Genomic DNA, 114,520 nt, shown 5'->3' with positions numbered 1-114,520 from the left:
TCGCGCGGACCTCCTCGCCCTCGACCAGCGGGACCACCACGGCGTCTTCCTTGGTGGCCATCGAGCTCAGCGCGACGCCCGGCTCCATCACCGTGCCGGGGTCGACCACGACCGGTCCGAAGACCCGCGAGGCAGCCTCCAGAGCGGGCCGAACCGCGGCGGTCAGGTCGAGCTCGCCGAGCGGACTCTCCTTGAGCGCGTCCGCGAGGTCCTGGCCGACCACCACGACGACCTCACCGTTCGCCGCGCCGCTGAACCGGGCGGTCACCGCCTGGCCGTCGATGACGGTGTCGGCGGACGCGGCCACCGGCGCGGCGGCGGTGAGAGCGCGGCTGGTGGGCAGGACGGCAAGAGCGGCTTCCGCGGCGCTCCGGGCGAGCGCCAGCTGGGGTGCGGTGATCGTGGGCGCGGTCATTAGCGGCCTGACTCCTTGGGAGACTCCTTGGGCGACGGCACCACGAGACAGGCAAGCCGGGCGCCCTGATTACCGGGAACTGCGTGAGCGAAGACGGTCTCGTTGACGGTCACCTCGAGCGGGCGGCTGGTCGCGTGCGTCAGCGGCACGACGTCACCGGGTCGCAGATCCACGATGTCATCGGTACGCATCCGAATGGGCTGGAATCGGACCGCGACGTCGATCGGAGCCGAGAAAAGGCCGGCGGTCAGGTTGCGCAGCGCCAGGTCCTTGCTGGCCCGCTCCTTGTCACTGAGCACGACCGTCTCGGTGCGCGACAGCACCGGCAGGATCATGTTGAACGGCATGCAGAGACTGGCGAGGCACTCCTCGGCGCCGATCTTCAGATCGAACGTGGCGACGACGCAGGCGTCGCCGGGGGCGTGCGCACGCAGGAACTGGGCGTTGTACTCGATCTCTTTGAGCTTCGGCTGCATGGCGACCAGGGTCTCGAAGCCGTACCGCAGCTCGCCCAGCATCCGCTCCAGCAGGCCACGCAGCAGCGGCATCTCGACCTCGGTGAGCGGCCGCTCCGGCTGCGGGCCCCCGGGACCGCCGAGCATGTGGTCGATGGCGGTCATCGCGGCGGAGGAGGACAGCTCCATCAACGCCGTACCGTCGAGCGGATCGAGGGTCACCACCGCGATCACTGTGGGGTTGTTCAGGGAGGCGACGTACTCGTCGTAGTTGAGCTGCTCGATGGCGGCGAGCGTGACGCTGCTGACCACGCGCAGGCGGGTGGTCAGCAGGGTGCCGCAGCTGCGCGCGTACGTCTCGAACGCGGTCTGCAGCGTGCGCACGTGGTCCCGGGAGAGCTTGACCGGCCGGCGGAAGTCGTACGCCGTCGGCCCTCCGCTCTGCCCGCGACGCGACATCTTGCCCGGGGATCGTGTTGCGGAGGTCACGTCGTCCCCATCGGCTCATTTCCGGAACCGCTGAGCGCGAGGGCCGTATTTATCCGCAGATCGGCAAATGGGCGGGATCACCGAAGTGATCCCGCCCGTCCGGTTACGCCGGCTCAGCGACTTACTGGGTCACGAACTGGGTGTAGTAGATGCCCATGACCATTTCTTTCTTCTCTTCGGTGTACGCCTTCACGATCTTCGCCAGCAGCTCGCTCTTGATCTCCTCGCGGCCCTTCTCGGTGCTCAGCTCGGCGACCGTCTTGCCGGTGTAGGCGTCGATCGTCAGCTCGATGGCCTCGCTCGTGTCGACTTCCTCGGTGCCGGCCTCCGCCGTCTGCTGCAGAGCAAACTTGATCTTGAGGTAGTGACTGTCGGCCAGGTTGATCGTCAGTGCGTCGTCGATCCCGGTGACCGCGCCCTTCTCGGGCGTCTTGGCCGCCTCCGCCTTGTCACCCTTCAGCATGAAGTACGCTCCGCCGCCACCGCCCAGCAGCACGACCACGGCGATCACGATGATCATGAGCATCTTCTTGGACTTCTTCGGCGCCTCGGCAGCGCCGTCCTTCGTCTCGTCAGCCATCGGTGATCCCCCCGTCAGTCGTGCGTGGTCGTGTTGGAAGCAGGCGTGCCGGTCGAACCAGTCGTGCCCGTCGTGCCCGTCGTGCCGGTGGAGCTGTCAGCCTGCTCGACTGCCTTGGCGATCGCCGCGGCCTGGGCCGTGGTCTGACCGGAGTGCAGCTTCGCGTCCGAGCCGGACGCGGCCGGCAGGAGCGCTGCCTGGTCGGCCGGGAGGGTGGTGAGGACGACGACGTCCACCCGGCGGTTCATGGTGATCGAGCGCGGGTCGCTCGGGTCGATGAGCGGCTTGGTGTCGGAGAAACCGACGGCGCTCATCCGGTTCTTGGCGATGCCGTGGCCGGCGAAATAGCGGACCGTGGTCGAGGCGCGAGCCGCGGAGAGCTCCCAGCCGCTCGGGTAGAACGTGGTGACCGCCTTGAGCTGGTTGGTGTTGCCGTCGACCTCGAGGTTGTTGGGCAGCTTCGCCAGCGTCGGAGCCAGCGCGTTCAGGATCTTCTTGCCACCGGCCTGCAGGTCGGCCCGGTTACCGGCGAAGACCACCTCGTTGGTGACGATGGTGACCACCAGGCCGCGCCGGTCGATGGTGAACTTGACCGCGTTGAGCAGGCCCTGCTTGGCAAGCGCGTCGGACAGCTTGTTCTCGACCTTCTTCAGGTTCTCGGACTCCTTGGCCGCCGCCTCAGCGTTCTGCGACTGCTTGAGCCGGTCCTCGGCCTGCACGGCCGCCTTGACCGCCGCCTTCTCCTTCTCAGTCATATTCGAGGTGCCGGTCTTGCCGTCCCCCGGGTTGGCACCCGGGTCGATCTGCACGATCTCGGCGCTCTGGCCGGCGCCGTCAAGCGTCGACTGGGAGCCGGAGAACGCGGCGCTCTGCGCCCCGAAGCCCTGCGACAGACCGGACGCCAGCTGAGCGAACTTCTTCATGTTGACGTCGGACATGGAGTACAGCACTACGAACAGAACAAACAGCAGGGTGAGCATGTCGGCGTACGAAACAAGCCAGCGCTCGTGGTTGACGTGCTCCTCGTGTTCCTCGTGGGCCTTCTTGCGCTTGCCGCCGCCTGAGCTCATCGGTTATGCCGCCTTCTTGGTGTTCGCGGCCGCCTCGGCCTTCTTGGCCTCGTCCGGCGGGAGCAGGGAGCGGAGCTTCTGGGCAACGAGGCGCGGGTTCGAGCCGGCCTGGATCGCGAGTACACCGTCGACGACCAGTTCCATCTCCTCCGCCTCGACCGCGCTGAGGCGGTTCAGCCGAGCGGCGACCGGCAGCCAGATGACGTTGGCGCTCAGCACACCCCAGAGGGTCGCGACGAACGCGGCGGAGATCGAGTGACCGAGCGTCTCCGGCTTGTTCAGGTTCTCGAGCACGTGCACGAGGCCCATGACCGTGCCGATGATGCCGATCGTGGGGGCGTAACCGCCCATGTTCTCGAAGAGCTTGGCGCTGGCCTTGTCGGCCTTCTTCTTGGCGGCGATCTCGGCGTGCAGGATGTCGTGCAGTTCCTCCGGGTCGGTGCCGTCGATCGCCAGCTGCAGACCGCGCTTGAGGAACGGGTGCTCGACCGTCTTGACCGCGTCCTCGAGGGCCAGCAGGCCTTCGCGGCGGGCCCGCTCGGCCAGCTTCACGATGTTGTCGACCAGCTGCGTCGGCGGCGTGACCTTGGCCAGGAACGCCTTCTGCAAGGTCTTGCCGGCGCCGGTCGCGTCCTTCAGAACACCGCCGGCCATACCGGCCATGAACGCTCCGCCGAACACCAGCAGCATCGACGGGATCAGGATGATCGAGGAGGGCGAACCGCCTTCGAGGATCTGAACCGTGAAGACGATGATCAGTGCAACAACTACACCGACGATGGTTGAGATGTCCATCAGTGTTCCTTCCGGTGCAGCGGGAGCACCTTGGCGTCGTGGTCTTCGTCGTCCGTGGACGGCATGGCAACTGGCGCGGGCTCTGACTCAAGGCGGCTCGCCTGGGCGATCAGGGAGGCGCGGTAGTGACGGACCGAGTCGATGAACTCGGGCACGGACTCGGCAACGATGTACTTGGTGCCGTCGACCAGCGTTACGACCGTGTCGGGCGTGCACTCCACACGCTCGATCAGGTCCGGATTCAGGGCGAACACGGCACCGTTTAGGCGAGTTACGAGGATCACTTGCATCCGTCCTTGGGTGGTGGTGTGGTCCTGGCTGGTGGGCCGTCCGTGGCCCGCTTTCACATGTCACTTCGGCGACTTGACGGTTGCCGATGAGAACCAACCGGTCGCATATCGGGTGCAGCCGTTCGGCTGAAGACGAACGGCCGGGACGGACACTCGTGGTGTCCGTCCCGGCCGTCAGCCGTATCGCTCGCTCGTGGTACTAGCGCTTCATGCTGACGAGTTCCTGCAGGAGCTCGTCGGAGGTGGTGATGACGCGGGAGTTCGCCTGGAAACCGCGCTGGGCGATGACCAGGTTGGTGAACTCCTGGGCGAGGTCGACGTTCGACATCTCCAGTGCACCGCTGATGACTTGGCCCATGCCGGCGCTGGCCGGCACGCCCACTTGCGCGTACCCGGAGTTGACCGTCTCCCGGTACCCCGAGTTTCCGGTCTTCTCGAGCCCGTTGGTGTTCTTGAAGGTCGCCATCGCGATCTGCCCCAGGACCTGCTTGAGGCCGTTGCTGTAGACCCCGATGATCTGGCCGGTGTCGGAGACGGTGTACGACAGTGACGTCAGCGCACCGGCCACCTGACCGTCCGCCTCGAAGACGCGGGCGTCGGACTGACCGGAGAAGTTGGTGATGTCCGAGACGTCGACGGTGTACGCGTCACCGTTGGGGTTGGTGATGGTGAAGCTGGGGCTGTCCGGTTTACCGGGCGTGGTGGTGCCGAACGGGATCGGGGTCGTGGTGGCGCCGGTGACCGCGCTGTTGGTCGCGGTGTCCCAGGGGTAGATCGCGCTGTAGGTCCCGTCCGCCGCCTGCTGGAAGTTGACGACCTGGGTGCTCGGTGTGCCGAGTTTGTCGAAACACTTCACCGGGATCGCGTAGTTCTTCGGGTAGGCCGTCGGGTTGGCGGTGTCCACATCGCTTGTCAGGTTGCCCTTCAGCGTGATGTTCGTGGTCGCCTTCGGCGAGATCGTGCTGCCCAGCGGCATGGTGATGTCACCCGGCTTGGCGGCCGAGTTGACCACCCCGTCCTGCGCGGTCCAGCCCTGCACCGCCTCCCCGCTCGCGGTGGTCAGCAGACCGTTGCCGTCGAAGGAGAACGAGCCGGCCCGGGTGTAGATGTTCTCGTTGCCGTTGCGCGTGATGAAGAAGCCGTCGCCTTGGATCATCATGTCGCCGGACCGGCCGGTGGTCTCCTGCGAGCCCTGGGACCAGTTGGAGAGGATGCCGGCGTTGCTCACACCCAGGCCGACCTGGGCCGGGTTGGTGCCGCCCTGGTTGTTCTGGGGCGCACCGGCGGCGCCGAGCATCTGGCTGAGCGTGTCCTGGAACTGCACGCTGCTCGCCTTGAAGCCGACGGTGTTGACGTTGGCGATGTTGTTACCGGTGACGTCCATCATCTGCTGGTGGGCGTGCAGGCCACTGATGCCGGAGTAGAGAGAGCGCAGCATTTACCGATGTCCTTTGCGGTTGCGGGAACGCGGGATCAGGCGGTCGCGGGACCGGTCTTCTCGTCGGCCGGTTTGCCGGGCGCCGGCTCGGCCGGCTTGACCGCCGGTGGAGCGGCCGCGGCACCGGCGGCGATTCCGGTCGGGCCGGCCGCGGCCGCGAGCGCCGCGCTACCGGCCGACTGGGCCAGTGTTTGGACTTCCATGACCTTGGACAGCAGCACGTCCGTGTTCCCGATCCGAAGCATCGGTTCGCTGTCCCCGTTGAGCTTCGCGGCCGAGACGACGCCGCTCTGGTGGTCGCCGTTCCCGTCCATGAAGGTGACCTCGTGCCCGACCAGACTGCTCGCGCCGATCATGCGCTGTGACTTGAGCAGGTCGGCGATGTCGCCGAGCTTCTCGACCTGGGTGAACTGGGCGGTCTGCGCCAGGAACTGGGTCGAGTCGGCCGGATTGCTCGGGTCCTGATACTTCAGCTGGGCCACGAGCAGTTTGAGAAAGGTGTCCTTGTCCCCGAGGTCCTTGGCCTTGTCCGCGATGCTTTTGGAACCGGACGCGGCGGCCGCGGCCGCGGCGGCCGCGGCCGCGGCGGCCGGAGTGCCGGAAATTCCCGAGGTCGGCGAGGTCATGATTTCTCCTGTCCGTTTGCGTCGCTCAACCTGAGCTTCGACCGGACCCGGAAATTGCTTAGCACCAAAAAAATCGCGGGCCCGCAACCAGCGGGCCCGCGATGCATTCTGTAGCGCCGGTCACGGCGCCAGGGACAGGCTGAACTTTCCCTTGCCGTACCGGTTGACCTCGATCGTCAGGTCGACCCGGCGGCCGAGGGCCATCAGGTGTGCCCGAGCGTCGGCCGGCAGCGGATCGCCGGGGTAGATCACCTGATACATCTTGATGTGCGGGCCACCCTCTCGGTTGAGCAGGCTGGTCAGCACGTTGCAGAGTTCGAAGACGTTCTCAGCGAGGTTCGGGAACAGCTTCTTCTCGTCGATGCTGTCCTCGGCCGCGCCGGCCGGGAGCAGGCCGAGGGCCGCTCCCGCGTTGGCCGACAGGGAAAGATCCATTCCCATGACGGCATAGATTTGCTGTGCGGTGTCGGTGAAAATCGCGACCGTTGCCGTCGGGATCTCGTCAGCGGAGATCGGATCGCCGGGAGCGACGGTCACCTCTCGGCCGAGCAGGTCCTCGAAGAGGTTGCGTACGGCGGGTGTGCCAGGAAGAACCGAGACGTCGGACATGTCGTAATCATCCCAGAATAGGAGCGAATACCTCATCGAATCGCTCAGCTGAGAACGGCTTCACGATGAAAAAGAGTGCACCGGCCGCATCGGCCTGGTCCTTCATCTCGGGAGTGCTCTCCGAGGTGACGAAACCGAACTTCACGGCGTTGCCGGCCGCCCGGAGCTGCCGTAGCACCTCGATACCGGTCATTTCCGGCATATTCCAGTCAGAAAGCACCAGATCCGGGTTCTCCGACGTGGTCATGTCGAACGCCTCCCGCCCGTTGCTGGCCTCGATCAGATCGTGGTCACCAAAGCCGGCCTGGCGCAGCGTACGAACGACGATCTGCCGCATGACCCGGCTGTCGTCAGCGATGAGAATCTTCATGCGCCTTCTCCTCCTTCTTTTCCGCGCGGCTCTGCCACATGGAGATGGACACGGGTTCGCCTTCCCAGATGCCGTACACCCCGCCGATCCGCTCGGTGTTCGGGAACCGGGCCGACGACTCGGGGGCGAGCACCACCTGGGGCAGGGAGAGAAAGGCGCCGGGCGGCAGCATCGCCTTGACGTTGCCGCCGACGATGTTCGCGAGTTCACCGAGCACGTCGGACATGTCCTCCTCGCTGACCTCGCCCGGCTCCATGGCCAGGAAGGCGGCGGCGGCCCGCTTGGCCGCGTCGATCGAAGAGGAATAAACCAGGTGCCCGGTCCAGGAACCGGTGATGGAGACCGAGGAATGCACCTCGGAGGGCTGGTTCTCGTCGTACGTCGGGATCAGGGGGTTGATGCCCTCCGGATCCAGGTACGACTCCCAGACCTGTCCTACCATCTCAGCGAGGTCATTCTCGTTGACCTCGACTTCGACGCTCATGAGTTCGCTCCGGTCGGGACGAGGCCCAGCAGGGCCAGCTTTTCGATCATGGCGCCCTCGGTGAAGGGCTTGATCACGTACTCGTGCGCGCCGGCGGCGAGCGCTCGTACGATCTGGCTCTGTTCGCTCTCGGTAGTGACCATGACCAGCGTCATCTCGCGCAGTCGCGGGTCGGCGCGGACGTGGGTGACGAACTCGAGCCCGTTCATGTTCGGCATGTTCCAGTCGATGAGGGCCAGTTCCGGCACCTCGGGCATATCGGTGAGCAGGTCGAGAGCTTCCTTGCCGTCGCCTGCTTCCACCGCGTCGAAGTTCAGCTTGGTGACAATGCGCTTGAGGATCATGCGCATCGCGCGGGAATCGTCGATCACCATGGCGCGCATCGCGGCGTCACCCCCTTCTGACGGCGCCCGCGGGCGCTCCGGTACGAACTCGGTAGGCAGAGGTGCGGCCGGCGGCCACCCGCTCGTAGTTGTCGTCGATCCCGATGGTCGTCTCGGCCGCACCGAGGAACAGCCAGCCGTCGGGGCGGAGCAGCTTGGCCGCGTTCTGCAACACGGTCCGCTTGGTCGCGACGTCGAAATAGATCAGGACGTTGCGGAGGAAGACGATGTCGAAGGGCTGCATGGCCGGCAGCGGCGTGGTGAGGTTCATGAGGCGGAACGAGACGTTCTTGCGCAACTGCTGGGTGATCCGCCAGTGCGCCCCGGCCCGTTCGAAATACTGGACCAGCTGCTGGGCGGGCAGGCCCCGGTTGACCTCGACCTGGCTGTACTCGGCCTTCTCCGCCCGCTCGATCATCACGGTGGAGATGTCGGTGCCCATGATCTCGTACGACCAACCGGCGGGCAGGTTTTCCTGCAGCGTGATGGCCAGGCTGTAGGCCTCCTGGCCGCTCGAGCTGGCGGCCGACCAGACCCGGATCTTGCGGGTCGAGGCGCGGGCCTTGATCAGTTCGGGCAGCACCACGTCGGTGAGTGCCAGGAACGGCTCGCGGTCACGGAACCAGGACGTCTCGTTGGTGGTGAGCGCGTCGATGATCCGCCGCTGGTTGGCCGGATTGGGCCGGCGTTGCAGCTCGGCCAGGAACTCGTTGACGTTGGCCGCGCCGACCGCCCGCGCCACCGGGATGAGCCGGGCCTCGACGAGGTATTCCTTGCCGGGGGCCAGCACGATGGAGGCTTCCTTGCGGACCAACTGCGAGACGTAGTTGAACTCGGCCGGGGAGAGGCTCATCGCGCCACCGCCGCGGATCGGCCGGCCTTGACCCGGTTGACCAGGTGCGCGGCGATCCGGTCCAGCGGCAGCACCTCGTCCGCCAGGCCGGCGCCGACCACGGCCCCCGGCATGCCCCAAACCACCGAGCTGGCCTCGTCCTGGGCCAGGATCTCGGCGCCCGCGTCTCTCAGCACTTTCGCACCACCTCGTCCGTCATGTCCCATTCCGGTAAGCACGGTGGCATAGGCAGATGCCCCGTAGAGGGCCGCGACCGACCGGAACATCACGTCCACGGCCGGGCGGCAGGAGTTCTCCGGCGGTGCGCTGCTGAGTTGCGTCAGCGTCGACGTTCCCCGGCGGTGCAGCACCAGATGTGAGTCCCCCGGGGCGATGTAGGCACAGCCGGCCTGAAGTTCCATTCCGTCGCCGGCCTCGACCACGCGCAGGGGGGTGCTGCGGTCGAGCCGCTCGGCGAACATCTTGGTGAAGACCGGGGGCATGTGCTGTGTGATCACGATCGGCACCGCCAGGTCGGACGGCAGACTGGTGAGCACCTTGGTGAGCGCGTCGGGGCCGCCGGTGGAAGAGCCGATGGCCAGGATGTCGACCTTGCCGCCGGGGGTGCCGCGCTTGGCCGGGCGAGCCGGCGCACCGGGCGGACCGGCCGGTACCGCACCGGGTCGGCCGGGTCGGCCGGCGGGCGGAAGACCCGCTCGCGGCGGCGCGGTTCCGGGACCCGGCCGGGTCGGCATGGCGGGGGCCGGACGGCCGGGGGGGCCGGCCGGCGCACCGGACATCCGTCGTTTGCCGCCCAGTGCGTGGATCTTCGGGACCAGTTCGCTGCGGACCGCCGCGATGGACTCGTTCACCGAACCCACGTTGCTGGGCTTGGTGACGTAGTCGGTCGCACCGGCCGAGAGCGCCTCGAGCGTGGCCGACGCACCCGCCGCGGACAGCGTGCTGAACATGATCACCGGGATGTGTTTGTGTCGCTTGCGCAACTCCCGGACCGCCTCGATGCCGTTCATCTGGGGCATCTCGATGTCCATCGTGATCACGTCGGGCTTCAGCTGATCGATCTTCGCCTGGGCCAGCAGACCGTTGGAGGCCGTACCGACGACCTCGATGTTCTCCGCGCCGCCGAGGGCATCGACGATGAGCCGACGGACCACGACGGAGTCGTCGACGACAAGCACCGTAATCATCCGACCACCTCCTTCACCCGAGCCACGCCGGGCCCAATGCCGCGACCACCGGTGCGAGCAACCGATGCGCCGTGGCAGTGTCCAGAAGGTCACGTACCACCAGCGCCTGCACGGCACCGCTGAGCATGTTCCAAACCCCGCCGGCCCGGTCGGCAAGCGGAATGTCGGCCGTGTCGACGGCCTGTACCAACAGCATCTGCGCCGCGGCGGCGGTGCGGACCCGATCCGAGAGATACGCGGCCCAGGACGCCGAATGCACGGCTGGGGACCAGCCACCGGCGTTACGGCGCGCGTCCTCCGCCGAGGACGAGAGCCGGTTCATGTCCTTGGACCGCAGCGAGCGCAGGCGGTCCAGCAGGGCCGACACCGTGTAGTGGTGGGGGCCCAGGTCGATCGGGGCGCCGGTCGGCAGCTTGCGCATGGCCGACACCCATCCCGCGCCGAGCATCCGGCGCGTCTGGTCGTCCAGCACCTCGCGCAGATAGCTGGCGACCGCGGCGTCGCAGAGCAGCCCCGTGGCGGCCGCGGCCGTCTCGGTCTGCTGCGCGTCTTTGCCGGTCCCGGTCCAGGTCCAGGACATGACGTCGTAGCGCAGGCAGGTGAGCAGCGCGTCGACCGAACCGATCGGCGCCCGCTCGACAAGCGCGAGGCTGCCGGCCGGGTCTTCCTTCGACATCCCCTTGAGCGACGGCATCCGGCGAGCCGCGCTCTCCACCTCGACCCAGAGCGGCCCCCGGACCCCTTCGTCCGGCAGCCGCTCGGCGAGGATGCTCAGATCGTCCTGCTTCAACCGCAGGCCACGCAGCACCACTTCGGCCGTCGCCGACCCGCCGGCCAGGCGGGTCAGGTCGAAGCCGAGCACCGGGGCGCTGACCAGGCTGTACATCAGGTTGTTGCGCGGTACGTATCGACCGCCTGGTTGACGTCGAGCGCCAGCATCAACCGTCCGTCCAACTTGAACGTGCCCACCACGAGCTCCCGGGTCGGACCGCTGAGCGTGTCCGGTGGTGGCTCGAACGCCTCGTCGTCCAGATCGACCACTTCGCCGATCTTGTCGACCAGCAGGCTGACCGGCTCGCCGTCGCCCCGCAGGATCACGTTCATCACCGGGCCTTGGAGCGCCTTGCGCGCCATGCCCAGCTGCACCCGCAGGTCGACCGCGGCGATCACCTGGCCGCGCAGGTTGAACAGGCCGCCCACGGCCGGCGGGGCGAGCGGCACCGGGGTGTACTCGTTGTAGGAGAGCACCTCCTGCACCGTGTGCACCTCGACCCCGAAAAGCTGCTCAGCCACCTCGAACGTGGCGAACTGTCGGCTCGCCATCTCAGGCCTCCACCAGCATCTCGTCGCTCTCCAGGTCGGTGTAGAAGTTCGGGTCGGCGGCCAGGATGGCGCGGCGGACGTCGAGCAGCTCGGTCACCCGCTGCTGGATCACCGCGGTGCCGACCAGGCCGTCCTCCTCGGCGTCCCGGCGGGCCGTGGTCGAGTTCTCGGCGATGTCGACGATGCGGTCCACCACCAGCGCCACGCTCCGCTCGCCCTCGCTGTAGACCACCACCGACACGGTGTCGCCTTCGGGCTCTTCGCCGTAGGCGCCGAGCAGATGCGACAGCCGCACCAGCGGCAGGATCTGGCCGCGGTACTGCACGACCTCGCGGGAGCCGGCGTGCTCGATGCGTGCCCGCGGGAACTCCTCGAGCCGGGTGACGGTGTCCAGCGGGATCGCGACCCGCCGCTCGCCGACCGCGGTGACCAGCAGCCGTTCGCCGCTGCCCGCACCGGCGTTGGCCCGGGACGAGCCCTCCAGGTTCTTGCGATCGGAGTCGGCGGCCAGGTGGCTGCGCCGGGCCAGCGACGACACGTCCAGGATCAGCCCGACCTTGCCGTCGCCGAGGATGGTGGCGCCGGCGTAGAGGCCGATGTCCTTGAAGCGGCTGTTCAGGGCTTTGACCACGACTTCTTCGGTGTTCAGCACCCGGTCGACGACCAGGCCGAACCGGCGCCCGTCGGCCTGCAGCACCATGATGTAGACGCCCTGGTCGCCGCTGGGCTCGAGGCCGAGCGACTTGTCCAACCGGACCAGGGGGAGCAACTTGCCGCGCAGGCGGTAGACGGGCGCGCCGGAGGCGTACTCGATCTTGGTGGAAGTTCCGTCGATGAACACCAGTTCCAGAACTGCGACCTGGGGTACGACGTAGCGCTGCTCGCCGCAATCGACGGTGAGCGCCTGGATGATGGCCAGGGTCAGCGGGATCGTGAGCCGCCAGACCGTGCCCTGACCGGGCGTCGAGTCGACGCTGACGGCGCCGCCGATGTTCTCGATGTTGGTCTTCACGACGTCCATGCCGACCCCGCGGCCGGACACGTTGGTGACCTTCGCGGCGGTGGAGAAGCCGGGCTGGAAGACCATTGCCATGATTTCGCGCTTGTCCATGTTGGGGACCTGCTCCGGGCGGAGCAGACCCTTCTCCACGGCCTTCTGCGCGATCCGGTCCACGTCCAGGCCGGCGCCGTCGTCGGCGACCTCGACCGCGACGTGACCGCCTTCGTGGTAGGCCCGCAGGGTCAGAATGCCCTCCGGGTCCTTGCCGGCCGCGACGCGCTTGTCGGGATCCTCGATGCCGTGGTCGACCGCGTTACGCACCAGGTGGGTGAGCGGGTCCTTGACCGCCTCCAGCAGGCTTCGGTCGAGCTCGGTCTCCTTGCCCTGCATGACCAGCTCGACCTTCTTGCCGAGCGAGTTGCTCAGGTCCCGGATGACTCGGGGCAGCTTCGACCAGATGTGCTCGATGGGCTGCATCCGAGTCTTCATGATGCCCTCTTGCAGCTCACTGGTGATCATGCCGAGCCGCTGCGCGCTGCGCACCAGGGTGGCGTCACCGGTCTCCATCACGCCGCGGACCAGTTGGTTGCGAGCGAGGACGAGCTCACCGACCATGTTCAGCAGGGTGTCGAGCAGATCGACGTCGACCCGGATCGCGCTGTCGGCGATGCTCCGCTTGGGGGCCTGCTGCGACAACGCCTCGTTGACCGCGGCCGGTTTGGCCTTGCCCTCCTCAAGCAGGATCGTGCCGAGCTTGCGCTCGTCACCATCGAGCTGCTGGGCGAGCGCCGAGCCGACGTCCTGCGGTTGCGCCCCGCCGGACTCGACGAGAAGCTCGCCGATCGGCTTGCGCTGCTCCTCGACCGGCTCGGGGGCCGGCCGCACGGCGGCGGGCGTCTCGTCGAGCGGTTCCGGCGTCTCGGCCGCCGGGGCCGGCGCGGCGGGGGCAGCCGGAGCAGCCGCTTCCGCGGCCGCCTCGCCGACGTTCATCTGGGCGTGGACCTGCGCGAGAATGCTGTCGATGTCGACGTCGTTCTCGCTGCCGTTCTCCTCGATCGAGGAGAGGATCGACCGCACGCCGTCGATCATCGCGAGCAGCACGGTGATCGTCGCCGGGGTGACCGGCTGCACGCCGTCACGCAGCTTGGAGAGCAGGGACTCACCACCGTGGGCGAGCTTCTCCAGCCGACTGAAGGCAAGGAAGCCGCTCGTACCCTTGATCGTGTGAATCGCCCGGAAGATCCGCGAGATCAGGTCGCGCGAGTCCGGCTCCTGCTCGAGGGATACCAGATCACGGTCGATCTGGTCCAGGTTCTCGTGGCTCTCCAAAAGGAATTCGCCAACGATCTCACCTAGGTCTTCCACGCTGTACCTCCTGCTCGGCTTCCACAGCTCTCATCGTCGGAGACTGCCGTCACCTGAGAACTCAGGCTTCCCCGCCCGGCCGTCGGTAGCGATATCCGAATCCTCGGACAGATTCGATGGGCGATTCGTCGGGATCGGACCACCCGAGCTTGCGACGCAGGCGCAGGACGGCGAACTTCACCCGCTCCTGACCGATGCCCGTGGGGTCGTCCCACGCCTGGGTCAGCAGTTGATTGGGGCTCAGCACCGCGCCGGCGTGCCGGACAAGGGCATTGAGCAGGCGGAACTCGGTGGGCGTCAGGCGTTTCTCATCGCCCTTGACGTACACCCGCCGCTTGGTCGGGTCGAGATGCACGAGGCCGTCGTCGTAGACCTGACTGGCCCAGCTGTTCTGGCCGCTCGAGGAGCGCCGCAGCAGCGCCTCGACCCGGGCGAGCAGCTCGTTGTTGGCGAACGGCTTGGTCAGGTAGTCGTCGGCCCCGCCGCGCAGGCCGCGCACCTTCTCCGCTTCCTGGCCGTGTGCGGTGAGCACCAGCACCGGTACGTCGGAGACGTCGCGCAGCCGCTCGAGCACCTGCCAGCCGTCCATCTCGGGCAGACCGACGTCGAGCACCACCAGATCGGGGTGTTCGGCGTAGGCCTCCTTGAGACCGGTACGCCCGTCTCCGGCGTGCGCCACCTCGTAGCCCGCACGGCTGAAAAGCAGCCGGAGGGCGAGTGCGATATCCGGGTCGTCCTCGACGACGAGAAGGCGACTCATCGTGTCCTCACCCTGGCCCCCACCCCTCGCTCACGCCGCGTCCGCACACGGCTGACCGCCGGGCCAGCCGGTGACGGCCCGTCGAAAAAGTCAGCGTCTTGCTCGGCATTGCCCGCGACCGCGAGCAGTGGATTTAACCGTGCAAAACCACGATAGCGTGATGTCACGGCCTATTTACGGACAGTGACAGTTTAGCGAGCTATCCGGCCAGCGGGGGCGGTCCGCACGTTTCCGGAATGACACGGCCGAAGAGGGTGCGTCGGGCGCACTCGGCCATCCGATCAGCGTGACACTTTTGCTGCCGCCAATACCGTTTTCGCCCGAAAAAGAGACATACGCCCAAGAAAAGGGTGCGATATGCCGATGTGGGCGACTCGGCCCACCCCTGATCCGGGAGGCACCCGTGCTCGTCCAGGTGGCCAGTCGTCTCGCCCTGCTCGTCGCCGCGCCCGCCGCGCTGCTGGCATTCGGCACGCCGGCCGAGGCCCGGGTGCCGGCACCGCCACTGCCGCCGGACGCACCGGCCAGCGCGCTCGCCCCCGCTCAGCTGATGTCCGAGGTCGTGACGAGGACCAACCAGCAACGGCGAGCCAACGGCTGCGCCACCCTCGCGGTCGACCGGGAGCTGACCATCGCCTCCATCCGGCAGAGCCTCTACATGGCTCGGACCGGGCGGTTCACCCACATCTGGACGGACGGCACCACGTTCGTCGCGCGCTCGCACGCGGCCGGTTACGAGCAGCCCTCGGGCGAGAACATCGCCTGGGGCTACCGAACCGCGGACGAGGTGATCGACGCGTGGATGGCCAGCCCGGACCACCGGGAGAACATCCTCAACTGCGGCGCGCACTCGATCGGCACCGGCGTCGCCTACGGCGACAACGGTCTGCCCTATTACACCCAGGTCTTCGGGTACGAGTGAGGCGAACTCCGCTATTGACAGACTTCTCTTCCCTCTTCTATTAGTTAGGTTAACTAATCTATTCCCGGAAGAGGTCATCCCCATGCGCCGATCCCGTACCGCCCTGTTGGCGGCGGCCGTCACGGTCGCCGCCGGTGTGGCGGGGTTCGTCACCGCCACCTCACCGATGGCCCAGGCCGCCACCACGTCACGCATCCCCGCCCACGTCTTCGCGCCGTACTTCGAGGCCTACAACGGCGACAGCCTGGCCGGGCTGTCCAGCCAGTCCGGCAACAAGTTCCTCACCCTGGCGTTCGTCCAGACGCCCAGCCCCGGCTCGTGCACCGTCTACTTCAACGGCGACACCTCGATGCCGATCTCGTCCGGCACCTTCGGCAGCGACATCACGGCGATCCGGGCGGCCGGCGGTGACGTCATCCCCTCCTTCGGCGGTTACGCGGCCGACAACGGCGGGACCGAGATCGCCGACAGCTGCACCAGCGTCGACTCGATCGCCGCTCAGTTCGAGAAGGTGATCACGACCTACGACGTGACCCGGATCGACCTCGACATCGAGGACAACTCGCTCACCAACACGGCCGGCATCGACCGCCGCAACAAGGCGATCAAGAAGGTCGAGGACTGGGCGGCCGCGAACGGGCGGCCCGTCCAGTTCACCTACACCCTGCCGACGACCACCGCGGGCCTGGCCGAATCGGGTCTGGCCGTGCTCCGCAACGCGGTCAGCAACGGCGCGCGGATCGACATCGTCAACATGATGACGTTCGACTACTACGACGGCGCCACGCACAACATGGCGACCGACACCCAGACCTCGGCCAACGGCCTGGTCAACCAGCTGAAGGCGCTGTACCCGAGCAAAACCACGGCCCAGCTCTGGGCGATGGTCGGGATCATCGAGATGATCGGCGTGGACGACTTCGGCCCGGCCGAGACGTTCACCATCGCCAACGCGCAGACCGTCACCAACTGGGCCAAGACGCAGGGCATCGCGGCTCTGTCGTTCTGGGCGTTGCAGCGCGACAACGGCGGCTGCCCGGGCGGCGCGGCCGCCGACAACTGCTCCGGCGTCGCGCAGAGCACCTGGCAGTTCAGCAAGATCATGCAGTCGTTCACCTCGGGCTCGACGAGCACCACGCCGCCGACCACGACACCCACCACGGCCCCCACCACCAAGCCGACCACGACACCCACCACCAAGCCGCCGACGACTCCGCCCACGACGGCGCCGGGCACGACGACCTGGGCCCCGTACACCGCGTACAGCGCCGGGCAGGTCGTCACCTACGGCGGCAAGCGCTACCAGTGCCGGCAGTCGCACACCTCGCTGCCGGGCTGGGAACCGCCGACCACGCCGGCGCTCTGGCTGCCGCTATAGCGCGCAGTTGATCAGGACCGGTTCGGGATGCAACTCGATCCCGAACCGGTCGCGCACCCCGTCGCGGATCGTCCGGGCCAGGTCGAGCAGCGCCGACGTGGTGCCGCTGCCGCGATTGGTGAGCGCCAGCGTGTGCTTGGTCGAGATCGAGACGCCGGCACCCGCGTACCCCTTGGGGAAGCCCGCGTTCTCGATGAGCCAGGCCGCCGGGATCTTGACCGTGCCGCCCTCGCCCGGCCAGTACGGTGCGTGGTCGAGGCCGAGCGACTCCCGGACCGCGGCCGGCACCACCGGGTTGGTGAAGAAGGAACCCACCGACCAGGTGTCCGGGTCCTCGGCGTCGAGCACCATGCCCTTGCCCGCCCGGAGCTTGCCGACGGTGTCGCGGGCCAGGCTCAACGGGACCCGGTCGCCGGCTTCCGTGCCCAGACTGCGGGCCAGCTCGGCGTAGCGGATCGGGGCCGACTCGGCCGACACCGTGAGCTGGAAGTCGACGTGCAACACCAGATAGCGGTCGCTGTGCTTGAAGACGCTCGAGCGGTAGGCGAACGCGCACTCGGCCGGGGACATCGCGCGGACGGTGTCGCTTTGCCGGTCGTACGCGTGCACCGCCACGATCGTGTGCGCGACCTCCGACCCGTACGCGCCCACGTTCTGGATCGGGGTGGCGCCCGCCGAACCCGGGATGCCGGACAGGAACTCGATTCCCGACCAGCCGTTCGCCACGGCGTACGCCACGAAGTCGTCCCAGACCTCGCCCGCGGCGACCCGCACGACCACGCTCTCGCCGTGCGCCCGCACCACCTCGATGCCGCGCGTGCGCAGCAGGAGCACCTCGCCGGGGAACCCGGCGTCGCCGATCACGACGTTGCTGCCACCGGCAAGAATGAGGACCGGTCGTCCCTCAGCCGCGGCATTACGCACGGTAGCGACCGCTTCGTCGGTTTCGGCGGTTACTGTCAACCTGCCGGGCCGACCACCGAGGCGTAGCGTCGTGTACGCCGCGAGGGAGTTCACGGGTTCGTCGGTTTGGCGTTGGCTACTAACGTCAGGCACGACGTTCACCCTAGGCTCAAGACGCCGGGGCACTCATCGGCGGTCCGATGAAGCGGAGAGATGCGCGATGAACAGGCTGCACGCGACCAAGGAGTTCTGGATCGCCGCCCTCCGGGCCGACAGCCCGGCACTGCGGGATGCGGTGGCCGAGGCCGGCCCGACCGCGGAGGTGCCCTCGTGTCCGGGCTGGACCTGCGCCGATCTGGTCGAACACATCACCACCCTGACGCACTGGGTGCGCGAGACCGTGCCGCGAGGCGTCACCGCCCGCCCCACCACCGCACCGGTGCGCGAGGGTGAGCGGCCCGAGTGGGAGGCCGCCCTCGACGAGCTGCGCCGGGAGCTGACCGGCACGATCGAGACGCTCGAGGCGGTCGAGGCCGACTCCCCGGCGTGGAACTGGGCGCCGCAGGCCAAGCAGGCCGGCTTCTGGCACCGGCGGATGGCGCACGAGATCTCCGTGCACCGGTGGGACGCCGAGTCCATGGCCGGTCGGGCCACGCCGATCGAGACCAAGCTGGCCGCCGACGGGGTGAGCGAGGTGCTCGACACCTGGTTGCCCGCCGGACGCCGGAACGGCCCCACCGACCTGCACGGCGTGGTGCACTTGGTGGCGGGTGACGCCGGTTACGAGTGGTTCGTTCGGCTGCGTGGCGCCGGGGTGGCACTGCTCGACACGAGCACGATTCTCGACTCCGACGACCATCACGCACGGGCCCAGGTGACCGGTCCGGCAAGCGACCTGCTGCTCGCTCTGATGGGCCGGATGCGGATGGATCGCCTGGTGGTTACCGGTGATCCGCGCCTGGTCTCGGCCCTGCGCACAGGCTGACCCGGTTACATTCGCCTTACCACCGGTACGTCGTTACGGTGGCGGCCCCTATGATTAACCGGTTAAGCGAGAGCCGAAACAAATTTCGGAAACACCAGGAAGCGGGGAACGCATGACGGCAACCGTCACGTCCACGTCGGCCCAGCCGGCCCTCGCCGGGATCACCTTCCCCGACGGCTTCATCTGGGGCGCGGCCACCGCGTCGTACCAGATCGAGGGCGCGGCGCGGGAAGACGGTCGCGGCCCGTCCATCTGGGACACCTTCTGCCGTACGCCGGGGAAGGTCTACCTCGGGCACACCGGCGACGTGGCCGACGACCACTACCACCGCTACGTCGAGGACGTGGCGCTGATGGCGGACCTCGGCCTCGCGTCCTACCGGTTCTCCGTCGCCTGGCCGCGGATCCAGCCCGACGGCTCCGGGCCGGTCAACGTCAAAGGCCTGGACTTCTACGACCGGCTCACCGACGAACTGCTCGGCAAGGGCATCGACCCGGTGGTCACGCTCTATCACTGGGACCTGCCGCAGACCCTGGAAGACCTCGGCGGCTGGGCCAACCGGCACACCGCGGAGGCCTTCGCGGAGTACGCCCAGATCGTCCACTCCCGGCTCGGTGACCGCGTCGCCACCTGGACCACGCTGAACGAACCGTGGTGCTCGGCCTACCTGGGTTACGCCAGCGGCCGGCACGCGCCCGGCAAGCAGGACCCGGCCGCCACCTTCGCGGCCGTGCACCACCTGCTGCTCGGCCACGGTCTCGCGGCCCGGGAACTGCGCGCGGCCGGCGCCCGCAGCATCAGCATCACGCTCAACCCGTCGGTGGCCTTCCCGGTCGACCCGACAAGCGCGGCCGACCTCGAGGCTGTGCGGATCATCGACGGCCTGTCCAACCGGATCTTCTTCGACCCGCTGCTCAAGGGCGAATACCCGGCCGACATGCTCACCCACATGGCCCGCTTCACCGACCTGTCCTACATCCAGGACGGCGACCTGAAGACGATGAGCGAGCCGATCGACGTGCTGGGGATCAACTTCTACCAGCCGGCGTACGTGTCGGCCAAGCCCGGCTCGCCCGGTGCCCCCGACCAGCCGGGCAGCGAGGGCATCGCGTTCCGCGACCCGGACGGCCCGGTGACCGACATGAACTGGCTGATCGAGCCGTCCGGCCTGACTCACCTGCTCAAACGGGTCCACGACGACTACCCGGGCACCGCGCTCATGATCACCGAGAACGGCGCCGCATATCCCGAGGGACCGGACGCCGACGGCGAAGTGCGCGACACCCGACGCATCGAATATCTCGACGGTCACCTGCGAGCCTGCCATGATGCCTTGGCGGCCGGCGTGGATCTGCGCGGTTACTTCGTCTGGTCGCTCATGGACAACTTCGAGTGGGCCGAGGGATACGCGAAGCGCTTCGGGATCGTGCACGTCGATTACGCCACGCAGGAGCGGCGGCTCAAGGACAGCGCGAAGTGGTACCGGGAGGTGATCCGCCGCAACGGCATCGCCGAGCCCGCCGAGAGCTAGGGGTGCGCAGTTGGTGATACGGGAGCGACCGACCCTGGAAGCCGTGGCGCGCCGCGCCGGAGTGTCCAGGGCGACCGTCTCCCGCGTCGTCAACGGTTCGACGTCGGTGGCCGCCTCCATCCGCGAGGCGGTCAACCGGGCCGTCGAGGAACTGGGCTATGTGCCCAACCAGGCCGCCCGCAGCCTGGTCACCCAGCGCACCGAGTCGATCGCGTTGATCCTGCCGGAGACAGCCAACCGGGTCTTCTCCGATGACCTCTTCTTCCCGGCGATCATCCGCGGCGTCGGCGGCGAGCTCGAGGCCGCCGACAAACAGCTGGTGCTGATGATGGCGGGCTCGGCCAAGAGCCACGACCGCGTCGAGCGGTACGCGGTGGCCGGGCACGTGGACGGCGTGATGTTCGCGTCCATGCACGGCGCCGACCCACTGCCCGGCACCCTGGTCCGCCTCGGCATCCCGGTCGTCTGCTCCGGCCGCCCGATCGGTGCGGCGGCCGTGCCCTACGTGGACGTCGACCACTTCGGCGGCGTCTGCGGCGCGGTCCGCCACCTGGTCACGGCCGGTCGGCGCCGGATCGCCACCATCGCCGGCCCGCAGGACATGGTGGCCGGCATCGACCGGCTCGCCGGTTATCGCGCCACCCTCGAGGAGGCCGGTCTCGCCCAGCACGTGCGGATCGGCGACTTCACCCGCGAGTCCGGCATGGTCGCGATGCGCAAACTACTCGACGACGACCCGGCCCTGGACGCGGTCTTCGTCGCCTCGGACATGATGGCGCACGGCGCGCTGACCGCACTGAAGGACGCCGGCCGCCGGGTGCCCGGCGACGTCGCGGTGATCGGCTTCGACGACTTCGAGATCAGCCGCTACAGCGAGCCGCCGCTGACCACCGTGCGCCAGCCGATCGTGGAGATGGGGCGCACGATGGCCCGCCAGCTGCTCGGCCTGATCAACGACGAGCCGCACCAGCCCGACGCCGTGGTGCTGCCGACCGAGCTGGTGATCCGCGAGACGGCGTGAGCCGGCTCAGCGGGATCCGCTCTCGAGCGCCACCTCGACGGTGTTTATCGGGTGACCCAGCACCGAGCGGGAGAGCAGCGTCGCACCGGCCACCGCGGCCGGCATGAGCAGCACGGCGCCGAGCGGGATCAGGAAGCAGCAGAAGACCGCGACGCCGAAGCCGAGCGCGAGCGGCCGGGCACCCCGCAGCGCCGCCCGCCGGTCGCCGATCCGCTTGCCTCGCCGCTGGAACGGCACGCCGGTCAGCTCGACCGCCAACAGCCAGCCGCCGACCAGCGCCCCGAGCACCGGGATGACGGTCTGCCCGATGATCGGCACGAAACCGAGAGCGAACAGCGGCACGCCGAACAGGATGGACAGCCCGATGAGCCGGACCGAGTCGACCAGGCTGCGGCGCAGCGACTCCCAGAAGCTGACCTCGACCGCGTCCCGCACACCGCCGAAGCGGTCCTCGACCAGCTCCGAGATGCGTTCGTAGAACGGGTCGCCGATCAGCAGCGTCACGGCGGTGAAGGTGAGGATGCCGAGCAGGCCGGCCACTCCGAGCAGACCGAACCCGGCCACCACCCGCACCACGTCACGCCCGCCGGCCGACCAGTCGTCGGCGAACCAGGTGACACCCCGCGACAGCTGCGGGAGGAAGTCGAGCAGCAGGAACAGGGCGACCGCGTAGAGGACGCCGGAGATCACGGCGGGCAGCAACCCGAGTCCGAGCAGCTTGGGGCTGCGCAGGACCAGGCCGAGGCCCCGGACGAGCAGGGTGGCACCCTGCAGGAATTGCCGAGCTGCACTCACGATCCGGCAGCCTATTAGGTCACGGCTCGGGGAAGTACCACGGCTCGTCGCTGGGCCAGTCCGAGGGGTCCGCCGGATCGGTCGGGAACTCCAGGATCTCGGTGGGAGTCGGCACCGGCGGCTGGTCGAGCGTCGGCAACCCGGCCGTCGGCCGCACGGTGATCGGCGGCATCGTGGTGGCGGTGGGGGCGGCCGCGGGCGCCTTGGCCGGCGGAAGCACGACGGCCGACCGGACCGGTGGAGGCAAGGCCCTTCGCGTGGTGATGGCCGGCCGGGGCTTGGCCCGTTCGGGAGCGGCCCCGACGGCACCGTTGCCGGTCGCCGGGCCGAGGCCGCCGATGGCGGGCACACCGAACGCCGCCGGGCCGGTGGGCGGGGAGGCGAGGGTCCAGCCGGTCGCGACAGCAATCGGCAGTCCGAAAGCTACGAGTCCGAAAAAGATAGATTTGGGGGATACCTGCACGCCGGGACAACCGGATCAGCGGCCGAAAAGGTTACGGCTGTCCGTCAGTCGTTGAGGAACGACGAGATGCGCTCACGAAGCTCGGCCCGGTTGGTCCAGAGCACCGCGGGCCGGTCGTAGACGTGTAGCTCGGCACCCGGCAGCAGCCCGGCCAGACGTTCGGCCCAGGCCGCCGGGTGCACCTCGTCGCCCAGACAGCCGAGCACCAGCGCCCGGCCCCGGAAGGCGGCCAGCGCCGCCTCGTCGGGCACCGCGGGCTCGTGCCACAGCGTGGTCAGCTCGGCCCCGAGACCGTCCTTCTGCAGCTGCTCGACCCGCTGCCGCAGATAGCTCCAACCGGTCGGGGTGTTGCGCACCGGAGCCGGCAACTCGGACTCGACGGCGGCGGCGATCGACGCGGCCTCACCCGATTCGACCGCGGCCAGCAGGCGTTCCACCCGGGCCTCGGCGGCGGCCGGGCGGGTGCCGTCGAGCGGCGCCGGGAGATAGCAGACCACCCGCTCGAAGCGGTCGGGTGACGCACTGAGCAGCCGGGCCAGCGCGCCCGCCCCCATGCTCACGCCGAGCGCCCGGGTGGCCCCGGCCAGATCGGCCACCGCCCGCAGGTCGCCGGCCAGATCACCGAAGCTCCACGGACCGACCGGCGCGTCGGAGCGACCGTGGCCACGGAAGTGGAAGAACACCCGGCGCCCGGTCACCGCGCTGCCCAGCGGACGGGTGCCGGCGATGTCCCCGCCGAGGCCGTGCGCGAAGACCGTGACCGGCTCGCCCACCCCGGTGACGAGCTGTTCGAGGCGTACGCCGGACGGGGTGGAGACGAGCTCGGTGGGCGGACCCGGCAGAGTCGGACGCCCGGTCCGTGGACCGGTGCGGTCGGCTCGTTGCAACCTAGGTCCGCCGTCGGGCGGGGGCGGACCGAACCGCCTCACCAGAAGCCTTTGCCGTCCGACAGGTCCTTGAGGCCGGGCCGGACGTCGAGAAGATAGACCAGCGCGGCTCCGATGCCGATCAGGCTGAAGATGCCGATCGATCCGCTGACCAGCAGGGTCAGCACGATGCAGACGGAGAGAATCGCCGCCCAGGCGCCCTTGGGGAGCGTGCCGATGGCCTGGAAACCGTCGCCTCGCTGGGTCAGGCAGTGGATGAGAGCGACCGCCTGGATGGCCAACGAGAAGATCAAGATGACGATGTTGATATACGCGTAGACGTAACCGTAGAAGATCGGCGCGGAGTAGGCCATGAGGGAAAGTCTATGACGCGGGCCCCGGCAACCACCGAGGCCCGCTGATCACGATTACTGGTCGGCCGGGTTGACGACCGGCTTGGTGGCGCGCTTGCGGGGCTTCGGGGTGGGCGTGGCCGCCTCGATCACCTTGGGCTCCTCGGTGGTCTCGATGTCGGCGTTGACCACGTCGGCGGCCTCGACGATGCCGCTGCCGACCACTCGCTCGCCGCGGGCGACAAGCTGGGTGTACGCCGTGACCGCGCGCTCCTGGGCGAGCTGGGCGAACGAGGTCGCCACGCTGGCGGCGTTGCCCCGAAGGGCGTCGAAGTCGGTGGTGTTGGCCTTCTCGCGCAGCTGGGCGGCCTTGACGCCGGCCTGCTCGTTGTAGGTGCGCAGCGAGGCGGCGGCGCGCTCGCTCAGCTCGGTCACCACGGCGGGCAGCTTGCGCAGCTGCTGGTAGGCCAGGTCACCGGCGCCGGCGGCGGCGTAGAGCGGGGCGGGCAGCTTAGTGTTGGTCTGGTCGGTCATCTCGGCTCTCCTCGGCGATTTCGTCGGTCTCGGGCGCATGCCGGGCATTCTCGTTGCGAAAGGTCTCGTAGATCTGCGACAGCGACTGCTTCTGGGCGATCGTGAGGTCCGGATCCACCGCGATCGCGGCCAGCACCCCCGGCTGGCCCTCGCCGTCCAGCAGGCCGGCCCGCAAATACATCGCGGGCGTCGACACCCGCAGCGCACTGGCGATCTGCTGCAACACTTCGGCGCTCGGCTTGCGCAGGCCACGCTCGATCTGGCTGAGGTAGGGATTGCTCACGCCCGCCTTGTCGGCGAGCTGGCGCAGCGAGATCTTCGCGGTCTGTCGCAGGTCACGGATGAAACTTCCGATGTCCTGAGGCAGATCCTTGGGGGTGGCCATGCTCCGAACGTAGCCCGGAGTGCTAGCTGTTGCAAGCAGAATGCTTGCAACAGCTAGCGTGAAACGAGTCACCCGACCGCGCGGATCTCTCCCACCGGCTCGCCGCCACCCAGCACCAGCTGCTCCATCGCCGGCACCGCGACGCCCAGGCCACGCAGCTCGGCGAGGAGCACCGGCATCCGCGCCCGCTGACCGCCGTCGTCCACCTTTATCGCCACCGCGCCGACCCCCGGCACGCCGACCGCCACGACACCCTCGGCCCCGCCCTTGGCAAGCAGGCCCGGCACCGCCTCCATCAGCACCGAGTCGTCCACCCCGGTGCCCGCCACCAGCACCGGGTGGGCGCGCATCGCGTTCGCCACCCGGCGCTCGAAGGTGTCCGGCGCGGCTTCGACGAGACGCTGGAACGCGCGGGCGAGACCGGTCAGGGACAGCGCGAGGCAGGGCGCGCCGCAGCCGTCCACGCCGACCGCGGCGATCGGCTCGCCGGCCAGCTCGGCCACCGCCTCGGCCAGGGTCTTCTGCAGCGGGTGCGCCGGATCGAGGTACGAGTCGGTCGGCCAGCCGTTGGCCACGCAGGTCGCCAACATCCCGGCGTGCTTGCCGGAGCAGTTCATCAGGATCCGCTCGGGGCCGCCCTGCCGGCGCAGCCAGTCGTCGCGCGCCGACTCGGCCATCGGCAGCGCGGCCGGGCAACGCAGTGCGGCCGGTTCCAGCCCGGCCGCCTCGAGGATCTCCCGGACCCGCCGGATGTGGAGCGGCTCGCCGAAATGGCTCGCGCTGATCATGGCGAGGTCGGACTCGTCCCGCGGCACCAGCCCGGCGCGAAGCATGCCGACCGTCTGCAGCGGCTTGAGCGCCGACCGCGGAAAGATCGGCCGCACCACCTCACCCCGACCGCGTCCGCCGCCGTCGGCCGGCCAGGGGGCGGCGGTCAACACGGCGACCGAACCGTGGTGCACGCTCTCGACGAAGCCCGAGCGGACCACCTCGGCGATGATCATCGGGTCGGCACGCCGAGCAGCGCGCGCGCTTCCCGGGTGGTCAGCGGCGAGCGCTGGGCCAGCTCGGCGAACCCGGCCGCCCGCGCCACCAGCTGCATGTTCGAGTCGACCGACTGGCCCTTCGCATAGGTGACGGTGTCTTCCATCCCGACCCGCAGGTGCCCACCCGCCGACAGCGAGGCCAGCATCACCGGGATGGTGGAGCGCCCGATGCCGGTCGCGGAAAATGTCGTGCCGGCCGGCAGGTCGCGGATCGCCTGCTCGCACGCCACCAGCGCGGCCGTCGTGCCCGGCATCCCGCCCGGCACGCCCATCACCAGGTCGACGTGCACGTGGCCGCCGGCCGGCAGTCCGTGCTTGCCGAGCAGCCGCTGCAGGGTGGCGAGCTGGCCCAGGTCGAAGATCTCGTATTCCGGCACGATGCCCCGCTCCTGCATGCGGGTGTGCAGCTCGACGATGAACTCCCAGCGGTTCATGAACACGCCGTCACCGAAGTTGACCGTGCCCATCGTGCAGGAGGCCATCTCGGGGCCGGCGTCGAGCACGGCCAGCCGGTCGGACTCGGGGTCGGTCACGGCCCCGCCCGAGGAGAGCTGCACGATCAGGTCGGTCGACTCGCGCAGGCCGGCCACGGTGTCCCGCAGGCGGCCCGGGTCGAGGGTGGGCCGGGCGTCGGCGTCCCGGATGTGGACGTGGATGATCGAGGCGCCGAGCGCCTCGCACTCCTTGGCGGTCAGCACCAGCTCGTCCAGGGTCACTGGCAAGGCTGGTACGTCGGTCTTGCTGTTCTCCGCACCGGTCGGAGCAACGGTGATCACGGTCCCGGTCATGCTTTGCATAGTGCCACCCGGGTCAGGCCGGATCGATCGCCGCCACCGATTCCCCGACGTTCAGTGCGGCGTCGTCGGCCACGTTGCGCTTCAGCACGGCCAGCGCGATCTGGCCCAGCTCGTGATGGCGCACCGCGGTGCCGATGAACCCGACCTCGCGGCCGGCCAGGGTCACCGGGGTGCCCTGGGCCGGCGGGTGGTCGGAGGCGATGCCGTCGAAGTGCAGCAGCACCAGCCGGCGCGGCGGCCGGCCCAGGTGGTGCACCCGCGCGACCGTCTCCTGCCCGCGGTAGCAACCCTTGTCGAGGTGCACGGCCGGGGCGACGAACTCGGCCTCGGCCGGGATCGTGCGGTGGTCGGTCTCCCAGCCGAGCCGGGGCATGTGGTGCTCGACCCGGATCGCCTCGTAGGCCCAGAGCCCGGCCAGCGGCACGCCGAGCTTCTCGATCACGGCGGTGCGGGCGGCGCGGGGCACGAGCAGGTCGACGCCCAGCGGCACCCGGCGGGCGAGACCGCCCTCGAACTCGCGGACCGCGTAGAGACTGGTGGCGTGGGCCGGGATCTCGCCGGCCGCGAACTTCGCCCCCGGCACGGCCGCCACCCGGGGTGCCGCGAGTTCCGGGAACAGGTCGGCGGCACCCGGCCCGACAAGCGACAGCACCGCCATCTCGGCGGTCGCGTCGCGTGGCTCGACCCGGGTGAAGAACCGCATCATCTCCAGGTATTTCAGCAACCCGGCACCCGCCCCCGGCTCGGTGTCGAGCCAGGCGGTGGTGCCGTCCTCGGTGACGTAGGCGTGCTGCTCGACGTGCCCGTGCGGCGACAGGACGAGCAGTTCCGAACCCGTCATGGCGGACAGGTCGCTCAGGTGCTGGGTGGTCAAGGTGTGCAGCCAGCTCGCCCGTTCATCGCCCGGGACGGCGATCACGTCCCGGTTGGAACGGTCGACCAGACCCACCGCGGTGGCCAGGGTGCGCTGCTCCCGCACGGGATCGCCGTAATGCGCGGCCACCCCCGCGTCAGCGGACGACGGATCGAGGTCCTCGACCATCACGACGGTCATCTAAAGCTCCTTGCACTGCCCGCAGACGCCGAAGAGCGAGACGTGGCCGACGTCGACCCGGAAGCCCCGCTCCGCCAGCAGCCGGTCGGTCACCGGTTGCATCACTGTCGGGTCTACCTCATCGATCGACCCACATCCACGGCAGACGAGGTGAACGTGCTGATCCTCACCCGCCGCGTGGTAGGTCGGCGAACCGTGCGACAGGTGGGTGTGGTTGACGAGCCCGAGTTCCTCGAGAAGCTCGAGCGTGCGGTAGACGGTGGTGATGTTGACTCCGGCGACCCGCTCCCGGACCGCGGTGTGCACCTGCTCGGGGGTGGCATGGCCGAGGTCGTGCACCGCCTCCAGGATGAGCTGGCGCTGCGGGGTCAGGCGCAGGCCGCGTTCCCGGAGCATTTCAGCTAGCGATGTGGCGGACACGTTACGAGCATAGTTCGATCCGCCGTTACGCTCCGCCCGTGACCGACCGTGTTCTGGTCTCGCCGGCCGAGCTCTTCGGCGACGGCGTGTTCGAGACTGTCCATCTGCGTCCCGACGGCCCTTGGCTGCTTGATCAGCATCTGGCCCGGCTCGCCCGGTCGGCCGGGCGACTTGATCTCGCGCTGGCGCCGGACGAGGTGCGGGCCCGGGTGGCGGCGTTACCGCCGGTGACCGCGGCGAGCGCGTTGCGGATCATCCAGACCCGGGAGTCACTGCACGTGACGGTCTCGCCCATCCCGGCCTCGGTCCTGGCCGAGCGCCGCGACGGCATCCGAGTGCTCAGCGCACCGGTCGCCGACCCACCACCCTGGTCGACGGCGGCGGCGAAAACCCTGTCCTACGGACCCAACTTCGCGGCCAAGCGGTGGGCTCAGGCGCAGGGCGGCGACGACCTCCTGTGGGTCTCACCTGCCGGGTACGCGCTGGAAGGGCCCACGGCCTCGGTCGTCTGGCTGGCCGGGGACGAGCTGCACTCCGTACCGGAATCGGCCGGCGTCCTGGCCGGAACCACCGCCGCCGAGCTGTTGTCCCGCGCGGCCGCCGTCGACCTGCGCGGCTCCTACCGGATGAGCACCCTCTCCGAGCTGGCCCGGGCGGACGCGATCTGGTTCGCCTCCGCCCTGCGTGGCCTCGCCGAAGTGACCTCGCTCGACGGGGTCGCCCGAGCTCGCTCGCCCTGGACCCCCCGCCTGCTGGCGCTGCTCGGCTACTAGCTGGCGCTGCTCGGCTACTAGTCAGCCGCCGATCCGCAGCAGCCGGGCCGACATGTGCGGACGCAGCCCGCTGTCGGCGATGGCCACCTCGTGCGCATAGAGCAGCGCGCCCTCGACGATGCCGAACAGCCGGTGCGCGCCGGTCAGCTTGCGGCCCGACGGCGTGTACGCGATGGCATCGGCCGCCATCTCGAGGCGCGTCGTGCCGATCGCCTTGCCGAGGTACAGCTCCGCCGTGCCTTCCGGGGTGATGATCGTGGCTTCCATCTCGTCGGTCGCCCGGCCCTGATCGAGAACGGGCCGCCAGAAACCGGACTCCAGGGACCACTCGCCGATCGGCTTCGAGTCGTCGTCGAGCAGCCAGGACCGCGACTCGAACCGCAGGAACGGCCGGCCGTCGTGGCTGATCCGGACCTCCTGGGCGAAATTGTAGTCGTCGTCGGCCGGGAAGCCGCCCTGCCCGCGCCCGCGCCACAGCCCCACGAACGGCAGCAGACCCAGCAGCGCCGGGTGCAGATCGGCACCCTTGCGCAGGTCGTGCGTGTCCTCGTAGGGGTAGGGCTCCACCGGTGGCGCGTTGAGCCACGGCGGGGGCCCGAGTGGGTTGTCGTCGCTCACTGGTTCACCAACGTCCTCTCGAAACTCGAACGGCCAGATAGCCGATGCCGCCCGCCAGCGCACCCAAACCGGCGACCAGCAGACTCACGAACCCGATCTCGGTAACCATGACCGGCCCATCCTATGCTGGCGTCCATGGCACGTTTGCTGGTCGTCAAGGCAACCGCCGGCGCCGATGCTCCGGAGCGCTGTTCGCAGGCGTTCACGGTGGCGTCGACGGCCGTCGCGTCCGGCGTGGACGTCTCGTTCTGGCTGACCGGTGAGTCCACCTGGTTCGCCCTGCCGGGCCGGGCCGCCGAGTTCGAGTTGCCGCACGCCGCTCCCCTGCCCGACCTGCTCGACCTGCTGCTGTCGTCGGGCCGCGTGACGGCCTGCACCCAGTGCGCGGCGCGGCGCGAGATCACCCCCGACGCGGTGCTCCCGGGCATCCGCATCGCGGGGGCCGCCGTCTTCGTCGAGGAAGTGACCGCGCCGGAGGCGCAGGCCCTGGTCTACTGACTGACCGTGACCCGCACCCGCTTACCGTCCGGCACCACGACCACCGAGTCGTCGCCGGTCCGGTAGGCCCAGACGCTCGCGTCGCCGCGGATCACCGCCGCGCCCGCGCTCACTTTCCGCAAGCGTTCCTGCAGGTCGGTGGGCTCGTCGAGGGCAACCGTCCAACTGGTCGCTCCGGGCACCGCGGTGGTCGCCGGCACCGACGTCGCCTCGCCGCTGAGCGCGGCCAGCACCGCCCCGAACACCGCCGGCGGCGCTCCCGCGCTGGGGTCGGCCTCCCCCGGGATGTCGTCGCTGTCCGGCCGGCATCCGCTGGTGAGCCGCAACGTCAGCACCTTGGCGGTGGCGTCGACCCGCCCGTCGATCCCGATGAAGTTGCCGGCGTCGGCGTGGAAGGTGAGCCGGGTCCCGCCCTTGGTGGAGATCGAATAAGCCTGGTAGCGCTTCGGCAGCCCGGCCGCGATCTGGTCGAGCGCGGCCTTGGCGCCACCGTCGGCCACATAGATCGTGAGGTCGCGGGCCGCTTCGGTGCCGCTGCGCACGGGCGTGATGCGGCAGTCACCGATGAGCTCGAGCTCGCCGAGAACGAGGGCCCGCCCGTCGCCGTCGGCCGCGGTGAAGAGCGTCCCGGCCGCCTGTTGGAGTTCCGGCACGGCGTGGGCGATGTCGCGCTGCTCCGGCACGGTGGCCGGCTCTCGCTCGACCGACCAGATGGAAAGCCCGACAAGCACGACAATCCACGCGATCACCGCGCCGATGAGCAACCGCCGCCGCTTCCCCTGCCGCAGCAACCCGCCAACCTCCGGACCCGTCACGGCAGCCATGGTGACATGACCGGCCTCGCGGGCTTCAAGGCGATCGGCGACTCACCGGCCGGACCGGCGGGTCCGGGCGGTGAGTCAGGAGAAGAACGGGCGGACCACGAAGTAGCAGAGCGCCGCGATGCCGCCCGCACCCGGGAAGGTCAGGATCCACGCGCCGACGATGTTGCCGGCCACGCCCCAGCGGACGGCGGACAGCTTCTTGGTGGCGCCGACGCCCATGATGGCCGACGTGATCGTGTGGGTGGTGCTGATCGGGGCGCCCAGGCCGATGCCGAACGTGAAGAGCAGGCTGCTCGCCACCGTCTCGGCGGCGAAACCCTCGGGCGGGCCGAGGTCGATGATCTTGCGGCCCAGGGTCCGGATGATGCGCCAGCCACCCGCGTACGTGCCGAGCGCCAGCACCGTCGCCGACGTCCAGTACGCCCACTGCGGGATGTGCGACGTGGAGTCCTGGTAGCCGCCCACGTAGAGGGCCAGCACGATCACGCCGATGGTCTTCGCGGCGTCCTGCAGGCCGTGGCCGATCGACATCAGCGCCGCCGAGACGGTCTGGGCCCAGCGGAAGCCACGGTTCAGCTTGGCCGGGCGACCACGCCGGAAGATCCACATCAGGGCGACCATCACGATGAAGCCGAGGACGAAGCCGGCCACCGGGGACAGCACCATCGGCAGCAGGACCTTCTTGACGATGCCGGCCCAGTGCACCGTCTCACCGGCGACCAGGGCCGCGCCGACCAGGCCGCCGATCAGGGCGTGCGAGGAGGACGAGGGCAGGCCGAAGTACCACGTGATCAGGTTCCAGGCGATGGCGCCCAGCACCCCGGCCAGCACCAGGGCCAGGCCACCGACCACCTGGGGCACGTCGATCAGGCCACTGCCGACGGTCTTCGCGACCTTCTCGCCGAAGTGGGCGCCGATGAAGTTGCCGATGGCGGCCATCAGCAGCGCGATCCGAGGGGTCAGCGCCCGGGTGCTGACACTGGTGGCGATGGCGTTCGCCGCGTCGTGGAAGCCGTTGGTGTAGTCGAACACCATCGCCGCCAGGATCACCGCGAGGACGGCGACGAGTTCGGCAGACAAGGCCTAGGACTCCTTGACCGCGATGGTCTCGACCGTGTTCGCCACGTGCTCGAAGGCGTCGCAGGCGGCCTCCAGCTCGTCGGCGACCTCCTTCATCTTCAGCACGGTGAGGGCGTCGTACTCGCCGGAGAACAGCCGGACCAGCAGCATGCGGTAGGAACGGTCGCCGTCGTTCTCGAGGCGGTTGATCTCGATCCAGTACTCCTCGAGACCCTTCATGGAGCGCAACCGCGGCATCGCCTCAGCGGTGATCTTCGCCTGCTGGTCGAGCACGTTGACGAGCTCGTGCATCTCCCGGGGCAGCGACGGGAGCTCGGTCAGCCCGTACAGGTAGAGAAGGTTTCCGACGGCTTCGAGGTGATCCATCACGTCATCGAGCCCGGAGCCGAGGTTGTAGATGTCGGCCCGGTCGAACGGTGTGATGAACGTCGAGTTGATCTTCTTGTAGAGATCGTGGGTGATCTGGTCGCTGTCGTGTTCCACATCGGTCAGCCGCTCGCTCACCGACATCACGTCGACGCCCGGCAGCGCCAGCTCGTTGAGCAGCTCGGTGCCTTTGACGAGGTTGTGGGCGGCGGACGTGAACAGCTCGTAGAAGGCCCCCTCGACGGGGCGGAAGGAGAACTTCACGACGCGGACCTCGATCGACGGAGGTGGGATGGATCTCCGGGAATGCTAGCGGTCGCCCACGGTTCACCTTTCGTTCGCCCGGTGGGCGGGGCAGTGATGCCCCCGGCGGCGCTGTTCTACACCGATTCGCGGGGACGATCCGGATGCGGCCGGGGCAGGTCTCGGCGGACCGCGACGCCCGGCATCGGGGTGCGTGGCGCCCAGCTGCTGACCGGGTGCCGGCGCAGGTGCCGAGCCAGTCCGCGCTTGTCGAAGTCGGCGATCACGTCCACCCCGGCCGCGCCCAGCTCGGTCCAGAGCGCCCGGCGGGCCGCGCGCGAGGCGGTCGGCAGGCCGGAGATGCGCACGGTACGGCCGTCCTCGTGGGCCGCGCGAACCATCGCGTGCAGCAGGTGACGTTCCTCGGCGGAGATCGGCTCGCGGCCGTCCCAGCCGAACCGGCGGTTCCACGGCTCGCTGATCATCGGGACGAGCCGGGGCGGGGCCGACCGGGAGCCGATGTCGTCGAACGTGCCGTCGGCGAAGGCGTACCGCTCGTCCTGCCCGGCCAGCAGCTGCCGGACGTCGACGATGCCGGCGACCGAGACGGTGACGGCACCCGGCACGAGGGTTTCGCCGGCGCAGTGGCTGAGCAGGGCGGCATGGTCACGCAACTGCTGGTCGAGCATGCGGTACGCCCGGAGCAGCGTCTCCGCCTCGCGGTTTTCCCCGACGAACTCCACGACCAGCCGGAACGGCGTCACCTGGTTGTGAGCGAGACGCCCACCCCGGCTCCGGGCGCGGGCCAGGAGCGGGGTCAGGACCAGCCGGCGCAGCGTACGGCCGGGTTGCGGCCCGCCCGGTCCGAGGAACAACTCGCCGTGCGGGCCGGGAGTGACCGGCACGGTCAGCCCGCCGAGGCCGCTCCGCAGCACCTCGGGCAGCGGGTCGGCGTGCCGGGGCAGGGCGAGCGCATGCCCGGCGGCCAGGTACGGACCGGGCCGGCGCGACCGCACGGCCCCGATCGACACGGCACCGGCGCCCGCGGCCAGCCCGGCCAGGCCGCAGGCGATAGTCGCACCGTTGCTCACGAGCACACCATCCGATTGCAACATCCGATTCGTACGATATGGGCGATTACTACTGTGTCACATCCGGTACCGGCAGCACGGCTTTGTCACGCAGAATTTCAGCCATGCCGTCGACCACCGAGTTCGAGGCCGAGCGGCCGCACCTGCTCGCCCTCGCCTATCGCATGCTGGGCAGCCGGGCCGAAGCCGAGGACGCGGTGCAGGAGGCGTGGCTGCGCTTCGATCGGGCCCGGACCGGCGGCAAGATCCACGACCTGCGCGGCTGGCTGACGACGGTGACCGGGCGCATCTGTCTCGACGTGCTGAAATCGGCGCGGGTCAGCCGGGAGGCCTACCCCGGTCAGTGGCTCCCGGCGTACACCGTTGATCCTGATCCCGGACCGGCCGCCCACGCCGAGATGAGCGACCAGGTCGGGCTGGCCCTGCTGATCGTCCTCGAGCGACTGAGCCCCGAACAGCGGGTCGCCCTGGTCCTGCACGACGCCTTCGGCCTGCCGTTCGAAGACGTCGCGACCGTGCTCGGCACCACCGAGAGCGCCGCCCGCCAGCACGCCTCCCGCGGCCGGCGCGCGATCAACGAGGGCACGGTGCGGCACTCGGCCGGGCCGGCCGAACAGCGCGAGGTGCTCAACGCGTTCCTGGCCGCGGCGAGCAGCGGTGATCTGCAAGCGCTCGCGGCCGTGCTCGCGCCCGACGTGGTCGCGATCGGCGACGGCGGCGGTCTCGTCCCCGGCGTCGGCACCCGCCCGGTCGTCGGCGCGGACCGGGTGGCCCGCTTCTACCTCGGCATCCTCGGCAACCGGCTCAGCGCGGTCACGGTCGAGCCGGTGGTGGTCAACGGCGCGGCGGGGGTGCTGGTGCGCGGCACCTTCGCCGACGGGCGCCCGCTGCTGTCGGTGCTCGCCGTGACGGTCGACGAGGGCCGGATCACCGGGCTGTTCAACCAGCTCAACCCGGGCAAATTGTCACTGGGCGACCTGGGCTAGATATTTCTGGTACTCCGTGGCGAACGGCTCGCTGCCGTCGCCCAGCGCGCCCAGCAGCCGGGCCGCGGCCGCCTGCGCCTCGAGCACCAGATCGTCCGGGTAACCGAACCGGACCCGGTGCTCCTCGAACTCGTCCTCGTCGCGCAACTCCACCACGCCGGTCTCCCGCCGGCGCACCACATCAAGGTCAAGATCAATGATGTGTACGGTGTCACCCTCCCACCGGGCCGGCGTGGTGATGTCGCAGTAGGCCTCGCTGGTCCGCGGCGGCGGGTTGAACATCCCGGTCCACCAGGCGTGATGCGGGATCAGCAGGACGAACGGGATCTGCTCGACCGACGGGCGGCCGTGGTAGACCGACTTCGTGCCGTGCGTCACCCCGACCCAGACGCCGAGGTCGTCGGAGCCGAAGCGGCGGGCCGGATAGTCCCGGTGGGCCGCGCCGTCGTACTTCGTGTAGACGACCCGGACCATGTCGTGCGGCATGACTCGAACCCTAACGGTGGTCGGAATCTGTCGGTGGTGGCGGGTACCGTCTTCGCGTGCCCGCAGCTACCCGCAAGAAGGCGACCGCCGACCAACTCCTCGCCGCCGCCGTCGGCGCGGTCCCCGGCGGCGGCGAACGCCCCGGTCAGCAGGCCATGGTCGCCGCCATCGACCGGGCCATCCGGGACCGCGAGCACCTGCTCGTGCAGGCCGGCACCGGCACCGGAAAAAGTCTTGCCTACCTGACCCCGTCCCTGCTCGTCGACGGCCCGGTGGTCGTCTCCACGGCCACGCTGGCGTTGCAGAACCAACTCGTCGAGCACGACCTGCCCCGACTCGCCGAGGCGGTCGAGCCGGTCCTCGGCCGCCGCCCCACGTTCGCCGTCCTCAAGGGCCGCCACCACTACCTGTGCCTGGCCAAGATGGAGCACGCCGACGAGGAACAGCCGACCGACACGCTGTTCGACGACGCGCCGCGGGCCACCCAGTGGCTCGGCGAGGCGGGCAAGCTCGGCAAGCAGATCCAGCGCCTGCACGCCTGGTCGGAGAAGACCACCACGGGCGACCGCGACGAGCTCGACCCCGGCGTCGACGAGACCGCCTGGCGCCAGGTGTCCATGCCGGCCCGTGACTGCGTGGGCGCGCAGAAATGCCCGTACGGTGCCGAGTGCTTCGCCGAGGCGTCCCGCGCCCGCGCCCGCGAGGCCGACATCGTCGTCACCAACCACAGCCTGCTGGCCGTCGACATGCTCGCCGACCGGCACATCGTCCCGCCGCACAAACTGCTCGTCATCGACGAGGCCCACGAGCTGGCCGACCGCGTCTCCTCCGCCGCCCAGGCCGAGTTGACCCCGGAGGCGATCGAGCGCTCGTCCCGCCGCGCCAAGCCGTTCATCCCCCCGGCCACCGCCGAGCAACTGGCCGAGGCCGCCGACGCCCTCACCGTCGGCCTCGCCGACCACCCCGCGGGCCGGCTCACCAGCGGCCTGCCCGACCTGCTGCGCCAGGCGGTCACCCTGCTGGAGGCGGGCACCCGGGCCGGCCTGACCGCCATTGGCGACATCAAGGGCGACGACCCCGACCCGGTCCGCAAACAGCAGGCCAAAACCGCCCTCAGCGACCTGTCCGACACCGCCCAGCGCCTCCTGGAGGAGTCCGACTTCGACGTGGCCTGGGTCGAGAAGTCCGACCTCGGCAACGGCCGCCGAGCCCTGGTGGTCGCCCCGCTGTCGGTGGCCGGCACCCTGGCCCAGGGCCTCTACGCGGACCGTACGGTCGTGGCCACCTCGGCCACCCTCACCCTCGGCGGCCGCTTCGACACCGTGGCCCGCTCACTCGGCCTGCCCGCCGCCGCCCCGGCCGTGCCGTCCGCCCGCTCCGCCGTGGCCGAGACCGCCGCCCCCGGCTCACTGACCGCCGACGCCCCACCCACCGCCGGCGACGGCTGGACGTCACTCGACGTCGGCTCCCCCTTCGACTACCCCAAACAGGGCATCCTCTACGTGGCCGCGCACCTGCCCCGCCCGATGGCGTCCGGGCTGCCCGACGCGGCCGGCGAGGAACTGCTCAAACTGGTCGAGGCGATCGGTGGTCGTACCCTCGGCTTGTTCTCCTCCCGCAAAGCCGCCACCCAGGCCGCCGAGCTGCTGCGCGCCCGCACCGACCTGCCGATCCTCCTGCAGGGTGAAGAGGCCCTGCCGTTGCTGGTCCGCAAATTCCGCGAAGTCAAAGAGAGCTGCCTGTTCGGCGTCATGTCCCTGTGGCAGGGCGTCGACGTGCCCGGCGAGGCCTGCCAGCTGGTAGTGATCGACCGCCTCCCCTTCCCCCGCCCCGACGAGCCCCTCGCCGCCGCCCGCTCCGCCGCCGTCGACGCCGCCGGCGGCTCCGGCTTCGCCTCCGTGAGCGTCCCCATCGCCGCCATCCGACTGGCCCAGGGCGTCGGCCGGCTGATCCGCTCCAAAGGCGACAAGGGCGTGGTCGCCGTCCTCGACTCCCGCCTCGAGACCGCCCGCGGTTACGGCGCTTTCCTGCGCAAGTCACTGCCCCCGTTCTGGTACACCACCAAACCGGAGGTGGCGCTGGGCGCCCTGCAACGCCTGGGCAAGAGCTGATGCTCCGGATCGCCTGCGTCTTGCTGGTCGCCCGGTCCGGCGCCCTGCTGCTGCAACTACGCGACGACCAAGCGCCCTACTACCCCAACGTCTGGGGCCTGCCCGGCGGCGCCATCGAGCCCGGCGAAACCCCCCTCGAAGCCGCCGAACGCGAACTGTGGGAGGAGACGTCCCTGCGCCCCGCCACCCCACTGCGCCCCTTCACCACCCAGAAACTCGCCCCCCAGCACCGCCTCAAGCACTACTTCTACGGCCCCACCACCGCCACCCAGTCCGACGTGGTCCTCGGCGAAGGCGCCGCCATGCTCTTCATCCCCGCCGCCTCGGCCCTCGCCCGCCCGTTCACCCCCGGCAGCGCCGAGGTGATCAGCACTTTCCTGAGCTCACCCGAATACGCCGAGCTCACCGCCCCACCCACCACCACGTAGCGGGACCACACCCCGATATCGCTTAGCGGGAGCCTCACCGCGACCCGGCCGGCGCGAGCCCCATCGGCATGCGCGTGGGGGGCCGCCCGACCACGCCGGCCCACCCCCACCGTGTCCGGCCCGAGACGCCCACTGCGAGACGACCAAACCGGGCCATCCTTCGCAAGATGACCACACCGGCGAACCGGCAGCGAGACGGAAAGCCCACCGCCGAGCCCAGCCCCATCGTGAGGCGGAAAGCCCACCGCCGAGCCTCAACCCCAACGCGAGGCGGCGATGCGGGACGCCCACCGCAGGGGAAGTCCCCGACCCGCCGCGAGACGACCGGCCCGAGCCCGAGCCCGAGCCCGAGGAAATATGCCGGCCACTCGGAGCATCGAGTACCAGGCGGGGTCGCCGACCCCAAGGGCGCGCCGTGAGGTTGCCGACGTCAAGGGCGCGCCGTGAGGCGGCCGGCCCCGAGCGCGCCGTGAGGCGGCCGGCTGGAGTGCGACGGCCGGTGGCAATGGCGGTGCGGTGGTGGCACGGGGCATCACCCGGCGACTTGCGGGCGAGCGGGCCTGGTCAAGGAAGAGCTGGTCGCCGACATGACCTGGTCATGCGGGCTGAGGGCTCGACAACACCTCGACGACTGCCGCAGAACGGACGTAAGGCGGTTGGCGGCTGCTCGACAAGCCCAAGGCCAACCCAACTTCAGTGAAAGAGGGGTCTCGCCTGGGAGGCCCCATCCTCAGTGAAAAAGGGTCGCTGCGGAGCAGGAGCCGGAGCCGGAGCGGGGCTAGGTTCGGGTGACGCCGGGGGGCCAGATCACGACGGTGGGGATCGACTTCTCGCGGGCGTAGTCGACCACGTCGCCGGTGCCGCCGAAGGAGCGGGCGGGGCGACCGTCCCAGACGGCTATCAGGCGGTCGGCGCGGTCGATCATCAGGCGGCTGGCGTCCATGTAGGCGGTGGGGGTCGACCGGGGGTGCGGGCAGCGGAGAACGGCGGTCGCCCGATTCAGCAGGTCGTCGAGGCCGGCTCGGGCTTGCGGCGGCAGTCCGGCACGGTAGTCGTCGGCGGGGATGACGGCTTCCAGGGTGCCGCCGGCGGCCAGGACGGCGCGGGCGAAGATCTGGTCCGCGCCGTCGGCCAGGCAGGAGACGCCGACCAGCTGGTGGTGGTCGGCGGTCAGGCGGCGGAGTTCGTGTCCGATCTCGGCCGCGACGTAGGCCTCCACGTCGGACGGCAGGCCGCGATGTCCGCTTACCGCGACTCGGGTGAACGATCGTCGGCGTTCGCTCACCCGAGGTCCGCTGACGCGACTCGGGTGGATCGCCGGCGCTCGCTCACCGGTCAACGATAAGTCACCGGACTTTTCCGATGGACCACCAGACGGTGGTGTCCGGCGGGAGGGTGGCTACGCCGTTCTCGACTGTGATCGGGGCGCTGGCCAGCAGCACCTGGCCGGGCGCTTCGACGCGGACCGGGGCGGCGCTCATGTTCACCGTGCAGCGGAACGCGTCGCCACGGTCGAAGGTGAGCCGGCCGGCGGGCTCATCCTGCCAGGTCAGCGTGTCGGCGGCGGCGAAGAGCTTGCGGCGCAGGGTCAAGGCGTCGCGGTACATGGTCAGGGTGGAGCCGGCCACGCCGTCCTGGGCGGCCACGCTCAGCTCGGCCCACGACGGGGGCTGGGGCAGCCAGCTGGGGCCGCCCTCGGGGCCGAAGCCGTACGGGGCGGTTGTGCCGGACCACGGGATCGGCACCCGGCAACCGTCGCGGTAGCCGTCCTGGCCGGTGGCCCGGTGGAAGGCCGGGTCCTGGCGTACCTCCGGCGGCAGGTCGACGACCTCGGGCAGGCCGAGCTCCTCGCCCTGATAGAGGTAGGCGGAGCCGGGCAGGGCCAGGAGCAGCAGCGAGGCGGCGCGGGCACGGCGCAGGCCGGCCTCCTGGTCGACCTCGACGGGCTTCTTGCCGGCCACCTCGCCGTCGTGCTGCCGCATCAGCCGGTTGGTGTGGCGCACCACGTCGTGGTTGGACAGGGTCCAGGTGGTGGGGGCGCCGACGGCGGCCATGGCGGCCAGCGAGTCGTCGATCATGGAGCGTTGGGCGGCGGCGTCCCAGGCGGTGCCGAGGTAGCTGAAGTTGAACGCCTGGTGCAGTTCGTCGGGCCGGACGTAGTTCGCCACGCGGTCCAGGGTGGGGGCCCACGCCTCGGCCACCGCGATGCGGTCGCCGGGGTATTCGTCGAGGATCGTCCGCCAGCTGCGGTAGATGTCGTGCACGCCGTCGCGGTCGAAGCAGGGGCTTTCGCCGACGTCGAGCAGGTGCCAGGTCGCCTCGTGCCCGATGTCCGGCAGCCCGGCCGCCTTGACCAGGCCGTGCGCGACGTCGATGCGGAATCCGTCGACGCCGAGGTCGAGCCAGAAGCGCAGGATCGTCCGGAATTCGTCGGCGACGGCGGGGTGGTCCCAGTTGAAGTCCGGCTGTTCCGGGGCGAACAGGTGCAGGTACCACTGGCCGTCGTCGACCCGGGTCCAGGCCGGCCCGCCGAAGATCGAGGGCCAGTCGTTGGGCGGCTGGTCGCCTCGTCCGTCGCGGAAGTGGTAGCGCGCGCGCAGCGGCGATCCGGGCCCTTCGGCCAGCGCCTGCTGGAACCAGACGTGCTGGTCGGACGAGTGGTTGGGAACCAGGTCGACGATCACCCGCAGACCCAGCTCGTGCGCGTCGGTCACCAGCCCGCGAGCGTCGTCGAGGGTGCCGAACATCGGGTCGACGGTGCGGTAGTCGGCGACGTCGTAGCCGGCGTCGGCCTGGGGCGAGAGGTAGAAGGGGGAGAGCCAGACCGCGTCGACTCCGAGGTCGCGCAGATAGGGCAGGCGGCTCCGGATGCCCGGCAGGTCGCCGATGCCGTCGCCGTCGAGGTCGGCGAAGCTGCGGGGATAGATCTGGTAGATGACAGCATCTCGCCACCAAGGGGTCATGACGCGACACGCTAGCACGTTACTAACACGTGTTACATCAGCGGTTTGGTAACCGAGTCACGCACGATGAGAGTGGTGCCGAGGAGCTGATGCGGGTGCTGGTCCTCGCCCCGCACGGCCGAGATGAGGAACGACGCCGCGCTTCGGCCCTTGGTGACGATCGGCTGCCGCACGGTGGTCAGCCTCGGCCGGAACCACGCCGACTCGGCCAGATCGTCAAAACCGGTCACCGACACGTCCTCCGGCACGCGCAGGCCCAGCTCCTGCAGGGCGTCGACGGCACCGTAGGCGAGCACGTCGGAGAGCGCCATGATCGCGGTCGGCCGGGCCGGGCGGGATATCAGCTCCTGGGTGGCGCGATAACCGTCGACCCGGGTCACCGGCACCTCGGCGAGCGCCACGTCGGCCATGGTCAGGCCGGCGGCTTCGAGCGCGTCGGCGATGCCGTGCATCCGGCGGCCCAACGGGCCGCGATAACCCCGGGTGGCGACATCCGGTCCGGGTGCGATGGAGAGTACGGCGATCCGCCGGTGCCCCAGTTCGAGCAGGTAGCGGGTCACCTCGTGGGCGCCGCCACGATCGTCGACCTCGACACTCGGCGCGTTCTCGTAGTGATCGGAGTCGGCCAGCACGAACGGAACGTCCCGGCGCACCAGCTCGGCCACCTCGGCACCCTCGGTCTCCAGCCCACAGACGATGAAACCGTCGACCGCGGCGTACGGAATGGCCTTGAGCACCGAGTCCTGCAGCGGCGGGGTCAGCAGGAGGGTGTAGCCCTCCTGGTCGCAGATCTGCCCGACGCCCATCAGGAACCTGGCGTAGTACGGGTTCTCCAGGATCTGGGCGAGCCGCTGCGGCAGGAGCACCCCGATCGAGTTGGTAGTGCCGGCCTGGAGCATGCGGGCCAGCGTGTTGGGCGTATAACCGAGATCGGCGGCCACCGCGAGAATCCGTTCGCGGGTGGCCGCCGAGATGCGTTGCGGGTTGTTGAACGCGAACGAGACGGCGGACCGGGAGACCCCCGCGGCCGCGGCCACATCGCTCGAAGTCGGCTTGCCGCCGACCTTCCTCGACGGCATCCACCCACTTTAGTCAGTAGACGACGCCGATCTCCGCCCGGATCGTGTCGAGCAGGGCCATGATCTCGAGCGTCATGGTGTGCGGAACGACGGGACTTTCCAGCTCACCGGCCAGAATGCAGCGCTGCACCTCGGCCGCCTCGAACTGGTAGCCGTTTCCCTCGAACGGGACCTCGAAGGTCTCCGGGTCCCGTCCCGGGCGGTTCAGCACGAACGACTTCGGCATGAAGAAGCCGGGCGGGAGGTCGATCCGGCCGTCGGTGCCGGTGATCGCCGCGGCGTTCCTGCTCTCCCCGTTGATGCTGCAGGTCAGAGCCGCGACCGCGCCGGGCTGCCAGCCGAGCAGGATGCCGGTGTTCTCGTCGACGCCCTCCGGGGTCAGATGCGCCCACGCCTGCGCCGAGGTGGGCGGTCCCATGATCAGATGGGCCAGGTTGATCGGGTAGACGCCCAGGTCGAGCAACGCACCGCCACCCAGGGCCGGGTTGCGCAGCCGGTGTTCGGGGGCGAACGGACCCTGCAGCCCGAAGTCGGCGTGGATGGCGCTGACCCAGCCGATCGCCCCCTCCTCGACCAGCTCGGCGATCTTGCGGATGGCCGGGTTGAACCGCATCCACATGGCTTCCATCAGGAACACGTTGTGGGCGTTGGCGGCCTGCACCAGCTCGGCGGCGGAGATCATGTCGAGGGTGATCGGCTTCTCGACGAGGACCCCCTTGCCGTTCTCCATGCACAGGAGGGCGGCCGCGTGGTGCTGGGCGTGCGGGGTGGCGATGTAGACGACATCGACCTCCGGGTCGGCGGCCAGCTCGGCGTACGAGCCGTGGGCGCGGGCGAAGCCGTACTCCTCGGCGAACGCGGCCGCGGTCTCGGCCGACCGCGAGCCGACGGCGGCGAGTTCGGCCCCCTCCACCAGCGGCAGGTCCTTGGCGAACTGGGCGGCGATGCCGCCGAGGCCGATGATGCCCCAGCGGACTCTCTGAGCGGTCATGATCGCTACGCTACCGTCCGCCGTTCGGGTCCGGCCGGGTCTTCCCGGCTGGGTGCGGGGCGTCGGATGGGGCAGGATCGACTCGTGACCGATGCGAAGCCAGGCGCGACGACGTTCCCGATCCCGGCGGCGATGATCCGGCGAGCGCTCGAGTTCAACGGCGAACCGGCCACCCCGCGCCTCGCGGCCACCGTCGTTCTGCTGCGCCCGGTGGGCGACGATTTCGAGCTGTACGTGCTGAAGCGCGCCAGAACCATGGTCTTCGGCGGGCTCTACGCGTTTCCCGGTGGCGGCGTGGATCCGACGGACCGGCCGGAGACGATTCGCGGGGACTGGGCCGAGCGGCTCGGGGTGCCCGGCGAGCAGGCCCGGGCGATCGTCGGTGCCGCCGCCCGCGAGTTGTTCGAGGAGGCCGGCGTCCTGCTGGCGGGCCCGGTCACCGAGCCCGACCGGACGGTGACCGACGTCAGCGCCGGCGACTGGGAGGCCGACCGGGTCGCCATCGCCGGCCGGGCGCTGACCCTGACCGAGGTGCTGGACCGGCGGGGCCTGCGGCTGCGCGACGACCTGCTGTTCCCGTGGGGGCGGTGGATCACCCCGGAGTTCGAGCCCAAGCGGTTCGACACCTGGTTCTTCGTCGCTCTCCTGCCGGAAGGTCAGACGGCGCGCGACGTGTCCGGGGAGAGTGAGGCCGCCGCGTGGGTCCTCCCGAAGGCAGCCGAGGAGCTTCCGATGCTCCCGCCGACTCGCTCCACAGTCGACTCGTTCAGCCCGTACCGGAAGATCGCGGAAATCATCGCGGCCGCGAGTCGCCGTGATGCCGCGACCCCCGTGGTGCCGCGTGTCGTCGTACGTGAAGACGGAAGCGCCCTGCTGCACGTGTCGTGAGCAGGGCGCCGCGTGCTGGTTCCGGTCAGCCGAAGCGGCCGGTGATGTAGTCCTCGGTCTTCTTCTGGGTGGGGTTGCTGAAGATCTTCTGGGTGTCGTCGTACTCGATCAGGCGGCCCGGGTCGCCCGTCTTGTCGATCGAGAAGAAGCCGGTCTTGTCGCTGACCCGCGCGGCCTGCTGCATGTTGTGCGTGACGATGATGATCGTGAAGCGGTCCTTCAGCTTGAACATCAGGTCCTCGATCGCCAGCGTCGAGATCGGGTCGAGCGCCGAGCAGGGCTCGTCCATGAGCACGACCTGCGGCTCGACCGCGATCGTGCGGGCGATGCAGAGCCGCTGCTGCTGACCGCCGGAGAGGCCGGCGCCGGGCCGGTTGAGCCGGTCCTTGACCTCGTTCCAGAGGTTCGCCGACTTGAGCGACTGCTCGGCCGCGTCGTCCAGCAGCGACTTCTTCTTGACGCCGTTCAGCTTGAGGCCGGCCACGACGTTCTCATAGATCGACATCGTCGGGAACGGGTTGGGCCGCTGGAACACCATGCCGATCAGCCGGCGGACCGCGGTGACGTCGACGTCCGCGTCGTAGATGTTCTGCTCGTCGATCGTCAGCCGGCCCTCGATGCGGGCGTTCGGCAGCACCTCGTGCATCCGGTTGATCGACCGGAGGAAGGTGGACTTGCCGCAGCCGGACGGGCCGATCAGGGCGGTGATCGTCTTCGGCTCGACGGTCATCGAGATGCTGTCGATCGCCTTGAACGAGCCGTAGTAGGAGGAGACGTTGCTCGCCTCGATGCGCTTGGCCATGGGGATTACCTCTTAACGGGTCAAACTATTGCGACGGGCGAGCAACTTGGCGGCGATGGTCAGCACGAGCACGATCGCGACCAGGGTCAGTGCGGCCGTCCAGGCCCGCGCCGGGGCGTACTTCGAAGCGTCGCCGGCCTGCTGATAGACGAAGAGCGCCAGCGAGGACTGGTTGCCGGCGAACGGGTCGAAGTTGATCGCGGCCGCTCCGCCCGCGACCAGCAGGACCGGAGCCGTCTCGCCGGCCGCGCGGGCGATGGCGAGCATGACGCCGGTGACGATGCCGGGCAGGGCGGTCGGCAGCACGATCTTGACGATCGTCTTCCACTGCGGAACGCCGAGGGCGTAGGCGCCCTCCCGCAGCGGGCCGGGCACCAGGCGCAGCATCTCCTCGGTGGACCGCACGATCGTCGGCAGCATCAGCACCGACAGCGCCAGCGAGGCGGCGAAGCCGGAGAAACGCGGCTGCCCGTTGTTGAACCACGGGCTCACGATCAACACCCAGAACGACAGGACGAACAGGCCGGCCACGATGGACGGGATACCGGTCATCACGTCCACGAAGAACCGGACGGTGTTGGCGAACTTGCCCTTGCCGTACTCCACCAGGTAGATCGCGCCGAGCACGCCGAGCGGAACCGCGATCAGCGAGGCGATGCCGACCTGCTCGAGGGTGCCGATGATGGCGTGGTAGGCGCCACCACCGGCGTCGCGGGCGCCGATGTTGTTCATCGAGGTGCCGAAGAAGTTGCCGTCGAGGCGGTCGACACCCTTGGAGACCAGGGTCCACACCACGCTCGCGAGCGGCAGGATCGCCAGCAGACAGGCCGAATAGATGGCCGCGCGCCACATCTTGTCGCGGGCGGCGCGCCGGCCCTCGACCCGCGAGGCCACGATGTTGAGGCCCACCAGGTAGAGCACCGCCCCCAGCACGACGACCAGGACCCAGTTGCCGATGCCGGTGGTCAGCACCACGACGGCGGAGACGATGAACGCCACCACCGCGGTCGCGAGGTTGGCGACGAGCGGCAGCGTACGGGTGCGGATGTTGTCCGGACGCATGACGACGTCGGACTGCTCACTCTCGAGAACGCTCATGCGGCACTGTCCCGGAACTCGCGGCGGCGGTAGATGATCGCCCGGGCGGCCATGTTGACCACGAGCGTGATCGCGAACAGCACCAGGCCGGAGGCGATCAGCGCGCCGCGGCCGGTGTCGTTGGCCTCGGCGAACGTGGTGGCGATGTTCGCGGCGATCGAGTTGCCGCCGACCTGGATCAGGTTGAACGAGATGTTGTAGACCAGGCCGAGGGTCAGCGCCAGGGCGATGGTCTCGCCGAGCGCGCGACCGAGGCCGAGCATCACCGCGGCGATCACGCCCGGCTTGCCGTACGGGAGGACGGCGGTGCGCACCATCTCCCACTTGGTGGCGCCCAGGGCGAGGGCGGCCTCCTCGTTCATGCCGGGGGTCTGCTGGAAGACCTCGCGGGACAGCGACGTGACGATCGGCAGCACCATGATCGCCAGCACCAGCCCACCGAGCATGATCGACTGTCCGAACGGGCCCTCACCGCCGAAGATCGGGATCCAGCCGAAGTAGTGGTTGAGCCACACCGAGAAGTCGGCGACCGGGGCCTGGAAGACGTCGCGTCCCCAGAGGCCGAAGACCACACTGGGCACGGCCGCGAGCAGGTCCATCACGAACCCGAGCGGGGTGGCCAGCCGCTTCGGGGCGTAGTGCGAGAGGAACAGCGCGATGCCGAGCGAGATCGGCACCGCGACGATCAGCGCGATCACCGAGCTCAGCACCGTGCCGAAGGCCAGCGCGGCGATGCCGAACCGGGGCTCCGTCTCGTTCGGGAACCATTCCTTGAAGCTCAGGAAGTTGACCTTGTCGGCGCTGATGGCCGGCACGGCCTTCGAGATCAGGAAGGCCGCGATGGCCACGATGATGACGAGCACCATCGCGCCGGACGCGACGGAGAGGCCGCGGAACCCGCTCTCCATGGAGAAGCGGCTCTTCTTGGGCAGGGCGCCCCCGCCGCCGAATGGAGGTTCTTCGTAGCTACTCGGCGAAACACCGATGCCGACGGGGCTGGCGTGACGTCCTGTCACGCCCGCTCCGCCGGCGTTGGCGTCCGTCGAGCGGGAGGGGTTGTCACCCATTCACTCGCTCGCTGTCGTCTCGGAGGGATGTAGCGAAACCAGGTCAGCTGATCGCGGCGACCGTGGTCTCGACCTTGCTGCGAACGCTCTCCGGCAGCGGCGCGTAGCCCAGGTCCTTGAGGGCGTCCTGGCCGGCGGTGCTCGAGGTGTACTTCAGGAAGGCCTGGATGTCCTTGGCCTTCGCGCTGCCCTTGCTGCAGGCGATCTCGTAGGTCACGAGAACGATCGGGTACGCACCGGCCTCGGTGGTCCCGTAGTCGATGCTCAGGGCCAGGTCGCTGCCCTTGCCGGAAACCTTGGCGCCGGCGATGGTCTTGCCCGCGCTCTCGCCGGTCAGCTCGGTGAACTCGCCCGCACCGTTCTTGATCTTGGCCTTGGTCAGGTCGCTGTTCTCGGCGAAGGAGAGCTCGACGTAGGCGATCGTGCCGGCGGTGCTCTTGACCTTGGCGGCCACGCCGTCCGAACCGGTGGCGGCGACGCCACCCGGGGCCTTCCACGCCTTGGCGTTGCTGTAGGTCCAGTCGGCCTCGGCGGACTTGCTCAGGTACTTGGTGAAGTTGTCGGTGGTGCCCGACTCACCCGAGCGGTGCACGGCCTGGATGGCGACACTCGGGAGCTTCGCGCCGGAGTTCAGCGCGGCGATCGCCGGGTCGTCCCACTTGCTGATCTTGCCAGCGAAGATCTTGGCCAGCGTCGAGGCGTCCAGGTTGAGGTCCTTGACCCCGTCGACGTTGTAGACGACAGCGATCGGGCCGATCACCATCGGCAGGTCGACCGCCTCGCCACCGGCGCACTTCGCGTCGGCCTTGGCCTTCTCCTCGGGCTTGAGCGCCGAGTCCGAACCGGCGAAGTCGGCGGTGCCGGCGACGAACGCCTCGATGCCCGCGCCGGAACCGGTGCCCTGGTAGTTGATCTGCGCGCCCGAGCACTTGCCCTGGTACGCCTTGATCCACTCGTCCATGGCGTTCTTCTGAGCCGTCGAGCCCTGAGCCGTCAGACTGCCGGTGCCACAGTCGGTGGCCGACCCGGCGGAGTTGCTGCTGCCGCTCGGCTCGGTCGTGTTGTCCGACCCGCAAGCAGCGAGCGCGAGCATCGCGGTCAACGCAATGCCGGCCATGTATCCGGACCGCTGGAGCTTCACAATTTTCCCTTCGGAGGTGAGGTGCAGGTGCCGAACCCGTCGGCACACCCCGAAGTTAGGAGTGGCAGGTAGCCGGTTACCCGGCCACAAATGAACGCACGGTGAACACGTCCGTGCCTCTAGTTTGCTTTCTACTGAGCCCGAGTTGTCCGTTCCGTGAACCGCGGGACAGGAGTCCGAAAAATCCTACATATCCGGGCGATGGTTATCGGTTCGAGATATGGTAGTTGCCTTCTCGTTACCAGGACGGATCCTCTTTTGGGAATTCGCTGCCAGTTGCAGCCATTGACACCGGGATTCCAGCCGGCCTCTCACGGCCCAGCACCACGGTGATCAGCGTCGATGCGAGCCGGCGGCGCGGAGCAATCGGGCCGCCAATGCGGGATGCGGGTTGCTCGTGACACTCGAGGATCGAGCGCCGGCTTGCTCGATCGGCCGCGCGTCGCCGAGATCCTGAGCTCGGCCAGAAAGGGCTCGGCCAGAAAGGGCTCGGCCAGAAAGGGCCGGCCAGAAAGGGCCGGCCAGAAAGGGCCGGCCAGAAAGGGCCGGCCGGAAGGGGCCGCTGGAGCGGGTCCGCCGAAAAGGGCGGTCAGGAGCGCTGGTAGTTCACGTCGGTTTTGTAGACGGTGAAACCGAGCTTCTTATACAGGGCGACCGCGGCCTCGTTCGACTCGTCGACGTAGAGGAGGGCTGCGGCCAAGCCCGCGTCGGCCAGGTGGCGCAGGCCGGCGATGCTCAACGCGGCGCCCAGGCCTTTTCGGTGGCCGCCGGGGTCGACGCCCAGCACATAGATCTCGCCCAGGGCCGGGTCGTCGCCGGCGGGTGGGTGGACCTTCGTCCAGTGGAAGCCGACAAGGGTGTCCTCGATGTCGACGGCGAGCAGGAAGCCGGCCGGGTCGAACCAGGGTTCGGCTTCTCGCAGGCGCAGGTCGTCGAGGGTCCAGCGGCCCTGCTCGGGGTGGTGGGCGAAGGCTCGCGCGTTGACCGCCAGCCAGGCTTGTTCGTCGTGCCCGACGGTGAAGGGGCGGATGGTCACGCCTTCCGGCATCACCGACTCGGCGGTGAAGTCGGTCAGCGAGCGGCGCATCTGCCAGAGGACACGGGCCCGGGTGAAGCCGGCGGTCTCAGCGAAGGCCCGGGCGTTGTCACCGTGGGCCCAGAAAGACAACGGGCCGCCGCCGACCAGCGAACTCGCGGCGGCCAGCAAGGAGGTGCCGTGGCCCTGGCGCCGGAAGGACGGGGCGACAACCAACTCGCCGGAACCGGACTCGGCATCCGCCTCGGCGGAACCGGGAGCGGAAGCGGAACCGGGAGCGGAAGCGGAACCGGGAGCGGAAGCGGAACCGGGAGCGGAAGCCGCGGCGAGGGCGGGAGCGTCCACGAAGGCGTAACCGGCCAGCGCGGAACCGGAGTAGGACAGGAGATGCCGGCCGCCGCCGTTGCGGACGCGCAGGACCACGTCCTCGGAGAGCGGGTAGACCCCGTCGGCCTGGGAGGCGGAGGTGGCCAACGCGAGAACGTCAGCCACCTCGGCATCACTCAACCGGTCAACGGACCGGACTGTCGTCATGAAATCAGACCGGCAGCGAGACCGGCTCGTTGTCGGGCAGTTGGCGACCGGTGGGCGGCGTGACGAACTTGTAGCCGACCTGGCGCACGGTGCCGATCATCGACTCGTACTCGGAGCCGAGTTTGGCGCGCAGGCGACGCACGTGGACGTCGACCGTGCGGGTGCCACCGAAGTAGTCGTAGCCCCAGACCTCGCGCAGCAGCTGGTCGCGGGTGAACACCCGGCCGGGGTGCTGCGCCAGGAACTTGAGCAGCTCGAACTCCTTGTAGGTGAGGTCGAGCGGGCGGCCCTTGAGCTTGGCCGCGTAGGTGTCCGGGTCGATGTTGAGCTCGCCGGCCCGGATCGAGCCACCGGCACCGGCGGTGGCGTTGTTGAGCCGGCCGACGCCCAGGCGCAGCCGGGCCTCGACCTCGGCGGGGCCGGCGCTGGCCAGGATGACGTCGTCGACACCCCAGTCGGCGTTCAGCGCGATGAGGCCGGCCTCGGTGACCACCGCGACGAGCGGGACGCCGATGCCGGTCGCGTGCAGCATGCGGCACGTGGCGCGGGCTTCGGAGAGCTCGGAACGGGCGTCCACCAGGACCGCGTCAGGGCTGGGCCCCGACACCAGGGTGCGGACATCACGGGGGGCGGTGCGTACGGAGTGGGGAAGCAGATCCAGCGCGGGCAGTACGGAAGATGGTTCGCCAGCACGTGCCGACACCAACAGAAGGATTTCCACACTCACCTCCGTCCTTGCGGCACAGCGGCCGCTAGGGTGACCCGGTTTGCGGCGTTATGAAGGCCGCTCCCGGAGGACTGTTTCCCCGGCGTCACCGACGGGTGGGCTGGCGTTACCTTAGCCGATGCATCGCCTTGAACACCCCGGTCGTGTGGGCAAGTGATGTAGTAAACGCTCGTAAGGTGACCGAACGGCCCAGTCGTAACCAGCCTTTTACCCGATCGGCGAAAGGTGCTGTTAACAAGCGCGCCCGACCACGACCCGGGCGAGTCTGGCACCATCGCATGCGTGTTCCCCTCCATGCCGCAGGAAGACAAAGACCCTTGGGACGAAGACGCCTCGCGCGAGATCCCGCGCGGTGGTGCCGGCCGTGGGTTCCTCGGCGCGGTCGTCCCCGAGTCCTCGAAGACGAAGTCCGAGCTGCAGGAGGATGACGACGAGGAGTTCGAGGAGGTCGAGGTCGTCCCGGTCCGGCGGCAGTTGGCGCTGGCCATCGCCGGTTTCGCCGCGCTGCTCGGGCTCGGCCTCGCGCTGGGGGCACAGACGTCCGCACCGGACTACCGGTGGCCGTACGCGGTGGTGCTCTTCGGGGTCCAGTCGCTCTATCTGCTCGCCTGGATCATGGCGTTGCACCCGCCGGCCCCCGGGCCGACCGCCGCGGTCTGTGCGGTGGTCGCGGTGGCTGCCGACTATTTCGCGGTGACGAGTACGCCCGCGGCACTGTTCCCGCTGCTGCTCGTCGCGCTCGCCGGTTTCGTGGCGGCGGTGGCGAGTCAGCTGTTCCGGGCCGATTACCGCAAGCGCGCCACGGACTCCTGGCGTAACACCCTGTTGATCGTGCTCGGCGTGGTGGCGTACGCGATCCCGGTGATCCTCACCCGGCAGCCGGTCGGCACCCAGGCGATAGTGGTCTGCGCCGCCGGCGCGGGGGTGGCGCTGCTGGTCGCCCGCGCGACCGACGCCGTGTTCCCGAAGCCGCGGATCGCGCCGCAGGTGCCGCGGGGCGCGACCGGCGTGGTGCTGGGCGCCATGCTCGGCACGCTGGCGTCGGCGGCGCTGGGCAGCGTGCTGGTGCTGCCGTTCACGCCGGCCAAGGGCGCGGTGATCGGCCTGATCGCGGCGGTGATCGCCAGCCTGGTCGACCTGGCGGTGAACTTCGGCGACGCGGGCCGTGAGCTGGCCGGCGACGCGCCCACCTTCTGGGTGGCCCGGCACATGCAGGGTCCGCTGGGCGCGTTCGCCCTGATCGCCCCGGCCGCCTACGCGCTGACCCATTGGTACCTGACCTAGGCCCGGTTTCAGGCAGGGTTGGATCCGGGCATGTACGGTCCACCACAGTCGATGGTCAGGAGGCCCGGTGGGCGAGGTTTACAGCGATGGTGCGCGACCCCGGCGGCGTTGGGGACGGCGTCTGCTGATCACGTTCATCGTGCTGGTGTTGCTCCTGCTGGGCCTCGCGGTGGCGGCCGACCGGGTGGGCAAGTCCTACGCCGAGCGGATGATCAGCGACAAGGTGGCCGAGCAGGTCGCCAACCAGAAGGCGACCAGCGAGAAGCCGGCCGTCACGGTGGAGGGCTTCCCGTTCCTCACCCAGGTGGCCCGCGGCCGCTACGACGAGATCAAGATCGGGCTCGCGAACTTCTCCGGCCCGGCCGGCAACAACCGGACGGTCAAGATGAAGCTTCTTGACGTACGCGCGAAGGACGTCACCGCGCCGCTCGACACGATCCGCTCCGGCAACGGCAACATCGTGGCCGGCACCGTGACCGGCGTCGGGTTCATCGACTACCCCCAGCTGATCGAGCTGATCGGGCAGCCGGGCGTGAAGCTGGCGGCCAAGGACGGCAAGTTGACGGGGGCCGCGCCGGTGCAGGTGCTCGGCCAGACCGTCAACGTGACCGGCACCGCGGCGCTCACCGTGAAGAGCGGGAACGTGGTTCAGGTGCGTTTCAGCAATGTGTCGGCCGAGGGTCTGCCGGACAACCCGATCGTCAAAGGACTGATCAACTCGTACGTCAACAAGTTGGCCTTTGATCTTCGGGTCCCCGCGCTGCCGCTCAAGTTGACTGTTCAGAACGTGGATGCGCAGCCTGACGGCCTGAAGGTCACGGCCGGAGCGTCCGATGTCGCCCTCAACTCGAGCGGTCTGTGACCCCGGCCTCGTTCCCGGATGGTGGTCGAGTCTGTTCCGGGGTCTGGAACCGCTGGTAGGGTCGTTTTTCATGAGCCCCTTGCTCACGAAAAGGCGCGCGATCGACCTGTGTCGCGTGGCCGCGTGCCTGTGTCGCCCTGTCATCTGACGGGGCCACCAGTGTTGAGCAACTTCTAGCTCTCAATGATCGGCAGTGGCGCCGTCGCACGCTGTGCAGCTCCAAATCGTGAGATCCCACCAAGTACCGATGGGTCCCGCGCGGGGTGCGACCAAATCCCTGTGCGCTGACTCTCCCCCAATCTCTCACCTTCACAGGGAGTAAAAGATGAGTCGCGACACCGCACTCGTCTCGGCCGACTGGGCCGAGAAGAACCTCGACACCCCCGGTGTCGTCTTCGTCGAGGTCGACGAGGACACCTCGGCCTACGACGGCGGCCACATCCCGGGCGCCATCAAGATCGACTGGAAGCAGGACCTGCAGGACCCGGTCCGGCGGGACTTCGTCAACCAGGAGCAGTTCTCCGCTCTCCTGAGCGAGCGGGGCATCAGCAACGACGACACGGTCGTGCTCTACGGCGGCAACAACAACTGGTTCGCCGCGTACGCGTTCTGGTACTTCAAGCTGTACGGCCACGGTGACGTGAAGCTGCTCGACGGTGGCCGCAAGAAGTGGGAGCTCGACGCGCGCACCTACACCAAGGACGTGCCGAGCCGGGCCAAGACCAACTACCAGGCCGCCGCGCCCGACCTGACGATCCGCGCGTTCCGCGACGAGGTCGTGCAGGCCATCGGCGTGCAGAACCTGGTCGACGTGCGCAGCCCCGACGAGTTCGCGGGTCGCCTGCTCGCCCCGGCGCACCTGCCGCAGGAGCAGTCGCAGCGGGCCGGTCACATTCCTACGGCGATCAGCGTGCCGTGGAGCAAGGCCGCCAACGAGGACGGCACCTTCAAGTCCGACGACGAACTCGCCAAGATCTACGGTGACGCCGGGCTCGACGGCAGCAAGGACACCATCGCGTACTGCCGGATCGGCGAGCGCTCCTCGCACACGTGGTTCGTGCTCAAGGAGCTCCTCGGCCAGCAGAACGTCAAGAACTACGACGGCTCCTGGACCGAGTACGGCTCGCTCATCGGCGTGCCGATCGCCCTCGGCGACGAGCCCGGAAAGGCGTGATCATGACGTCTCCGTCAAATGTCGCGGCCGGTTGCGCCGCCCCTGACCAGTCGGCGCCCCTCCCCGCGAGCGTCGACCTGGAGAAGGAAACCGTCATCACCGGCATCGTGAGCAATGCCGACGGCGACGCCGTCGGCGGTGCCTACGTTCGCCTGCTCGACGGCACCGGCGAGTTCACCGCCGAGGTCGTCACCTCGCCCGAGGGCGTGTTCCGCTTCTTCGCCGCGCCGGGTTCGTGGACCCTGCGGGCGCTGAGCCGGGCCGGCAACGGTGAGGTCATCGTCGACGCCACGCGCGGCGTCAACGAGGTCGCGATCGGCGTGACCGCGACCTAGCCCACGCTCTGTTCGTGGTTCAGGAGGGGGCGGGACCCGATCGGGTCCCGCCCCCGACCACTACCGCGCTGGCCGGGACCTCGGGCCGGGTGCGGGCCAGCCGCCGGACGCCGGTGTTGAGCACCGCGATCAGCGGCACCGCGACCAGGGCGCCGATGATGCCGGCCAGGGTCGCCCCGCAGGCGATTCCGATGATCACGACGAGCGGGTGGATGGCCACCGCCCGGCCCATGATCAGCGGCTGGAGGACGTGGCCCTCGACCTGCTGCACCAGGATCACCGCGCCGAGCACGACAAGGGCGATCACCCAGCCCTGATCGACCAGCGCCACCAGCACCGCCACCGTGCCCGACACGCCCGCACCCACGATCGGGATGAACGCGCCCAGGAACACCAGCGCGGCCAGCGGGAACGGGAACGGGATGTGCAGCACCACGAGCGCGATGCCGACGCCGAGCGCGTCGATGAACGCGACGAGCACGGTCGCCCGGACGTACGCGCTGAGCGTCGCCCAAGACGCGTCCCCGGCGTCGGCCAGCGACCAGCGGGCGTTCACCGGGAACAACCGGACGATGAACCGCCAGATCTTGCGACCGTCGCGCAGGAAGAAGAACGTCGAGAACAGCACCAGCAGCATGCCGGTGACCACCTCGAACAGGGTCGCGGCGGTGGCGATGCCGGTCGACGTCAGCTGCGAGGTGTGCGAGTTGACCCACGCCTGGCCCTGCTCGATGGCCCGGTTGACCTGATCGTCGGAGAGGTGCAGCGGGCCGTTGCGCGCCCAGTCCTGGATCTGCCGCACCCCGTCGCTGGCCTTCTCGGTCAACTCGTCGGCGCCGTCCACGAACTGGGTGATCACCAGGGTCAGCGTGCCGGCGACCGCCGCGATGCCGCAGATCAACACCATGAACGTGGCAAGCGACCGCGGCACCTTCAGCTTGAGCAGCCAACTCACGGCGGGCGCCAGGATGGCCGACAGCAGCAACGCGATCGCCAGCGGGACGACCACGATGCTGACGATCGCCACGAAGTGCAGCAGCGCCCAGCCGATCACGCCGACCACGATCAAGCGCCAGCTCCAGGCGGCCGCGATCCGCAGCGAGTGCGGCACCTCGGCGTCGTCCCGGCTGCTGATCGAGCCGTGCACCAGCTCCGGCTCGCGCGCGGGCGGCACAAAATCGTCGTCGATGCTCGGACTTCCGGCCGGCACCTCGTCCGCCCGGGTCTCCCGCACCGACTCCCGACCGGAGTTGTAAGCCTTGCGCAGATTTTCCCGGACACGCTGCAAGCGGTTCAACCGCCAACCCCCTCATCACGGCACGCGGTAACCACCGTAGTAGCCCGGCGCCGCACAGTTACCTCCGGCACCATCCGTCGGACCGGCGCGCGAGGGGCCGCCACACCCGGCGTACCGTCTGGATCGTGAGTACGGAGCCCGTTACCGAGACCGGATTGCCGATCCGGATGCTGCATGACCGAGTCCTCGTCCGTCAGGACGGCGGCGAAGGCGAGCGGCGGTCTTCCGCCGGCATCCTCATCCCGGCGACCGCATCGGTCGGCCGGCGGCTGTCCTGGGCCACCACCGTGGGCATCGGCCCCAACGTGCGCTCCATCGTGCTCGGCGACCGGGTGCTCTTCGACCCCGACGACCGCTCCGAGGTGGAGTTGCACGGCCGCGAATACGTCCTGCTGCGCGAACGCGACGTGCACGCGGTCGCGGCCGACCGGGTCCAGCCGGACGGCACCGGCCTCTACCTCTGACCGGCTATTCGCCGGGTGCCTTCGGTTGCGGTGGCTGCCACCCGGGCTCCGGCTGCTGAGGTACGGGCGGAGCTCCCTCGCCTTGCCCAGCCCCCGGCGGCCCGTAACCGGACTCGGCCGGCAGCCCCGCTGAGGGCAGGCTGTAGTCCGGCCCCGCTGCGGGCAGGCCGTAGTCCGGCGCCGCCGCGGAAGGCTGGCCGGGATAGGCCGGCGGTGCCGAGTAAGGCTGCTGGTCATAGCCCCCGGGGTAGCCCGGAGCGGAAGGCTGGCCGTAGCCACCGGGGTAGCCCGGCGCAGGAGGCTGGCCGTAGCTGCCGGGATAAGCCGGGGCGGAAGGCCGGCCGTAGCCACCGGGGTAAGCCGGAGGTGCCGAGTGGGGCTGCTGGCCGTAGCTGCCGGGGTAGGCCGGTGCGGGGTAAGCCGACGCGGAAGGCTGGCCGTAGCCGGCCGGGTAGGCCGGGGGCGCCGAGTAGGGCTGCTGGCCGTAGAGCTGCTGGCCGTAGGGCTGCTGGCCGTAGAGCTGCTGGCCGTAGAGCTGCTGGCCGTAGGGGGCGGGGCCGGCGGCGTAGGGGCTGTAGGCCGGGGTCAGGCGGATGGGGACGGGCACGACCGGGCTCTCCGGGGGCGCGACCGTTCGGGTGGCGCCGTCAGGGAACATGAGTTGGTAGTTGGCGCCGTCCCAGAACGCCTGCGGTGAGTTCGGGTCTCGCCCGTTGAACGCCTGGCGGTGCGTGAGGATCTCGGTGAGCAGCCGGTTTTCCTCGGTGGCGTCGGTGTGCTGGGCGATCGCGGTGGTGTGCAGGCCACGCTGCATGCCGTCGCGGAGCAGGGCCAGCTGGGTCGCGGCGAACTGGAAGTCGCGCATCGCCTTGGCGCCGGTGGCGCCGGACACCCGGCGCGCCCACTGACGGGCGGAGTGCCGGCGACCGAGGCTGCCCAGGGCGGCCACCTCGGGCGGGGAGAACCAGCCGGCTCGCACATAGAGCGGGAGCACCCGTTCGGTCAGCCGGCCCTCCCAGGCGCGCAGGGCGATCGCGAAACCGACCACGGCGAAGAAGAACGGCACCATGAAGCCGAGGTAGCCGTACAGCATGATCAGGGGTTGGGAGAGGCTCACCGAAAGCGTGGGCAGCAGGTTGAACGTGCCGTGCAGGATCATCGCCAGCAGCAGGCCGGCGATGGGGGCGAGCCACCGCACGCGACGGTCGCCGGAGCGGGCCGCGACACCCAGGCCGATGCCGGTCATCGAGGTGAACAGCGGGTGGGCGAAGCCGGTGAACAGGATGCGCACGATGAAGATCAGGAAGACGTTCTGCAGGCCGGTCGCCGGGCCGTATTCCTGAGCGCCCGCCGCGTAGCCGTGGCCGCCCAGGTAGAGAACGTTTTCCACCATGGCGAAGCCGAGCGCGGACAGCCCGCAGTAGACGATGCCGTCGGTGATGCCGGACCACTCGCTGCGCCGGCGCCAGCTCAGCAGGATCGGGCCGGCTGCCTTCATCGACTCCTCGATGAACGGCGCGACAAGCACGGCCACCAGGGCGTCGGGCAGACCCCAGCGCTCGAAGAGGTTGGCGGTGAGCGTGTTGACCGCCAGGGCCACGCCGGTGGCGACGGCGGCGCCCCAGCCGAAGCAGAACGCGAGGTAGCGGATCGGCTCGGGCTCGTAGCGGTCGAGCCAGAGGAAGCTCGCCACCAGCAGCGGAACCGGCAGGAACGCGGCGACGAGGCCGACGACGAGGCCGGTGACGCCGATGTTGACGCCGAGGTAGAGGAGCATGCCGACGGCGGCGAGACCGAGAACGCTGATCACGATGGCGATCGGCAGCCAGCGCCGCCAGCCGGTGCGCGGCGCGATCTCGAGCTTGGGGGCGCCGGCCACCGCCTCGGAAACCTGAAGTTCGCCGGGCAGCGGCGAAGGCGCCGGATCCAGGCCGGGCTCCGGATGCACGGGGCGGGTCACCGCTTCGGTCGAGGGCACGGCGTCAGTCGGGGGCGGCTGGTGAGCCACGGCGGAGGGGTCGGGCGGCCCGCCCGGCGAAACGTCGGCCATGCCAGCCAGCGTAGTCACCCTCCCTGACAACTTCGGCCCCGCCGCGGCCTCGCGTCCGGACGGGGGCGGTCAGGCGTGGCCGGGAGCGGGCGGGCGGCGGCCGGAGCGGCGGTTCGTCCGGGGGCGGTTGTGCCAGCCGGCCGCCCGCCGGACCAGGCGTGGCGCCTCGGCGACATCGACCCCGGCCGCCCGCAGCAGGTCGGTCGCGGCGCTGCGGACCTGGGCCACGACCACGCCGCCGGAGAAGCCGACCCCGTCGTCGTACGCCTTGGCCGCCTCGGTGACGGCCCGCAACGCCCGCTCCCGGGCGGCGAGCGGCTCGGTGCCCTTGGCCCACTCGTCGCGGAGCAGGTCGACCGCGTCGCCGAGCAGCCCGACCGCGGCGGACAGCACCTCGGGCAGCTTCTCCTCGTCGCCGAGGGCGGTGCCGACCCGACGGATCAGCACCCGGGAGTTCCGCAACGCGTAGGTGACCTCCTTGGCCCCGTCGACGTACTGGGCGAGGGCACCGCGGGTGCGCCACCGGGCCGGGGCGAACGCGACGTTCTCCTCGGCCGCGCTGACCGCGGCGGAGAAGGCGGCGAACGACGTCTCGGCCGCCCGCAACCGGGCCAGTGCCCCCTCCGCTCCCGCGGCGTCGCGCCTCGCCATGGCCGCGCCGACCTCGCGCAGGCCGTCGGCGAGCGCCCGCAGGGCCGGGTCGGCGGCCCGTTTCACGACGCTGAGCGGGTTGAGCGGCAGGAGCAGGGTCATCACGACAAGTCCCACGCCGCCACCGACGAGCGCGTCGAAGAACCGGGTCCAGGGCAGACCGGTGCTGCTGGTCAGGGTGGCGACCAGCACCGCCGACGAGGCCGACTGCACGATGAGTGGGCTGCCGCCCCCGACCGCGGTCGCGATCAGCACCGCCAGCAGCACGATCAGGCCGATCTGCCACGGGCCGCTGCCGATCAGCAGGATGAGCGCGTCGCCGATGCCGATGCCGATCGCGACGCCGAGCACCAGCTCGACGGTGCGCCGGGCGCGCTGCCCCACCGACGAGGCCAGGGTGATCACCGCGGCGATCGGGGCGAAGAACGGCGTCGGGCGGCCGATCACGTCGTGGGCGAGGTACCAGGCGATCCCGGCGGCGACGCCGGCCTGGACGGCGAGCATCAGGCCGCCGCGCACCCGGTGCAACCCGGCACTCAGGCCGGTGCGCAGGCGCGCTGGTGGGGACGTCACGGTTACCGACCCTACTTACCATGGCTTGGTGACATCACTTGTGGATCAGTTCCGCGACGCGGCCCGGGCGGCCGGCGCGACCGCCGCCGACGCCGACCTCGACGCGGCCGGGCACTACCTGCTCTCCCGCTGGTCGGAGCCGCAGCGGCACTATCACACGGGGGCCCACCTGACGGCCGTGCTCGAGGTGATCGACAAGCACGCCGGGCTCGCGCCGCATCCGGAGCGGGTGCGGCTGGCCGCCTGGATGCACGACGCGGTCTACGACCCGCGGGCGCTCGGCGACGCCAACGAGCGGGACAGCGCCGAGTTCGCGGGCGGGCTGCTGGCCACGCTGGGCGTGCCGGACGAGGTGGCGAGCGAGGTGGCCCGGCTGGTCGGGCTGACGGCGGGGCACGCCACCGGCGAGGACGACCCGGACGGCGAACTGCTCTGCGACGCCGATCTGGCCATCCTGGCGAGCGACGACGAGGGGTACGCGGCCTACACCGCGGCCATTCGACAGGAGTACGCCCACGTGCCGGACGACGCGTTCAAGGACGGCCGGGCCCAGGTGCTCAAGGCGTTGCTGGAGCTGCCGACGATCTACCGCCTGGAGCCGCTGCGGGCGGCCTGGGAGTCGACGGCCCGGGCCAACCTGGAGCGCGAGCTCAAGGCCGGTCCGCAGCCCGGCTGAGGACGATGCCGGGGCGGTCGAGTCGCCGGTGCTTCGGCCGGCGCAGGCCCGAGGCCCGCAGGCGGGCGGCCAGGTCCCGCGAGCGCACCAGGGTCGCGCCGAGCCACAGCGCGCTGCGGAACCGGTGCTCCGGGATGTCGTAGTGGTCGCGGTCGAAGGCGCGCCGGGGCGCGCCGAGCATCTCGGCGAAGACGTGCAGTTCGGCGTACGACAGATCGCTCACCAGGTGCGACCAGAGCCTTCCGCGGGCCGGCCAGAGCGGCTCGTCGACGAGTATCAAATGTCGACTTCCAGCAGGTCGATCCCGCGGTCGGCGGCGAACCCGCGCACGTCGGGCACGCCGATGCGGGCCGCGTCGGCGGTCAGGTCGTCGGGCATGGTCTGCGACTGCCGCTCGGCCGCGACCCGGGCCAGGTAGTGCTCGACCTCCCGCTCGCGCACCACCTTGTCCCAGTTGAGCACCTCACCCATGATCCGGGCGGCGTGCTCGGCGGTCTCGCTGCCCCGGTGCGCGGTCTCGAACGAGATCCGGGTGCGCCGGGTCAGCACGTCGTCGAGGTGCAGCGCGCCCTCGGCGAGAGTCGCGTAGGCCACCTCGGCGGCCAGGTATTCCGGCGCGCCGGCGAGCGGGGTGGCCAGGGTGGGGTCGGCCGCCATCATCGCCAGCAGGTGCACGGTCAAGGTCCCGTACCGCTCAAGCAGGTGCTCGACCACCCCCGCGGTGACGCCGTGCCGCCGGGCCGTGTCATGTCGATCGCGCCAGGCGGCGGCATAGCCGTCGGCGCCGAGAAGCGGCAGCTGCTCGGTGCGCGACGGGCGCGGGGCACCACCCAGCCGGCGCACCGCCCGATCGATGACGTCCGCGGCCATCACCCGGTAGGTCGTGTATTTACCGCCCGCCACCAGCATCAGCCCGAGCATCGGCTCGAAGACCGCGTGCTCGCGGGACAGTTTGGAGGTCGAGTCGGCCTCGCCGGAGAGCAGCGGCCGCAGACCGGCGTAGACGCCCTCGATGTCGTCGGTGGTCAGCGGCCGGTCGAGCACCGAGTTGACCTGGTCGAGGAGGTATCGGATGTCGCGCGCGGAGGCGGCCGGGTGGGAGCGGTCGAGCTTCCAGTCGGTGTCGGTGGTGCCGATGATCCAGTGGCCGCCCCACGGGATGACGAAGAGCACCGAGGTCGGGGTGCGCAGGATCAGGCCGGCGTCACCGGTGATCGCCGAGCGCGGCACCACCAGGTGGACCCCCTTGGAGGCCCGGACCCGCAGGCCGGGGCGGACGCCGACGTCGCTGAGCATCTGCGACATGTCGTCACTCCACACGCCGGTGGCGGCCACCACCGTGCGGGCGCGCACCTCGAACTCGGGGGCGTCGGGCGACTCCAGGTCGCGGACCCGCACGCCGACCACCTGGCGCGCCTCGCGCACGAAGCCGACCACCCGGGCGCTGGTCACCACGGCCGCGCCCAGGCTCGCGGCGGTGCGCGCGAGGTTGACCACCAGGCGGGCGTCGTCGACCTGGCCGTCGTAGTAGCGGATCGCGCCGGTGATCGACTCGGCGCGCAGGCTCGGGAACAGGTGCCGGGCGCCGTCGCGGGTCAGGTGGCGGTGCAGCGGCATGCCCCGGCCGGTGCCGAAGAGGCCGGCGAACACGTCGTAGGCCGCCACCCCCAGGCCGTAGTAGCCCCGGTGCCAGACCCGGGCGAGCGGGCCGGCGGCCGGCAGCGGCACCAGGATCGGGACCGGCCGCACCAGGTGCGGGGCCAGCCGGGTGGAGAGCAGCCCACGCTCGGTGAGCGCCTCGTGCACCAGGTGCAGCTCGAGCTGTTCGAGGTAACGCAGGCCGCCGTGGATCAGCTTGCTGGACCGGCTGGACGTGCCGGCGGCCAGGTCACGCGCCTCGACCAGGGCCACCTTGAGTCCACGGGAGGCGGCGTCGAGGGCGGCACCGGCGCCGGTGGCACCGCCACCGACGACCAGCACGTCGAACTGCTCGTCGCGCAGGCGCCGGAGGTCGGCGACCCGGCGGATGGGAGAGAGTCGGCCGGCCGTGTAGCGGGAGACGGAGGGATCGCGCACCTGTCCCACGTTAGCGCTCGGGGGTGTCCCCCCGGCGGAGGAAATATCCACCCGGGGTTCACCTGGAGGCGGTCCGCTAGGTTCGGCGGTTGTGGACCGCGAATTCTGGATCTCCGAGCTGACCGACGACGACCTGCCCGCCGTGATCGCTCTGTGCCGGGACGCGCTGGATCTCCCCGAGGACGCGGCCGAGGCCGCCGAGATCGTCCGGCGGCTGCGGCAGACCGACAGGCGGACGGGTTTTCTGGCGGTCGCCCCCGGCGATCGGGTGATCGGGGTCGTGCTCGGCTCGATCTCCCACCGGGACTCCTCGATCGGCCACGTCGACCTGATCGCGGTCGACCCGGGCGAGCGTCGCCGCGGGGTCGGCCGGGCGCTGCTGGGCCGGGTCGAGGGCGCGCTGGCCGGGCTCGGCGCGGACGATGTGGTGCTGGCCGGCAACGCGCCCTGCTACGCCTGGCCGGGCATCGACGTGCGGTACACCCCGGCGGTCTGCGCGGCGATGGCGCTCGGCTTCGCCCAGGACCAGCCGGCCTGGAACATGACGGCCTCGTTGCTCGATCTCGCGCCGACCGCGGCGGAGGAGGAACGGCTGGCCGGCGAGGGCGTCACGATCCGCCGGGCGCTTCCTGCCGATTCCGCCGGTCTGGCCGAGTTCGCGCTGGCCAACTGGGGTTCGGGCTGGGCCGGCGAGATCGTCGACTCGATCGGGCGGCCGGGGGCCGGCTGCCACCTCGCGGTGGAGTCGGACGGCACCCTGCTGGGCTTCGCGGCGTACGGCTCGTCGCGCCCGAGCTGGTTCGGCCCGATGGGCACCACGGCGGCCGCCCGGGGCCGGGGCATCGGCTCGATCCTGCTCCGCCGCTGCCTGGCCGATCAGCGCGACAGCGGCCTCGAGTCGGCTCAGATCGGCTGGGTGGGACCCGTCCCGTTCTACTCGACCGCAGTGGGCGCCCGAGTCGAACGGGTGTTCTTCCTTTATCGCAAACAACTCTAATTCGCCCCAATTAACCCGCTTCGCTCCCTAGCCTCAGCGTGTGGGGGGCTTGGGGATTCGTCAGGCGGTCGCGGCACTGATCGCGATCGGGGCACTGCTGCTGGCCGCGACGGCGCTCGCCATCCACCCCGCCGAGGCGGCCATCACCACCCCGTTCACCACCCGCTTCGACGTCAACACCAACGGGTCGATCCTGCTGCGCGGCAACACGGTGCTGACCTGCCCGAGCACACCGGCCTGCACGGCCGCCCGGAACGGCTCGGGCACGGGCGCGGCGCTGAACAACAACAACTACACGATGATCTACACCGACGCGGACGGCGATCCGATCGGTACGTTCAACGACAGCAACGCCATGATCACCATGCCGCCGGGCAGCACCGTACTGTTCGCCGGCCTCTACTGGGGTGCCAACTCCATCCTGGCGAACCGCAACCAGGTGCGCTTGCGCACTCCGGCCGGCTCGACCTGGAACGCGGTGACCGCGTCCAGCCTCTACGCCAACTCGACCTTCTACCAGGGCTTCGCCGACGTCACCGCGCTGGTCGCCGGGGCCGGCAACGGGGTCTACGGGGTCGCGAACATCCAGGCCTCGCTGGGCGGCGGCCAGTACGCGGGGTGGTCGCTGGCCATCGCCTATCGGAACCCCGCCGAGGACATGCGCAGCCTGCGGATCTTCGACGGCTTCGGGACCATCCAGAGCGGCACCATGGACATCCCGATCACCGGCTTCGAGACGCCGCACTCCGGCACCGTGCACGCCAAGATCGGCGCCGTCGCGTACGAGGGTGACCTGGGCAACGTCGGGGACAGCCTGCAGGTCGACGGCCGGGCCCTGACCGACGCGGCCAACCCGGCCGACAACTTCTTCAACAGCACGGTCAGCGAGTCGGGCGCACCGGTCAGCGGCCGGGATCCGGGCTACCAGAACACCCTCGGGTTCGACGTCGACCAGGTCGACGCGACCGGCATGTTCACCAACGGCCAGCTGGCCACCAAGCTGACGCTGACCACCAGCGGCGACACCTACTACCCCGGCGTGATCACGTTCAGCATCGACCTCTACGCCCCGAAGATCACCACGACCGTGACCGGGACCGACGTGGACGGCGGCGACCTGCTGCCGGGCGACACCATCGAATACCGGATAGACGTACGCAACGAGGGCAGTGACACCGCCGACGACGTGCTCCTGACCGATGCCGTGCCGCCGTACACGACGTACGTCCCGGGGTCGCTCTTCCCGAGCGCGACCGGCTGGCTCACCGGTGGCACAGTCAACTGGAAGCTGGGCAGCATCCCTTACTCCGGGACGACCTATGTCACCTTCCGGGTGACCGTGGACGTCGGCACCCCGCCCGGTTATGCCATCACCAACCTGGTGAACGTCAGTTACTCCGGGCGCACCACGAGCGTCTCCGTGGCCGGGCTGGCCGGCTCGGTCGCCACCCCGGTGCTCCAGCCGCACGTCGACCGGGCCGCCGCCCTGACCGTGACACCGGCGTTCCTGCAGCGCGCCGCCCTCCCGGACAACGTCACCTACACCGCCACCGTCACCAACGTCGGCGGCGATCTCGAACCGGCCGCCCGGGCGGTGCTGACCCTGCCCGCCGGCGTCACCCCGGACACCCTGCCGGCCGGCTGCGGCGCCACCCTCCCGGTGGTGACCTGCGCCCTCGGCCCGCTGGTGGCGGGCAGCTCGGCGAGCGTGGCGATCCCGGCAGTGGTCGACGGCACGGCCGCCGACCATCCGGTCGCCGCACTGCGCGCGGACGGCGGCGGCGCGGACGGCGCCGCCGGCAACGACACCGACACCGCCGCGCTCGCGGTCAACGCGCCGCCGGTGGCGGTCGCCGACAGCGCCACCACGACCCACAACGCCCCGGTCAGCGTGCCGGTGCTGACCAACGACTCGGACCCGGACGACGCGCCGGCGACGCTCACCGTCTCGATCGTCAGCGGGCCGGCCCAGGGCGCGGCCGTGGTCGCCGCGGACGGATCGGTCACCTACACGCCGGTGCCGGGTTGGGCCGGCGCCGACCACTTCGACTATCAGGTGACCGACTCGCACGGCGGCACGGCCACCGCCACCGTCACGGTGACCACCGCGAACGTCGCGCCGACCGCTAACGACGACATGATCAACACGCCGACGAACACGTCTGTCGACCTGGATGTGCTGGTCAACGACGCGGACCTGAACGGCGACACACTCACCGTGACGGCGGTCGCCGCGCCGCCGCCGGCCGAGGGAGTGGTCACCTTCACCGGCACGCGGGTCACCTTCACCCCGACCGCGTCGTTCGCCGGCACGTCGCGGTTCGGCTACACGATCAGTGACGGCCACGGCGGCACCGCGAGCGCCGCCATCAGCGTGGACGTGGCCAACGCCGACCCCACCGCCGCCGACGACGTGCTCGCCGTGCCGGCCGCCGCCGCCGGGGTGCAGCTGCTCGTGCTCGCCAACGACACCGATCCGAACGGCGACTCGCTGGCCGTCACCGGGGCCGGCCCGCAGAGCGGCGTCACCGTCGCGGCGGACGGCCTGAGCGTGCTCTACACCGCCCCGGCCGGCTTCGCGGGCGTGGTGAGCTTCCCGTACTCGATCGACGACGGCCACGGCGGGATCGACACCGCGAACGTCACGCTCACCGTGGCCAACGCCCGGCCGACCGCCAAGGACTTCTCGGTGAACCCGGAATGCGGCGAGACGGTCACGATGGACGCGGTCCTGTTCTCGACCGACCCCAACTCGGACACGCTGCGGGTCTCCGGCACCACCGATCCGACGCACGGCACGGTCTCGCTCGACCCGTACGGAAAGCTCACCTATGTCCCTGACCTCGGGTTTTCCGGACCGGACAGCTTCACCTACACCATCGACGACGGCCACGGCGGCACCGACACCGGGCACGTCTCGATCCTCGTGAAGAACGGCGTGGCCGTGGCCCGGCCCGACGTGGTCACCGCGGTGCTGGGGCGGCCGCTGGCGATCCCGGTGCTGGCCAACGACGATCCCGACCCGAACGGCGACCCGCTCACCGTCACCGCGACGCCGGCCCAGCCGGTCGGGGCCGACCGGCGGATCACCTACACCCCGGCCGGTCTCGGCACCGACACCTTCGATTACGAGCTCGACGACGGGCGGGGCGGCACCAGCCGGACCACCGTCACGATCACCACCGTGAACACGGCGCCGACCGCCCGGGCCGACGCGGTCACCACCGACACCGACACCGCCGTCACCGTCGCGGTGCTGGCCAACGACGACGACCCGAACGGTCAGGCGATCACGCTGGCCGTGGTCGGCGCCGGTGCGCACGGCGCGGTCACCGACAACCACGACGGCACGGTGACCTACAGCCCGGCCACCGGCTTCTACGGCACCGACTCGTTCCTCTACTCGATCCGGGACCCGGCCGGGCTCACCGCCTCGGCAATCGTCACGGTCACGGTGCGCAACGCCGCCCCGGTCGCGGTCGACGACACCTTCCGGGTACGCGCGGACGTGCCCACCCGGCTCGACCTGCTCGCCAACGACCGCGACCCGAACATCGGCCAGCATCTGAGCGTGGCGTCGGTCGGCCCGGTCGCCAAGGGCACCGTCGGGCTGGCCGCCGACGGCACGGTCACCTACCGGGCGGCGGCCGGCAGCATCGGGCCGGACGGCTTCACCTACGTGCTCACCGACGACCTGGGCCGCACCGACACCGCCGACGTACGGCTCACCATCGACGGCCGACCAACCGCCGTGGACGACACGGCCGCCACCGCCGGGGCCACCCCGGTCGACGTCCCGGTCCTCGCCAACGACACCGACCCGGAGGCCCAGGCCCTGACCGTCGTCTCGGCCGCCACCCCGGGCAGCGGCCGCACCCGGGTCAACCCGGACGGCACCGTGCGCTACACGCCGGCCACCGGCTTCTCCGGCGTCGACACCTTCGGTTACACCGTCCGTGACCCGATCGGGAACACCGACTCGGCCCAGGTCCGGGTGCAGGTCGCGAACGCGGCGCCGATCGCCCGGCCGGACGTGGCCGCCGGACTCGCCGATCGGCCGCTCTACATCGACGTACTGGCCAACGACGACGATCCGAATCCGGGTCAGACCCTACTCATCGACGCCGTGGCGGGCTCGGCCAACGGCACCACCGGGGTGGTCTCGGGGCGGGTCCGCTTTCTGCCCGCGCGCGGGTGGAGTGGCCAGGACACCTTCGCCTACCGGATCAGCGACGGCCACGGTGGCACCGCCGGCTCGACCGTCACGGTCACGATCAGCAACGGCACGCCGGTCGCGCTCGCCGATCAAGGGACCACGCCGTACCGCAAGCCGATCACCCTCCGCGTGCTCGCCAACGACCTCGACCCGGGCGGCGACCTGGCGGTCCAGGCGGTGACCCAGCCCGCTCAGGGCACGGCCACGTTCACCGCGGACAGCGTCACCTACGACCCGCCGGAGGGCTTCGGCGGGCCCGTCACCTTCGGCTACAGCGCCACCGACGGAGCCGGACACAACACCTCCGCCCCGATCACCGTGACGGTCGGGGCGCCACCGACGGTGCCGGACCGGTCGGCGACCGCCGAGCCGGGTGGTTCGGTCGCGGTGCCGCTGCCGCACGAGGACAAGGGCGGCCGAACCGTCACCGTCACCTCGGTCGGCAAGCCGGCGCACGGTACGGCGGTGCTCAACGCCGACGGCACCGTCACCTACACCCCGGATCCGGGCTTCAACGGCGTCGACACCTTCACGTACGAGGTCGTCGACGCGGACGGCAACATCGCCACCGCCTCGGTCATCGTGACCGTGACCGCCCCCGCCGCCACCAACAGGCCCCCGATCGCGATCGCCGATCGCGTCACCATGGCGGCCGATGACACGGTGGTGGTGCGCCCGACGCTCAACGACAGCGACCCGGACCGCGACCGGATCACCATCGTCAAGCTCGGCACCCCGGCCCACGGCTCGGTGCTCGCCGGCGCCGGCGACACGGTCAGCTACCGGCCGGCGGCCGATTTCGAGAGCGGCACCGACACCTTCGACTACACCATCGCCGACGGACGGGGTGGTCTCGCCACCGCGACCGTGACCGTCCAGGTGAAGCCGCTGACGTCGCTGCCGGTGACCGGCGGCGACGTTCTCGTGCTGGCCCGGGCGGGCCTGGTGGCGATCGCGGTCGGCGCCGTCATCTACTGGATGGCCCTGCCCGCCAAGCCCACAAAACCTGATCAGCCCCGCAAACTCTGACTTTTACCCTTACCCGGCGGGACTTGCGCTGCACCCGTCCTGCTCTTGATCGTCCCTAACTTGAGACTCGGCCCTTTTCCCGATCTCCAGCCGAGGACGACAATGCCTGCTGCCGTTTTGCGCCTCCAGCCTCGCCGCGCCGTGGTGCTGATCGTCGTGCTCGCCGTCGCGATGACCGCCACCACGGTGCTCCTGGCCCGCCGGGCCGAGGCGGCGATCACCGACCCGTTCACCAGCCGCTTCCAGGCCAACACGAACGGTGCGATCATCCTGCGCGGCAACGCCAACCTGGCCTGCTCGACCAGCGACGCGGGCTGCACCACCGCGCTGAACGGCACGGCGACCGGCGACGCGTTGGACAACAACGCGTACGTCATGCAGAACATCGACACCGACAGCGACCCGACGACGTTCAACGCGAGCTCGTCGACCGTCTCGCTGCCCACCGGCAGCACGGTGCTGTTCGCCGGTCTCTACTGGAGCGCCGACCCGACCAAGGGCACCAGCGGCGCCGCGGCACCGACCGCAGCCAACCGGGACAAGGTCCTGTTCCGCACCCCGGCCGGGCCGGCCACCTGGAACAACGTCACCGCCGACAAGGTGTTCACGAACACCGGGATCCAGGCCTACCAGGGCTTCAAGGACGTCACGCCGCTCGTCTCGGGTGCCGGCAGCGGCGTCTACACAGTGGCGAACATCCAGGCGGGCACCGGCAAGGACCGTTACGCCGGGTGGTCGCTCGTGATCGCCTACAAGAACTCCGCACTGCCGATGCACAGCCTGCGCGTCTACGACGGGTTCGGCGTGGTCAAGGACGGCGACACCAAGGTGGACATCGCGGTCTCCGGCTTCCAGACCCCGCACACCGGCACCGTGAACGCGGCCGTCGGCACCGTGGTCTACGAGGGCGACCGCGGCAAGACCGGCGACTCCCTGCAGATCGGCACCGCCTCCAAGCCGCTCGCGTCGATGAGCGACGCCAAGAACCCCGCCGACAACTTCTTCAACAGCACCAACAGCGAGGACGGTACGTCCGTCGCCGGTCGCGCCCCGAACAACGACAACCTGATGGGCGTCGACCTCGACCGGTTCGACGCGTCGGGCAAGCTCGGCAACGACGAGACCACCGCGACCCTGCGCCTGACCACCGGCGGCGAGACGTTCTACCCCGGCGTCGTCACGTTCACCACCGACCTGTACGCCCCGAACGTGATCGTCACCCCGGCCGGCGTCGACCTCAACGGCGGCGACCTGCTGCCCGGCGACACCGTCGAGTACCGCGTCGACGTGCGTAACGACGGCACCGACACCGCGAACAGCGTCACGCTGAGCGACGTCGTGCCGGCCGGCACCTCGTACATCGGTGGCTCGCTGACCGTGGCCGGCACCTCCGTCACCGACGCGGCCGACGCCGACGCCGGCAAGATCACCGGTGGCACCACCAGCTTCGCCGTCGGCAACCTGGCCCCGGGCGCCACCAAGCGGGTCACCTTCCGGGTGCGTGTCGACATCGCCGACGCCCCCGGCACCACGATCGTCAACACCGCGAACGCCGACTACACGGCGGCCTTCACCAACGGGGCCGGCACCAGCAGCGGCACCTCCTCGATGACCGTGCAGCAGCCGAAGACCAACCTGGCGGCCACCCTGACCGTCGCGCCCGCCGTCGTGCAGCGCGCCGCCTCGCCGAACACCGTCACCTACACCGCCACCGTCAAGAACAGCGGCACCGACCTCGAACCCGCCCCCAAGATGGTGCTCACCCTGCCCGCCGGCGTCACCCCGGGCACCCTGCCGACCGGTTGCTCCGCCGCTGGTCAGGTCGTCACCTGCACCCGCCCGGCGCTGGCCGCGAACACCAGCGACAGCCTGCCGATCCCGGCCGTCGCGACCGGCTCCGCCGTCGCCCACCCGGTTGCCTCCCTGCAGGTGAGCGGCACCGGTCTGGACCCGGACTCGTCCGACAACACGGCCACCGCGACCCTGGCGGTCAACTCGGCGCCGGTCGCGGTCGACGACACCGCCCCGACCACCGACAACGCCACCCCGGTCGGCATCGACGTGAAGTCCAACGACCACGACGACGATGACGCGACCAGCGACCTCGTCGTGCAGATCGACACGGCGCCGGCGCACGGCCGGGTCGTCGTCAACACCGACGGCACCATCACCTACACGCCCCGGTCCAGCTGGGCCGGCCCCGAGACCTTCACCTACCGGCTGCTCGACGGCCGCGGCGGCAGCTCCGTCGCGACCGTCTCGGTGACCACCCGCAACGCGCCCCCGGTCGCCGTCACCGACAACTACAGCGCCAAGACCGGTGGCCCGGCGCTCACGTTCTCGCCGAAGGACAACGACACCGACCTCAACGGTCAGACCCTGAGCATCGCCTCGGTCGACCAGCCCGCCACCGGCGAGGGCACCGTCACGATCAGCGGTGACCAGGTCACCTACCTCCCGGACGCCACCTTCCAGGGCACGACGTCCTTCCACTACGTGGTCAGCGACGGCAACGGCGGCACCGACACCGGGACCATCAACATCACGCTGGCCGGCTCCGCGCCGGTGGCCGTGACCGACACCGCCACCGTCGCCTACGGCGGCAACGTGACGATCGACGCGCTCGCCAACGACGCCGACAACAACGGCGACCCGCTGACCATCACCTCGGTCGACCAGCCCGCCCACGGCAGCACGTCGGTGGTGAGCGGCGAGATCGTCTACCAGGCGCCGACCGGGTTCTCCGGCCCCGACACCTTCACCTACCACATCTCCGACAACCACGGGAACACCGCGACCGGCACGGTGACCGTGACCGTCGGCAACGGCCGGCCGACCGCCGGCCCGGTGACCGCGACGACCGGCACGAACACCGCCAAGACGATCGACGTGCTGGCCGCGGCGAGCGACCCGAACGCGGGCGACCACCTGACCGTCACCGGGATCACCACGCCGGCCCACGGCACGGTGGAGCGCAACGCCGACGGGACGCTCACCTACACGCCGACCACCGGTTACTCCGGCGCGGACACCTTCACCTACACCGTCAGTGACGGACACCCCGGTGGCAGCGCCTCCAACACGGTCAGCGTCACCGTGAACAACGCCCCGCCGGTGGCCGTCGCCGACGCCGTCACCGTGCCGGCCGACCAGCCCTCCACCGTGTCCGTGCTGGCCAACGACACCGACCCGAACACCGCCGACCACCTCACCGCCACCATCGACCAGCCGCCGCTGCACGGCACCGCCCAGGTCAACGCGAACGGCACCGTGACCTACACGCCGAGCTCCGGCTTCGTCGGCACCGACACGTTCCACTACCTGGTCGGGGACGGCAACGGCGGCTCGGACGGCGCCTCGGTCACACTCAGCGTGGTCAACTCCGCCCCGAGCGCCCGGCCGGACTCGGACGCCACCGACACCAACACCGCGGTGACCCTGGCGGTGCTCGCCAACGACACCGACCCGAACAACGACGCGCTGACCGTCACCGCCGTCACCGCGCCGGGCCACGGCCAGGCCGCCATCAACGCCGACGGCACCGTCACCTACACCCCGAGCAACGGCTTCTGCGGCACCGACACCTTCACCTACACCGTCTCCGACCCGTCCGGCACGGCCTCCACCGCCGTCGTCACGATCACCGTGCGCAACGCCGCGCCGATCGCCGTGGACGACGACGTCGTGGTGCGGCCGGGTGTCCTGACCACCCTCGACGTGCTGGGCAACGACACCGACCCGAACACCGGGCAGGGCCGCAGCGTCGCCTCGGTGGTCGCCGCCTCGCGAGGCACGGTCACGCTCAACGCCGACGGCACCGTCACCTACCGGACGTCCGCGACCAGTGGCACCGACACCTTCGACTACGTGCTCACCGACGACCTGGGCCTGACCGACACGGCCACGGTCACCATCACCATCGACGCCGCGCCGATCGCCGTCGACGACGTGGCCCCGGCCGCGTACGGCACCGCCGGCACCATCTCGGTGCTGGCCAACGACACCGACCCCGAGTCGGAGGCGCTGACCCTGGTGTCGGCGACAGCGGCCGCCCACGGCACGGCGGTGATCGTCGGCAACCAGATCCGCTACACCCCGGCGGCCGGCTTCTTCGGCACCGACACGTTCGGCTACACGATCAAGGACACGGTCGGGAACACCGCGACCGCCACCGTCACGGTGCAGGTCTCGCCGGGCGCGAGCGACGTCACGGCCGCCGTCCTCACCGGCCACTCGGTCGACGTCACAGCGGTGACCGACAGCCGGCTCACGGTCAGTCACGTGGACACGCCGGCGCACGGCACGGCCACGGTGGTGAACGGGAAGATCCGCTACACCCCGGCGGCCGGCTTCACGGGCACCGACACCTTCAGCTACACGGTGTCGGACGGCAACGGTCACACCGCCACGGCCACTGTGACGATCACCGTCTCGGACAGCGCCCCGGTGGCGGTCACGGACAAGGCGGCCACCGCGTACGGGAAGCCGGTGACCGTCCGGGTGCTCGGCAACGACCTCGACCCCAACGGCGGGCTCGCGGTCACCTCGACGACCACGCCCGCCCACGGCACCGTCACGTTCACCGGCGACAAGGTCGTCTACACGCCGGCGGCCGGCTTCTCCGGCTCCGACACCTTCGACTACACCGCCAAGGACGGCGACGGCCACGCGGTCACGGCCACCGTCACGATCACCGTCGGAGCCCCGCCGGTAGTGCCGGACAAGACCGCGACCGCCAAGCCGGGCACGGCGGTGCGGATCGCGCTGCCGACCACGGATCAGAACGGCACCCCGGTGACGATCAAGTCGGTGGGCAAGGCCAAGCACGGCGCGGTGAAACTGAACGCCGACGGCACGGTCACCTACACCCCGGCGAAAGGCTTCGCGGGCGTCGACACGTTCACCTACCAGGCGGTCGACGCGGACGGCAACCTCGCGACGGCGTCGGTCAAGGTCACGGTGACCGGTGCCAACAAGGCGCCGACGGCCAAGAACGACAAGGCCACGGTGGCGGCCGGCAGCGCGGTCGTGCTCAAGCCGCAGACGAACGACTCGGACCCGAACAGTGACAAGCTCACGGTCACCAAGATCGGCAAGCCCAAGCACGGTACGGCGGTGTTGAACGCCAACGGCACGGTCACCTACGCACCGGTGGACGGCTTCGCCGGCCAGGACTCGTTCAGCTACACGGTCAGCGACGGCCACGGCGGCACCGCCACGGCCACCGTCACCATCACCGTGGCGGCCGCGGTCACCGCCGGCGGTTCGGGCGGCAACCTCGCCCGGACCGGCGACAACCTGGTGCCGGTCGCGGTCACCGGCGCGCTGGTGGTGCTGCTCGGCGGGGCGATGGTCTGGTTCGGCGGCGGGCCCGGCCGACCGAGCCTGGCCCTGACCGGCCGGCCGCTCCTGACCCTGGCCGGCCGTGGGCCGGGTCGGCACCGGCCCGGCCGGCACCGAGGCTGAGAAAAGCAGTAAGGGCGGGTCGCCGAGGCGACCCGCCCTTACTGCTCGTTACGACTGGACTCAGAAGTCCATGTCACCGCCGCCCGGGGCGCCGGCCGGAGCCGGGTTCTTCTCGGGCTTGTCGGCCACGACGGCCTCGGTGGTGAGGAACAGCGCGGCGATCGACGCGGCGTTCTGCAGCGCCGAGCGGGTGACCTTGGCCGGGTCGATGATGCCCGCGGCCAGCAGGTCGACGTACTCGCCGGTCGCGGCGTTGAGGCCGTGACCCGCTTCGAGGTTGCGCACCTTCTCCACCACGACGCCGCCCTCGAGGCCGGCGTTCACGGCGATCTGACGCAGCGGGGCGTCGAGCGCGAGCTTCACGATCTGCGCGCCGGTCGCCTCGTCGCCGACCAGGTCGAGCTTCTCGAACGCGGTCTTGCCGGCCTGCACGAGCGCGACGCCACCACCGGGGACGATGCCCTCCTCGACGGCCGCCTTCGCGTTGCGAACGGCGTCCTCGATGCGGTGCTTGCGCTCCTTGAGCTCGACCTCGGTGGCCGCGCCGACCTTGATGACCGCAACGCCGCCGGCCAGCTTGGCCAGGCGCTCCTGCAGCTTCTCACGGTCGTAGTCGGAGTCCGACTTCTCGATCTCGGCACGGATCTGGTTGACCCGGCCCTGGATCTGCTCGGCGTCGCCGCCGCCGTCGACGACGGTGGTCTCGTCCTTGGTGATGACGACCTTGCGGGCGGTGCCGAGCAGGCTCAGGTCGGCGTTGTCGAGCTTGAGGCCGACCTCTTCGCTGATGACGGCGCCACCGGTCAGGATGGCGATGTCCTCCAGCATGGCCTTGCGGCGGTCACCGAAGCCCGGGGCCTTGACGGCAACGGACTTGAAGGTGCCACGGACCTTGTTCACGACCAGGGTGGCCAGGGCCTCGCCCTCGACGTCCTCGGCGATGATGATCAGCGGCTTGCCGCCCTGCATGACCTTCTCCAGCACCGGGAGCAGGTCCTTGACCGCGGAGATCTTGCTGTTCGCGATCAGGATGTAGGGGTCGTCGAAGACGGCCTCCATACGCTCCGCGTCGGTCATGAAGTAGGCCGAGATGTAGCCCTTGTCGAAGCGCATGCCCTCGGTGAGCTCGAGCTCGAGACCGAAGGTGTTGCTCTCCTCGACGGTGATGACGCCTTCCTTGCCGACCTTGTCCATGGCCTCGGCGATGATCTCGCCGACCGTGGTGTCACCGGCCGAGATGGAGGCGGTGGAGGCGATCTGCTCCTTCGTCTCCACGTCCTTGGCCAGCTGCTGCAGGGCCTCGGAGACGCTGGCAACGGCAGCCTCGATGCCCCGCTTGAGGGCCATCGGGTTGGCACCGGCGGCCACGTTGCGCAGGCCCTCGCGAACCAGGGCCTGGGCGAGGACGGTCGCCGTCGTCGTGCCGTCGCCGGCCACGTCGTCGGTCTTCTTGGCGACCTCCTTGACCAGCTCGGCGCCGATCTTCTCGAAGGTGCCCTCGAGCTCGATCTCCTTGGCGATGGATACCCCATCGTTGGTGATCGTGGGGGCGCCCCACTTCTTCTCGAGCACGACGTTGCGGCCCCGGGGGCCGAGCGTCACCTTGACGGCGTCGGCGAGCTGGTTCATACCACTCTCGAGGCCGCGACGAGCTTCCTCGTCAAATGCGATGATCTTGGCCATACGGCTGTGTCCTCCTGGACATACGCGGTGCCGGGCCGCTTGGCCCCGCATTCCCGCACGGTACGAACTCTGCGGACGTCACCACCTGGCGATGTGACGTCCTCAGGCCGAGCCGGATAGCCCGCGACGACCGGCCCCGTGCCCCGGCGCCGATGGCGGCACCGTGACCGAGACCCCACCGTCCCGACCTGCTTGGCACTCAGCAGTCGCGAGTGCCAATGACTTGTTTAGCACTCCCTGGGGGCGAGTGCAAGGAAACGCGGGCAGCGTGGGATCAGTCGAACTCCGGCGCCGACAGCGCCGCGTAGAGAGACCTGCTGGTCACCGGCCCTTCAGCCCGGCGTGCCTGGCCGTACGCCACGACCGAGGCCATCGCCCAGAGCAGAACCAGCGGGATCGAAACCAGCGTCGAGGCGAGCCCACCCCACGCCGTGTCAGCCAGCCGGGGCAGCACGGTGACCGCCAGCGACGCGACCACCAGGCCGGTCAGCGGCGCCATCGAGATCAGGTGCATCGCGCGGCGGCCGCCGCTGCCCCGCTCGACCAGCACGACACAGCCCAGCATCCCGGTGAAGGTGAGCACACCGGTGGAAAGCAGGGCCAGGGCGAGGGCGAGCGGCACCGTCACCGACGGGGCGATCGCGATGCGGTCGACCGACAGGAGCACCGGCAACGCCTGCGTGAGCAGCCCGAACGGGGTGAACCACAGCCAGACGGCACGCAGGCGGTTGGCCACCAGGCGCCACACCGCGCCCGGCCGGGGCGGCACGCCGAGCGTCGCCCGGTAGACCGCCACCGCGACCGTGCCGGCCAGGCAGATCACCAGGGGCAGCACGGAGACCGTGAAATAGGCCAGCCACATCAGCGGGAGCAGCAGCAGCCCGAAGCCGCCCAGCAGGTCGGAGAGGGCCGGCGCGGCCACCACGGTGTCGTCGACCCGGCCCACGAAGAAGTGCATCGGCAGCGCCGCCAGCAGGCCGACCGGCAGCAGCAGCAGACCGCACCGGAGCAGCGTGCGGCCGAACCGATCGAACCACCCGGCCAGGCCGGAACCGGGCGGCGGGATCAGCGGGTCGTGGTCGTCGACGGCCGGCTCGGCCGGCGCGCCCCGGTAGGGCAGCTCGGCCGTGCGCGACTCGGGGTCGAACGGATCGGCCGGCTCGACCACCACGTCACCGACGACGTGCAGAGCGTCCTCACCGCGGTCCATCGACACACTTTGCCCCAGGCGTCCGGTTCTCGGCAACAGGTTGCCGGAGCAGGCCACGCAGGGTAGGCAGGACCCGTGGACAGCTGGCGGGTGCACCGGGTGACGGCGGACGACGCGGCCCGGATGCGTGCGCTGCGCCTGGAGATGCTGGCGGACAGCCCGCTCGCCTTCCTGGAGACCCTGGCCACCGCGGCCGCCCGCCCGCACGAGGCCTATCGGCAGCGAGTCGCCCAGGCGGCCCGGGGCGGCCGGCTGGCCCAGTTCGTGGCCGACCCGGGTGAGCGGTCCCGGCTGCTCGGGCACGCGGGCGGCACGGTGCTGCCGGACGACCCGGACGAGACGGTGGTCTTCACGGTCTACGTGACCCCGGCCCAGCGCGGCGGCAAGATGCTGGCCGAGCTGATCGAGGCGGTGGCCGCCTGGTCGCGTACGACCGGCCGGGAGAGGTTGATGCTCGAGGTGGCCGAGGGCAACCGGCGCGCCATCCGGGCGTACGAGAAGCTGGGTTTCGAGGACACCGGTGAGCGGGTGCCGCACCCGGTGCTGCCGCAGCTGACCGAGCTGCGGATGCGGCGGCGGCTCTGAAGGGTCGGGCCCCACACTCGACGGACGTCGGGGCGACCGAGTGCCTCAGTGGACCGGTGAGGCAGCGATGGCCACCACCCGAGCGGGTGGCGGCCATCGGCACAAGTTTTGGTCGGGAGGACGAACGCACAGCGCCTCCGGCGCTGGGTCGTTGGGCACCTCGAGAGATTGTCGCCAAGCTCGAAGGTGAGGGGCCTCGTACGGCGTCGGCCCTCCCGCAGAGAGCATCTTGCCCACGCGGAGAACGGTTCGCAAGTCCTCTGCGGATGGAATCTTCAACTTTCGGCAGACCACTGACTACCGAGAGTTATCCGAGCAGGCCGGCCTCCCGCGCGCCGCGGAGCGACGGCTTGATGCGATGGGTCGGCCCGACGAGCTCGGCCACCGCGTCGAGCGTCTTGAGACCCTCACCGGTGTTGAGGACGACGGTTTCCTTCTCCGGGTCCAGCTTGCCGCTCGCCACCAGCTTCTTGAGCACCGCGACAGTGGTGCCGCCGGCCGTCTCGGCGAAGACGCCGGTGGTCTCAGCCAGCAGCCGGATGCCCGCTCGGATCTCGTCGTCGTCGGCGTAGTCCATCCAGCCGCCGGTGCGCTTGACCGCCTCGATCGCGTAGGCCCCGGCGGCCGGGTCGCCGATGTTCAGCGACTTGGCGATGCCGGTCGGCCGCACCGGGACGATCTCGTCGGTGCCACCCTGCAGGGCGGTCGCGATCGGGTTGCAGCCGGCCGACTGGGCGCCGAAGACGGTCCAGCCGCCCTCGGGCGCGGTGGCCAGGCCGATCTCGACCAGCTCGGAGAACGCCTTGTCCACCTTGGTCAGCAGCTCGCCGGAGGCCATCGGGATGACGACCTGGGCCGGGATGCGCCAGCCGAGCTGCTCGGCGACCTCGTAGCCCAGGGTCTTGGAGCCCTCGGCGTAGAACGGGCGGACGTTGACGTTGACGAACGCGGTGTCCTCGAACTCGTCGGTCTCGACCAGTTCGCCGCACAGCCGGTTGACGTCGTCGTAGGAGCCCTCGATGGCGACCAGTTCACCGCCGTACACCGCGGTCGTGATGATCTTGCCGGGCTCCAGGTCGTCCGGGATGAAGACGATGCTGGGGACGCCGGCGCGAGCCGCGTGGGCGGCGACCGAGTTGGCCAGGTTGCCGGTGGAGGCGCAGGCGAAGCGGGTGAAGCCGAGACCGCGGGCGGCGGTGAGGGCGACCGAGACCACCCGGTCCTTGAACGAGTGGGTCGGGTTGGCCGAGTCGTCCTTGACGTAGAGCGGCGCGCGCAGGCCGACGGCGGCGGCCAGGGCGGGCGCGTCGATCAGCGGGGTCAGCCCCGGGTCGAGAGTGACCCGGCCGGCCGGGTCCTGCCCGGCCGGGAGCAGGCCGGCGTAGCGCCAGATGTTCTGCGGGCCCGCCTCGATCTGCGCCCGGGTGACCCGGGCCAGGGCGGCCTGGTCGTAGGCGACCTCGAGCGGGCCGAAACACTCGTAACAGGCATGCTGCGCGACCAGCGGGTATTCGGCGCCGCAGGCACGGCAGACGAGGCCCCGGGCCGGCGAGGTGGTAGCACTGGGGGAACTGACGGCAGACGTCATCGAGGCCTTCCCTCTCATCTTTCCCCGCGGCGATCTGCCGACCGGGGACGGAATTAGCACCTGCCGCGCGCGGCCTCTTCTTCGAGACTCACGCGGTGGTTGCCGGGGCTTCACAGGGCCGTTCCCTCTGCCCCTCTGGATGAGGTATTCAGTTATGTTTCCAACACCTTACGTCCGACCCGGGGATCCTCCGCCAGCAGAATCCCGAGGTGTGAGCCGGACAACGCCTACGAGGTGATGTCCTTACGGGTGAAGCGCCAGAACGCCAGCGACCAGAAGAGCGTGGCGTAGCAGATCGCCGCGATGGCGCCCTTTACCAGGTCGTCCACCTGTGGCGGGGTGGAGAGCAGGCCCAGCCAGGCGTCGCTGTAGTGGGTCGGGAGCACCGTGCGGACGCTGCCCAGGGCGGTGATCTGGTCGAGGATGCTGGACAGGATCCAGAGCAGCACCGCCCCGCCCACCGCGCCCAGCGCGGCGTCGGTCAGGACCGACAGCAGGAAGGCGAGGCCGGCCACGACCAGCATGATCACCGCGAGGTACGCGACGATGCCGAGCAACCGCAACAGCCCCTCGCCGGCCGGGATCGCGGCGGCGATCGTGCTGCCCATCGGATGCCACCCGTATCGCAGGGTGCCGACCAGCAGCGCCGTCGCGGTCAGGATCAGCAGTGCGAGCAGGGAGTAGCCGAGCGCGACCACCAGCTTGACGGCCAGCAGGCGGGCCCGGGGCACCGGGATGGCGAGCAGGTAACGCAGGCTGCCCCAGCTGGCCTCGCTGGCCACCGGGTCGCCGCAGAACAGGGCCACCACCACGACGAGCAGGAAGCCGGCCGAGACGGCGAGGCAGAACAGCGCGAAGTTGAGCCCGCCCGAGGTGGCCAGGTCGACGAGACTGCCGAAGGCACCCCCGCCGTTGTCGTCGTCGCCGTTGCCGCCACCGAACTCGAACGCGAGCAGGATGATGATCGGCAGCAGGACCATGAAGCCGAGCGCCAACTGGGTGCGCCGCCGGGACGCCTGCCGCTTCACCTCGGCCCGGATCGGCAACGTCGCCGACGGCCGATAACTGACCACCGTGCTCATCGGTCCCCACTCCCCCGCGAGTTGTCGCCGACCAGGGCCAGGAAGGCATCCTCCAGGCGCCGGCGCGGCACTACCCGATCGACCTCGACACCGGCCTTCACCAGCGACGCCACCGCTTCCGAGCGGGACGTTCCGTTCATGTCGACGATCAGGGCGGACGGTCCGTCGGGAACCACCGACTTCACCCCGAGCGACGACAGCACCGCCGACGCGGCCGGCACGTCGGAGACCGCGATCTGCACCGACGGCGACTCGCCGACGATCTCGTCGACCGGCCCGGACGCCACGATCCGACCCTTGTTGACCACGACCGCATGGGTGCAGGTCTGCTCCACCTCGGCGAGCAGGTGGCTGGAGACCAGCACCGCCCGGCCGTCGGTGGCATAGCGCTTGAGCACCCGGCGCATCTCGGCGATCTGCGGCGGGTCGAGGCCGTCCGTCGGCTCGTCGAGCACCAGCAGCTCGGGCAGGCCGAGCATGGCCTGCGCGATGGCGAGCCGCTGCCGCATGCCGTGGCTGTACTTCTTGGTCTTGCGGTGCACCGAGTCACCCAGACCGGCGATCTCCAAGGCCTCCTCGAAGTGCGCGTCGGCGGCCGGCCGGCCGGTCGCCCGCCAGTAGGCCTCGAGGTTCTCGTAACCGCTCAGATGCGGCAGGAAACCCGGCCCCTCGACGAGCGCGCCCACCCGGGACAGGATCGGCGCACCCGGCATCAGGCGGTGCCCGAAGACCAGCGCGTCCCCGCCGGTCGGCATGGTCAGGCCCATCAGGACCCGCAGAGTGGTGGTCTTGCCGGCACCGTTCGGCCCGAGCAGGCCGACGACCTGCCCGCGCGCGACCGTGAAACTGATCTCCTCGACGGCGACGAAGCCGTCCGCGTACGCCTTGCGCAGTCCGCGCACCACGAGCGGCGTGTCCTCGTACTCCTCGAGGGTCTCGTCGTGCCGGCGGCGCCGCAGGCGGCGACGCACCAGCAGGACCACCGCCAGACCCAGCGCGATCGCCAGGAGCAGGCCGCCGAGCACCCAGCGCCACACCGTCTGCGGGTTGGCGATCGGCGTGCCCACCACCGTCGGCAGAGTGATCGACGAGCCGACCTGCACGGTGTAGGTGGCCGGCTGCGCGGGGGTCAGGAACGCCTGGTCACTGGTGGCGACGACGACCCGCACGGTGTGCCCCGAGTCGATCCGGCGGACGATCGCCGGCAGCGTCACGGTGACCGGTTGCGCCTGCTCGATCGAGGCCGGCAGGCCGGTCAGCCGCACCGGTGCGACCAGGCCCGCGCTCAGCGTCTTGGCACCCGACTCGTCAACGTCGTAGAGCTTGACGAAAACCGTCGCCTCGCCGGTCGGGGAGGCCACCCGCAGCTGCACGGTGGGTGCGCCGGCCACCTCGATCGCGCTGCTCACCGGGGTCGACTGGAAGCTGGCGTGCTGGCCCGGGATGTCGGCGGCCAGGCCGCCGAGCAGCTCGCTGAGGCGGCCACCGGTGCCGGGCAGCGACGACAGGGCGGCCGGGTTGCCGTTCGGCGGGTTCGCGACCGGCTGCGCCGGCCCGGCCAGGGAGACCTGGGTGCGTCCGGTTCCGCTCATCCCGGGGTACGCGTCGGTGGAGTAACCGTTGGTCACGAGGCCTCGGTCGAGCGCGCTGAAACCGGCCACCCGCGAATAGGTGAAGCTGTCCGACGGCGCGTCGCCCTCGCCCTTCACGTAGTGGTCGAGCCACTGGACGGTCAGGTATTTCACCCGGTCCTGATCGGTTTGCGGACCGGCGCCGCCGTCGTGACCGCCGGTGAACCAGGCGACCCGCACCGGCGTACCGGTCGCGGCGATGCCCTTCGCGTTCGCGTCCGCCTCGCTGAGCGGGAAGAGCGTGTCGACCGCGCCCTGGATCAGCAGCGTCGGCGCCTTGATCCGGCCGAGCACCGTCGCCGGGCTCGACTTGCGCAGCAGGTCGAGGGTCTTCTGGTCGGCCGTGCCGGTGGTGGCGAGCTGAAGGTAGGCGGCACAGATGTCGGCCGCGAACCGCCCGCACGCCGGGTCCTGCCCCGGCACGGGTGCGGCGGCCGGCTCGGGGGCCAGGGTCGCCGCGCCGTTGCCGAAGTAGAGGCCCGCCCATGTCTTCTTGAAGACGCCGGTCGCGGTCGTGTCGGCCGACTGCTGCAGGAAGGCCTTGTTCAGGTCGTTCCAGGTGATCGACGGCACGATCGCGTCGACCCGCGGGTCCTGCCCGGCCAGCAGCAGGGCGAGCGCGCCGCCGTAGGAGCCGCCGACCACGCCCACCCGTGGGTCGCCGGTCTCGTCCAGCTTGATCTCCGGCCGGGCCGCCAGCCAGTCGAGCAGGCCCTGGGCATCGCGCACCTCGTAGTCGGGGCTGTCCAGGTGAATCTGCCCGCCGCTGCCGCCGAAACCCTGCGCGGTCCAGGTCAGCACCGCGTAGCCACGGTCGGCGAGGGACTCCGCGTCGTCGCTCACCGAGTCCTTCGTGCCCCCGAACCCGTGCGCGAGCAGAACCGCCGGCACCCTTCCGTCGCGATCGCGAGGCAGGTAGAGGCGAGCGTCCAGCTCGACGCTCTCCGCGTCGGCCGGGCCGGTGCGGACCGTGATCCGCTCATCCGCGCTGGTCCAGCCCGCACGATCGGGCCACACCGCCCAGCCGACAAGCGCGGCGACCACGACGAGCACCACCGATCCGGAGATGACGCGGCGGCGGGTGAGTCTCTTGGCGGGCATGCGGCAAAGCTATCCGGCGGCGTCTGAGCCCCACCTGTGAGGCGCCCGAAGGGAACGGCGCTCCGGCGGCGCGGCAGCGATAGCATCCAGGAGTGGCCGACGAACTGACACTCACCGTAACCACGCAGTCGGCCCCCCTGGATGCCCGGCGCGGCGTCGTGCGGCTGCACCCCGAGGTGATGGCCGCCCTGGAGATCAAACCCGGTGATCCGGTACGCCTCGCCGGCCGCCACACGACCGCATGCCGGGCCATCCCCACCAAGACGGCCGACGCCAGCCGCGCCCTGCTCTACGCCGACGACCTGATCATCGGCAACCTCGGGCTGCGCGACGGCGGCCAGGTCACCCTGACCAAGCTGCCGGTGGTGCACGCCCGGCAGGTCACGCTCAGCGGCCCGGCCGAGATCGCCGCCCTGGTCACCCCCGAGATGCTGCGACTCGCCCTGCTCGGCAAGGTGGTCAGCACCGGCGACGACGTGTCGCTGCTGCCGCAGGACGTGCTGCCCGGCGACAACCGCGCGCTCGTCGAGGCGGTCACCCCCAGCCTGAAGAATCGGCTCGGCTACAGCTTCACCAGCGCCCTGCTCAACGTGACCTCGGTCGAGGACGGCGACGCCGCCCTGGTCAGTCCGGACACGGTGGTCGGCTGGTCGGGCGGCCGGCGCACCTCCGGCGGCACCGCCGGCACGGTCGCGGTGGCGCCCAGCTCGCCCGCCGCCACCGACCCCGAGGTGCCCCCGCCCAGCCTCGACGACCTGCCCGGACTGCGCGCCCAGGCCAAAGAGCTCGAAGAACTGCTCGACCTCGGCTTCCACCACGGTGAAGTGCTGGCCCGGCTCGGCACCAAGGTGTCCCTCGGCGTGCTGATCTCCGGCCCCTCCGGTTCGGGCAAGTCGGCGCTGGTGCGGGCGGTGGCGGCCCAGGTCGGGGCGCGGGTCCGGCCGGTCTGGGGCCCGTCGCTCGCCGCCCTCACCAACGACTCCGCCGCCGCCCAGCTGCGCAAACTGGTCCAGGAGGCACGCGAGCACACCCCCAGCGTGCTGCTCTTCTCCGACGTCGAGGCGCTCGCCCCCCGCGACGAGCCCGGCCCCCTCGCGACCGTTTTCCACCAGCTGCTCGAGGAGGTCGTCCGGGCCGGCGTCGCGGTCGTCTGCACCACCAGCCGGCCCGAGTCGGTCGACCCGTCCCTGCGCGCGCCCGACCTGCTCGCCGTCCAGCTCGCGGTTCCGCTGCCGGACGCGGCCATGCGGCGGGAACAGCTGAGTGTGCTCACCCGCGGCATGCCTCTGGCCGAGGACGTACGGCTGGACGACGTCTCCGCCCGTACACCCGGATTCGTCGCCGCCGACCTCGGTGCTCTCGCCCGCGAAGCGGGGGTCCGGGCCGCCCTGCGGCAGAAGGACGCCGAATCACCCACCGTGACCATGGCCGATTTCGAGGCCGCGCTCGATGTGGTGCGCCCGACATCGATGGCCGAGTCCACCCTCGAGGTCGCGGCCGTGACCCTCGACGACGTCGGCGACCTCGTCGAGGTCAAGCAGATGCTCACCGAGTCGGTGCTGTGGCCGCTCACCTATCCCGACACGTTCGCCCGGCTCGGCGTCTCGCCACCGCGCGGCGTGCTGCTCTACGGGCCGCCCGGCTGCGGAAAGACCTACCTCGTCAAGGCCATCGCCGGCACCGGGAAGGCCAACGTGCTCTCGGTGAAGGGCGCCGAACTGCTGAGCAAATGGGTCGGCGACAGCGAGCGGGCCGTCCGCGAGCTGTTCCGCCGAGCCCGGGAGGCGGCCCCGACCCTGGTGTTCCTCGACGAGGTGGACGCGCTCGCGCCGACCCGGGGCCAGGCGACCGACGGCGGCACCACCGACCGCGTGGTGGCGGCCCTGCTCACCGAGCTGGACGGGGTCGAAGATCTGCGGAACGTCGTGATCATCGGCGCCACCAACCGCCCCGACCTGATCGACCCGGCCCTGTTACGGCCCGGCCGCCTGGAGCGTCTGGTCTATGTGCCGCCGCCGGACGCGGCGGCCCGGGCCGCGATCCTGCGGGCGTCGTCCAAGGCGGTGCCCCTCGACAAGAGCGTCGATCTGGACGAGTTGGGGGCGGCGCTCGCCGGTTTCTCGGCCGCCGACTGCGCGGCCCTGATCCGCGAGGCGGCGCTGGCCGCCATGCGTGACTCACTGGAGGCGTCGACGGTCACGGCGGCAAATGTGGCCGCGGCCCGGGAACGGGTGCGGCCCTCGCTCGACCCGACCCAGGTGGCGTGGCTCGAGGCCTACGCCTCGACGCATCAGCCCGGCTGAGCGGTCAGCGGCGGCGGGTGCGGGCCCGCGAGGTGCGCAGGCGTCGCAGCCGGCCCACCAGGAGCGGCTCCTGCTCGGTGGCCTCGGGCTTGTCGAGCAGGGCGTTGAGCAGTTGGTAGTAACGAGTGGACGAGACGCCGAAGCTGTCCCGGATCGCCTGCTCCTTGGAACCCGCGTGCTTCCACCACCGCGCCTCGAAGGCGAGGATGGCCTGCTCACGCTCGGTCAGCCCGCTGCTGCGCGGGGCCGGGACGTGGGTGGTGGTGGACTCTTCGGACGGGTCCGCGGCGGCGGGCTGCATGGTGCTCCAAGGAAAAAGGCGAGGGGCCGCCCGCAGCATATGTCGCCGACGACCCCCGCGCATGACCTGCCCGACGTTACCTCACGTTATGTCCCGCTTACGCATTGTCCACATAGCGGCACCCACCACGAGGACGAGAATGATCGCGAGCGCGCTGCCCGCCATCTGCCAGGTGATGGTCAAGGTGTCCGGCTGACAGCCGCCGCCCACGTCGAAGTTGCAGGAGTTGTAGTCCTCGGCGACGTACTTCTTGGCCATCCACGCGATCACCCAGAACGGCGCGAGATAGAGCTCCGGGAACTTGACATGGGCGATCGCCAGCACCGTGCCCACGCCGAACTGGAAGATCACGATCACCCCGATCGCGACACCCAGCGCCATCGCGGTGTGCCGGCCCAGCGACGCCAGGCCGAAACCGAGCGCACCCGCCACCAGCACCAGCACCAGGGCCCGCAACTCCATCAGGCCGAGCGACTGCCACGTGCCGGAGGTCAACCCGGTGGTCACTCCGCGCAACGACGCGATGCCGTAGAACACAGCCGTCCAGATCGCCGCCACCAGCACCGTCAACCCGGTCATGGCGACCAGGAAGGCGGACAGCTTCGTACCCAGCACCTGCAACCGGCGCGGCCGCCAGAGCAGCAGGTTCATCATGCCGCCGCTGTTCCACTCGGCGCCCACGAAGGACGCCCCGATCACGAAACCGACCAGGGCCAGCACCGCGGCCATGGTGGTCACCATGTCCGGGAAGCCCTTCTTGAAGTCGAACGTGGCCGGCAGGTACCACTCGGGGTCGAAGTCCGACTCGGCGGGCGCGGCCAGCTCACAGTTCGGCGGGAACTCGCCGGCCCGGGACGTGCCCCGAGCGGCTTCACAGTCCTTCCTGACCTGCTCGGTGCTGGCCACCGACCGCAGGTATTCGGCATGGGCCTTGCCCTTGGCCTCGGCGATCTGATCGGTTCCGACCTTGTGATTGGTGAAGAACACCCCGGCCGCCACCGCCGCCAGAATCAGCAGCGCCCCGATCGTGAAAAGCTTGGTGAACCGCCGCTTGAGCAGTCGGCGCGTCTCCGCTCTGTACAGGCTCACTGACCCCACCCCGCCGCTGCCACCTGGTCGACCTGCCGGTTCTGCCCGTCCACCGGCGCGGTGCCGGTCAACTCGAGGAAGACGCTCTCCAGGTCGGCCGAGGCCGGCGTCAACTCGCTCACATAGATCTGACTCTCGGCGAGGATGCGAGTGATCTGCGCCGGATTGTTGGCGTTGCCCACCGTGAAGAAGTCGGTGCCGAGATCCACCTGCGCCCCCTTGGCCCGCAGGATCTCGGCGGCACCGAGCAGGTCGATGCCCGGCTCCAGCCGCACCCGCACCGACGACGACGCGTGCGACGCCAGCACGTCGGCCACCGACCCGGTGGCCACCCGCTTACCGGCCGCGATGATCGTCACCGAGTCACAGATCAGCTGGATCTCGCCGAGAATGTGGCTGGACAGCAGCACGGTCATGCCCGACTCGGACAGCGTGCGCATCAACGTGCGCATCTCCCGGATGCCGCCGGGGTCGAGCCCGTTCGCCGGCTCGTCCAGAATCAGCAGCTTCGGCTCCTTGAGCAGCGCCGACGCGACGGCAAGCCGCTGCTTCATGCCGAGCGAATAGGTCCGCACCCGATCCTTGCCCCGATCGCGCAGCCCGACCAGCTCAAGCACCGCCTCGACCCGCTGACGCCGCACCCCGCCCGCGTCGGCGAGCAGCGACAACGTGTCCCACGCGGTGAAGTTTCCGAAGAACTGCGGACTCTCCACGATCGCGCCGACCTGCCCGGCCACGGCCGGCAGGTGCTCGGGCACTTCCCGCCCGAGGATCGCCATCCGCCCCCCGTTGGGCCGGATGAGTCCGAGCAGGGTACGCAGGGTGGTGGTCTTCCCCGACCCGTTGGGGCCGAGGAACCCGTGCACCTGCCCGGCTTCGACAACCATGTCGAAGCCATCAAGCGCCCGGCGCACGCCTTTCCGGCTGCGATACGTCTTCTGCAGCCCAGCTATCTCGAGTACGGCTTCCATGCCGCGAGACTTTAAACAGCAGCGTCAATGTCTGCCGTCTCGAAATGCCAAAATTTCATGCTGAAGGTTGTCATCATCGACCTCGTCGGGCCTGACCCCAGCGACGATGCCGCGCAGCCGGGCCGCCCACTCCGCGTGCACTTTCCAGTAGTCCACAGGCAGCCGGAGCATCGCGGAAAGCAGATCCCCGGGAAAGAAATCCCCCTCGGCGAGCGGCTCCACCGCGAGGACCTCCAGTGCGACCGGCACCAGGACGTCCAGGCCGACCTGCTGTCCGAGCAGGACCCGAAGATCCTCGACCGTCAGCTCCGAGACCGGCCGGCGTCGCAACTCGTGCACGGTCTCGATGAGCCGGGTCGCCCCCGCGGGCGGATCACCCCAGGCGTGCCCCTCGATCTGCTCGAGCGACCGCTGCTGCTCCACTGCTCCCATTGCCAGCTACCTCCGGCCTAAGCGGACCTGATGCTAACCGCGCGGCACGAACTGCTCCGAGTGGTCGAGCAAACGGCTCGCCTCGGAAAGCTCCGACTCATACGCCGCCCGGTCGCCCGCCGAGGTGCGCCCGTCTCCCAATAACCGCTTGAGCTGCCCGATCCGCCGCACCAGACCACGCTGGGCGTTCTGCACCTCGTCCACGTGATCCCACGGCTGGCCGCTGCGCTTGATCGCCACCACTTCGCCGTTCAACTCACGTCTGGCCGCATCGAGATCTCGCTCGGTGAGGTGTTCTTTCATCCGATCCGTCTTGGTCGGCACCGACCGGGACGGCGAACTGCCGCTTACCGGCGAGACCGCGTCCTCACCGGCGGCGTGCCGCATGAGTGAGGTCGTGGCGGCACCGGTGAGTCCGGCCCCGAACACGAGCCCGGCCGTGGAGATCGCGTTGAGAGGCACGCCCGCTACGGCACCCACACCGGTCGCGTCGAGGACGAAGCCCGCACCCTCGCCGCCCGCGCTCAGCGCGGTCAGGGCGAGCCCGCCCGCCAGCACCGCGGAGTCGCCCGGGTGGTGGATCATCGCGTTTCCGAACGAGGCCAGGCCGTTGACGATGTTCGCCCCGGTCTCTTTCGCGAAGTCGCCGAGCCGATCCAGCCAGCTCGACTTCTCGGGGGCGGCGTCGGCCTCCTGGGTCAAGAAGCGTGCCGCCACGTCTCCCGCGGCGACAACTTGCCCGCGGGCCAGCTGGAGGGTGTCGACCGCGGCCTGCCGTCCATCCGCACCGGGATCGGCGAACGGAACAGCGGGCGGGCCGGCCTGCTCGTACGCGGCCAGCGCTCGCTGGGACGCCTCGGTCGCCTCGTCCCAGCGCCGGATCGCCTCGCCCGCCTGGCTCTGCGCCCACTCCAGCGTGCACACATAGGTGGCCAGCGAATCGGCGGCCGTGTCGAGCGCGTTCGCCGCCGCGTACCACCGGTTGGGTTCGTAGCTGAACTTCTCGCGGAAGGCATCGCCCGCCGGCCCCGTCCAGGCCCCCGTGTCGATGTCGACCAGACCGTCCGCAGCGGCTGCCGCATGCCGCGCCCGAGTCCGCAGAACGGCGATGTTGTCACGAATGCCCGCCGGGTCACCGGGAACCAGTGCTCGGGGGTCGTGGGTCTGCCCCAGTTCAGTCATCGACGACCGGCCGTGCCGGGTCGGCGGTCAGCCGCCCGGCCGAGGCGGCATCCGCCTCGCGGTACGCCCGGGCGACCGCACTCAGCAGCCCACTGATTGCCTCGGCGTCATCGAGCAGGAGGTCGAAGCCAGCGTTCCAACGGCCACAGAAGCCCTCCAAGGCCTGATGAACGCCATCGTGGCCATATGTGTCGGCAGCGCCGTCGACCTGGTCGAGCCTGGTGCCGCGCTGGTCGGAAACGCTTGCCGAGATCGCCGTGGCGGCCGCTTCGAGGACGCCGACATCCACATGGAAACCTGGCCCATCCACCATGCCGCACCCGCCTCCGGTGAGTAACCGTTCGGTTACTCGGTTCGGATGCTAGTGCCGTCGAGCAACTTCGATGCCCGGAGTCGCCCTACGCGCTGATGACGTCGACTCCGGCTTCGTGGAACGCGGCGACAGTGGCGGCTGAGGCACCCGAATCGGTGACGAGGGTGTCGACCTTGGTGATCGGGCAGATTCGGGCGAACGCGTGGCCGCCCAGTTTCGACGAGTCGGCGATGACGACGACTCGCTTGGCGCGGGCGACCATCAGGCTGTTCATCGCCGCCTCGCCTTCGTGATGGGAGGCGGCGCCCAGTTCGACGTCGAGGGCGTCGACGCCGAGCAGCACGATGTCCAGGGTCACCTCGTTCAGCAGGGCCCCGCCGAGCGGGCCGACCACCTCGAACGACTGGGGCCGCACCACGCCGCCGGCCACCACGATCTTCATGCGGGAGCGGACCAGCAGTTCGTTCGCGATGTTCAGCGCGTTGGTCACGACCGTGAGTTGGGCGCCTTCGCCGCCGGTGTTCAAGTCGGGTCTAACGGCCAGGGCACGGGCGACTTCGGTCACGGTCGTTCCGCCGTTGAGGCCGACTACCGTTCCCGGGGTGACCAAGCCCGCGGCCGCCTCGCCGATGCGCTGTTTCTCCGCGGAGTGTTTGGCCGACTTGTACCGCAGGGGCAGGTCGTACGAGACCCCGTTGGCGACCGCGCCACCCCGGGTCCGCGTGATCATCTGCTGCTGGGCCAGCTGGTCGAAGTCACGGCGAATGGTGGCCTGGGACACGTCCAGGCGGGCGGCGGCGTCCTCGACGCTCACTCGTCCCGATTCGGCAAGTAACTCAAGCAGGGCATTCCACCGCGCGTACCGGTCCACCAACCACTCCCGATGCACGTTCCGTGATAAGTGTGTGCACATTAGTGCGCGAAAGGCCGGGAAGCAAAGCTCGCCTGCTGCGCGGTCGGGGGATGACGGTTGCATCCTCGCCGGTGCTCCACGCAGAATGACGCTCGAAAGTGCCGGGAACCGCGCGCTTCCGCGCAGACGCGACGATGCGACCTGCCCATATGAACGAAGGGTGGCCCATGACGTACGTCAAGGCGGAAATTGCCAGCCAGCCGGACTGCTGGCGGCTCGCGGCGAAGCTGGCCGACGCGCCGGGGCTCCCGGTTCGCGGGGAGCGGGTCGCGGTGGTCGGTTGCGGCACGTCGTGGTTCATGGCCAAGGCGTACGCGGCCTTGCGCGAGCAGGCGGGCCACGGCGAGACCGACGCGTTCCAGGCGTCCGAGTTCCCGCACACCCGCCGGTATGACCGGGTCCTCGCGATCACCCGGTCCGGCACCACGACCGAGGTCGTCGAGCTCCTCGGCACCCTGCGGAACACGACCGTGATCACCGCGGACGGCGGGCAGCCCGCCGCCGCCCGCGCCGGCGAGACGATCCTGCTCGACTTCGCCGACGAGCAGGCGGTCGTGCAGACCCGCTTCGCGACCAGCGCCCTCGCTCTGCTCCGCGCCCACCTGGGCGAGAACATCGAGTCGGTGGCCGCCGACGCCGAGGTGGCGGTGCGTATGCCGCTGCCGGTGCACCCGGCCCTCGCCGAGCAGATCACCTTCCTCGGTCGCGGCTGGACGGTCGGCCTGGCCGAGGAGGCGGCGCTGAAGTGCCGGGAGGCCGCCGGCTACTGGGCCGAGGCGTACCCGGCGATGGACTACCGGCACGGCCCGATCTCGATCGCCGCGCCCCGCCGGGTGGTGTGGGCGTTCGGAGAGATCCCGGTGGGCCTGGCCGACGACGTGGAGGCGACCGGCGCCCTGTTCGTGCACAGCCGGCACCACGGCGGATATGCCGCGCTCGGCAGTTGGTGCGGCGGCCGGGCGCCGCTAGACCCGATGGCCGACCTGGTGCTGGCCCAGCGGGTGGCGGTGCTGCTCGCGACGAGCCAGGGCCTCGACCCCGACCACCCACGCAACCTGACCCGATCGGTTGTGCTGACGTGAGCGAGCCCGTCGTCGTAGCTCTTGACGTCGGCGGCACGGGCATGAAATGCGCGCTGGTCCGCCGCGACGGCACGGTCCTGCACGAGGAACGGCATCCCACCCTGGCCGCACGCGGACCGGCGGCGGTCACCGAGAACATCCTCGACATCGCCGACGGCCTGGTCCAGCGAGCCGACCACCCGGTCGCGGTCGGCATCGCCGTCCCCGGGGTGATCGACGAGGTGAACGGCGTCGCGGTCTGGTCGTCGAACGTCGGCTTCCGGGACGTACCGCTGCGGAAGTTGATCTCGGAACGGACCGGCCTGCCGGTGACGCTGGGCCATGACGTGCGGGTCGGCGGCATCGCCGAGGCCCGCCTCGGCGCCGGCCGGGGCGAGAGCCACGTGCTGTTCGTGGCGATCGGCACCGGCATCGCGGCGGCCCTGGTGGTGGACGGCAAGGGCTACGGCGGGGCGCATGGCGCGGCCGGCGAGCTGGGGCACATCGTGGTGCGGCCGGGCGGCAGTCCGTGCGGCTGCGGGGCCCGGGGCTGCCTGGAGTCGATCACCTCGGCCCGCGCGATCGGCCGGCGCTATGCCGAGCTCTCCGGCCAGGAGCAGGCCACCGCGTCGGACGTCGTGGACCGACTCGACCGGGATCCACTTGCTCGACAGGTCTGGCACGAAGCGATCGACGCTCTGGCCGACGGCCTGCTCACGGCCCAGGCGCTCTATGACGTGAACGTCCTGGTGCTGGGGGGCGGCCTGGCCGAGGCCGGCGACGCCCTGCTGACCCCGCTCCGCGGCGAGCTCGAACGACGGATCACCTTCCATCGCCTGCCGCGAATCGCCCGGGCCCAGCTCGGCGACACCGCCGGCTGCCTCGGTTCCGCCCTGCTGGCATTGGATCACCTGGAGAAATAGTGATCAGCGGTCAGATCGTCCGACCCGGCGCAGTCGTGCCCGGCCACCTCACCGTCGACGGCCCGACGATCCTGGAGATCACCGAGGACGACCGGGCCGGCGACGACATCATCGTGCCCGGCTTCGTCGACATCCACTGCCACGGCGGTGGCGGCCACACCTTCACCACAGGTGACGCCGAGCAGACCCGCAAGGCCGCCGCGTTCCACCTCGCGCACGGCACCACGACCATGCTGGCGAGCCTGGTCAGCTCGCCGTTCGACCTGATGCGCGAGGCGGTGGCGGCCTACCTGCCGCTGGCCCGGGCGGGCGTGATCGCCGGCGTGCATTTCGAGGGCCCGTACCTCTCGGGGGCGCGCTGCGGCGCGCAGAACCCCGAATTCCTCCGGGACCCGTCGATCGAGGAACTGTCCGCGCTGGTCAAGCTGGGCGAGGGAACGGTACGGATGGTGACCGTCGCGCCCGAGCTGCCGGGTGCGCTGGAGGCCATCACGTTCCTGCGTGACCTGGGTGTGGTGGTCGCGGTCGGGCACACCGACGCGTCGTACACCGAGGCGCAGGCCGGGGTGGCCGCCGGCGCGACCGTCGGCACCCACCTGTTCAACGGGATGCGCCCGCCGCATCACCGGGAGCCCGGCCCGGTGATCGGCCTGCTCTCGTCGCCGGCGGTGTGCGAGTTGATCGCCGACAACATCCACCTGCACCCGGGCATGCTCGCTTTCACCGCGAAAACCGCGGGTCCGGATCGTACGGCCCTGATCACCGACGCGATGGACGCGACCGGCATGCCCGACGGCACCTACGACCTCGGTGGCCAGGAGGTGACCGTGGCCGATCGGGTGGCCCGACTGGCCCGCAACGGCTCGATCGCCGGCAGCACGCTGACCATGGACGCGGCGCTGCGCAACGCGGTGGCGGCCGGGATCTCCCTGCCCGACGCGGTCACCATGGCGTCGACGACCCCGGCCCGGGTGCTGGGGCTGGCGGACGAGGTCGGCGCCCTGACCGCGGGGCGGCGGGCCGACCTCGTGGTGCTGGACGTGGAGTTCCGGGTCAAGCGGGTGATGCGGGGCGGGCGCTGGGTCGACTCCACCACTCGATAGGCACCCGCTCGATCAGTCGGGCCAGGAAGAGGCCGAGGAGGGCGCCGGCGACCGAGTCGGTGACCCAGTGGAACCCGGTGTAGATGGTCGTGCAGAACAGGATCGACACCGGCACGACCCGGACGGCGATCCACTCCCACCGCTTCAGCTGCCGCCCCGCCAGAGCGGCCAGGAGCAGGGCGATCACCGCGTACCACACCATGGAATTACCCATATGTCCGGATGGGTAGCTCATCGCCTCCGTACCGCTGGCGGCCGGGTTGAACATGATCGCCTTGTCCGGCCCGGTGAAACGGGGCGCGGCGCGGTCCGCCCAGATCTTCAACGGGCCGATCGTGAGGTAGGTGAGCACGAATCCGGCGGCGAACGGGATGACCGAACGCCACGACCGGGTGCGATAGACCAGCAGCCCGGTCAGGATCAGCACCACCGGCATCAGCACCTGGCCGCCCTGGCCCAGGTAGTTGAAGACCCGGGCGGTCCAGTAGAGCGGGGCGGGCTGGTGCGCGAACGCCCAGTCGGCCACCCGCTCGTCGAAACCCAGCAGATGGCCGTTGATGAGGGCAGCGGTCAGCGCCACGAACGCCGCCACCAGGACGACGTCCAACCACCAGCGGATCTTCACGCCCTCAAAGCTAGAGGAGGCCGCGCAACTTGGCTGCGAGCAGGTCGGCCCGGACCCCCGAGTTGGGGCAGCCGCCGAAGTGGTGCAGGGCCACTACCCGGTTGGTCTTGCGGGACAGCACCGGTGAGCCGGACGAGCCACCCTCGGTGTCGCAGTAGTAGGCCACGTCCGAGCCGGCCGCGTACCCGGTGTAGTTGGGGTCGGTCACCGCGCAGTTGCTGGCCTTGTCTCCCAGCGAACCGGCGATCCGGGCGGGCTGGCCCGCCGGGTGCTGCGGAACGTAGAGCTCCTGGCCCTTGGCCGGCCGAACGGTGTCGAGCGTCAGGTAGCCGAACTTCTTGATCGAGTCGAAGTTGTCGACCGTGAACAGCGTGTAGTCGTACACATGATCGGTGGAAAGGACCTGGGCGCCCCACACCTTGGTCGGCTGGAAGACGTCGTAACCGCCGCAGGTCGCGCACTGGTAGTTGAACCAGACCTCGGTGTCGTGGGCCGCCGCCGAGTCGGTGAAGCAGTGGTTGTTGGTGATCATGCGGTTGGTGGCACCGATGCGCCAGCCGGTGCACAGCTCGGTGCCGTTGATCAGGAGCCGAGCGATCGCCTTGGACTTGGTGTAGGCGACCGGGTCGGCCGAGCGGTAGCAGACCGCGTCGCTGGAGGTGTCGCTGCCGCACACCGACTCCTCGCGGCCGGTACGACCGGGCACGGTGAGCTGCTTCTCCGGCAGCCGGGCCTGCTCGGTACGGCTGAAGCCCCGAGCGACGCGGTCGACGCCGATGCCCAGGGTGCCGGGCCGGTCGTCGCGCCCGAGCGGGTCGGCCGCCCGGTGCATCTCCAGCACAGCGGTGTCGCCGGTGACCGACATCGCCCACCGGTCGGTGACGAGCTCCGGTGCCTCGTAGCGGTAGGACTCGGTGCCGTCGGAGTTCGACACGGTCAGGTAGTCACCGGGCCGCATCGCCATGCGCTTGAAGTGCACCTTCACGTAGGAGGCGCCCGGGTAGCGGAAGGTCTCCTTCGCCGGCCCGCCGCCGACGTAGCCGAGGAGCCGGTCGACCCGGTGCGTCTCGCCGACGCGCTGCCGGCCGGCGGGCGTCGCAGCCGACTCCAGCGGTCGTCCGCTTTCGGGGTCTTTTTCGGTTTCTTCGGGTTCCGCGCCCGCGCTGGTGGTGGCGGTCCGGCTCGTGGCCTCGGGCTTCGCCACGCCGGTGGCGCCGGTGGGGGCCGCCGGTGTCGGTCCGGCCGGTTCGGCATGATCAGCTGCGCCGGGGCTACGGGCGGCGCCGGGCGCTTCCTGCCAGGTGCCGACCGGGCGCCCCTCGTCGCCGGCGTACTGCCAGGCCGCGATCCCCGTCGCACCGGCCAGGACCAGGGCGACTACCGCCCCGACGGCCAGGCCTGCCTTACGTCGCATTTGATCCGCCATTCGCTGTCATACCACGGAACACGTACCGAGCGGGCGTTCTCTCGAACCTGTGTAACGAGCCACCTACGACCTCGACGCGCCGATCCGACATGCACACTGGTGGCGTGCGCATCACGTCCGCTGTCATCGACCCGGCGCTCCTCGAGCTGCCCTGGGGGATTCCGCTGGAGGATTGGCCCGCCGACCACCTGGTCGCTCTTCCGCAGGGCATCTCCCGGCACATCGTGCGGTTCGTCAAGCTCAACGAGGTCGTCTACGCCCTGAAAGAGACGCGCGAGCGGATCGCCGAGAAGGAGTACGACCTCCTGCGCGCCCTCGAACGCATCGACTTCCCGGCCGTCGAAGCGGTCGGGATCGTCACCGACCGGTTCGACGCCGACGGCGAACCGCTGGAGACCGTGCTGATCACCCGGCACCTCCAGTTCTCCCTGCCCTACCGGGCGCTGTTCTCGCACGTGCTCCGGCCGAACACGCTCAACCGGCTGCTCGACGCGATGGTCGCCCTCTTCGTGCGGATGCACCTGACCGGGTTCTTCTGGGGCGACTGCTCGCTGTCCAACACGCTGTTCCGGCGGGACGCGGGCGCGTTCGCGGCCTACCTGGTCGACGCCGAGACCGGCAACCTGCACCCGAAGCTGTCCGAGGGGCAGCGCAGCGAGGACATCGAGATCATGCGGGTCAACGTGTTCGGCGAGTGCCTCGACCTGCAGGCGGCCGAACTGCTGCACGAATCGATCGACCCGGAGCAGGTGGTCGACGACATCGTGGCCCGCTACGACCGCCTCTGGCACGAAGTGACGTACGAGCAGGAGATCGCCCACCGGGACGCCCGGCACGACATCGAGGGCCGCATCCGCCGGCTCAACGAACTCGGCTTCGACGTGGCCGAGGTGGCGATGTCCACGACGGACGGTGGCTACCGGGTCCGCCCCAAGGTCGTCGACGCCGGCTACCACACCCGCCGTCTGCTGCGCCTCACCGGCCTGGACGCCGAGGAGAACCAGGCCCGGCAGCTGCTCAACGACCTCGACACCTATCGCGCCGAGAGCGCGCTCATCGACGAGCAGCAGGCCGCCCACCGGTGGCTCACCGAGGTGTTCGAGCCGGTCGTCCGGGCGGTGCCGCCGGCCATGCGCCGCAAGCTCGAGCCGCAGGAGATCTTCACCCAGATCATCCAGCACAAATGGCTGCTGTCCGAGAAAGCCGGCCGGGACGTCGGCATGGCCCCGGCCGTGCAGTCCTACCTCACCGACGTGCTCGCGAAGAAGCCCGACGAGCAGGCCGTGCTCGGGGTCGAGGTCGACTCACTGGCCGGCAGCGCCTAGCTCGTCCAGGGGCGAGGTCGCCTGCTGGCGCAACACCCGCAGACCGGCCCGGCGGGCCACCACGACGACCTCGTCGCCGGGGTTGAGCACTCGGCGCTGATCGGGGTGCCAGTCGACCCATTCCTCGCCGGCCGCGCGCATGCTGATCACGCGGGCGCTCCGCGGCCGGTCGGCGGCACTCAGCGGCGCACCGTCCAGCTCCGACCCGGCGCCGACCTCGACCGCCGCGACCAGCACGGCGTGCCGCTCGACCGGGATGGTGGCGAGCACCTCGCGTTCCAGCAGCGCGGCCGCGAACGCCGGCGCGCAGAGCCGGGGAACGCTGCGCGAGATGTTGATGTCGAAGACGTCCTCGACCCGGGTGGCGAAGTCGTCGTCGAAAAGGCGGAGCACTACGCGTACGTCGTCGCGCGCGGCCCGGGCATGCAGGGCCGCCTGCAGGTTCACCGCGTCGTCGGTGGAGACCACGACCAGCGCCCGGCAGGTGTCGATCGAGGCGGCGCGCAGCGTCTCCTCGCGGGCGGCGTCCCCGACGATCAACGGCACGCCGAGTTGCTCGGCGACCCGCGCACCGCGGGCGTCCGGGGCCACGTCGATCGCGACCACGTCGACGCCGAAGTCGTTCAGCTGGCGCAGCACCCGGGTGCCGACGTTGCCGAGTCCGACGAGCACGACATGGTCGGCGTACCGTCCGAAGACCTCGCCCCGGTCGCGCGCCAGCCGGGTCTTGACCACGCCGTCGACCACCGCCGCGGTGACCAGTGGCAGCAGCGCGACGCCGGCGACGGTGAGCACGACCTGCGCGACCTTCGCCGTCGCGTTGTACCGAGGCTCCACATCGGACGTGCCGAACACGGTCATCACGGCCTCGTAGATCGCCTCCCAGAAGTTGTGCACGTCGGTGTAGGCGGCCAGCACGATCCCGGCCGCGGCGATCACCCCCAGCGTCACGAGCACGGCGGTGACCACCTTGCGGGTCAGCCCGACCCGCATGGCGTGCCGAAGCGACATCCGCCACCGGTTCTTGCGGCGCAGTCGACGGGTGACCGCGGCCGGCCCGGCGGACCGGCCGGTCGCCTCGGCCAACACCAGATCGCCCGGCCGGGCCGCGGCGGCGTCCGCTTCACTCGGCAGCAACGCGACCTCGCCGCCCCCGACCGGTGCGGTCAGCGCGACGACCACGGTCTCGGATGGCACCTCACCGCGACGTGCGACATAGAGGGTGCGTCCGGCGTAGCGGAAGTGGGTGGGGTCGACCGCGCCGAGAGCGGCGGCAACGAACGCGGGGGCCGCCATCGAGGCGTCGGAGAGCACCGCGCAGTCGGTGAACAATCGACGCACACCCTGTGCGAGACCGGTGGTGAACATCCGCAGGACGAGCCGCAGATCACCCTCGATCGCGCGAGCGCACAGGGCGGCGTGCAGATTGACCATGTCGTCCGGCATGACAAGCGCGAGGCCCGCCGCGCCGTCCAGGCCGGCCTCCCGGAAAGTCCGCTCGTCCAGTCGCGCCGCCGTGCTCACCCGAGCCCCACGAGCCACCAGATCCTCGAAGTCGGGGACGTCCGGGTGCAGGTCAGGCGGCACGAGAACAGTGAGCCGCAGCGGCCGGTCGGAGTTGATCAGTTCATCGGCAACCGTGTAGACCAGGGCGTCCGAACCGCAGACGATGAAATGTGGACGGTCGTCACCGGAGCGGTCCCGCAGGCGGGAGACGAGCGACCGGCGCGCCACGTCCTTGATCGGTTCGGTAGCCACGATCGCGATGGTAACCAGCCGGAACCCGCCGATGGGGTCCCTCGTTGCCCCATCCGACGCCGCTCGTCCGCGATGCCTCGCACCGACGCCAGGGAGAATTCAGTGCGCAAGTTCTGGTATGCCGGTGCGGTCGTCGCGGGCGGGATCCTCCTGTTCGGTGCCGGCGCCCCCGCGCACGCCGACCTCCGGGCCGGAACCGGGCCGGCGGAGCCGGCGGGCAATCAGCTCGCCGACCTGCTGGCGGCGGCCGACGGCGCGGCCGGGCAGGACCAGCAGCGCTACCGCACGCTGGGCAAGAGCCCGCTGGGCGAGCTGCGGCCCGCCGACCTCAAGTCGGCCGGCCCCACCGGCCTTCTCCCCGACGGCGGTACGCCCAGCGCGATGCGCCCGGTCGCGAGCGTGCGCCAGGCCGACGCCTTCAACGGCGGTGTGCCCCTGCTCGGCGGCCTCGGCGGCCTGCCACCGGCGAACGCCCTGCCGACGCCGAAGGCCGGGGAGGTCTCCGACGGGTCCGGTCTCCCGCCGGGCGGCTTGGTCCTTCTGCCGGCCGCCACCAGCCGGCCCGGCCTCGGCCAGGCAGTGCCGGGCATCGCCAAGGCGGCCACCTCGCGTCCGAGCGCGAACCAGCTGACCGCCGGCGAGCCGGCCACCTCCCGGGCAACCACGTCCCGGGCGACCGCCGCGCAACCGGCCACTGCTCCGCCGGCCGCCGCCCCGCAGCCGGCCACCGACGAGCCGGCCGACACCCCGCCCACCGCCGCGACGGACGGGATGCCCACGTCGGCGGCCGACCCGGGCCGGCACGAGGAGCCGGTCGGCAACGAGGTCCGGCGCACCTTCTCGGCCGACGGCCGCCCGGTGGCCGGCGTGGACCAGCAGTACAGATAGGACAGTCGGCGGCTCGGACCGTCAGCCGACTCGGTCGGGGACCCGGCGACCGACCGTCGAGTTGATCGCCACCAGGAGCACCAGCAGGACGGCCAACAGCTCCAGCGACGCGTGGGTCAGCGGGGTGAGCAGCGCCAGAACCGCGGCCACCGGGAAAGCGAACAGCATCGGCCCGGTCTGGTGGGGACGGACATGCAGGAGCCAGACGAAGAAGAGATAGACCGCTACCGGTACGGCGATCGCGTAACCGGTGAGCGTCGAGGAGATCTCGGCGTGATGGGTGGCGTGATCCACCGCTACGCCCAGACCGGCACCGACCGCCGCCGCCGACGCGAAGATGAAGTAGTGGCCGTAACCCCACCGGATCGAGGCTCGCATCGTGATCAGCAGGGCGTGCGCGGAACGGTCGAAATAGAGCCACCACAGGGCGAAGACCACGATCAGCCCCGCCACTGCCAGACGCAGCAGGACCGACGTGTAGTGGCTGCCCTCGTCCAGGGCGCCGCGGAAAGCCACCGTTGCCGACGCCACCGACTCGCCCAGCACGATGATCGTGAACAGGCCGTAGCGTTCGGCGATGTGGTGCGGGTGATAGGTCGTCGGGCCTCCGGCCGCCCGCTCCGCCCAGATCGGCACCGCGATGTCGGCGAGCACCAGGACCAGGAAGACCGGCAGCACCGGCCAGGACTCCGGCGCCCACAGGCGGAGGATCCAGAGGAGCTGCACCACCGTCACGCCGAGCGCGTAACGCAACGCCACATCGCGGCGCGGGCGGTCGGAGCGGGACGCGCGCAGCCACTGGGCGACCAGTGCCAGCCGCATGATGACGTAACCGATGGTGATGACCCGGAAGTCGTTGTCCTCGAACGCCGGGCCCACCCCGGCCGCCAGCACCAGGGCCCCGGCGATCTGTACGAACGTGGTGATGCGGTAGACGTCGTCGTCGGTGTCGTAGGCCGAGGCGAACCAGGTGAAGTTCATCCACGCCCACCAGATGGCGAAGAAGACCATCAGATAACCGCGCAGGCCCGGCAGCAGGTGATCCTCGGCGATGCTGTGGTGCAGCGGGGCGGCAGCCTGTGCGACGGCGACCACGAAACAGAGGTCGAAGAACAGCTCCAGCGGCGTGGACACCCGGTGCGGCTCGGCGGTGTCCCGGGCCCGCATCGGCAGCAGCCAGCTGCGGGTCGGGCCCGTCATTCCCCAGCCCCCTCGATCAGATCCCAGTTGAGCAGGGTGAAGGACGTCTCGTCGGTGGCTCCGGCGCGGCGGTAGGTGGCCAGCGCGGCCTCGTTGTCGACCTCGGTGCCGACCCACATGCCGTAGCAACCGTGGTGCCGGGCGATGCCGGCCAGTTCGGTGACCAGGCGGGTGCCGATGCCCTTCAACCGGGCCACGGGGGCGACGGCGAGCTCGTAGATGAACATCTCGGTGCCCTTGTCGGGGTGGGTCATCTCGACCCCCGAGATCATGCCGACGGCGCGCTCGTCCTCGTCGTACGCGAAGAGCAGATGATGCCCCGGCGCGGCCAGGAAGCGCTCGGTGGCCGCCGCCATCGGCGGCGCATCGAAGAGGTCCGCGGCGGCCAGCACCGCCGCGGCATCGGTCATCCGTTCGACGCGCATGCAGGCCACCCTAGGGCCCGGCCATCACGACCCGGTCATGGCCCGTGCGATCGCCGGCGTGTCCTGATATTCGCGCCAGTGGGTGATCCGGCCGCCCCTCGCCCGGATCACCGCGATCAACGGTGAAGCGTGCCGTTCACCGGTCGCCCGCATCGTGCCGACCAGGCGATATTCGACGACGATCACCTCGGGGTCGGCAGTCTCGTGGACCGTGTCGACAAGCACCTCGTCGATCCGGAACGGCAGCGCGGCCCGCGCCGGGCCGGCCATCGCGGCGAACGCCGCCCGGCCCTCGATCCGCCGCCCCCCGAACGGCCATTCCAGCACCACGTCGTCGGCCAGGTGGTCGGTGTGGACCTCGCCGGTCAGTCGCTCCGGTCGCATGGCCCGTTCGAAGACCTCGCGCGTGTTCATCCGCTCTCCTGCCGGTAAAGTGAGTAGTGACTCAAGTAAATTATGAGTCGAGACTCACTTTGTCAAAGGAGCAGGCCATGTCCCCGCGTGCCGATGCCGTCCGCAACCGGGCGAAGATCCTCGAGGTCGCCGCCCGGGTCTTCGCCGAACGGGGCGCCGCGGCCTCGACCGAACAGGTGGCGGCCGAGGCCGGGGTCGCGATCGGCACCGTCTTCCGGCACTTCCCGACGAAGGCCGACCTGCTCGCCGCGATCATGAAGGACACCCTGGCCGCGCTGGCCACCCGCGCCGCCGCGCCGCAGGCCACCCTGGCCGGCGTCTTCACCGACCTGGTCGCCTCGGCCGCCGACCGGCGCTCGGTCATCGACCTGCTGCCCGGCCTCGAGGTAGCCGAAGCGCTGGCCCAGTTCCGGGCTGTGGTGGCCGATCTGCTGACCCGCGCCCAGGCGGCCGGCGAGGTACGCGCCTCGATCGGCGTCGACGAGGTGATGGCGCTGCTCGTCGCACTCTGCCAAGGTGCATTGCGCGGCGGCTGGTCTCCCACGCTGCAACGCGACACCCTGGCGATCGTCCTCGACGGGCTGTCGTACCCGGGCCGTAGCATGGCGGAGGCCGAGGGATGAGCTGAAGGGGCGCCAGCGTGACCGGAACCGAAGGCTTCGTGCTCGGTGTCGACCTGGGCACCTCGCACACGGTCGCGATGCTGCGACACCCCGACGGGCGCACCCGGCCGCTGCTCTTCGACGGCCGGCCGCTGCTGCCCTCGGCGGTCTACCTCGACACCACCGGCCGGCTGCACGTCGGCGCCGACGCCCTGCGCCTCGGCCACGCCGAGCCCGGCCGGCTGGAGCCCAACCCGAAACGGCACGTCGACGACGGCACCGTGCAGCTCGGCGGGGCCGACGTGCCGGTCGCCGACCTGTTCGCGGCCCTGCTCGGCGCCATCGCCCGGGAGGCGGTCGCCACCACCGGCTTCCTGCCGCCGGCCATCCTCACCTACCCCGCCGCCTGGGGCGCGGCCCGCCGTTCGGTGCTGACCGAGGCGCTCGGCAAAGCCGGCTGGCCCGCCGGGACGAGCCTGGTGCCGGAGCCGGTGGCGGCCGCCCGCTACTTCGCCGAAGTGCTCCGCCGGCCGGTGCCGACCGGCTCGTCGATAGCCGTCTTCGACTTCGGCGGCGGCACCCTCGACGTCGCCGTGGTGCGAGCCGACGGGCCGGGCACCTTCTCGGTCACCGCGTCCGGCGGCGCCGACGACCTCGGCGGCCTCGACATCGACGCGGCCCTGGTCGAGCACCTCGGCAAATCCCTGGCCGGCGCCGAGCCCGCCGCCTGGCAGCAGCTCACCGAACCGGCCACGCTCGCCCAGTGGCGGGCGCGCCGCCGGTTCTGGGAGGACGTGCGCGGCGCCAAGGAAATGCTGTCCCGCAGCTCGTTCGCCCCGGTGCCGGTGCCCGCCGTCGAGCACGCGGTCCACCTCACCCGCGACGAGCTGGAGGCATCAGCCGACCCCCTGATCCGGCGCGGCGTCGCCGAAGCCGCCTCGGTCATCGCCGCGGCCGACCTCAAGCCGGCCGACCTGGCCGGCCTGTTCCTGGTCGGCGGCTCATCCCGGATCCCCCTCGTGGCCCGCCTGCTGCACAGCGAGTTGGGCATCGCCCCCACCGTCCTGGAACAGCCCGAACTCCCGGTGGCCGAGGGCGCGATCATCACCGCCGACCAGCCCGCCGCCCTCCGCTACGCCACCGGCACAGCCGCTGCCGCCACGCCCACTCCCACCTCCCCCACCAAGCACGACTCCCCACCTCCCAGCACCGACACCCGAGCCGACGCCCCCTCCCCGGTCTCCCCCGCCGGCCCGGCCACCAGCCCCGCCGGCCCCGCCGCCGCACCCGCCGGCGCCGCCTTCGCATCGGCTACTCCCGCCTCAAGCGCACCCGGCTCAGCCGGGCCGCCATCAACTCCGCAGCCCTCGGCTACGCCGCCTTCGCCCCGGTCGCATTCAGGCTCGCAGCCTTCGACCCAGCCGGCTTCAACCCAGCCCGCTTCGGCGCAGCCGGCTTCGACCCAGCCCGCTTCGGCCCAGCACGCTTCGGCGCAGCCGGCTTCGACCCAGCGGCCCTCGGCCCAGCACGAGGAAGAGACCGACGAGCGCCTCCGATCCGCGCCGGTCGACCCGTGGGCCACCGGCGAAGCCGCCGCGTGGCACACCGTCGCCGGCCCGCCGATCATGGCGCCCTCGTCGCCCTCCATGTCGCCGCACACGCCCTCATGGCCATCGTCCGGCCCGCCATCGTCCGGCCCGCCGTCATCCGGCCCGCCGTCATCCAGTCCGGCGTCATCCAGCCCGGCGTCATCCAGCCCGGCGTCAACTGGGACGCCGTCATCGAGAACGCCGTCGTCCGGAACACCCTCGGCGGGACCGCCCTCCTCGGGAACGCCCGCGGGAGCATCGTCGACGGGCGCGCCATCGGGTGCGCTGGGGCCACCTCACCAGCGCGGTTGGACACCGCCGGCGCCGCCGGCCGCGGCGGGGACCACGGGACGCCGGCGCCGCGCGTACCTCATAATCGCCGCGGCCGTGACCGTCGTCGTTGCCGCGGGTGCCGTGCTGACCTGGGTTTTCTGGCCCCGCTACGGGGCGCTCGACTATCACGCGCTGAGCGACCCGCGACGCATCCAGCCGATCGTGCCGGTGACCACCGACTTCAGTGACGCGGAGATCTACCGCGACCGGGCCTATTTCGCCAGCGTGGACAGCACCGCCGGCGGCATCATCGGGGTGGTCGCGGTGAAGCTGAACTCGTCGAAGCCCCTGTGGAGCAGTAAGGACGGCGGCACCGCCTACCGCTGGAAGTCGATGATCGCGCTGCCGGTCGGGCTCGCCCTGTTCACCGATTTCGACTCCAACAACGGCTACCAGCGGCGGATGGCCGTGCTCGGCGCGGCCGACGGCAAACTGCTCTGGCAGCGCACCCTGGCCGAGGAGGACGAGGTCTTCTTCGCCGGGGACACCGCGGTGGTCGCCGACCGGAAGGGCAAGCAGCTGCTCGGTCTCAAGCTCAGCGACGGCTCGCAGCGGTGGTCGTTGCGTGAGCCGGAATCCAGCTCGTCCGGCCGCAGCAAGGTGCTGACGGTGACGACGCCGACGGATCTGGGTGGGCCGGCCACCGTGTTCGGCCGCCCCTTCGAGCCGGACCTCGCCGACGACCCGCGGATCGTGCAGATCGGCGCGGACAAGTCGGCCCGGGTGATCGACGCCAACACCGGCAAGATTCTCACCGACCGGCAGAATGTGGCCCAGCCGACCGACGAGGTGGTCGCGCACAACGGCCGGCTCATCGTGCTCCAGCCCAGCGACCAGCGCATCCTCTCCTACCAGCTCGACAAACTCGGCGAGCCGAAGGTGGTCTACACGACCCAGACGGCCGACGCTCAGCTGAAGGACGTCACCCCGTGCGGCGACGATCGGGTCTGCTTCGACGAGGAGGTCGGGTACGACGGCAAGACCGCGTCGGTGATCGCGCTCGACGTGACAGGCGACGCCGACCATGTGGCCTGGCGTTACAAGCTGGCGAATGTAGAGACGATCGTTCCGGTCGGCGAGGCGGTCGTGGCCGGCACCACGTCCAACGACACCACCTTGATCGACGGCTCCGGCAAGCAGATCTGGACCCGCCCCGGGGAGGCGGCCCGGCTCGACGGCGGCAACCTGCTGGAATTCTCCAAGCCGCTGAGCAAGTCGCCGGACGACCCGGCACTGTCCGGCCGGCACCTCGGCGACGAGGCGGTGCCGCTCGGTGCCTTCAGCGACATTCGCTCCGACACCTGCGCCTGGAACACCTCGACGGTGGCGTGCGTGGCCGAGAAGGACTTCGTCCTGCAACGCTTCGCCGGATAGCAGAACGGGCGGCCCCTTTCGGAGGCCGCCCGTTTCCGTCAGTGCTGCTGGGTTCAGATGCGGATGCCGCTGCCCGCGTTGAACGCGTGGATGCCACCGATCTGCGGCTTGATGTAGACGGTGTCACCCATCTGCGGCATGTGCTTACGGTCGGTGCGAACCGTGAAGCGCTCCTGAGAACCGGCAAGGTCGGCGTGCCCGTAGACGTTGGCGTCCGAGCCGAGGTCCTCGACCAGGTCGACAACGATCGGGAACGCGCCCTCGCCCTGCGAGACCAGCTCGGCCGACTCCGGCCGGAAGCCGATGGTCACCTTGCCGTCGCCGCCCTGCGCCGCCGCCACCTGCTCGCGGGTCAGCGGGATGTTCAGCGAGCCGAAGCTGCCACCCGACTCGGTGAGCGCAACGGTCTTGATGTTCATGGCCGGGGAGCCCATGAAGCCGGCGACGAAGACGTTGCCGGGGGTGTCGTAGAGCGCCCGCGGGGTGTCCACCTGCTGCAGCACGCCGTCCAGCATGACCGCGACCCGGTGTCCCATGGTCATGGCCTCGACCTGGTCGTGGGTGACGTAGACGGTGGTGACGCCCAGTTTGGCCTGCAGCGTGGCGATCTGCGAACGAGTCTGCACACGCAGCTTCGCGTCGAGGTTCGACAGCGGCTCGTCCATGAGGAACACCTGCGGCTCACGCACGATGGCGCGACCCATGGCGACACGCTGACGCTGGCCACCGGAGAGCGCCTTCGGCTTGCGCGAAAGGTACTCGTCCAGCTGCAGGAGCGCGGCGGCCTCCTTGACGCGGCGGTCGATCTCGGCCTTGCTGGTCTTGCGCAGCTTCAGCGCGAACGCCATGTTCTCGTACACCGACATGTGCGGGTACAGCGCGTAGTTCTGGAAGACCATCGCAATGTCGCGCGACTTCGGCGGCAGGTTCGTGACGTCCTTGCCCTCGATCAGGATGCGACCCTTGTCGACGTCCTCAAGGCCGGCGAGCATGCGCAGGCTGGTGGACTTGCCACAACCGGAGGGACCGACCAGAACGAGGAACTCCCCGTCGCCGATCTCGAGATTGAGCTCGTTGACCGCGGGCCGCTCAGAGCCCGGGTAAATACGAGAGGCCTTGTCATAGGTGACCGTAGCCATAATGAATCCAACTTCCTTTCCACCGGCAGGAACGTGCCGGACGATCCGAGTGGAGGGAACAGCGCTGTAAACGTAAACCGTTTTACGTGACATGCCAAGGCGTCCACCAGAAGTCAGGACGTTATGCTGTGCCCCACATGCCCCTGTAGCTCAGCTGGCCAGAGCACCCGTCTTGTAAACGGGAGGTCGTCGGTTCGACCCCGACCGGGGGCTCCGAGGTGGGTTCATCCTGTCTGCGGGGTGCGCAGGCCTGGGCTCTCCGCATTCCTGCCGGGGGGCCGAGCCCCCCGAACCCCCACGGTGTGTCACTTGCGGTGGGATTTGGGGTGCGCAGCTCCTTGTGTACGGGTGAGCACCGGCCCGCGAGGGAACCGCCGAGCCTGCGGCACTTCCGCAGCGACCCGCAGCCCCGCCGGGCACAGTCAGCCACGTGCCGCATGACCGTCCGACCCGCGCAGCACCACACCGGGCCCGGCTGTCGCGATGCACCGCCCCGCCACCTCATACCGCCCGGGGCCGCCTCCCACCCACGTTGCTGCTGATCTTGGGGTGCAGCGTGGGCGAGACTGAAGATTGGTGGAAAGAAAGCTGGGTTCGTGACAACCCCCATGGTGGGGGGTGGGTCTTGGTGGGTGTGACGACCGTAATGAAGCACCGACCGGCCGGGACGGCGAGCGGCACGGAGCAGGAGTTCCGGGATTTCGTCCAGGGGATCGCCGCATCGCTGCACCGCACGGCGTATCTGCTGAGCGGGGACTGGTACCTGGCCGACGACCTTGTCCAAGAGGCCCTGGCGCGCGCCTACAGCCATTGGAGCAAGGTTCAGCGGGCCGAGAACCCGGCCGCGTACGTGCGGCGGATCCTGATCAACGAGTCGAAGCGGGGCTGGCGCCGGAACCGGAACATCAACCCGCATCCGGGCGGCTTCGTCGACGACATCACCGTCGCGGACATGTCCGATTCGGTGGTGAACCGGGCCGAACTGCTGCAGGCGTTGCAGTCGTTGCCCGCACGGCAGCGGGCGACCGTGGTCCTGCGGTTTCTCGAGGGGCTCAGCGAGCGGGAGACCGCCGCGACCCTGGGGTGCAGCGAAGGCACCGTCAAGAGCCAGACAAGCCGGGCGTTGATCAAGCTCAAGTCCGTCCTGAACCGAGGAGATTTTTGATCATGTCGCACGACACCGAGGGACGCCTGAGTGCGGCCATGCGCGGCGCGGTCGGGGACCGCCCGTACGCGCCTGATCTTGACCAGATCCAGCACCGGGGCCGGCAGTTGAAATCCCGCCGGACGATGTGGCGGGCCGCCGCCGGCGGCACGTTCGCGGTGGCCGCGATCGCGGCCGTGGCCGTGTCGGTCACCGGCACCGGCACCCAGGCCCCAGCCCCTCAGCTGGCCGCCCCGAAGCCCGCCGTGACGGGTGGCGCGTCGCCGGCGCCGGATGCCCCGCTGGTGCAGCTGGTCGGTTACCTGACCGCCGCACCGAAGCCGACCGGCGACGCGACGCTGCTGCTGCGTGACCAGGTCTACGACAGCGGTCTCAAGGTCGACGTCTGGGACCTGCACGCCGACAACGGCGACTACTACTTCGCCAAGACCAAGGCGGCGATGCCGGGCCAGGTGCGTAACGGCCGCAAGCAGTCCGACGAGGAGGGTCGCCGGAAGGCGGTCGCGGCGGCGAAACTGGCGGCCAAGGGCGACCTGAACGACGCCCGCGAGAAGATGGCCAACGCCTACCTGCCGAAGAACCCGAAGGTCCAGCCGACCATCGAGGCTCCCGGCGTGACCCCGACCATCACCGACGAGCTGAAGAAGGCGCTGGCCAAGCTCCCGAAGGAGAAGCAGGGCGGCTGGCAGATCAACTCGACCGACAACTGGGTGTGGAACAACTCGATGGACGCGCTGCGCGACGGCGCCGGTGACCCGCTCGTGCGGGCCGGCGTGCTGCGGCTGCTCGGCCAGATGCCGGAGGTCAAGGTGGAGCGTGGCACCGTCGGCAGCCAGCCGGTGCTCAAGCTGACCGCCGGCAAGCCGGCCACCGTCGGCGGCGACGAGACCCTCACCGTCAACGCCGACACCGGCCTGCCGATCAAGTACGCCAGTGAAGGCGGCTCGATCAACTACACGGTGACCCGCGTGACCATCGCGGACGTCGCCAAGGGCAAGTTCTGATGACGTCGGGGGCCGGCCCGTCCGCCGGCCCCTGACCCCTACTAACCGTGTACGCGGCGGCGGGCGACCTCAGCGAGGGTCACCGCCGCCGCGACGCTTGCGTTGAGGGACTCCACATCGGAGGCCATCGGGATGCTGACCCGCAGATCGCAGGTCTCGCCGACGAGGCGGGACATGCCGCGGCCCTCGGAGCCGACCACCACCAGCAGCGGGCCGACCGCGGCCTCGAGCTGGTAGAGGTCGGTTTCGCCGTCGGCGTCGAGGCCGATGACGGTGAAGCCCGCGCTCTGCGCCTGCTTGAGCGCCCGGGTCAGGTTGACGACCTGACTGACCGGCACGCGCGCGGCGGCGCCGGCGCTGGTGCGCCACGCCGTAGCGGTGATGCCGGCCGCGCGCCGTTCGGTCATGAAGACGCCGTGGCCACCGAACGCGGCCACCGACCGGATCACCGCACCGACGTTGCGCGGGTCGGTGACGCCGTCGAGCGCGACCAGCAACGGGGCGGTCTGCTCGAGGGCGGCGGCCAGCAGGTCGTCGTAGTTCTCGTACGCGAACGGCGGCACCTGCAGGCCGATGCCCTGGTGCAGCACGCCACCGGTCATCCGGTCGAGTTCGTGCCGCCCGATCTCCAGGATCGGGATGCCCCGGTCGCCGGCGGTGCGGACGATCTCGTTGACCCGGTCGTCGATGTCCAGGCCCTGGGCCACGTAGAGGGCCGTGGCCGGGACCGCGGCGCGCAGCGCCTCGACCACCGGGTTACGGCCGAGCAGCAGCTCCGGACCCTCTTTGGTGGGGTTGGACCGGCGCCCGGGGGCGACCCGCGGGCCGGTGCGGAACTGGCCGCCCCGCTGCGCGGCCGGCCGGCCGGTGCCCCGGCCGCCGCCACGACCCCAGGTGGTGTCCTTGGAACCGGGCTGGCCGATCTTGGGCGGACGGCCCTCACCGGCCGCCTTGCGACGCTCGTTCTCCTGCTTGCGGGCGGTCTTGTCGGGCAGTTTCTCGGTGCCCGAGTAGCCCTTGTGCCAGGGACGCTCGTCGGCCGGCAGCGTCTTGCCGCGACCCTTCAGGCTGTCCCGGTTCTTACCTCCGGAACCCTTGACGGCGCCCTTCTTGGAAATGGTCCGCTTGCTTGCGTTTCGGGAGTTACCCGGCATCAGTGCTCTCCTACCGTCCAGCGCGGCCCGGCCGGAGTGTCCTCCACCTGAATTCCCGCGTTCTTGAGCTGATCACGGACCGAGTCGGCAGCCGACCAGTCCTTACGTGCCCGCGCCTGGGTCCGTTGTTCAAGCGCGAGCTTCACCAGGGCATCCACCACCGGCTTGAGGTCGTTCTTCACCGCACCGCCGCTCCACGCCTCGTCGAGCGGGTCAAGACCCAGGACACCCAACATGGCGCGTACGGCGGTGAGCGCCCCCCGGATGCCGGCCTCGTCGCCGGCGGTGAGCGCGGTGTTGCCCTCGCGGATGGTGTCGTGCACGACCGCGAGCGCGGCCGACGTGTTGAGGTCGTCGTTCATCGCCGCGGCGAACGCCGGCGGCACGTCCTTGGGCCGGCCCGGCCCGACGATCTCGGCGGCCCGCTGCACGAAACCCTCGATCCTCCGGTACGCCACCGCGGCCTCACGAAGCGCCTCGTCGGAGTAGTCGATGCGGGACCGGTAGTGCGGCGTACCGAAGTAGTAGCGCAACTCGACCAGGCGGATGCCCATCGCCTGCACCGCGGCGATGTCGATGACGTTGCCCAGCGACTTGCTCATCTTGGCCTCGCCCAGGTTGAGCAGCGCGTTGTGCACCCAGTACCGCGCGAACGGCAGCCCGGCCGACCGGGACTGGGCGATCTCGTTCTCGTGGTGCGGGAAAGTCAGGTCGAGCCCCCCACCGTGGATGTCGAACTCCTCGCCGAGGTAACGCCGGGCCATCGCGGAGCACTCGATGTGCCAACCGGGCCGGCCACGACCCCACGGCGACGCCCAGGACGCCTCGGCGGGCTCGTCGGCCTTCACGCCCTTCCACAGGGCGAAGTCGCGATAGTCCCGTTTGTCAGGCTCGCCACCGTCGGTCGGCGGCCGCATGTCGTCCGGGTTCTGGCCGGACAACGCGCCATAACCCGGGTAGGACGGCACGTCGAAGTAGACGTCGCCGCTCCCGCCCGCGGCCGGGTAGGCGTGCCCGAGCTCGATGAGCGAACCGATCAACTCGTGCATCTCCGGGATGTGCCCGGTAGCCAGCGGCTCGTAGGTCGGCGGCAGCACGTTGAGCCCGCGGTAGTCGGCGTCGAGCACCAGCTTGTTCGCGTACGCGATAGCCCAGAACGGCCGCCCCTGCGCCGCCGACTTGTCAAGAATCTTGTCGTCGACGTCGGTGACGTTCCGGACGAAGGTCACCTCATAGTTGGTGTGCAGCAGCCATCGACGCAGCACGTCATAGTTGACACCCGAGCGCAGATGCCCGATATGCGGCACCGACTGCACCGTGAGACCACACAGGTAGATCCCGACCTGACCGGGCGTCTTCGGGACGAAGTCCCGGACGGATCGGGTCGCGGTGTCATACAGGCGCAGCGTCACCGTACAAGGGTAGCGACCCCCCCCAAGCCGAGGTTATCCACAGGCCTCCCCGCCGCTCCCCCCACTCCGCCAAGCTCGCCTCCTGCACGGGGTACAGCACGCCCGAGACGACGGGTCAGGGGCGGGTCATTCGGAGGACGTCCAAGGCCTCGTCCAGCTGCTTCTCGGTCAGTTTGCCCGACTCGAGATGGCCTCGTTCGATCACTACCTCGCGGATGCTCCGGTCGGTGGCGAGGGCGGCCTTGGCGATCGCGGCGGCCTCGTCGTAGCCGAGGTAGCGGTTCAGCGGGGTGACGATCGACGGGGAGCCCTCCGCGTAGGCGAGCGCCACCTCGATGTTCGCTTCGAGGCCGGTGATGCAGCGGTCGGCGAGCAGGCGGGCGGCGTTGGCCAGCAGGCGGATGGACTCGAGCAGGTTGCGGGCCATCACGGGCAGCATCACGTTGAGTTCGAAGTCGCCCTGGGTGCCGGCGAAGGCGACGGTGGCGTCGTTGCCGATGACCTGGGCGCACACCTGGCGGACGGCTTCGGGGACGACCGGGTTGACCTTGCCGGGCATGATCGACGAGCCCGGCTGGAGGTCGGGCAACCGCAGTTCGCGCAGGCCGGCGCGCGGCCCCGAGCCCATCCACCGGATGTCGTTGACGATCTTGTAAAGACCGACCGCGATGGTACGCAGTTGGCCACTCGCCTCGACCAGGCCGTCCCGGGCGCCTTGGGCCTCGAAGTGGTTGCGGGCCTCGGTCAGGGGCAGTCCGGTGGTCTCGCGCAGCTTGTCGATGACGGCGGCGGCGAACCCGGGCGGCGTGTTCACGCCCGTGCCCACGGCGGTTCCGCCGAGCGGCAGTTCGGCCAGCCGGGGCAGCGTGGCGTGCAGGCGCTCGATGCCGTAGGTCACCTGTTGCGCGTACCCGGAGAACTCCTGACCGAGGGTGACCGGCGTCGCGTCCATGAGGTGCGTCCGGCCGCTCTTGACCACCGTCGCCCACTCTTCCGCCTTGGCGGAGAGTGCGCCGGCGAGATGTTCCAGGGCGGGCACGAGGGTGCCGGTCACCGCTTCGGTGGCGGCCAGGTGGATCGACGACGGGAACACGTCGTTGCTCGACTGCGACGCGTTGACGTGGTCGTTCGGGTGCACCGGCCGGCCCAGGTCGCGTTCGGCGAGGGTGGCGATGACCTCGTTGGTGTTCATGTTCGACGAGGTGCCCGAACCGGTCTGGAACACGTCGATCGGGAACTCGTCCTCGTAACCCCCGGCGGCCACCTGGGCCGCTGCCTTCGCTATTGCTTCGGCGATTTCCTTGTCGAGTACGCCAAGGGAGGCGTTCACCTGGGCGGCGGCCCCTTTGATCCGCGCGAGGGCGGCGATGTGTGCCGGCTCCAGTCCGCGCCCGGAGAGCGGAAAGTTCTCCACGGCCCGTTGCGTCTGCGCTCGCCAAAGGGCGTCCGCGGGCACGCGAACCTCGCCCATCGTGTCTTTCTCGACCCGGTAGCCACTCTGCTCGGTAGTCACCGCACCATCGTCTCTCGCGGCTCGCCGGATCGCAGATGATCCACGCCACCCAGCTGAAGCTCGACCCGGAACTGCTCGGGTACGCCCAGCGCGCGGTAGGTGGCCCGGGCCGCCGTCCACGACCGGCGGGCCCGTTCCGGGTCGCGGCCCACGACGCACTCGGCGATGCCCTCCTCGGCGCGGGCCGCGCTGTACCGCATCCTCGAGGCGTTCGCCTGGGCCAGTGCGGCCTCCAGCAGCTCGAGCGCCCCGTCGGCGTCGCCGGCCGCATGACGCGTCGCCGCGTAGTCGACCTGCCAGTCGACTTCGTCGCGCCGGTTCGAGATGCGGCGCACCTCGGTCAGTGCGGTCTCGTGGGCGGCCATCGCTTCCGGATAGCGCCCTTCCGTACGCAATAAGTTGCCCATTTCGTTGTAGATGTCCGAGACCACGCTCAGATGTGCTCCGCGCTGGGCGATCCGCAGCGCCGCCGTGAGGTAGCGATGGCCGTGGGTGGTGATGCCGGCGAGCCGCCGCACCCGCTCGATCTTCATGAGCGAGCTGGCGATCAAATCGTGGTCCTGGTGCTCGATCGCGGCGAGCAGCGAGAGCCGGCGGTAGCGCAGAGCTTCCGGGTAACGGCCGAGCCGTTCGTAACCCTCGCTCAGGTAGCTCAGCGGGGCGCGGGTGCGGGTGCGGTCCCCGGCCAGCGCCGACATCCGCCGGGCGGCCCGCGCCGCGTCGATACATTCGTGGAAGCGGCCCAGCGCCTCGTAGACCCCGGCCAGGTTGCCGAGCCCGGTCGCCGCGGCCCGCCGCTGGCCCAGTTCCTCGCGCAGCCGCACCGACAACCGCAGCAGTTCGAGCGCGCGCTCAGCGTCCCCGAGCCGGGCGTACGCCGAGGCCAGGTAATTGGCGATGGCGGCGATACCGGACCGGTCGCCGGCCACCTCCATCAGGGACATGGCCCGTTCCAGCAGGCTGCGCATCTCCTCGGCGCCGTGCCCGCCGTGCCGGTAATAGAGGTGCCACCACGCCGCGCGGGCGATCCACCACGCGTATTCCGGCCGGCCGGTCGCGGGTGCCGCCTCGATGTAGGCGGCCAGGTGCGTGCGCTGCCGCTCGATCCGGGCGACCGGGTCGGTGATCGCCGCCAGCAGGTCGGGGCGCAGTGGCACCGGCGAGCCGAGGTCGCGGTACAGCACGTCCCGGTACGCCTCCGGCATCGACAGCGCGACCGCGTGCGTCTGCAGGTCGAGCACCCCGATCAGCGCCTCGCGCCGATCCGGTCCGGCAAGCGTGGCGGCGAATTCCCGCAGCAGGTCGTGCAGCCTGTACCAGCCCGGGGCCGGCTCCTCGACGAGGTGTACGTCGATCAGGTCGTCCACTGTGTCCTGCGCCTCGTCGAGCGGCAGCCCGCACAACGCGGCCACGGCGGGACCGTCGAGCACCACCCCCGGATAGACGCCGAGCAGCCGGAACATCCGCTTCGCCGGCTCCGCCAACTGCCCGTACGACAGGGCGAAAGCGCTCGCCACCGACCGGTCCTCGGCGGCCAGCTCGGGCAGCGCCGACTCGCCCAGCCGGCGCACCAGGTCGGCCACCCGCCATCGTGGACGGTGCGCCAGCCGGGCCCCGGCCAGTCGTAACGCCAGTGGCAGCCCGCCGCAGCGACGCACCACCTCGGCGGTCGCCGCCGGGTCCGCGGTCACCCGGTCGCCGGCGATGCGGGCCAGCAACGCGGTCGCGTCGGCCGGGGTCAGCAGCGGTAGCGACTCCGGGTCGGCGCCGTCCAGTCCGACCAGCCGCCGCCGGCTGGTGACCAGGGCGAGCGTGCCGGCCGAGGTCGGCAGCAGGTCGGCGAGCTGGGCGCTGGAATGCGCGTTGTCGAGCACCACCAGCACCCGGCGCCGGGCCAGCTCGGAGCGCCACATCGTCACCCGGTCACGGGCCTCGGCCGGGATCCGGTCGGGCGGGATGCCGAGCTGCCGGAGCAGGGTCAGCAGCGCCGCCGACGGCTCGGCCGGTTCATGTTCACCGTGCCCGTGCAGGTCGATGAAGAGGTGCGCGTCCGGATAGTCGGCCCCGGCGAGCGCGGCCACGTGCAGGGCCAGGGTGGTTTTGCCGCTGCCGGCCATGCCGTCGATCACGACCATCGCCGGTCCCTGCGGGCCGGCGGCCGCGATCGACTCGAGCAGGCGGGCTACTATCGCTTCGCGTCCGGTGAAGTCCCCGACCGTACGCGGAAGGCTGCGCACCCGCTGGTCGTCGCTCCCGCCCAGGATGCGCCGATGCAGGTCCTGCAGTTCGCGGCCCGGCTCGATGCCAAGTTCCTCGTGCAATGCCGCCCGCAGCCGGCGGAACTCGGCGAGGGCGTCACCGGTTCGACCCGCACCGTGCAGGGCGCGCATCAGCTGGCCACGCAGCCGTTCACGCAGCGGGAACCGCTCGGCCAAGGCGTGCAGCTCGCCGATCAGATCGCGGTCGTGTCCGGCGTCGAGTTCGAACTCGGCCCAGTCCTCGGCCACCGCCGCGTACCGCTCGTCGAGAGCCGCCGCCGCGGCCCGCACCGCCTGACTGTCCAACCCGACAAGGGTTTCGCCCCGCCACAGGTCGAGGGCGCGGCGCAGCTTCGTCCCGTCCGACTCCTGTTTCGCCTCGGCGACGAGCCGGGCGAAGACCGACGCGTCCAACTCGTCCGGCTCGCAGGTCAGGCGGTAACCCGCCGGGTCGTGGGCGATCGCTCCCGCCGGAAGCTGGCGACGCAGCCGGGACACGCAGGTCTGCAGTTGAGCACGG

104 protein-coding genes, 1 tRNA gene, 2 pseudogenes and 1 riboswitch (2 of these 108 running past the window's edge) are annotated in these 114,520 nt (G+C 70.3%); of the genes and pseudogenes, 33 read left to right on the top strand and 74 right to left on the bottom strand.

Annotated features, from left to right (window positions below; translation table 11 throughout):
- The 18 genes from fliN to Afe05nite_RS01205 form a co-directional block, all read right to left on the bottom strand.
- Positions 1-415 carry the 5' portion of a flagellar motor switch protein FliN gene (fliN, locus tag Afe05nite_RS01290; protein WP_203815028.1) on the bottom strand. 350 nt of this gene lie to the left of the window's left edge, so the window shows 415 of its 765 coding nt (coding positions 1-415); it begins with the start codon at positions 413-415; its stop codon lies beyond the left edge, outside the window.
- Positions 415-1,359 carry a flagellar motor switch protein FliM gene (locus Afe05nite_RS01285; RefSeq protein ID WP_239117463.1) on the bottom strand — a complete coding sequence of 315 codons (945 nt, stop codon included), beginning with the start codon at positions 1,357-1,359 and terminating at the stop codon, positions 415-417. Before Afe05nite_RS01285 ends, fliN begins: the two co-directional genes overlap by 1 nt.
- A gap of 121 nt (positions 1,360-1,480) precedes the next feature.
- Entirely contained in the window at positions 1,481-1,939 is a 459-nt protein-coding gene (locus Afe05nite_RS01280; RefSeq protein WP_203815027.1) for a flagellar basal body-associated FliL family protein, read from the bottom strand.
- A gap of 14 nt (positions 1,940-1,953) precedes the next feature.
- Complete coding sequence (locus Afe05nite_RS01275) at positions 1,954-3,009, bottom strand: flagellar motor protein MotB (protein ID WP_203815026.1); 1,056 nt, start codon at positions 3,007-3,009, stop codon at positions 1,954-1,956.
- Positions 3,010-3,012: 3 nt separating this feature from the next.
- Positions 3,013-3,804 carry a flagellar motor protein gene (locus tag Afe05nite_RS01270; protein WP_203815025.1) on the bottom strand — a complete coding sequence of 264 codons (792 nt, stop codon included), beginning with the start codon at positions 3,802-3,804 and terminating at the stop codon, positions 3,013-3,015.
- Positions 3,804-4,094, bottom strand: coding sequence for a flagellar FlbD family protein (locus tag Afe05nite_RS01265; protein ID WP_239117462.1), 291 nt, complete (start codon positions 4,092-4,094; stop codon positions 3,804-3,806). Before Afe05nite_RS01265 ends, Afe05nite_RS01270 begins: the two co-directional genes overlap by 1 nt.
- Positions 4,095-4,293: 199 nt before the next feature.
- Positions 4,294-5,532, bottom strand: a complete 1,239-nt coding sequence (locus Afe05nite_RS01260; RefSeq protein ID WP_203815024.1) for a flagellar hook protein FlgE — start codon at positions 5,530-5,532, stop codon at positions 4,294-4,296.
- A 35-nt stretch (positions 5,533-5,567) separates the two neighbouring features.
- Complete coding sequence (locus tag Afe05nite_RS01255; protein WP_203815023.1) at positions 5,568-6,158, bottom strand: flagellar hook assembly protein FlgD; 591 nt, start codon at positions 6,156-6,158, stop codon at positions 5,568-5,570.
- Between the two features lie 120 nt (positions 6,159-6,278).
- Positions 6,279-6,767, bottom strand: coding sequence for a hypothetical protein (locus tag Afe05nite_RS01250; protein ID WP_203815022.1), 489 nt, complete (start codon positions 6,765-6,767; stop codon positions 6,279-6,281).
- 7 nt (positions 6,768-6,774) lie between these two features.
- Positions 6,775-7,137, bottom strand: coding sequence for a response regulator (locus tag Afe05nite_RS01245; protein ID WP_203815021.1), 363 nt, complete (start codon positions 7,135-7,137; stop codon positions 6,775-6,777).
- Positions 7,118-7,621: a chemotaxis protein CheX gene (locus tag Afe05nite_RS01240; protein WP_203815020.1), complete on the bottom strand. Its 504-nt coding sequence runs from the start codon at positions 7,619-7,621 to the stop codon at positions 7,118-7,120. Before Afe05nite_RS01240 ends, Afe05nite_RS01245 begins: the two co-directional genes overlap by 20 nt.
- The gene (locus tag Afe05nite_RS01235; RefSeq protein WP_203815019.1) at positions 7,618-8,004 is read right to left on the bottom strand and encodes a response regulator; all 387 of its coding nucleotides are present in this window, start codon (positions 8,002-8,004) and stop codon (positions 7,618-7,620) included. The genes Afe05nite_RS01240 and Afe05nite_RS01235 overlap by 4 nt, the downstream gene beginning before the upstream one ends.
- 7 nt (positions 8,005-8,011) lie before the next feature.
- The gene (locus Afe05nite_RS01230) at positions 8,012-8,857 is read right to left on the bottom strand and encodes a CheR family methyltransferase (RefSeq protein ID WP_203815018.1); all 846 of its coding nucleotides are present in this window, start codon (positions 8,855-8,857) and stop codon (positions 8,012-8,014) included.
- Positions 8,854-10,044: a protein-glutamate methylesterase/protein-glutamine glutaminase gene (locus tag Afe05nite_RS01225; protein WP_203815017.1), complete on the bottom strand. Its 1,191-nt coding sequence runs from the start codon at positions 10,042-10,044 to the stop codon at positions 8,854-8,856. Before Afe05nite_RS01225 ends, Afe05nite_RS01230 begins: the two co-directional genes overlap by 4 nt.
- Before the next feature lie 13 nt (positions 10,045-10,057).
- On the bottom strand, positions 10,058-10,930 hold the full coding sequence (locus tag Afe05nite_RS01220) for a hypothetical protein (protein ID WP_203815016.1): 873 nt from the start codon (positions 10,928-10,930) through the stop codon (positions 10,058-10,060).
- Positions 10,930-11,367: a chemotaxis protein CheW gene (locus tag Afe05nite_RS01215; RefSeq protein ID WP_203815015.1), complete on the bottom strand. Its 438-nt coding sequence runs from the start codon at positions 11,365-11,367 to the stop codon at positions 10,930-10,932. The genes Afe05nite_RS01220 and Afe05nite_RS01215 overlap by 1 nt, the downstream gene beginning before the upstream one ends.
- 1 nt (position 11,368) lies before the next feature.
- Positions 11,369-13,732, bottom strand: coding sequence for a chemotaxis protein CheW (locus tag Afe05nite_RS01210; protein ID WP_203815014.1), 2,364 nt, complete (start codon positions 13,730-13,732; stop codon positions 11,369-11,371).
- A 61-nt stretch (positions 13,733-13,793) separates the two neighbouring features.
- Entirely contained in the window at positions 13,794-14,492 is a 699-nt protein-coding gene (locus tag Afe05nite_RS01205; RefSeq protein ID WP_203784938.1) for a response regulator transcription factor, read from the bottom strand.
- A gap of 403 nt (positions 14,493-14,895) precedes the next feature.
- Between Afe05nite_RS01205 and Afe05nite_RS01200 the strand changes: the two genes are divergently transcribed.
- Both Afe05nite_RS01200 and Afe05nite_RS01195 read left to right on the top strand, forming a co-directional pair.
- Complete coding sequence (locus Afe05nite_RS01200; protein ID WP_239117461.1) at positions 14,896-15,414, top strand: CAP domain-containing protein; 519 nt, start codon at positions 14,896-14,898, stop codon at positions 15,412-15,414.
- An 82-nt stretch (positions 15,415-15,496) separates the two neighbouring features.
- Positions 15,497-16,792, top strand: coding sequence for a carbohydrate-binding protein (locus Afe05nite_RS01195; protein WP_239117460.1), 1,296 nt, complete (start codon positions 15,497-15,499; stop codon positions 16,790-16,792).
- Here the strand turns inward: Afe05nite_RS01195 and Afe05nite_RS01190 are convergent.
- On the bottom strand, positions 16,787-17,857 hold the full coding sequence (locus Afe05nite_RS01190) for a UDP-N-acetylmuramate dehydrogenase (protein ID WP_438867352.1): 1,071 nt from the start codon (positions 17,855-17,857) through the stop codon (positions 16,787-16,789). The two genes, Afe05nite_RS01195 and Afe05nite_RS01190, sit on opposite strands and share 6 nt — an antisense overlap.
- Positions 17,858-17,915: 58 nt before the next feature.
- On the opposite strand from Afe05nite_RS01190, the gene Afe05nite_RS01185 reads away from it, so the two are divergent.
- From Afe05nite_RS01185 to Afe05nite_RS01175, 3 genes are all read left to right on the top strand, one after another.
- Positions 17,916-18,680: a maleylpyruvate isomerase family mycothiol-dependent enzyme gene (locus tag Afe05nite_RS01185; RefSeq protein WP_203815012.1), complete on the top strand. Its 765-nt coding sequence runs from the start codon at positions 17,916-17,918 to the stop codon at positions 18,678-18,680.
- 112 nt (positions 18,681-18,792) lie between these two features.
- Positions 18,793-20,211, top strand: coding sequence for a GH1 family beta-glucosidase (locus Afe05nite_RS01180; RefSeq protein WP_203815011.1), 1,419 nt, complete (start codon positions 18,793-18,795; stop codon positions 20,209-20,211).
- Between the two features lie 10 nt (positions 20,212-20,221).
- Positions 20,222-21,232 carry a LacI family DNA-binding transcriptional regulator gene (locus tag Afe05nite_RS01175; protein WP_203815010.1) on the top strand — a complete coding sequence of 337 codons (1,011 nt, stop codon included), beginning with the start codon at positions 20,222-20,224 and terminating at the stop codon, positions 21,230-21,232.
- A gap of 6 nt (positions 21,233-21,238) precedes the next feature.
- Here Afe05nite_RS01175 and Afe05nite_RS01170 read toward each other — a convergent pair whose 3' ends face one another.
- The 10 genes and pseudogenes from Afe05nite_RS01170 to Afe05nite_RS01125 form a co-directional block, all read right to left on the bottom strand.
- On the bottom strand, positions 21,239-22,027 hold the full coding sequence (locus Afe05nite_RS01170; protein WP_203815009.1) for an EI24 domain-containing protein: 789 nt from the start codon (positions 22,025-22,027) through the stop codon (positions 21,239-21,241).
- A gap of 19 nt (positions 22,028-22,046) precedes the next feature.
- Complete coding sequence (locus Afe05nite_RS01165; RefSeq protein WP_203815008.1) at positions 22,047-22,376, bottom strand: hypothetical protein; 330 nt, start codon at positions 22,374-22,376, stop codon at positions 22,047-22,049.
- 158 nt (positions 22,377-22,534) lie between these two features.
- The gene (locus Afe05nite_RS01160; RefSeq protein WP_203815007.1) at positions 22,535-23,419 is read right to left on the bottom strand and encodes an alpha/beta fold hydrolase; all 885 of its coding nucleotides are present in this window, start codon (positions 23,417-23,419) and stop codon (positions 22,535-22,537) included.
- On the bottom strand, positions 23,416-23,730 hold the full coding sequence (locus Afe05nite_RS01155; RefSeq protein ID WP_203815006.1) for a DUF2516 family protein: 315 nt from the start codon (positions 23,728-23,730) through the stop codon (positions 23,416-23,418). Before Afe05nite_RS01155 ends, Afe05nite_RS01160 begins: the two co-directional genes overlap by 4 nt.
- A gap of 54 nt (positions 23,731-23,784) precedes the next feature.
- On the bottom strand, positions 23,785-24,243 hold the full coding sequence (locus Afe05nite_RS01150; RefSeq protein WP_203815005.1) for a hypothetical protein: 459 nt from the start codon (positions 24,241-24,243) through the stop codon (positions 23,785-23,787).
- Between the two features lie 25 nt (positions 24,244-24,268).
- Positions 24,269-24,628 (bottom strand): annotated as a pseudogene (locus tag Afe05nite_RS01145) (helix-turn-helix domain-containing protein); the annotation flags it as partial.
- Between the two features lie 68 nt (positions 24,629-24,696).
- A complete protein-coding gene (locus Afe05nite_RS01140) occupies positions 24,697-25,632 on the bottom strand; it encodes an asparaginase (protein WP_203815003.1) in 936 nt (311 codons plus the stop codon).
- Positions 25,629-26,462: a beta-keto acid cleavage family enzyme gene (locus tag Afe05nite_RS01135; RefSeq protein WP_203815002.1), complete on the bottom strand. Its 834-nt coding sequence runs from the start codon at positions 26,460-26,462 to the stop codon at positions 25,629-25,631. Before Afe05nite_RS01135 ends, Afe05nite_RS01140 begins: the two co-directional genes overlap by 4 nt.
- 22 nt (positions 26,463-26,484) lie before the next feature.
- The gene (gene ygfZ, locus Afe05nite_RS01130) at positions 26,485-27,525 is read right to left on the bottom strand and encodes a CAF17-like 4Fe-4S cluster assembly/insertion protein YgfZ (RefSeq protein WP_203815001.1); all 1,041 of its coding nucleotides are present in this window, start codon (positions 27,523-27,525) and stop codon (positions 26,485-26,487) included.
- Positions 27,526-27,921: a Fur family transcriptional regulator gene (locus Afe05nite_RS01125; protein ID WP_203815241.1), complete on the bottom strand. Its 396-nt coding sequence runs from the start codon at positions 27,919-27,921 to the stop codon at positions 27,526-27,528.
- A 62-nt stretch (positions 27,922-27,983) separates the two neighbouring features.
- Here Afe05nite_RS01125 and Afe05nite_RS01120 point away from each other — a divergent pair, with 62 nt between their 5' ends.
- Complete coding sequence (locus Afe05nite_RS01120; protein WP_203815000.1) at positions 27,984-28,718, top strand: aminotransferase class IV; 735 nt, start codon at positions 27,984-27,986, stop codon at positions 28,716-28,718.
- A 21-nt stretch (positions 28,719-28,739) separates the two neighbouring features.
- Here Afe05nite_RS01120 and Afe05nite_RS01115 read toward each other — a convergent pair whose 3' ends face one another.
- Positions 28,740-29,336 carry a heme-binding beta-barrel domain-containing protein gene (locus tag Afe05nite_RS01115; protein ID WP_203814999.1) on the bottom strand — a complete coding sequence of 199 codons (597 nt, stop codon included), beginning with the start codon at positions 29,334-29,336 and terminating at the stop codon, positions 28,740-28,742.
- A 4-nt stretch (positions 29,337-29,340) separates the two neighbouring features.
- Positions 29,341-29,445 carry a small membrane protein MtfM gene (gene mtfM, locus Afe05nite_RS44440; protein WP_275407434.1) on the bottom strand — a complete coding sequence of 35 codons (105 nt, stop codon included), beginning with the start codon at positions 29,443-29,445 and terminating at the stop codon, positions 29,341-29,343.
- 14 nt (positions 29,446-29,459) lie between these two features.
- Here mtfM and Afe05nite_RS01110 point away from each other — a divergent pair, with 14 nt between their 5' ends.
- Positions 29,460-29,834 carry a DsrE family protein gene (locus Afe05nite_RS01110; protein WP_203814998.1) on the top strand — a complete coding sequence of 125 codons (375 nt, stop codon included), beginning with the start codon at positions 29,460-29,462 and terminating at the stop codon, positions 29,832-29,834.
- Here Afe05nite_RS01110 and Afe05nite_RS01105 read toward each other — a convergent pair.
- From Afe05nite_RS01105 to Afe05nite_RS01090, 4 genes are all read right to left on the bottom strand, one after another.
- Positions 29,828-30,649: a hypothetical protein gene (locus tag Afe05nite_RS01105; RefSeq protein ID WP_203814997.1), complete on the bottom strand. Its 822-nt coding sequence runs from the start codon at positions 30,647-30,649 to the stop codon at positions 29,828-29,830. The two genes, Afe05nite_RS01110 and Afe05nite_RS01105, sit on opposite strands and share 7 nt — an antisense overlap.
- An 84-nt stretch (positions 30,650-30,733) precedes the next feature.
- Positions 30,734-31,738: an inorganic phosphate transporter gene (locus tag Afe05nite_RS01100; RefSeq protein WP_203814996.1), complete on the bottom strand. Its 1,005-nt coding sequence runs from the start codon at positions 31,736-31,738 to the stop codon at positions 30,734-30,736.
- Between the two features lie 3 nt (positions 31,739-31,741).
- Positions 31,742-32,368 carry a DUF47 domain-containing protein gene (locus Afe05nite_RS01095; protein ID WP_203814995.1) on the bottom strand — a complete coding sequence of 209 codons (627 nt, stop codon included), beginning with the start codon at positions 32,366-32,368 and terminating at the stop codon, positions 31,742-31,744.
- Positions 32,369-32,484: 116 nt separating this feature from the next.
- A complete protein-coding gene (locus Afe05nite_RS01090) occupies positions 32,485-33,438 on the bottom strand; it encodes a PI-PLC domain-containing protein (RefSeq protein ID WP_239117459.1) in 954 nt (317 codons plus the stop codon).
- A gap of 104 nt (positions 33,439-33,542) precedes the next feature.
- Between Afe05nite_RS01090 and sigJ the strand changes: the two genes are divergently transcribed.
- Positions 33,543-34,424 carry an RNA polymerase sigma factor SigJ gene (gene sigJ, locus Afe05nite_RS01085; protein WP_203814993.1) on the top strand — a complete coding sequence of 294 codons (882 nt, stop codon included), beginning with the start codon at positions 33,543-33,545 and terminating at the stop codon, positions 34,422-34,424.
- Here sigJ and Afe05nite_RS01080 read toward each other — a convergent pair.
- Entirely contained in the window at positions 34,404-34,910 is a 507-nt protein-coding gene (locus Afe05nite_RS01080; protein ID WP_203814992.1) for a DUF402 domain-containing protein, read from the bottom strand. The two genes, sigJ and Afe05nite_RS01080, sit on opposite strands and share 21 nt — an antisense overlap.
- A gap of 56 nt (positions 34,911-34,966) precedes the next feature.
- On the opposite strand from Afe05nite_RS01080, the gene Afe05nite_RS01075 reads away from it, so the two are divergent.
- Both Afe05nite_RS01075 and Afe05nite_RS01070 read left to right on the top strand, forming a co-directional pair.
- A complete protein-coding gene (locus tag Afe05nite_RS01075; protein ID WP_203814991.1) occupies positions 34,967-37,021 on the top strand; it encodes an ATP-dependent DNA helicase in 2,055 nt (684 codons plus the stop codon).
- Entirely contained in the window at positions 37,021-37,449 is a 429-nt protein-coding gene (locus tag Afe05nite_RS01070) for an NUDIX hydrolase (protein ID WP_203814990.1), read from the top strand. The genes Afe05nite_RS01075 and Afe05nite_RS01070 overlap by 1 nt, the downstream gene beginning before the upstream one ends.
- A 778-nt stretch (positions 37,450-38,227) precedes the next feature.
- Here the strand turns inward: Afe05nite_RS01070 and Afe05nite_RS01065 are convergent.
- The 4 genes from Afe05nite_RS01065 to Afe05nite_RS01050 form a co-directional block, all read right to left on the bottom strand.
- The gene (locus Afe05nite_RS01065; RefSeq protein WP_203814989.1) at positions 38,228-38,734 is read right to left on the bottom strand and encodes a hypothetical protein; all 507 of its coding nucleotides are present in this window, start codon (positions 38,732-38,734) and stop codon (positions 38,228-38,230) included.
- A 61-nt stretch (positions 38,735-38,795) separates the two neighbouring features.
- Positions 38,796-40,412 (bottom strand): glycoside hydrolase family 13 protein, encoded by a 1,617-nt coding sequence (locus Afe05nite_RS01060; protein ID WP_203814988.1) that lies wholly within the window; start codon positions 40,410-40,412, stop codon positions 38,796-38,798.
- A 32-nt stretch (positions 40,413-40,444) separates the two neighbouring features.
- Complete coding sequence (locus tag Afe05nite_RS01055; RefSeq protein ID WP_203814987.1) at positions 40,445-41,491, bottom strand: LacI family DNA-binding transcriptional regulator; 1,047 nt, start codon at positions 41,489-41,491, stop codon at positions 40,445-40,447.
- A gap of 13 nt (positions 41,492-41,504) precedes the next feature.
- A complete protein-coding gene (locus Afe05nite_RS01050) occupies positions 41,505-42,482 on the bottom strand; it encodes a Gfo/Idh/MocA family protein (protein WP_203814986.1) in 978 nt (325 codons plus the stop codon).
- 66 nt (positions 42,483-42,548) lie between these two features.
- Here Afe05nite_RS01050 and Afe05nite_RS01045 point away from each other — a divergent pair, with 66 nt between their 5' ends.
- Positions 42,549-43,370 (top strand): NUDIX hydrolase, encoded by an 822-nt coding sequence (locus Afe05nite_RS01045; protein WP_203814985.1) that lies wholly within the window; start codon positions 42,549-42,551, stop codon positions 43,368-43,370.
- Between the two features lie 25 nt (positions 43,371-43,395).
- On the opposite strand, the gene pstB is transcribed toward Afe05nite_RS01045, so the two are convergent.
- From pstB to Afe05nite_RS01015, 6 genes are all read right to left on the bottom strand, one after another.
- Positions 43,396-44,172: a phosphate ABC transporter ATP-binding protein PstB gene (gene pstB, locus Afe05nite_RS01040; RefSeq protein ID WP_203814984.1), complete on the bottom strand. Its 777-nt coding sequence runs from the start codon at positions 44,170-44,172 to the stop codon at positions 43,396-43,398.
- A 12-nt stretch (positions 44,173-44,184) separates the two neighbouring features.
- Positions 44,185-45,270: a phosphate ABC transporter permease PstA gene (pstA, locus tag Afe05nite_RS01035; RefSeq protein WP_203814983.1), complete on the bottom strand. Its 1,086-nt coding sequence runs from the start codon at positions 45,268-45,270 to the stop codon at positions 44,185-44,187.
- Positions 45,267-46,337, bottom strand: a complete 1,071-nt coding sequence (gene pstC / locus Afe05nite_RS01030) for a phosphate ABC transporter permease subunit PstC (RefSeq protein WP_203814982.1) — start codon at positions 46,335-46,337, stop codon at positions 45,267-45,269. The genes pstA and pstC overlap by 4 nt, the downstream gene beginning before the upstream one ends.
- Positions 46,338-46,380: 43 nt before the next feature.
- Positions 46,381-47,478 carry a phosphate ABC transporter substrate-binding protein PstS gene (gene pstS / locus Afe05nite_RS01025; RefSeq protein ID WP_203814981.1) on the bottom strand — a complete coding sequence of 366 codons (1,098 nt, stop codon included), beginning with the start codon at positions 47,476-47,478 and terminating at the stop codon, positions 46,381-46,383.
- 589 nt (positions 47,479-48,067) lie between these two features.
- On the bottom strand, positions 48,068-49,048 hold the full coding sequence (gene mshD, locus Afe05nite_RS01020) for a mycothiol synthase (RefSeq protein ID WP_203814980.1): 981 nt from the start codon (positions 49,046-49,048) through the stop codon (positions 48,068-48,070).
- Positions 49,049-49,052: 4 nt separating this feature from the next.
- The gene (locus Afe05nite_RS01015) at positions 49,053-49,769 is read right to left on the bottom strand and encodes a winged helix-turn-helix transcriptional regulator (protein WP_203814979.1); all 717 of its coding nucleotides are present in this window, start codon (positions 49,767-49,769) and stop codon (positions 49,053-49,055) included.
- Positions 49,770-50,069: 300 nt separating this feature from the next.
- Between Afe05nite_RS01015 and Afe05nite_RS01010 the strand changes: the two genes are divergently transcribed.
- The 5 genes from Afe05nite_RS01010 to Afe05nite_RS00995 all read left to right on the top strand — a co-directional run bounded on the left by Afe05nite_RS01010 (position 50,070) and on the right by Afe05nite_RS00995 (position 53,430).
- Positions 50,070-51,059 carry a hypothetical protein gene (locus Afe05nite_RS01010; protein WP_438867426.1) on the top strand — a complete coding sequence of 330 codons (990 nt, stop codon included), beginning with the start codon at positions 50,070-50,072 and terminating at the stop codon, positions 51,057-51,059.
- A 67-nt stretch (positions 51,060-51,126) separates the two neighbouring features.
- A complete protein-coding gene (locus Afe05nite_RS01005; protein WP_239117458.1) occupies positions 51,127-51,921 on the top strand; it encodes an LmeA family phospholipid-binding protein in 795 nt (264 codons plus the stop codon).
- Positions 51,893-52,069: an Ms5788A family Cys-rich leader peptide gene (locus Afe05nite_RS44890; protein WP_369077021.1), complete on the top strand. Its 177-nt coding sequence runs from the start codon at positions 51,893-51,895 to the stop codon at positions 52,067-52,069. The genes Afe05nite_RS01005 and Afe05nite_RS44890 overlap by 29 nt, the downstream gene beginning before the upstream one ends.
- Positions 52,070-52,246: 177 nt before the next feature.
- A complete protein-coding gene (locus Afe05nite_RS01000; RefSeq protein ID WP_203814977.1) occupies positions 52,247-53,095 on the top strand; it encodes a sulfurtransferase in 849 nt (282 codons plus the stop codon).
- A gap of 2 nt (positions 53,096-53,097) precedes the next feature.
- Positions 53,098-53,430, top strand: coding sequence for a DUF1416 domain-containing protein (locus Afe05nite_RS00995; RefSeq protein WP_203814976.1), 333 nt, complete (start codon positions 53,098-53,100; stop codon positions 53,428-53,430).
- A 19-nt stretch (positions 53,431-53,449) separates the two neighbouring features.
- Here the strand turns inward: Afe05nite_RS00995 and Afe05nite_RS00990 are convergent, their stop codons facing one another.
- On the bottom strand, positions 53,450-54,727 hold the full coding sequence (locus Afe05nite_RS00990) for an AI-2E family transporter (protein ID WP_239117457.1): 1,278 nt from the start codon (positions 54,725-54,727) through the stop codon (positions 53,450-53,452).
- Between the two features lie 167 nt (positions 54,728-54,894).
- Here Afe05nite_RS00990 and Afe05nite_RS00985 point away from each other — a divergent pair, with 167 nt between their 5' ends.
- A complete protein-coding gene (locus tag Afe05nite_RS00985) occupies positions 54,895-55,191 on the top strand; it encodes a GroES family chaperonin (protein ID WP_203815238.1) in 297 nt (98 codons plus the stop codon).
- 4 nt (positions 55,192-55,195) lie between these two features.
- Here the strand turns inward: Afe05nite_RS00985 and Afe05nite_RS00980 are convergent, their stop codons facing one another.
- Entirely contained in the window at positions 55,196-57,241 is a 2,046-nt protein-coding gene (locus tag Afe05nite_RS00980) for a PrsW family intramembrane metalloprotease (protein WP_203814975.1), read from the bottom strand.
- A gap of 69 nt (positions 57,242-57,310) precedes the next feature.
- Positions 57,311-58,465 (bottom strand): FUSC family protein, encoded by a 1,155-nt coding sequence (locus Afe05nite_RS00975; protein WP_239117456.1) that lies wholly within the window; start codon positions 58,463-58,465, stop codon positions 57,311-57,313.
- A gap of 28 nt (positions 58,466-58,493) precedes the next feature.
- Here Afe05nite_RS00975 and Afe05nite_RS00970 point away from each other — a divergent pair, with 28 nt between their 5' ends.
- A complete protein-coding gene (locus Afe05nite_RS00970; protein WP_203814974.1) occupies positions 58,494-59,141 on the top strand; it encodes an HD domain-containing protein in 648 nt (215 codons plus the stop codon).
- On the opposite strand, the gene Afe05nite_RS00965 is transcribed toward Afe05nite_RS00970, so the two are convergent.
- Together Afe05nite_RS00965 and Afe05nite_RS00960 are read right to left on the bottom strand one after the other, a co-directional pair.
- Positions 59,116-59,421 carry a DUF4031 domain-containing protein gene (locus Afe05nite_RS00965; RefSeq protein WP_203814973.1) on the bottom strand — a complete coding sequence of 102 codons (306 nt, stop codon included), beginning with the start codon at positions 59,419-59,421 and terminating at the stop codon, positions 59,116-59,118. The two genes, Afe05nite_RS00970 and Afe05nite_RS00965, sit on opposite strands and share 26 nt — an antisense overlap.
- A complete protein-coding gene (locus Afe05nite_RS00960; protein WP_203814972.1) occupies positions 59,418-61,217 on the bottom strand; it encodes a glycerol-3-phosphate dehydrogenase/oxidase in 1,800 nt (599 codons plus the stop codon). Before Afe05nite_RS00960 ends, Afe05nite_RS00965 begins: the two co-directional genes overlap by 4 nt.
- Positions 61,218-61,308: 91 nt before the next feature.
- Between Afe05nite_RS00960 and Afe05nite_RS00955 the strand changes: the two genes are divergently transcribed.
- The 3 genes from Afe05nite_RS00955 to Afe05nite_RS00945 all read left to right on the top strand — a co-directional run bounded on the left by Afe05nite_RS00955 (position 61,309) and on the right by Afe05nite_RS00945 (position 72,925).
- Positions 61,309-62,214 (top strand): GNAT family N-acetyltransferase, encoded by a 906-nt coding sequence (locus tag Afe05nite_RS00955; RefSeq protein ID WP_203814971.1) that lies wholly within the window; start codon positions 61,309-61,311, stop codon positions 62,212-62,214.
- A 40-nt stretch (positions 62,215-62,254) separates the two neighbouring features.
- Positions 62,255-67,459, top strand: coding sequence for an Ig-like domain-containing protein (locus Afe05nite_RS00950; protein ID WP_239117455.1), 5,205 nt, complete (start codon positions 62,255-62,257; stop codon positions 67,457-67,459).
- A 102-nt stretch (positions 67,460-67,561) separates the two neighbouring features.
- Positions 67,562-72,925, top strand: coding sequence for a beta strand repeat-containing protein (locus Afe05nite_RS00945; protein ID WP_203814970.1), 5,364 nt, complete (start codon positions 67,562-67,564; stop codon positions 72,923-72,925).
- Between the two features lie 60 nt (positions 72,926-72,985).
- On the opposite strand, the gene groL is transcribed toward Afe05nite_RS00945, so the two are convergent.
- Both groL and Afe05nite_RS00935 read right to left on the bottom strand, forming a co-directional pair.
- Complete coding sequence (groL, locus tag Afe05nite_RS00940) at positions 72,986-74,608, bottom strand: chaperonin GroEL (protein WP_203814969.1); 1,623 nt, start codon at positions 74,606-74,608, stop codon at positions 72,986-72,988.
- Between the two features lie 274 nt (positions 74,609-74,882).
- On the bottom strand, positions 74,883-75,818 hold the full coding sequence (locus tag Afe05nite_RS00935; RefSeq protein WP_203814968.1) for a hypothetical protein: 936 nt from the start codon (positions 75,816-75,818) through the stop codon (positions 74,883-74,885).
- A 75-nt stretch (positions 75,819-75,893) separates the two neighbouring features.
- Here Afe05nite_RS00935 and Afe05nite_RS00930 point away from each other — a divergent pair, with 75 nt between their 5' ends.
- The gene (locus Afe05nite_RS00930) at positions 75,894-76,403 is read left to right on the top strand and encodes a GNAT family N-acetyltransferase (protein ID WP_344222997.1); all 510 of its coding nucleotides are present in this window, start codon (positions 75,894-75,896) and stop codon (positions 76,401-76,403) included.
- Positions 76,404-76,710: 307 nt separating this feature from the next.
- Here Afe05nite_RS00930 and thrC read toward each other — a convergent pair whose 3' ends face one another.
- The 3 genes from thrC to Afe05nite_RS00915 all read right to left on the bottom strand — a co-directional run bounded on the left by thrC (position 76,711) and on the right by Afe05nite_RS00915 (position 81,805).
- Positions 76,711-77,991, bottom strand: a complete 1,281-nt coding sequence (gene thrC, locus Afe05nite_RS00925) for a threonine synthase (protein WP_203814967.1) — start codon at positions 77,989-77,991, stop codon at positions 76,711-76,713.
- Between the two features lie 11 nt (positions 77,992-78,002).
- Positions 78,003-78,137: riboswitch (SAM riboswitch) on the bottom strand.
- Positions 78,138-78,218: 81 nt separating this feature from the next.
- Entirely contained in the window at positions 78,219-79,073 is an 855-nt protein-coding gene (locus tag Afe05nite_RS00920; protein ID WP_203814966.1) for an ABC transporter permease, read from the bottom strand.
- On the bottom strand, positions 79,070-81,805 hold the full coding sequence (locus tag Afe05nite_RS00915; RefSeq protein WP_203814965.1) for an alpha/beta fold hydrolase: 2,736 nt from the start codon (positions 81,803-81,805) through the stop codon (positions 79,070-79,072). The genes Afe05nite_RS00920 and Afe05nite_RS00915 overlap by 4 nt, the downstream gene beginning before the upstream one ends.
- Positions 81,806-81,897: 92 nt before the next feature.
- On the opposite strand from Afe05nite_RS00915, the gene Afe05nite_RS00910 reads away from it, so the two are divergent.
- The gene (locus tag Afe05nite_RS00910; protein ID WP_203814964.1) at positions 81,898-84,108 is read left to right on the top strand and encodes an AAA family ATPase; all 2,211 of its coding nucleotides are present in this window, start codon (positions 81,898-81,900) and stop codon (positions 84,106-84,108) included.
- Positions 84,109-84,112: 4 nt separating this feature from the next.
- Here the strand turns inward: Afe05nite_RS00910 and Afe05nite_RS00905 are convergent.
- From Afe05nite_RS00905 to Afe05nite_RS00875, 7 genes and pseudogenes are all read right to left on the bottom strand, one after another.
- A pseudogene (locus tag Afe05nite_RS00905) lies at positions 84,113-84,346 on the bottom strand (DUF3263 domain-containing protein); the annotation flags it as partial.
- A 144-nt stretch (positions 84,347-84,490) separates the two neighbouring features.
- A complete protein-coding gene (locus Afe05nite_RS00900; RefSeq protein ID WP_203814962.1) occupies positions 84,491-85,498 on the bottom strand; it encodes an ABC transporter permease subunit in 1,008 nt (335 codons plus the stop codon).
- On the bottom strand, positions 85,495-86,469 hold the full coding sequence (locus Afe05nite_RS00895) for an ATP-binding cassette domain-containing protein (RefSeq protein ID WP_203814961.1): 975 nt from the start codon (positions 86,467-86,469) through the stop codon (positions 85,495-85,497). Before Afe05nite_RS00895 ends, Afe05nite_RS00900 begins: the two co-directional genes overlap by 4 nt.
- 24 nt (positions 86,470-86,493) lie before the next feature.
- Entirely contained in the window at positions 86,494-86,892 is a 399-nt protein-coding gene (locus tag Afe05nite_RS00890) for a contact-dependent growth inhibition system immunity protein (RefSeq protein ID WP_239117454.1), read from the bottom strand.
- A gap of 42 nt (positions 86,893-86,934) precedes the next feature.
- Positions 86,935-88,083, bottom strand: coding sequence for a putative T7SS-secreted protein (locus tag Afe05nite_RS00885; protein WP_203814959.1), 1,149 nt, complete (start codon positions 88,081-88,083; stop codon positions 86,935-86,937).
- Positions 88,076-88,372 carry a hypothetical protein gene (locus Afe05nite_RS00880; protein ID WP_239117453.1) on the bottom strand — a complete coding sequence of 99 codons (297 nt, stop codon included), beginning with the start codon at positions 88,370-88,372 and terminating at the stop codon, positions 88,076-88,078. Before Afe05nite_RS00880 ends, Afe05nite_RS00885 begins: the two co-directional genes overlap by 8 nt.
- Before the next feature lie 109 nt (positions 88,373-88,481).
- Positions 88,482-89,267, bottom strand: a complete 786-nt coding sequence (locus Afe05nite_RS00875) for a DeoR/GlpR family DNA-binding transcription regulator (RefSeq protein WP_203814958.1) — start codon at positions 89,265-89,267, stop codon at positions 88,482-88,484.
- A gap of 209 nt (positions 89,268-89,476) precedes the next feature.
- On the opposite strand from Afe05nite_RS00875, the gene Afe05nite_RS00870 reads away from it, so the two are divergent.
- The 3 genes from Afe05nite_RS00870 to nagA are packed head-to-tail and all read left to right on the top strand — an operon-like array spanning position 89,477 to position 92,396.
- The gene (locus tag Afe05nite_RS00870; protein WP_203814957.1) at positions 89,477-90,391 is read left to right on the top strand and encodes an SIS domain-containing protein; all 915 of its coding nucleotides are present in this window, start codon (positions 89,477-89,479) and stop codon (positions 90,389-90,391) included.
- A complete protein-coding gene (locus Afe05nite_RS00865; RefSeq protein WP_203814956.1) occupies positions 90,388-91,293 on the top strand; it encodes an ROK family protein in 906 nt (301 codons plus the stop codon). Before Afe05nite_RS00870 ends, Afe05nite_RS00865 begins: the two co-directional genes overlap by 4 nt.
- Positions 91,293-92,396, top strand: a complete 1,104-nt coding sequence (nagA, locus tag Afe05nite_RS00860; RefSeq protein WP_438867334.1) for an N-acetylglucosamine-6-phosphate deacetylase — start codon at positions 91,293-91,295, stop codon at positions 92,394-92,396. The genes Afe05nite_RS00865 and nagA overlap by 1 nt, the downstream gene beginning before the upstream one ends.
- Here nagA and Afe05nite_RS00855 read toward each other — a convergent pair.
- Together Afe05nite_RS00855 and Afe05nite_RS00850 are read right to left on the bottom strand one after the other, a co-directional pair.
- Complete coding sequence (locus Afe05nite_RS00855) at positions 92,347-93,021, bottom strand: phosphatase PAP2 family protein (protein WP_203814955.1); 675 nt, start codon at positions 93,019-93,021, stop codon at positions 92,347-92,349. The two genes, nagA and Afe05nite_RS00855, sit on opposite strands and share 50 nt — an antisense overlap.
- Positions 93,022-93,031: 10 nt before the next feature.
- Positions 93,032-94,435, bottom strand: a complete 1,404-nt coding sequence (locus Afe05nite_RS00850) for a trypsin-like serine peptidase (RefSeq protein ID WP_203814954.1) — start codon at positions 94,433-94,435, stop codon at positions 93,032-93,034.
- 116 nt (positions 94,436-94,551) lie between these two features.
- Between Afe05nite_RS00850 and Afe05nite_RS00845 the strand changes: the two genes are divergently transcribed.
- Entirely contained in the window at positions 94,552-95,772 is a 1,221-nt protein-coding gene (locus Afe05nite_RS00845) for a DUF4032 domain-containing protein (RefSeq protein WP_203814953.1), read from the top strand.
- Here Afe05nite_RS00845 and Afe05nite_RS00840 read toward each other — a convergent pair.
- Positions 95,752-97,530: a potassium channel protein gene (locus Afe05nite_RS00840; protein ID WP_203814952.1), complete on the bottom strand. Its 1,779-nt coding sequence runs from the start codon at positions 97,528-97,530 to the stop codon at positions 95,752-95,754. The genes Afe05nite_RS00845 and Afe05nite_RS00840 overlap by 21 nt on opposite strands.
- Positions 97,531-97,632: 102 nt before the next feature.
- Here Afe05nite_RS00840 and Afe05nite_RS00835 point away from each other — a divergent pair, with 102 nt between their 5' ends.
- Positions 97,633-98,418: a hypothetical protein gene (locus tag Afe05nite_RS00835; protein WP_203814951.1), complete on the top strand. Its 786-nt coding sequence runs from the start codon at positions 97,633-97,635 to the stop codon at positions 98,416-98,418.
- Between the two features lie 21 nt (positions 98,419-98,439).
- On the opposite strand, the gene Afe05nite_RS00830 is transcribed toward Afe05nite_RS00835, so the two are convergent.
- The 3 genes from Afe05nite_RS00830 to Afe05nite_RS00820 are packed head-to-tail and all read right to left on the bottom strand — an operon-like array spanning position 98,440 to position 100,457.
- Positions 98,440-99,618 carry a low temperature requirement protein A gene (locus tag Afe05nite_RS00830; protein ID WP_203814950.1) on the bottom strand — a complete coding sequence of 393 codons (1,179 nt, stop codon included), beginning with the start codon at positions 99,616-99,618 and terminating at the stop codon, positions 98,440-98,442.
- Positions 99,615-100,043 (bottom strand): GNAT family N-acetyltransferase, encoded by a 429-nt coding sequence (locus tag Afe05nite_RS00825; RefSeq protein ID WP_203814949.1) that lies wholly within the window; start codon positions 100,041-100,043, stop codon positions 99,615-99,617. The genes Afe05nite_RS00830 and Afe05nite_RS00825 overlap by 4 nt, the downstream gene beginning before the upstream one ends.
- 24 nt (positions 100,044-100,067) lie before the next feature.
- Positions 100,068-100,457, bottom strand: coding sequence for a nuclear transport factor 2 family protein (locus Afe05nite_RS00820; protein ID WP_203814948.1), 390 nt, complete (start codon positions 100,455-100,457; stop codon positions 100,068-100,070).
- Positions 100,458-100,534: 77 nt separating this feature from the next.
- Here Afe05nite_RS00820 and Afe05nite_RS00815 point away from each other — a divergent pair, with 77 nt between their 5' ends.
- Positions 100,535-101,080: an SbtR family transcriptional regulator gene (locus Afe05nite_RS00815; protein WP_203814947.1), complete on the top strand. Its 546-nt coding sequence runs from the start codon at positions 100,535-100,537 to the stop codon at positions 101,078-101,080.
- A gap of 17 nt (positions 101,081-101,097) precedes the next feature.
- A complete protein-coding gene (locus Afe05nite_RS00810) occupies positions 101,098-104,355 on the top strand; it encodes an Hsp70 family protein (RefSeq protein WP_203814946.1) in 3,258 nt (1,085 codons plus the stop codon).
- A 53-nt stretch (positions 104,356-104,408) separates the two neighbouring features.
- Here the strand turns inward: Afe05nite_RS00810 and Afe05nite_RS00805 are convergent, their stop codons facing one another.
- Entirely contained in the window at positions 104,409-105,494 is a 1,086-nt protein-coding gene (locus Afe05nite_RS00805; protein ID WP_203814945.1) for an ABC transporter ATP-binding protein, read from the bottom strand.
- A gap of 139 nt (positions 105,495-105,633) precedes the next feature.
- Between Afe05nite_RS00805 and Afe05nite_RS00800 the strand changes: the two genes are divergently transcribed.
- From Afe05nite_RS00800 to Afe05nite_RS00790, 3 genes are all read left to right on the top strand, one after another.
- Positions 105,634-105,707 (top strand) — tRNA-Thr (locus tag Afe05nite_RS00800).
- A gap of 343 nt (positions 105,708-106,050) precedes the next feature.
- Positions 106,051-106,659: a SigE family RNA polymerase sigma factor gene (locus Afe05nite_RS00795; protein ID WP_239117452.1), complete on the top strand. Its 609-nt coding sequence runs from the start codon at positions 106,051-106,053 to the stop codon at positions 106,657-106,659.
- 2 nt (positions 106,660-106,661) lie between these two features.
- Positions 106,662-107,663, top strand: coding sequence for a hypothetical protein (locus Afe05nite_RS00790; protein ID WP_203814944.1), 1,002 nt, complete (start codon positions 106,662-106,664; stop codon positions 107,661-107,663).
- Between the two features lie 41 nt (positions 107,664-107,704).
- On the opposite strand, the gene rlmB is transcribed toward Afe05nite_RS00790, so the two are convergent.
- The 4 genes from rlmB to Afe05nite_RS00770 form a co-directional block, all read right to left on the bottom strand.
- Positions 107,705-108,817 carry a 23S rRNA (guanosine(2251)-2'-O)-methyltransferase RlmB gene (gene rlmB / locus Afe05nite_RS00785; protein ID WP_203814943.1) on the bottom strand — a complete coding sequence of 371 codons (1,113 nt, stop codon included), beginning with the start codon at positions 108,815-108,817 and terminating at the stop codon, positions 107,705-107,707.
- A complete protein-coding gene (gene cysS, locus Afe05nite_RS00780; RefSeq protein WP_203814942.1) occupies positions 108,817-110,229 on the bottom strand; it encodes a cysteine--tRNA ligase in 1,413 nt (470 codons plus the stop codon). The genes rlmB and cysS overlap by 1 nt, the downstream gene beginning before the upstream one ends.
- A 115-nt stretch (positions 110,230-110,344) precedes the next feature.
- A complete protein-coding gene (locus Afe05nite_RS00775) occupies positions 110,345-111,700 on the bottom strand; it encodes a class II fumarate hydratase (protein ID WP_239117487.1) in 1,356 nt (451 codons plus the stop codon).
- Positions 111,701-111,738: 38 nt separating this feature from the next.
- On the bottom strand, positions 111,739-114,520 hold the 3' portion of the coding sequence (locus Afe05nite_RS00770) for an AfsR/SARP family transcriptional regulator (RefSeq protein WP_239117451.1). Its footprint extends 122 nt past the window's final position; the window shows 2,782 of its 2,904 coding nt (coding positions 123-2,904); its start codon lies beyond the right edge, outside the window — the gene reads right to left on this strand; it ends in the stop codon at positions 111,739-111,741.

Source organism: Paractinoplanes ferrugineus, from assembly GCF_016862195.1.
GTDB classification, from domain to species: Bacteria; Actinomycetota; Actinomycetes; order Mycobacteriales; family Micromonosporaceae; genus Actinoplanes; species Actinoplanes ferrugineus.
This window is presented reverse-complemented; position numbering and strand designations above follow the sequence as displayed.

Coding starts and splice junctions, on each gene's coding strand:
- Afe05nite_RS01280 (WP_203815027.1), bottom strand. CDS start 1,939: ATGGCTGACGAGACGAAGGACGGCGCTGCCGAGGCGCCGAAGAAGTCC.
- Afe05nite_RS01275 (WP_203815026.1), bottom strand. CDS start 3,009: ATGAGCTCAGGCGGCGGCAAGCGCAAGAAGGCCCACGAGGAACACGAG.
- Afe05nite_RS01270 (WP_203815025.1), bottom strand. CDS start 3,804: ATGGACATCTCAACCATCGTCGGTGTAGTTGTTGCACTGATCATCGTC.
- Afe05nite_RS01265 (WP_239117462.1), bottom strand. CDS start 4,094: ATGCAAGTGATCCTCGTAACTCGCCTAAACGGTGCCGTGTTCGCCCTG.
- Afe05nite_RS01260 (WP_203815024.1), bottom strand. CDS start 5,532: ATGCTGCGCTCTCTCTACTCCGGCATCAGTGGCCTGCACGCCCACCAG.
- Afe05nite_RS01255 (WP_203815023.1), bottom strand. CDS start 6,158: ATGACCTCGCCGACCTCGGGAATTTCCGGCACTCCGGCCGCCGCGGCC.
- Afe05nite_RS01250 (WP_203815022.1), bottom strand. CDS start 6,767: ATGTCCGACGTCTCGGTTCTTCCTGGCACACCCGCCGTACGCAACCTC.
- Afe05nite_RS01245 (WP_203815021.1), bottom strand. CDS start 7,137: ATGAAGATTCTCATCGCTGACGACAGCCGGGTCATGCGGCAGATCGTC.
- Afe05nite_RS01240 (WP_203815020.1), bottom strand. CDS start 7,621: ATGAGCGTCGAAGTCGAGGTCAACGAGAATGACCTCGCTGAGATGGTA.
- Afe05nite_RS01235 (WP_203815019.1), bottom strand. CDS start 8,004: ATGCGCGCCATGGTGATCGACGATTCCCGCGCGATGCGCATGATCCTC.
- Afe05nite_RS01230 (WP_203815018.1), bottom strand. CDS start 8,857: ATGAGCCTCTCCCCGGCCGAGTTCAACTACGTCTCGCAGTTGGTCCGC.
- Afe05nite_RS01225 (WP_203815017.1), bottom strand. CDS start 10,044: ATGATTACGGTGCTTGTCGTCGACGACTCCGTCGTGGTCCGTCGGCTC.
- Afe05nite_RS01220 (WP_203815016.1), bottom strand. CDS start 10,930: ATGTACAGCCTGGTCAGCGCCCCGGTGCTCGGCTTCGACCTGACCCGC.
- Afe05nite_RS01215 (WP_203815015.1), bottom strand. CDS start 11,367: ATGGCGAGCCGACAGTTCGCCACGTTCGAGGTGGCTGAGCAGCTTTTC.
- Afe05nite_RS01205 (WP_203784938.1), bottom strand. CDS start 14,492: ATGAGTCGCCTTCTCGTCGTCGAGGACGACCCGGATATCGCACTCGCC.
- Afe05nite_RS01195 (WP_239117460.1), top strand. CDS start 15,497: ATGCGCCGATCCCGTACCGCCCTGTTGGCGGCGGCCGTCACGGTCGCC.
- Afe05nite_RS01185 (WP_203815012.1), top strand. CDS start 17,916: ATGAACAGGCTGCACGCGACCAAGGAGTTCTGGATCGCCGCCCTCCGG.
- Afe05nite_RS01180 (WP_203815011.1), top strand. CDS start 18,793: ATGACGGCAACCGTCACGTCCACGTCGGCCCAGCCGGCCCTCGCCGGG.
- Afe05nite_RS01155 (WP_203815006.1), bottom strand. CDS start 23,730: ATGGCCTACTCCGCGCCGATCTTCTACGGTTACGTCTACGCGTATATC.
- Afe05nite_RS01150 (WP_203815005.1), bottom strand. CDS start 24,243: ATGACCGACCAGACCAACACTAAGCTGCCCGCCCCGCTCTACGCCGCC.
- Afe05nite_RS01140 (WP_203815003.1), bottom strand. CDS start 25,632: ATGATCATCGCCGAGGTGGTCCGCTCGGGCTTCGTCGAGAGCGTGCAC.
- Afe05nite_RS01135 (WP_203815002.1), bottom strand. CDS start 26,462: ATGACCGGGACCGTGATCACCGTTGCTCCGACCGGTGCGGAGAACAGC.
- ygfZ (WP_203815001.1), bottom strand. CDS start 27,525: ATGACCGTCGTGATGGTCGAGGACCTCGATCCGTCGTCCGCTGACGCG.
- Afe05nite_RS01125 (WP_203815241.1), bottom strand. CDS start 27,921: ATGCTCCGGGAACGCGGCCTGCGCCTGACCCCGCAGCGCCAGCTCATC.
- mtfM (WP_275407434.1), bottom strand. CDS start 29,445: ATGGTTACCGAGATCGGGTTCGTGAGTCTGCTGGTCGCCGGTTTGGGT.
- Afe05nite_RS01110 (WP_203814998.1), top strand. CDS start 29,460: ATGCTGGCGTCCATGGCACGTTTGCTGGTCGTCAAGGCAACCGCCGGC.
- sigJ (WP_203814993.1), top strand. CDS start 33,543: ATGCCGTCGACCACCGAGTTCGAGGCCGAGCGGCCGCACCTGCTCGCC.
- Afe05nite_RS01080 (WP_203814992.1), bottom strand. CDS start 34,910: ATGCCGCACGACATGGTCCGGGTCGTCTACACGAAGTACGACGGCGCG.
- Afe05nite_RS01070 (WP_203814990.1), top strand. CDS start 37,021: ATGCTCCGGATCGCCTGCGTCTTGCTGGTCGCCCGGTCCGGCGCCCTG.
- Afe05nite_RS01060 (WP_203814988.1), bottom strand. CDS start 40,412: ATGACCCCTTGGTGGCGAGATGCTGTCATCTACCAGATCTATCCCCGC.
- Afe05nite_RS01055 (WP_203814987.1), bottom strand. CDS start 41,491: ATGCCGTCGAGGAAGGTCGGCGGCAAGCCGACTTCGAGCGATGTGGCC.
- Afe05nite_RS01050 (WP_203814986.1), bottom strand. CDS start 42,482: ATGACCGCTCAGAGAGTCCGCTGGGGCATCATCGGCCTCGGCGGCATC.
- Afe05nite_RS01045 (WP_203814985.1), top strand. CDS start 42,549: ATGGGGCAGGATCGACTCGTGACCGATGCGAAGCCAGGCGCGACGACG.
- pstB (WP_203814984.1), bottom strand. CDS start 44,172: ATGGCCAAGCGCATCGAGGCGAGCAACGTCTCCTCCTACTACGGCTCG.
- pstA (WP_203814983.1), bottom strand. CDS start 45,270: ATGAGCGTTCTCGAGAGTGAGCAGTCCGACGTCGTCATGCGTCCGGAC.
- pstC (WP_203814982.1), bottom strand. CDS start 46,337: ATGGGTGACAACCCCTCCCGCTCGACGGACGCCAACGCCGGCGGAGCG.
- mshD (WP_203814980.1), bottom strand. CDS start 49,048: ATGACGACAGTCCGGTCCGTTGACCGGTTGAGTGATGCCGAGGTGGCT.
- Afe05nite_RS01010 (WP_438867426.1), top strand. CDS start 50,070: ATGCCGCAGGAAGACAAAGACCCTTGGGACGAAGACGCCTCGCGCGAG.
- Afe05nite_RS44890 (WP_369077021.1), top strand. CDS start 51,893: ATGTCGCCCTCAACTCGAGCGGTCTGTGACCCCGGCCTCGTTCCCGGA.
- Afe05nite_RS01000 (WP_203814977.1), top strand. CDS start 52,247: ATGAGTCGCGACACCGCACTCGTCTCGGCCGACTGGGCCGAGAAGAAC.
- Afe05nite_RS00995 (WP_203814976.1), top strand. CDS start 53,098: ATGACGTCTCCGTCAAATGTCGCGGCCGGTTGCGCCGCCCCTGACCAG.
- Afe05nite_RS00985 (WP_203815238.1), top strand. CDS start 54,895: ATGCTGCATGACCGAGTCCTCGTCCGTCAGGACGGCGGCGAAGGCGAG.
- Afe05nite_RS00980 (WP_203814975.1), bottom strand. CDS start 57,241: ATGGCCGACGTTTCGCCGGGCGGGCCGCCCGACCCCTCCGCCGTGGCT.
- Afe05nite_RS00945 (WP_203814970.1), top strand. CDS start 67,562: ATGCCTGCTGCCGTTTTGCGCCTCCAGCCTCGCCGCGCCGTGGTGCTG.
- groL (WP_203814969.1), bottom strand. CDS start 74,608: ATGGCCAAGATCATCGCATTTGACGAGGAAGCTCGTCGCGGCCTCGAG.
- Afe05nite_RS00935 (WP_203814968.1), bottom strand. CDS start 75,818: ATGGACCGCGGTGAGGACGCTCTGCACGTCGTCGGTGACGTGGTGGTC.
- thrC (WP_203814967.1), bottom strand. CDS start 77,991: ATGACGTCTGCCGTCAGTTCCCCCAGTGCTACCACCTCGCCGGCCCGG.
- Afe05nite_RS00920 (WP_203814966.1), bottom strand. CDS start 79,073: ATGAGCACGGTGGTCAGTTATCGGCCGTCGGCGACGTTGCCGATCCGG.
- Afe05nite_RS00915 (WP_203814965.1), bottom strand. CDS start 81,805: ATGCCCGCCAAGAGACTCACCCGCCGCCGCGTCATCTCCGGATCGGTG.
- Afe05nite_RS00895 (WP_203814961.1), bottom strand. CDS start 86,469: ATGGAAGCCGTACTCGAGATAGCTGGGCTGCAGAAGACGTATCGCAGC.
- Afe05nite_RS00885 (WP_203814959.1), bottom strand. CDS start 88,083: ATGACTGAACTGGGGCAGACCCACGACCCCCGAGCACTGGTTCCCGGT.
- Afe05nite_RS00870 (WP_203814957.1), top strand. CDS start 89,477: ATGACGTACGTCAAGGCGGAAATTGCCAGCCAGCCGGACTGCTGGCGG.
- Afe05nite_RS00850 (WP_203814954.1), bottom strand. CDS start 94,435: ATGCGACGTAAGGCAGGCCTGGCCGTCGGGGCGGTAGTCGCCCTGGTC.
- Afe05nite_RS00830 (WP_203814950.1), bottom strand. CDS start 99,618: ATGACGGGCCCGACCCGCAGCTGGCTGCTGCCGATGCGGGCCCGGGAC.
- Afe05nite_RS00825 (WP_203814949.1), bottom strand. CDS start 100,043: ATGCGCGTCGAACGGATGACCGATGCCGCGGCGGTGCTGGCCGCCGCG.
- Afe05nite_RS00820 (WP_203814948.1), bottom strand. CDS start 100,457: ATGAACACGCGCGAGGTCTTCGAACGGGCCATGCGACCGGAGCGACTG.
- Afe05nite_RS00815 (WP_203814947.1), top strand. CDS start 100,535: ATGTCCCCGCGTGCCGATGCCGTCCGCAACCGGGCGAAGATCCTCGAG.
- Afe05nite_RS00805 (WP_203814945.1), bottom strand. CDS start 105,494: ATGGCTACGGTCACCTATGACAAGGCCTCTCGTATTTACCCGGGCTCT.
- Afe05nite_RS00790 (WP_203814944.1), top strand. CDS start 106,662: ATGTCGCACGACACCGAGGGACGCCTGAGTGCGGCCATGCGCGGCGCG.
- rlmB (WP_203814943.1), bottom strand. CDS start 108,817: ATGCCGGGTAACTCCCGAAACGCAAGCAAGCGGACCATTTCCAAGAAG.
- Afe05nite_RS00775 (WP_239117487.1), bottom strand. CDS start 111,700: ATGGGCGAGGTTCGCGTGCCCGCGGACGCCCTTTGGCGAGCGCAGACG.